Below are 115343 nucleotides of genomic sequence, written 5' to 3'. Positions count from 1 at the left end.
GCAGCTCGGGGATGCGGAACCCGTCGCCGATCTCGACCAGCTCTCCGCGGGCGATGACCAGCTCCCCGCCGAGGGCGGTGGCGACGAGGGCCAGCGCGGCGGCGCAGTTGTTGACCACGAGCGCGGCCTCCGCGGCCGGCACCGCGTCGAGCAGCGCGGCGATCGCCGCCTCCCCGCGCGGACCGCGGCGGCCGGTGGCCAGGTCCAGCTCGACGTCGGTGGTGCCGCTCGCGGCGGCGATCGCCTCGACCGCGGCCGGCGACAACGGCGAGCGGCCGAGGTTGGTGTGCACGAGCACCCCGGTCGCGTTGAGGACCGGGCGCAGGCTGCTCGCCGTCGCCGGCAGCGCCGTCAGGACGGCGGGAACGGCATCGGCGGGCGCCACGGACCCCTCGCGGACCCGCTGCTGCACCTCCTGGACGGCGGCCTTGACCAGGTCGCGCCCCAGCCGCTCGGCAGCGGCGGCCAGCTGCGGGTCGGCGAGCAGGGTGTCGGTGCGCGGCACCTGCCGCCGCGGGTCGGCGCTCATCGACTGCGGAGCGTATGCGCCGAACGGGCGGGTCGACGGGGCAGTGCGGACGTGTGGCGGAGGCGGACGGGAATCGAACCCGCCTGACCGAGCTGCTCGGCCACGTCGGCTTTAGAGGCCGCGGGGGCCACCAGGCGCCCTGACGCCTCCACCCGGCAGCTTACGTGCCGGGCTCGCGGCGGCATCCCGGGAATGTCGGAGGTCCCTGCCAGCATCCGTTCCGTGAAGCGCACCGAGCCCCGCTCCACCACGCTGCCCCCGGTCACCCTGACCCCGGAGGAGGCGGCGGCCGTCGCGGCCGCGCTCGCCGCCCGGCCCGACGGTCCCTATGCGGCCGCCGGCCGGACGGCGCTGGAGAAGGTCCTCGACGTCCTCGAGCCCGATCCGCGCCGGCGGTCCGCGCTCGGGGCGTCGACCCGGTGGGTGAGCGCGGACGCCCGCCGCGCCGCCGAGGTCCGCTCGGCCGTCGAGCAGGCGCTGACCCGGCGGCGGGTCCTCGTCCTGCGCTACCGCGACGGCGAGGGAGTCGTCTCCCGGCGGTCGGTGGAGCCGCAGCTGCTCGCCCGCAGCGGCCGGCACTGGTTCCTCGTGGCGTGGTGCCGGGAGCGGGAGGCGCTGCGCTGGTTCCGGGAGGACCGCATCGAGGGCGTCGAGCCCACGGAGGAGACCGCCGCCCGCCGCGACCTGACGGGCCTGGGCGCGCCCCCGGCCGACGCGCACCCGGCGGGCAGGAGGCTCGGGGTCTCCCCCGCGGCGGCGCCACCCCGGCTGAGGGTGCTGCCCGGCGGCCGGGCCTAGATTCGCAGCGTGACCACCGCTCCCGCTCGCGTCCGGCTCACCCAGTACGCCCACGGCGGCGGCTGCGCCTGCAAGATCCCGCCCGGTGAGCTCGAGACCGTCGTCGCGGGCCTGACCGCCGCCGGGCCGGTCGACCCGGCCGCCGAGCTGGTGATCGGCCTGGACGACGGCGACGACGCGGCCGTGGTCCGCGTCGCGACGGCGGCCGGGGGCCAGGGAGTGGGCATCGTCCTCACCACCGACTTCTTCACCCCGGTCGTCGACGACGCCCACACCTTCGGCCGGATCGCCGCGGCCAACGCCCTCTCCGACGTCTACGCGATGGGCGGCACCCCGGTCGTCGCGGTCAACCTGCTCGGCTGGCCGCGCGACGTGCTGCCGGCCGAGCTGGCCGCCGAGGTGCTGCGCGGCGGCCTGGAGGTCGCCCAGGAGGCCGGCTGCCACGTCGGCGGCGGGCACTCCATCGACGACCCCGAGCCGAAGTACGGCATGGCCGTCACCGGCGTGGTCGACGTCGACCGGGTGATCACCAACTCCGCGGCTGTGGCCGGCACGCCGCTGTCGCTGACCAAGCCGCTCGGGGTCGGCGTGCTCAACAGCCGGATGAAGGCGACCGGCGAGGTGTCGGAGGAGGCGGTCGCCTCGATGACGACGCTCAACCGGGACGCCGGCCGCGCCGCGGTGGCGGCGGGCATCCGGGCCGGCACCGACGTCACCGGCTTCGGCCTGCTCGGCCACCTGTACAAGATGGCCCGGGCCAGCGGCGTGACCGCGGTGGTCGACGCCGGCGCCGTCCCGTACCTGGCCGGCGCGCGGGAGGCGCTGGCCGACGGCCACGTCTCCGGCGGCACCCGGCGCAACCTCGACTGGGTGCGCCCGCACACCGACCTGTCGGCGGTGTCCGAGGACGAGGCGCTGCTGCTGGCCGACGCGCAGACCTCCGGCGGGCTGCTGCTGGGCGGCGAGGTGCCGGGCGCCCCGGTGATCGGCGAGTTCGTACCGCGGCAGGAGCACGTCGTCATCGTCCGCTGACAGCCACGGGAGCATCGCAGCGGGCGCCGGCGAGCGATCAGGTGGCCGCGCTGCAGGGCCCGGCGCGAGCCTGCGAGCGTCGGGGAGCAGCGGGGTCCTTCAGCGGGGCGCGGAAGCGACCCGAGTCGTCGTGCGGTGAGCTCGGGAGACCCCGTCGCAGCGGGTGCGTGACCTCCGTTACGGTCCGGGCATGCTGGCAGCCTTCGTCTCCACGCCCGCCCCGAAGGACCCGCTCTCCGTGCTCGAGATCGGCGAGCGCCCGGACCCGGAGGTGCCCGACGGCTGGACGACGGTGCAGGTGAAGGCGGCGTCGCTGAACCACCACGACCTGTTCAGCCTGCGCGGCGTCGGCCTCCCGCAGGAGCGGATGCCGATGATCCTCGGCACGGACGCCGCCGGGCTGGACGGGGACGGCAACGAGGTGATCGTCCACGGCGTCGTGGCGAGCCCCGGCTGGACCGGTGACGAGACCCTCGACCCCAGGCGCAGCCTCTTCTCCGAGCTGCACCAGGGCACGATGGCCGAGCGGGTCGCCGTGCCGCGGCGCAACCTGGTGCCCAAGCCGGCCGAGCTGTCCTTCGCCGAGGCCGCCTGCCTGCCCACCGCGTGGCTGACCGCCTACCGGATGCTGTTCGTCAAGTCCGGCCTGCGTCCGGGGTCGACCGTGCTGGTGCAGGGCGCCAGTGGCGGGGTCGCCACGGCCCTGGTCGTGCTCGGCCGCGCCGCCGGCTACCGGATGTGGGTCACCGCGCGCAGCGAGGACAAGCGCGAGGCGGCGCTCGCCCTCGGTGCGGACCAGGCCTTCGAGACCGGCGCGCGGCTGCCGGAGCGCGTGGACGGCGTCATGGAGAGCGTCGGTGAGGCGACCTGGAGCCACAGCGTCAAGTCGTTGCGGCCGGGCGGGGTCATCGTCACCTGCGGCGCGACCACCGGCTTCAACCCCGGCGCCGAGCTCAACCGGGTCTTCTTCACCCAGCTGTCGGTGATCGGCTCGACGATGGGCACCCGCGAGGAGCTGGAGTCGCTGGTGCGGATGTGCGCGGTGACCGGCGTGCGCCCGGTGATCGACGTGGAGCTGCCGCTGGCGAAGGCGCGCGAGGGCTTCGAGCGGATGGACCAGGGCCGGACGGCGGGCAAGATCGTCTTCACCCTGTGACCGGGAGTCCCGTCGACCGCGTGGTGGCCGCCCTGGAGGCCGCGGAGGTCGAGGCGGACGTGCGCCGCCTCGACGTCCCGGTGCCGACGGCGGCGGCCGCGGCCGAGGCACTCGGCTGCGCGGTCGGGGCCATCGCCAACAGCCTGGTCTTCGACGCCGACGGCACCCCCCTGCTCGTGCTCGCCAGCGGCGCGCACCGCGTGGACACCGGCAAGGTCGCGGCACTGGTCGGCGCGCCCCGGGTGCGCCGGGCGAGCGCGGACTTCGTCACCGCGGCGACCGGCCAGGAGGTCGGCGGGGTCGCCCCCGTCGGCCACCCGGCGCCCCTGCGGACCGTCGTGGACGTCGACCTCGCCGCGTACCCGCTGCTCTGGGCCGGCGGCGGCGACCACCACACCATGTTCTCCGTGACCTACACCGACCTGCTGCGGCTGACCGGTGGCGAGGAGGCCACCGTCGCCTGAGGGAGGGGCTGCCGTGATCGCCCGCATCTGGCGTGGCTGGGTCCGCACCGAGGACCGCGAGGCCTACGCCGCCTACATCGACGAGACCGGGATCGCCCACTACCGGCGGACGCCGGGCAACCAGGGCGCGCACATGCTCCTGCGCGACCTCGACGACGGCCGGACCGAGGTCGTCACGCTGAGCTTCTGGGCGTCCTACGACGCCGTCCGCGCGTTCGCCGGGGACGACGTGAGCGCTGCGGTCTTCTACCCCGAGGACGACCGCTACCTGGTCGACCGGGAGGTCACCGTCACCCACTACGAGGTGCACGAGGCCGGCTGACCCACCCCGCTGTGTCAACGTGGGTTGACACTTCCGGTCGAGTCAACCTACGTTGACGGGCATGGCCGACACGACGCAGGTGGCCTCCGCCGCCAGCAGCCGCGATCCCGCCGTCGGGCTGAAGGCGGTGCGCGCGCTCCGCGCGCTGGTGGAGCGGCTGGAGGCCCTCCAGGTGGACAACGCCCGCGACCAGGGCTGGACGTGGGAGCAGATCGCCCAGCTGCTCGGCGTCACGCGCCAGGCGGTGCACAAGAAGTACGCAGGCGGCCGCGGGCCGCTCCGGCGGAAGGACTGACCGTGTTCGAGCGCTTCACCTCCGACGCCCGGGAGACCGTCGTCCTCGCCCAGCGCGAGGCTCGGGAGCTCCGGCACGGGACGATCGGCACCGAGCACCTGCTGCTCGCCCTCATCGACCTGCCGTGGACGCCGACGGCGCGGGTCCTCGGCCGGCACGGCGTGACCCGCGACCAGGTCGTCGCGGCGGTGACCGCGCTGATCGGCAGCGACGACCTGGACGCCGACGCGCTGCGCGCGGTCGGGATCGACCTGGACGCCGTGCGCGACCGGGTCGAGGCGATCTTCGGGCCGGGTGCCCTCGACCGGCCGACGACCGGCCCGGCCCGGGGCGGGCACCTCCCGTTCTCGCCACGCGCGAAGAAGGTGCTCGAGCTGTCGTTGCGCGAGGCGATCGCCCAGCGGTCGAGGAACATCGGCGAGGGGCACATCGCCCTCGGCCTGCTCCGCGAGGGTCGGGGACTGGCGGTCAAGGTGCTGCACGACCGCGGGGTCGACCTGGTCGCGCTGCGGCGGGACCTCGAGGCGACCCTGGCCGCCGCCTGACCGGTCCCGACCTGTCACCCCCCGGTGGGACGGTGCCGGCGTGGAGATCCTCTTCGTCGCCAGCATCGGCGTCATCGCACCCGACCCGGTGGAGAGCCGCCGGCTCTACGTGGACGCCCTGGGGCTGCCCCTCGAGCGCCTCGACGGCGAGTACTTCGCCAGCGAGCACATCGACGGCAGCAGGCACTTCGGGGTGTGGCCGCTCGCTGAGGCCGCGGCAGCCTGTTTCGGTACACCGGACTGGCCGGCCGACCACCCGGTTCCCCAGGCGAGCATCGAGTTCGAGCTGGCCGACGAGGCCGCGGTGGCCAGCGGCGCGGCGGAGCTGGAGGCCGCCGGCCACCGGCTCCTGCACGGGGCCCGGACGGAGCCGTGGGGGCAGACGGTCGCCCGGCTGCAGTCCCCGGAGGGGCTGGTCGTCGGGCTGTCCTTCGCGCCGTGGATGCACTGAGGACAGGGCGCGGTCAGACCCCGGCGCCGGTCCGGGCGGCGATCTTCGCCGCGACCTTGTCCCGGGTGCGCTCGGGCAGGTACCGGACGGCGGGGCTCAGCTCGGGCAGCCGGTGCTTCTGCGTGGTGTACGCGCGGAAGGCCAGCCCGACGGTGACCCCGTGGTCGGGGCGGTGGACGAGGTCGACGGGATCGCCGGCGCCGATCTCACCGGCCTCCAGCACCCGGAGGTAGGCCCCGCTCGCGCCGCGGGCGGTGAACCGCCTGACCAGCTGCGGCACACCCCAGAACCGCGCGAAGTGGGCGCACGGGATCCGCGCGTCGGTCACCTCCAGCAGCGCCGTCCCGACCCGCCACCGCTCGCCCAGCAGCGCGCCGGTGAGATCAAGCCCCGCCGTCCGGAGGTTCTCGCCGAACCGGCCGGGCGGCAGGTCGCGGCCGAGCTCGGCGGCCCACCAGTCGGCGTCCTCCTCGGCGTAGGCGTAGACCGCCTGCCCCTCGCCGCCGTGGTAGCGGCGGTGGACCTGGACGTCGCCGTCCAGGCCGAGGGGGTGGACGGCGACCCGGCCGGCGACCGGGCGCTTGTCGATCCCGCTGCGATTCGGCCGCCGGTCGGGCAGCCGCAGCAGGTCGGGACCGGAGACGCAGACGGCGGTGACGGTCCCGGCGCTCACTTCTTGGAGGCGGTCGACTCGTTGGTCGAGAGGGCGGCGACGAACGCCTCCTGGGGCACCTCGACCCGGCCGACCATCTTCATCCGCTTCTTGCCCTCCTTCTGCTTCTCCAGCAGCTTCCGCTTGCGGGTGATGTCACCGCCGTAGCACTTGGCGAGGACGTCCTTGCGGATGGCGCGGACCGTCTCGCGGGCGATCACCCGGGAGCCGACCGCGGCCTGGATGGGCACCTCGAACTGCTGCCGCGGGATCAGCTCGCGCAGCTTGCCGGCCATCATGACGCCGTAGCTGTAGGCCTTGTCCTTGTGCACGATCGCGCTGAACGCGTCGACGGGCTCGCCCTGCAGCAGGATGTCGACCTTCACCAGCTTCGACTCCTGCTCGCCGGCCTCGGCGTAGTCGAGGCTCGCGTAGCCGCGGGTGCGCGACTTCAGCGCGTCGAAGAAGTCGAAGATGATCTCGCCGAGCGGCAGCGTGTAGCGCAGCTCGACGCGGGACTCCGACAGGTAGTCCATGCCGCCGAGCTGCCCGCGGCGGCTCTGGCAGAGCTCCATGATCGTGCCGGTGTAGTCGCTCGGCGCGATGATCGTGGCGTTGACGACCGGCTCGTAGACCGTGTCGATCTTGCCCTCGGGCCAGTCGCTGGGGTTGGTGACGGTGATCTCCGACCCGTCCTCCATGACCACCCGGTAGACGACGTTCGGCGCGGTGGAGATGAGGCTGATGTTCGCCTCGCGCTCCAGCCGCTCGCGGACGATCTCGAGGTGCAGCAGGCCGAGGAAGCCGACCCGGAAGCCGAAGCCCAGCGCGGCGCTCGTCTCGGGCTCGTAGACCAGCGCGGCGTCGTTGAGCAGCAGCTTGTCCAGCGCCTCGCGCAGCAACGGGTACTCGCTGCCGTCGATCGGGTAGAGACCGGAGTAGACCATCGGCTTTGGGTCCTGGTAGCCGCCCAGGGCCGCGGACGCCTGGTTGTTCTGCAGCGTGACGGTGTCACCGACGCGGGACTGGCGGACGTCCTTCACCCCGGTGATGAAGTAGCCGACCTCGCCGACGCCGAGCGAGTCGACCGGCTTGGGCTCCGGGGAGATGACGCCGATCTCGAGCAACTCGTGGGTGGCGCCGGTGGACATCATCTTGATCCGCTCGCGGGCGGAGATCCGGCCGTCGACGACCCGGACGTAGGTGATGACGCCGCGGTAGATGTCGTAGACGCTGTCGAAGATCATCGCCCGCGCCGGGGCGTCCGCGTCGCCGGTCGGAGCGGGGATCTGGTCGACGATCGCGTCGAGCAGCTCCGGCACGCCCTCGCCGGTCTTCCCGCTGACCCGCAGGACGTCGCCGGGGTCGCAGCCGATGATGTGCGCGAGCTCGGCGGCGTACTTCTCCGGCTGGGCGGCCGGCAGGTCGATCTTGTTGAGCACCGGGATGATCGTGAGGTCGTTCTCCAGCGCCAGGTACAGGTTGGCCAGCGTCTGGGCCTCGATGCCCTGGGCCGCGTCGACGAGCAGGACCGCGCCCTCGCAGGCGGCCAGCGACCGGGACACCTCGTAGGTGAAGTCGACGTGGCCCGGGGTGTCGATCATGTGCAGGACGTGATCGGTGCCCGCGTGCGCGCCGGCCTTCGGCGTCCACGGCAGGCGCACGTTCTGCGCCTTGATCGTGATGCCGCGCTCGCGCTCGATGTCCATGCGGTCGAGGTACTGGGCACGCATCTGCCGCGCCTCGATGATCCCGGTGACCTCGAGCATCCGGTCGGCCAGCGTCGACTTGCCGTGGTCGATGTGCGCGATGATGCAGAAGTTCCGGATGCGGGCCGGGTCGGTGTAGGCGGGAGTCGTCACAGTGCCCCCATCGTCCCACGGCTCGGTGCGTCGTCCAGCGATTGGCCGGTCTGCACCGGTCTACCCGCGGGTTGGGGTCGTACGCCCGACGCTGGTATCTTGGCAGACCGGTCCGCCGACGCACGCCGTCCGGACGCACTGTCAGAAGTACCTCCCTCCCGAGAGACACCCGAGGCTCACGCGTGGCGAACATCAAGTCCCAGATGAAGCGGATCAAGACCAACGAGAAGGCGCGTCAGCGCAACGTTGCCGTCAAGTCCGCCCTGAAGACGGCCGTCCGGCGCGTGCGGACCGCCGCCGCGTCCGGGGACGCCGCGGCCGCGCAGGAGGCCCTGAAGACCGCCAGCAAGGCCCTCGACAAGGCCGCCAGCAAGGGCATCATCCACAAGAACCAGGCCGCCAACCGCAAGTCGGGTCTGGCCAAGCAGGTCGCCGGCCTCTGAGCCGGCGCACCGAGCAGCGCGCGGTCCGCGACGAGCCCCCTCCCCTCGCGGGACGGGGCTCTCGGCGTCTTCGGGGGCTGCCTCTCGGCGTCCTCGGGGACTGTCAGGTGACCGGACCCGCCAGCCGGCCCCGGTAGGACCCGGCCCGGGAAGCCCCGGACGCGCCGCCCAGCCCCGGCGGTGCTGCTCGGACCCGGCCGCGCTGCTCAGACCCGGTGCTGCTCAGACCCGGCCGCGGCCGGTCTCCCGCCGGATGGCGACGATCCGCCGCACGGCGCGCTCCAGCGCGTAGTCCGCGCTGGCCGCTGCGCCCTTGACGTCGGCGTTCAGCTCCGCCGCGACGCCAACCGCCTGCTGCAGGCCCTCGATGCTCCAGCCCCGTGCCTGTGACTGGGCCTTCTTCACCTTCCAGGGCGGCATCTTCAGCGTGCGCGCCAGCTCCCCCGGGTTGGTGCTGCGCAGGGAGGTCACCCGCGCGGCGGTGCGGACGCCGTCGGCGATGGCGTCGGCGATGAGGACGTGGGCGACGCCGCGCTGCAACGCCCAGCGCAGCATCTCCAGCGACCCCTGCCGGTCGCCGACCAGCACCCGCTCCGCGACGGTGAAGCCGGTGACCTCGGCCTGCCCGCGGTGGAAACGGGCGACCGCGTCGGCATCGACGGTGCCGCCGAAGTCGGAGACGAGCTGGCCGGCGGCCGCGGAGAGCTGGCGGAGGTCGGCACCGATCGCCTCCACCAGCGCACTCGCCGCATCCGGGGTGATCCGCCCGCCGACCTGCCGGACCTCGTTGCGCACGAACGCGATGCGGTCCCCCACCGAGGTGACCTTGGGGCAGTCGTCGATCGCGGCACCGGCGGCCCTGAAGGCCTTGAGCAGCGCCTCGTTGCGCTTGCCGCCGTGGTGCACGACCACCAGCGTGAGGTCGGGGTCGGGGTCCTTGGCGTAGCCCACCAGCGCGTCGGCGAGCGCGCCGGCGGCCTCGTGGACCGCGGTCACCACCACGAGCCGGTGCTCGCCGAACAGCGAGGGGGCGAGGACGTCGGCCAGCTGCCCCACCGGCAGGCCCGCCGCGGGCATCTCGTGCAGCTCTGCCTCGGGGTGGCGGTCGAGCACCGCCGACCGGACGGCGGAGACCGCGCGGGCGCGCAGCAGCTCCTCCTCGCCCACCACGGCGCGCAGGCGGGACGTCGGCGCGGGAGGTGCGGCTGCCACACCGGCATGGTCCCACGCGCGGGTGACGGTCCCGGCCAGCCGCGGCCCGTGCCGCGCGGGCCGGTGCCCGGGCCGGTCCGCGGGCCGGTCCGGACGCGAGCGACGGTGGGGTGGTACGCGTTCCGGGCCCCGGCCGTCGTACCGGAGGGCCTCGCCGCTGCACCGGCGGGCCCGGCCGCGGCCGCCCCCGGATCGCGACCACGGGCGGCCACCCCCCACGCGTCGGCGTCCCCGGCGACGGCGAGGTCGCCCTCTCGGTCGGTGCGGTGCACCCGCACCCCGTCCTGGGTCAGCCAGGACAGCATGCGCGCGGTCGGGTGCCCGTACGGGTTGTCGGCCCCGACCGACACCAGCGCCACCCGGGCGCCGGTAGCGGCGAGGAAGCCGTGGTCGGCGTCGGCGCTGCCGTGGTGGGGCACCTTGAGCACGTCGGCCCGCAGGTCCACGCCGCGGGCGACGATGCGGGCCTGTGCCTCACCACCGAGGTCGCCGGTGAGCAGCACGCGCACGCCGTTGCTCGTGACCCGCACGACCAGCGACAGGTCGTTGGCCGCGACCGCAGGCGTGGCCAGCTCCGGCGGCGGGGCCAGCACCTCGACGACGGCGCCCCCCACCGTGCGCCGCTCACCCGGGACGAGCACCGCCCGCTGCGCCCCGGCCTCCCGGGTGGCGTCCGTCAGCCGGCCGGCGCGGTCGTCGGCCGGGGACAGCGTGCCGGTGGCGACCACGCCGACCGACCGCCCGGACAGCGCACCGGCGAGGCCACCGACGTGGTCGGCGTCCAGGTGGGTGAGCAGCACCAGCGGCAGGTGGTCGACGCCGAGCCGGTCGAGGCAGCCGTCGACCGGCCCCACCTCCGGACCCGCGTCGACCAGCACAGCCTCCTCCGGACCGGTCGGCACCACCAGCGCGTCGCCCTGCCCGACGTCGCAGGCGACCACGACCGTCCCGTCAGGGGGCCAGCCCCGGGTCAACTGGCGGACCGGCCAGCCCAGCACCACGGCGCCGACCAGGGCCGCCAGCGCCAGTGGCCGCGAGCGGGGGAACCGCCACAGCAGCCAGCCCGCGGCGAGCAGCAGCAGTGTCAGCAGCACGGCACCGCCCGTACCGACCGGCCAGCCCAGCGCGCCGTCCGGCAGGGTCGCCGCCCGTTCGGCCACGAGGACCAGCCAGCGCACCGGCCACCCGGCCGACCAGACCAGCGCGTCGCCCAGCGGCGGGACGACGACCGCCGCCAGCGCTGCCAGGAGGCCGAGCACGGTGGCCGCCGGGACCGCCGGCGCGGCGAGCAGGTTGGCCGGCAGGGAGACGGGGCTGACCAGCCCGGACAGCGCGGCGACCAGCGGCGCGGTGGCCAGTCCGGCGGCCGCCGCCACGGCCACCGCGTCGGCCACCGATCGCGGCCAGCCGCGGCCGCGGAGCCGCTGTGCCCAGGTCCGCGCGAGCAGCACGATCGCCGCCGTCGCCGCCACCGACAGCGCGAAGCCGGCGTCGCGGGCGAGGTCGGGGTCGACCAGCAGCAGCACGAGCACGGCGCCGAGGAGGGCCGGCAGGGCCACCCGCGACCGCCCGATCGCCAGCGCGAGGAGGGTGACCGCACCCATCGCCGCGGCGCGCACGACGCTGGCGCTCGGCCGGGCCAGCAGGACGAACCCCACCAGGGCCGCGGCCGCCACGAGGGCCTGCACCCGCCGGTCCACCGCCCGGCGACGCAGGGGGGCCAGCACCCCGGTCAGAAGGATGGCCACGTTCGCCCCGGAGACGGCGGTGAGGTGGGCCAGTCCGGCCCGCTGGAAGTCCTCGACGAGCACTGGGTCCATGGCGCGGGTGTCTCCGACGACCAGGCCGGGGAGCAGCCCGCCCGGCCGCGGCCCGAGCATGCGCAGCGAGCTCTCGACGAGACCGTCGCGCAGTGCCCCGGCGGCCCGCTGCTCCCAGGGCGGAGCCCCGAGAACGGCCGGCGGGCCCCGCGTGGACAGCCGGGCCACCAGTCCGTCGGCCGGCTCGGCCGGTGTCACGGTCGCCCGCACCCGCACGGACTGCCCGGGCAGCAGCCCGAGCCACTCCTCCGCGGGCCCGAAGAGCACGACGTCGTCGTCCAGGACGACCGGGATCGCGCCGTCGACCAGCTGGGTGACGGTGGCCTCGGCGAGCACCCGGGCCGGCCCGACGCCGCGCACCGGCCGGGGGTCGCCGGCCAGCACGAGGTCGAGCAGCACGGTCCGCCGTCCCTCGGCGACCGCGGCCAGCGGGGAGCCCTCCCGTGCGGCGGCACGGACGGCGGCGGTCGCCGCGGTGACCGCGACCGCCGCGAGCACGCCGATCAGCACGACCGTCCGCGGAGCGTCGCGACGGCGCGTGGCCAGGGCCGCGGCCGCAGTGGCGACCAGGCCGGCGGCGACCAGGCCGGCGGGACCCACCAGGGGCGCCAGCAGGGTGCTGACCCAGACGGCCGCGGCGACCGGCGCCAACCGCAGGTCGATCCACGCCCACCGCCCGGCAGCGCCGCTCACACGGTCACCAGCTCGGCCAGCTCGGCATAGGTGGTCGGACCGATCCCCGGGACGTCGTCGAGCTGCTCGACGCTGGCGAACCGGCCCTGCTGGTCGCGGTGGTCGACGATCCGCTGGGCGAGGACCGGCCCGATGCCCGGCAGCGCGTCCAGATCGGCGACGGTCGCCGTGTTGAGGTCCACGAGACCGGTTCCGGAGCTCCCCGCCGCGGGGGGACCGGCGGGCGCGGCTCCGGGCACGCCCACCGCGATCTGCTCACCGTCGCTCACGACCGCGGCGAGGTTGATCGAGGCGGGGTCGGCCTCCGGCAACAGGCCACCGGCGGCCGCGACCGCGTCCGCGACGCGCGCCCCGGACGGGAGGGTGACCAGGCCGGGCCGGGACACGAGGCCCACCACGGACACGACGACCGTCGGTGACGCGTCGGCCGCGGTCCCGACCGACGGGGTGGCCGGCGCCGCGCCCGAGGTCGGTGGCGCCGAGGCAGCGACCGACGGCTCCGGCGCCGGCTCCACCCGGGGGCGGTCCAACCAGGTCCCCGCCGCCACCGCGAGCGCGGCGAGCACCCCGGCCACCCACAGCGCCCACACGCCGCGCCGCCCGGGGCCGACGCGGACGGCGGTGCCCGGAGCGCGGTGCCGGCCGATCCCGGCGGGCAGTTCGGCAGCCGGTTCCTCCCCGGGCTCGTCCGGTTCGGGCAACTCGGCGCCATCGGTCTCGTCGCGGTCGTCGTCGGGGACCCAGCCCCGTGCGCGCCCGCCCTCGTCGAGGAGAGCACGCAGGCGCGCGCGGATCAGGTCGGCGTCGTCGCTGCGGCGGGATGGGAGGCGCACCAGCCGGACGCTAGGCAGGGCGGCCCCGGTCCGGCCCCGCCCAGGGTGGTCTGTGGACAGGACCCCGGCCTGTGGACGGACCGCCCGGCGATCCTCGGGCCGGAGGGCACGCTGCGCGGGTGCCTCCGTTCCGCGCCTCAGTCCGCCGGCTGCTCGTCGTCCTCGTCGGGCTGCTGCAGAAGCGGGAGCGACCGCGCCGGCGCGACGACCAGGCCGACGGCCCCCGGCCCGACGTGCGCCCCGATCGCCGCCCCGAGTTCGCTGACGTACAGCTCCCGCAGCCCCGGGAGCCGGTCCCGGAGGTCAGCGGCCAGGCGCTCGGCGCGCTCGGGGGCGGCGAGGTGGTGGACGGCGACCGACACCGGCCCCCCGTCGGTGGCCTCCACCCCGCGCTGGACGAGCCGGCTCAACGCCCGGGCCGTGGTGCGCACCTTCTCCAGGGGAACGACCCGGCCCTCCGCGACGTGCAGCACCGGCTTGACCGCCAGGGCCGTCCCGATCATCGAGGCCGCGGCTCCGATGCGCCCCCCGCGGCGCAGGTGCTCGAGGGTGTCGACGACGAAGAGCGTCCGCGTCGCGGTGGCCGTCTCCCGCGCCGCGGCCGCGACGGTCGCGGCGTCCTCCCCTGCCGCGGCCGCCCGGGCTGCAGCGACGACGGCGAACCCGCTGCCCATGGCCGCCGACCGCGAGTCGACCACCGTGACGATGTGCTCGCCGACCTGCGCGGCCGCCAGGCGGGCCGCGTCGACGGTGCCCGACAGCTCGGCCGACAGGTGCACGGAGACGATCCGCTCGGCCCCCTCGGCCAGTCGCCGGCGGTAGGCGCTGACGAAGTCCCCGGGCGTCGGCCGGGAGGTGGAGACGGTCTGCCCGCGGACGCCGAGGGCACGCGCGACGTCGGCCGGGCCGATCTCCGCCCCCTCCCGGCCCGAGTGGCCGGCCAGGACCACGTACAGCGGGACGACCTCGACCGAGTACTGCTCGACCAGGCGTGGGGGCAGGTAGGCCGTGGAGTCGGTGACCACGGCGACGGACACGCGGCGAGGCTAGCTGGCCGCGACGGCGCACCGGCGGGGCTCGGTCCCGATCCGCCCCGGAGGACGCCCGGTCAGAGCACGGCGTCGGCGTCCTGCGCCGGAGCGGCGGCCCCCTCCTCGGGGCTGGCACCGGCCTCCAGGGGCCCGGCCGCGGCGCGCGACGGCGGCCGCGGTTCGGCCGGCAGCTGCGGCGCCGAGTTGTTGTGCCGCAGCAGCCGCCAGCGGTCGCTCTGCACGGCCAGCTCGCTCCACGCGCAGTTGCCCAGGGGGCCGAACACCCGGCGGTGTTCCGGTCCGAGCCCGAGCAGTACCTCCATCAGCCGCGCGGCCGTGCCGCCGTGGGTCACCACCACGGCGGCGGGCGCCTCGGGCAGGTCGCCGAGCGCGGCGAGCGCCCGGCGCGGGACGTCGGCCGGGTCCTCGCCACCGCGGCCGCGCACCGGCCGGCCGGCGAGCCAGTCGGCGTACTGCTCGGGGTGGCGCTCGGCGACCTCCTCGCGCGTGAGTCCCTCCCAGGACCCGAGGCCGAACTCGCGCAGCCGCGGATCCAGGCGAAGCGGGACGCCGAGGACGGCGGTGAGCGTCGAGGCGGTCTCGGCGGCCCGGCCCAGGTCGCTGGAGACGACGACGGTCCCCTCGGGCAGCCGGCCGCTCGCCGCCAGGTGGGGCGCGGTCTCGACGGCCTGCCGGCGACCCTCGTCGTCCAGCGGAGGGTCCAGCTGGCCCTGGAACCGCCCGGTGGCGTTCCACTCGGTGCGCCCGTGCCGCCAGACGACCAGCCGGGGCACGGGCAACCGGGAGGCGCCGTCGGTCACCGGCCGGTCGCCTCCGGGGAGGAGTCCCCCGCGCCGGTGTCGTCCCCGGCCGGCTCGGGCGGCAGCGGCGTGGGATCGGCGCTCATCGGGTCGACGTCGTCGGCCGACAGCGTCTCCCGGCTCGCCGGGAGAGGAGCCTCGGTGCCGGCGACGGTGCCGGTGTCGGTGTCGCCGCTGGTGCCGGTGCTGGTGCCGGTGCTGGTGCCCCTGCCGGTGCCGGTGGTCGTCTGCCCGTCCGGCGGCGCAGCCCGGTCGGCGAACGGGATGGTCGGGCAGTCCTTCCAGAGCCGCTCCAGGGCGTAGTAGGCGCGCTCCTCGGCGTGCTGGACGTGCACGACCACGTCGACGAAGTCCAGCAACACCCACCGGGCCTCGGCGACCCCCTCCCGGCGCACCGGCTTGACGCCGTGCTGCCGTAACCGCTCCTCCACCTCGTCGACGATCGCCTGCACCTGGCGCTCGTTGGGCGCCGAGGCGAGCACGAAGGCGTCGGTGATCGCCAGCCGGTCGCTGACGTCCACGATCGAGACGTCGGTGGCCAGCTTGTCGGCGGCGGCCTGCGCCGCCAGCAGTGCGGTCTCCCGCGCCTCGGGCGAGGCGGTCATCGGGGTACCTCCTGGAGATGGGGGGACGGTGGTTCCTGGGGTGGCCCCTCGGGGCCGGCCGCGGCCGGCGGCCGGTCGTAGGTGGGGTGGTCGGCCGACGCGACCGCGCCCTCCCTGCGGGGGACCCCCGCGCGCGCCGCGGGCCGGGCGGCACCGCGCGAGTGGTAGAGCTGCCGCTTCTCGATGTACTGCACGACGCCGTCGGGGACGAGGTACCAGACCGGCATGCCGCGGCCGACCCGCTCGCGGCAGTCGCTGGAGCTGATGGCCAGCGCCGGCACCTCGACCAGGCTGACCACTCCCTCGGGCAGGTGCGCGGCCCCGAGGTCGAAGCCGGGCCGCGTCACGCCGATGAAGTGCGCCAGTTGGAAGCACCGGTCGCTGTCGCGCCAGCTGAGGATCTGGGAGAGCGCGTCGGCTCCGGTGATGAAGAACAGCTCGTCGTCGGGTCGCTGTCGCTGCAGGTCGCTGAGGGTGTCGATGGTGTAGGTCGGGCCGCCGCGGTCGATGTCGACCCGGCTCACGGAGAAGCGGGGGTTGGAGGCGGTGGCGATGACCGTCATGAGGTAGCGGTCCTCGGCGGGGGCCACCTCGCGGTCGCTCTTCTGCCACGGCTGGCCGGTCGGCACGAACACGACCTCGTCCAGCCCGAAGAGGACGGCGACCTCGCTCGCCGCCACGAGGTGCCCGTGGTGGATGGGATCGAACGTCCCACCCATCACCCCGACCCGCCGACCAGCCACTGATCGAGCGTATCCGGGCCGTCCGGGACCGGCCGCGACGACCGGCCCCGGACGGGGTCCGAGCGCCTGCGGCCGGCCCGGCGTGCCCCGGTGCGACCGGCTCCCCCGAGCCGCCGGTCGCGGCCGGCCGCGGGGACCAGCCGGCCGCGGGGAGATCCACGAGACCGACGGGCCCCGCGGTCGGCGCCGGGAACGGTCCCTGCACCCGCACGGCCCAACGACCGCGGCGGTGGCAGGTCACGGCCGGGTCGACATCTCGCTTCGTCGACACGCCGACGTGTCGCTCACAGCGTGGTCACGAAGTCGGCGAGCTGGGCGGCGTTGCGGCACTCGACCATGTCGATGACCTCGCCGTACCGGTTGGCCGCCGAGTCGCCGCTGCCCCACAGCCGCCGCGGCTCGGGGTTGAGCCAGTGCGCCGACCGGGACCGCCGCACGAGGTCGGCCAGCACCGGGACCCCCGGCTGGCGGTAGTTGGTGCGGCCGTCGCCGAGCACCAGCAGCGACGTCTTCGGGCCGACCGCGCCGGGCCACCGGTCGGCGAACACCTCGAAGGCCGTGCCGTAGTCGCTGTGCCCGTCGAAGCCCACCACGTCGGCCTCCCGGCCGATCCGCGCGACCGCGTCGGCCACGTCCGCGCCCGGGCGGAAGAACCAGGTGACCTCGTCGGTGGAGTCCACGAACGCGAAAGCCCGCACACCGGAGAAGTGCTCGCGCAGCGCCTGGGTGAGCATCAGCGTGAAGTGGCTGAAACCGGCCACCGAGCCGCTCACGTCGCAGAGCACCACCAGCTCGGGCTTGTGCACCTTCCGCGGCCGGTGGTGGGTCACCACGGGCACCCCACCGGTCCCCAACGAGGCGCGCACGGTCTTGCGGAAGTCCAGCCAGCCCTCCCGCCCGTGCCGCCGCCGGGCCGCCAGCCGCACCGCGAGGCGCCGCGCCAGGGGGGCCACGGTCCGCCGCAGCTCGGCGAGGTCGGCGGCCTGGGCGCGCAGGAAGTCGACCTGGTCGGCCAGCGGGCGCACCGCGCTGCGCGCCACCTTGTCCCGCCCCCGCTCCGCCGCCGTCCGCCGCCGGACCTCGGCCTCCACCGCCGCCCGGAACGCCGCCAGCCGCTCGCGCACGGTCTGCCGGGCGACCTGCTCGGCCAGCCCGCCGCGCTCGCCGTCCCCCAGGAGACCGGCCAGCAGCTGGGCGACCAGCGTGTCCGGCGACAGCGCCCGCATCACCCGGTAGCTGAAGAACGACTGGCCGGACGGCGAGGGCGTGGCCCGGCCGAGCCGGTCGACGGCCTCGCGGGCGAAGCGGCGCAGCGTCTCCTCGTCGCCCTCGAGCAGCAGCTGGGCCAGCCGGTCGCGCAGCAGCCCCGCCAGGTCCACGCCGTCGGGCAGGTCGAGGGTCGACTCCGGGGTCTCCCCCGCGTCACCGTCCCCCTCGACCTCGTCGGTTCCCACGGGGCGGTCGCCCAGCGGCCACCACAGGTCGAACAGCACGTCGTAGGCCGGTCGCTGCGCCGCCCGCTGCAGCAGCACCGCGGCCAGCCCGTGCCGCAGCTGCTCGCGGTCGAGCAGGTCGACCACGGTGAGGATCTCGGCGGCGTCCACGGCCTGGCTGATCCCGACCGGGATGCCGGCCTCCCGCACCGCCCGGACGAAGCCGTCCAGGTGCCCGGCGAGCCCGCCGGGCCCGGCCGGTGAGGGCGCGGGGACCGGGGCCGCCATCAGTTCAGCCGCAGCTCGGCCGCGGCCCGCTCCTGGTCGCTGGCGTGCTTGAGCACGACCCCCAGGGTGGACCGCACCGCCGTCTCGTCGAGGGTGTCCAGGCCCAGCTCGAGCAGGGTCTGCGCCCAGTCGAGGGTCTCCGAGATCGACGGGGACTTCTTCAACTCCAGCGCCCGCAGCGCCCGGATGGTCCGGACCAGCTGCTCGGCCAGCCCGGGCGCCAGGTCGGGCACCCGGGAGAGCACGATCTCCCGCTCCCGCTCGGCCGACGGATAGTCCAGCGCGAGGTAGAGGCAGCGCCGCTTGAGCGCCTCGGAGAGCTCACGGGTGGCGTTGGAGGTCAGCACCACCATCGGCCGGCGCGCCGCGGCCACGGTGCCGAGCTCGGGGATGGTGACCTGGAAGTCGCTCAGCACCTCCAGCAGCAGGCCCTCCACCTCGACGTCGGCCTTGTCGGTCTCGTCGACGAGCAGGACCGTCGGCTCGGTGCGCCGGATGGCGGTGAGCAGCGGCCGGGAGAGGAGGAACTCCTCGCCGAAGATGTCGTCGTGGACGGAGCCCCAGTCAGCGCCGTCGGTGCCCTGCGCCGCCTGGATGCGCAGCAGCTGCTTCTTGTAGTTCCACTCGTACAGCGCCCGCGCCTCGTCGAGGCCCTCGTAGCACTGCAGCCGGATCAGCTCCGACCCGGTCGCCACGGCCAGCGCCTTGGCCAGCTCGGTCTTGCCGGTCCCGGCCGGCCCCTCGACCAGCAGCGGCTTGCCCAGCCGGTCGGCCAGGAACACCGTGGTCGCGATCTGCGCGTCGGGCAGGTAGCCGGCGGTGGCCAGCCGCTTGCTGACGTCAGCGACCGAGGAGAACTGCAGGGCCTGCGACGGCGGGCGGGGCATGCGGCTCCTGCCTGGGGCGGTGGGGAGGGCGGGGGCTCAGCGGCGGTGGGGCGGGCGGGGGGCTCGGCGGCGGTGGGGCGGGCCGATGACGCAGCAGGAGGGTCAGCGCCGGGTGTGCCCGCTCCCGGTCACGACGTAGGTGGTCGAGGTCAGCTCGGGCAGGCCCAGCGGACCGCGGGCGTGCAGCTTCTGCGTCGAGATGCCGATCTCCGCGCCGAAGCCGAACTCCCCGCCGTCGGTGAACCGGGTCGAGGCGTTGACCAGCACCGCGGCCGCGTCCACCCCGGCGGTGAACTCGGCGACGGCGCGAGCGGAGTCGGCCACGATCGCCTCGCTGTGCCCGCTCCCCCACCGCTCGATGTGGTCGAGCGCGGCGGGCAGGTCGTCGACGACCCGGACGGCCATGTCCATCGACAGGTACTCGGTCGCCCAGTCCTCGTCGGTCGCGGGGACGACCGCCTCGTGCGCGGCCCGCGCCGCGGCGTCCCCGTGCAGCGTGACGCCGGCGTCGGCCAGCGCGGACAGCAACCGCGGCAGGAAGGCGACGTCGCGGTGCACCAGCAGCGTCTCCGCGGAGTTGCAGACGCTCACCCGGTGGGTCTTGGCGTTGAGCACGATCGCCTCGGCCATCGCCGGATCGGCCGACGCGTCGACGTAGACGTGGCAGTTGCCCTCGCCGGTCTCGATCACCGGCACCCGTGCCTCGCGCACCACCCGCTGGATCAGCGACGCCCCGCCGCGCGGGATGACCACGTCCACCAGGCCGCGGGCGTTGAGCAGCTCGCCCACCGAGGCACGGTCGGCGGGCAGCAGCTCGATCGACCCCTCGGGCAGGCCGGCCTTCGCCGCCGCCTCGGTGAGGACGGCGACCAGCGCGGTGTTGGTGCGGAACGCCGACGCCGACCCGCGCAGCAGCGCCGCGTTGCCGCTCTTCAGGCACAGCCCCGCCGCGTCGACGGTGACGTTCGGCCGGGCCTCGTAGACGATGCCGACCACGCCGAGGGGCACCCGCACCTGGCGCAGCTGCAGCCCGTTCGGCAACGTCGAGCCCCGGACGACGTCGCCCACCGGGTCGGGCAGCGCGACCAGCTGGCGCAGCGCGTCGGCCACCCCGGCGATCCGGCCGGCGTCGAGCCGGAGCCGGTCGAGGATCGCCGCCGGCGTGCCGTCGGCCGCCTCGACGTCGGCGGCGTTGGCGGCCAGCACCTCGTCGGCCTGCGCGACCAACGCGTCGGCCATCGCCAGCAGCGCGGCGTCCTTGGTGTCGGTGGGCAGGGTGCGCAGCACCCGGGCGGCGGCGCGGGCACGCAGCGCCGCGGCGCCGATCAGCGGCAGGCCGGAGACGTCGGACACGCAGGGAAGGGTACGCGTGCGCGCCCGCCCCCCGGCCTCTCCGACGGCCACCGGACGTATGCGAGAATGATTCTCATGAACGCGAAGACGGTCGTCATCGCCGCGGCCACCACGCTGCTGCTCGCCGGCTGCGGGGGCTCTGGCACCGGGGGTGGCGACTCGGAGGGGCTGACCGTCGTGGCCGGCTTCTACCCGCTGGAGTGGGCCGCCGAGCGGGTCGGTGGGGACCGGGTCGGCGTCTCCTCGCTGACCCCGCCGGGTGCTGAGGCGCACGACCTGGAGCTCACGCCGCAGGACGTCGCCGCGGTGGCCCAGGCCGACCTGCTGGTCTACCTGGACGGCTTCCAGCCGGCCCTGGACGAGGCCGCCGAGACCGAGGCCGCCGGCTCCGCCTGGGACGCCGGCCAGGCCGCGGACCTCTCCCTCACCAGCGAGGAGCACTCCCACGAGGGCGAGGGAGCCGACGCCGAGGAGCACGCCGCGGACGGGGGCGAGGCGCCGGTCGACCCGCACTTCTGGCTCGACCCCACCCGGCTGGCCGCGGTCGGCGACGCCCTCGCCGACCGGCTGACCGAGCTCGACCCGGACGGCGCGGCCACGTTCGAGGAGAACGCCGCCGCCCTGCGCGCCGACCTGGAGGGCCTCGACGCCGAGGTGCAGGCCGGCCTCGCGAACTGCGCGGTGGACACCCTGGTCACCAGCCACGACGCCTTCGGCTACCTCGCCGACCGCTACGGTCTCCGGGTGGTCGGCATCAGCGGGCTGAGCCCGTCGCAGGAGCCGAGCCCGGCCCAGCTGGCCGAGATCGCGACGCTGGTCCGCGAGGAGGGCGTCACCACGGTGTACACCGAGACCCTGGTCGACCCTGCCGTCGCCGAGACGGTGGCGGCGGAGGCCGGCGTGCGGACCGCCGTCCTGGACCCGCTCGAGGGGCTGACCGACGACTCGGCCGGCGCGGACTACCTGTCGGTGATGCGCGGCAACCTCGCCACCCTCCAGGAGGGCCAGTCCTGCTCATGACACCCGCCATCCGCCTCCGCGGCGCGAGCGTCGGCTACGGCGACGTGCCGATCGTCTGCGGCGTCGACCTCACCGTGCAGCACGGCGAGGCGGTCGCCGTCCTCGGCTCGAACGGGTCGGGCAAGACGACGCTCGCGCGCGGCCTGCTGGGGCTCGCTCCCGTGCTCGACGGCGAGGTGGAGGTGCTCGGCGCCCCGGTCGGCCGGTTGCGCGAGCGGGGCCGGGTCGGCTACGTGCCGCAGCGGCACACGGTCACCGGCGCCGTCCCGGCCACCGTGCGGGAGGTCGTCGGCGTGGGCCGGCTGGCCCGGCTGGGGCTGTCCCGCCGGCTGCGCCCGGCCGACCGCGCCGCCGTGGCGGACGCCGTGGCCGCCGTCGGGCTCGCCGACCGCATCGGCGACCCCGTCGCCTCCCTCTCCGGCGGGCAGCAGCGCCGCGTGCTCGTCGCCCGGGCCCTGGCCGCCGAGCCGGAGCTGCTGATCATGGACGAGCCGACCGCCGGGGTGGACGCCGCCAGCCAGGACGCGCTGGCCGCCGTCCTCGCGGACGTCTCGGCGGCCGGGACGACACTCGTGGTCGTGACCCACGAGACCGGCCCGCTGTCGGGCGTGCTGACCCGCGCGGTCGTCGTCGACCACGGCCGGATCCGGTACGACGGCCTCCTGTCCGGGGCCGAGCCGCACGCCGACGGCGGTCACCACCACGCCGAGGACGCCGGCCAGCCGCCGCGGACCGGCTACCGGATCGACCAGCCGCGGGTGACCGCCGAGGGAGGCCGGTGACCGTGGAGGTCCTCGAGTTCGCCTTCATGCAGCGGGCCCTGCTCGCCTCGCTGATGGTCGGCCTGGTCGCGCCCGCGGTCGGGGTCTTCCTCGTGCAGCGCCGCCTCTCCCTGCTCGGCGACGGGCTCGGCCACGTCGCCCTCACCGGTGTGGCGGTCGGCGTCCTCACCGCCACCGCCCCCGTCGGGACGGCGCTGGTCGCCGCGATCCTGGGCGCGGTGCTCATCGAACTGGTCCGCGCGCGCGGCCGGACCAGCGGGGACGTCGCCCTCGCCGTCCTCTTCTACGGGGGCATCGCCGGCGGCGTGGTGCTGCTGTCGCTGGCGCCCCGGGGCCAGGCGACCAACCTCGAGGCCTACCTGTTCGGGGCGATCACCACCACGAGCACCGCGGACGTCGCCGTCTTCGCCGTCATCACCGTGGTCGTGCTGGGCGTCGTCTGGCTGCTGGGCCAGCGGCTGTACGCGGTGAGCGACGACGAGGAGTACGCGCGCGCCGTCGGCCTGCCCGTGCTCGCCCTCAACATCGTGCTGGCCGCCCTGGTCGCCTCGACGGTGGTCCTCTCCATGCGCGTGGTGGGCCTGCTGCTCATCAGCGCCCTGATGATCATCCCGAGCGCGATCGCGCAGCTGCTGGCGCGCAGCTTCCGCCAGACGGTCCACCTCGCCTGCGCCATCGGCCTGGTGGTCAGCGTCGCCGGGACGACGACCTCCTACTACTCGGGGACGCCGTCGGGCGGGACGATCGTGCTGCTGGCGATCGCCCTGTTCCTGCTGGTCACCGCCACTGCCGCGGTGCGCGGGGCGACGGCCCGGCGCCGCCACCAGCGCCGCGCCGAGGTGCACGCCGCCCACCCGCACGAGCACGGCGAGGGCTGCGGTCACCAGCCGGTGCCGCACGGCGACCACGTGGACTACGACCACGACGGGCACCTGCACGCGCCGCACCGCACCGGCACCGGGGTCCACTACGACGAGCACGGCGAGCACGCCGCCCCGTCCGGAGGGCGGCCGTGAGCCGGCCCCAGCCGGCCGATGTACCCGGCCGCCGGCAGACGCGGCAGCGCAGCGCGGTGCTCGCGCTGCTCGACGACCTCGACGGGTTCCGCACCGCGCAGGACCTGCACGCGCTGCTGCGCGAACGCGGCGACCCGGTGGGGCTGGCGACGGTCTACCGGGCGCTGCAGGCCCTGGTGGACGACGGCCTGGTCGACGTACTGCGGAGCAGCGACGGGGAGGCCGCCTACCGGCGCTGCTCCCCGGTGCACCACCACCACCTGGTGTGCCGCTCCTGCGGTCGGACCGTGGAGGTCGCCGACCCCCCGGTGGAGCGCTGGGCCGCCCGGATCGCCGCCGAGCACGGCTTCGCCGACGTCCAGCACCAGCTCGAGGTCTTCGGCACCTGCTCCAGCTGCACCGCTCCGGCTAGCGGTACGGGTCGGTGATCTCGCGGAGCCGGGTCAGGGCCTCCCTCAACCGTCCGGTGGCCTCCTCCCCCAAGTAGGCCGTCCACTCGGCCTCGACCTCGGCCTCCACCTGCCGGGCCAGCGCCACGACCCGCTCCCCCCGCTCTGCCATCTGCACCAGCCGCGCGCGGGCGTCGGTCGGGTCGGGGGCCCGCCGCACGTAGCCGGCCCGTTCGAGCTGATCGACCAGGTGCCCCGCCGTCTGCTTGGTGACCAGCGCCTGCTCGGCCAGGTCGGTCAGGCGCGTGCCGTGCGGGCCGATCCGGGCGGCGATCCGGCCCTGCGCCAGCGTGATGTCGTCGAACCCGGCCGCGGCCAGGGCCGCGAGGAGGCGGCGCTCCATGGCCCGGTACGGGTAGAAGCACAGCAGGCCCAGGTTCTGCCGGTCCTCGGTCACGAGCCCCCTTGACGATGGTCAGATCTTCTGACGGAATAGTCAGAACATCGTACCGATGCGGGAGGGGTCATGGACCTCGACGACGTGTGGCGCACCATCGACTCCGAGCGGTCGAGCCTCGCCGACCTCTTCGAGGAGCTCTCCCCCGCCGAGTGGGAGACGCCGTCCCTCTGCGACGCCTGGCGGGTCCGGGACGTCGCGGCTCACCTGACACTGGCGCACATGGGGCCACGAGAGGCCCTCGTCGGCGCGATCCGCGCGCGTGGCAGCTTCGACCGGATGATCCGCGACACCGCCCTGCGGGCGGCGCAGCTACCCGTCGAGGAGTACCCCCGGCGGCTACGCGCGATGGTCGGCTCCCGGCGCACAGCACCGTTCATCACCCCGCTGGAGCCGCTCACCGACGTGCTCGTGCACGGCCAGGACGTCGCCGTCCCCTTGGGGCGCGAGCGCGCCGTGCCGCCGGCCGCGGCAGTCGTGGTCGCCCAGCGGGTGTGGGACACGGGCTTCCCGTTCCGGGCCCGGAAGCGGCTGCACGGGTGCCGGCTGACCGCCACCGACGCCGACTGGACCGTGGGGGCCGGCGCCCCGGTGGAGGGTCCGATCTCGGCGCTCCTGCTGCTGCTCACCGGGCGGGAGGAGGCGGCACTCGGCCGGCTCGGCGGCGAGGGCGCACGACGCCTCACCGAGCGCCGGAACCGGGCTGCTGCGGGCAGGTCTCGCTGACAGGAGGAGGCGATCGCCATGACCTGGGGTGTGGTCATCGACGTACCGGCACCTGTGGAGGTGTACGACGCGGTCCACGCAGAGGTGGTCCGCCGGGTCGGCGGCACGGCGGAGGGGCTGCTGGTGCACCTCGCCCGCGCCACCCCGACCGGCTTCCAGGTCGTCGAGGTCTGGGACTCCCGGGAGCAGTACGAGCGCTACGACCGCGAGGTCGTCGCGCCCGTCGTCGCCGAGCTCTCCGCCGGCGGGCCGCCCCCACCCGGTGAGCCGGCGTCCACCGAGTTCGAGGTGCGCGGACTCGTGCTGTCGGGGGCCGCTGTGGCCCTCTGAACGCCGCGGCTCAGCTGAGGGCCCGGGTGCCCGCCGGCAGGGTGCCCCCGGCCACCATCTCGACCGTCGCGTCCTGCAGCGCGGTGAGCGCGACCCGCTGGGTGAACGGGCCGGTGGAGACCCGGGCGACGCCGAGCTCCTGCATCTCCCGCGCGGGCAGCGAGGCGCCGGGCACGCTGATCAGGGTCAGCCTGTTGCGGCCCAGCCCCTCGACCACCGCCGCGATCTCCTCACGGTCGATCAGGCGCGGCACGAAGACCACCGGCGCGCCGGCCTCCAGGAAGGCCCGGCCGCGGCGGACCGCCTCCGCGACGAGCGCCCCGCGGTCGGCGTCCGGGGCCGCGTGGAGAAAGGTGTCGGTCCGGGCGTTGAGCACGAAGTCGATGCCGGCGTCCCGCCCGGCCCGGAGCACCGCCTCGACGGCGGCCACCGCGTCGTCCAGCGGCCTCATCTGGTCCTCGAGGTTGCCGCCGACGACGCCGACCTCGATCGCCCGACGGGCGGTCTCCCCCGGGTCGCCGTAACCGGCCTCCATGTCCATGGACACGGGCAGGTCCACCGCGGCGACGATCCGGCGGACCATGTCCAGGTGCAGGTCCAGCGGGATGTTCTCGCCGTCCTCGTAGCCGAAGGTGGCGGCGATCCCGTGACTCGCCGTGGCCAGGGCGCGCACGCCCTCGGTCGCGGCGACCACCTGCGCCGAGACGACGTCCCACACGTTGGCGAGGACGAGGATCTCCGGCGCGGTGTGCAGGTCGAGCAGGGTGCGGGCGCGGGTGGCGAGATCGGTCACCCGAGCACCGTAGGGCCGGTCAGCCGGCGTGCGGGGCCAGCCGCTGCCGCAGACCGTTGCGGACGGCGGGCCACTCGGCGTCGGTGATGGAGAAGACGACGGTGTCCCGGAGCGACCCGTCGGGCATCCGCCGGTGGTTGCGCAGCACGCCGTCCTGCTTGGCGCCGAGCCGGGCGATCGCCGTCCGGGACTGCAGGTTGTGCCAGTGCGTGCGGAACTCGACGGCCAGGCAGCCGAGCACCTCGAACGCGTGGCCCAGCAGCAGCAGCTTGCTCTCGGCGTTCACCCCCGTGCGCTGCGCCGAGGCGGCGGTCCAGGTCGAGCCGATCTCCAGCCGCGGGACGTCGGCCTCGACGTTCATGTAGGTCGTCATGCCGACGGCGGCCCCACCGGCCCGCCGGACCGTGAACGGCAGCATCGTCCCCGCGGCCTGCTCGGCCAGGCGGCGCTCGATCTCCGCCGGCATCCCCTCCGGTGAGGGCACGGAGGTGTACCACAGCTCCCACAACCGGCCGTCGCGGACCGCGTCGACGAGTTCGTCGTGGTGCTCGGGACGCAGCGGCTCGAGGGTGACCAGGTCGCCGGAGAGGGTCACCGGCTCCAGGCCGGCCATCTCAGCGGTCCCGCAGCGCGCGCAGGGCGTTCTTCCGGGCCTCGCCGGTGAGCCGGTCGAGGAAGACCTTGCCGTCGAGGTGGTCGACCTCGTGCTGCAGCGCCCGGGCCATGAGCCCGGAGCCCTCCAGGCGCAGCGGTTCGCCCGTCACGTCGAACCCCTCGACGACAGCGTGCATCGCCCGGACCGTCGGCGCCCAGATGCCCGGGATGGACAGGCACCCCTCGTCGCCGTCCTGGATCTCCTCGGACAGCTCCACGACCCGCGGGTTGACCATGTGCCCGATGACGCCGTCGACGTTGTAGGAGAACGCGCGCAGCCCCACCCCGATCTGCGGCGCGGCCACCCCGGCGCGACCGGGGTCGGCCACGGTGTCCTCTAGGTCGCGGATCAGCGCGGCCAGCTCCTTGTCGAAGGACCGCACCTCGTCTGCGGGGGTGCGCAGGACCGGGTCTCCGAGTTCGCGGATCGGGCGGATCGTCACGCGGCGAGTCTCTCAGCCGAGGGAGGGACGCCGGACCAGCACCAGTTCGTCGCGGTGCACGATCTCCCGCTGGTACTCCGGGTCCAGCTCGCTGGTCTTGCGGCCGAGCAGCGGCGGCAGCTCCCGGGCGTCGTAGGCGGCCAGGCCCCGCGCGACCACGACGCCGTCCGGGCCGACCAGCTCGACGGGGTCGTCGGCGAGGAAGTCCCCCACCACGTCGGTGATGCCGGCGGCCAGCAGCGAGGCGTGCCGCTCCCGGACCGCCCGCACCGCGCCCTCGTCGATCACCAGCCGGCCCTGGGGCCGGGTGGCGAACCGCAGCCAGAACTGGCGCGCCCGCGGCCGCGGACCCATGACCGTGAATAAGGTGCCGACGGGCTCTCCCGCCAGTGCGGCGGCCGCCCGGGCGGTGGAGGTGACGACGACCGGGACGCCGGCGTGCGCCGCGATCAGCGCGGCCTCCACCTTGGTCGCCATCCCGCCGGTGCCCACGCCGTTGCGGCGCGCGCTGCCGAGGGTCACGACGTCGAGGTCCGCGGGGTCGCGCACGGTGTCCAGCAGCCGGGCCGGGCCCTTGCGGGGATCGCCGTCGTAGACGCCGTCCACGTCGGACAGCAGCAGCATCGCGTCGGCCCGCGCGACGTGCGCCACGAGCGCGGCCAGCCGGTCGTTGTCGCCGAAGCGGATCTCCTCGGTGGCCACCGTGTCGTTCTCGTTGACGATCGGCAGCACGCCGAGGGTGAGCAGCCGGTCGAGGGTCCGCTGGGCGTTGCGGTAGTGGCTGCGGCGGGTGAGGTCGTCGGCGGTCAGCAGCACCTGGCCGACGGTCACCTCGTGCTTCGCGAAGGCGTCGGCGTAGGTCTGCGCCAGCCGGACCTGCCCGACGCTGGCCGCCGCCTGGGCGGTGGCGAGGTCCCGGGGCCGGCCGGTCACGCCCAGCGGGGCCAGCCCCGCCGCGATCGCGCCGGAGGAGACGAGCACGACCTCCTTGCCCTGGGCGCGCAGCCCCCCGAGGACGTCGACCAGCGCGGTGAGCCGCGCCTCGTCCAGGCCGCCGGGCAGGGTGGTCAGCGACGAGGAGCCGACCTTGACCACGACCCGGCGAGCACCGGCGACGGCCTCCCGCCCGGTCACCGCTCCTCCTCGGGCAGGTCCTCGTCGGTCCAGGTCTCGGTGAGCTCGTAGGGCACCCGGCGGGCCCGCTTGGCCGCCAGCCGCTCCTCGGCGCGCACCCGGTGCGGTGCGTCGATCCGCGCGTCGGTGCCCCGGCCGCCGAGGCCGGCGGTCTCCTCCGCGGTGAGCGTGCCGGCGGGCAGGGTCGGCACGAAGTCGAAGGTGACCGCGCCGATGGTGACCGCGTCGCCCTCCTGCGCTCCCGCCTCGGCGAGGGCGTCCTCGACGCCGAGCCGGTTGAGGCGGTCGGCCAGGTAGCCCACGGCCTCGTCGTTGGTGAAGTCGGTCTGCCGCACCCAGCGCTCGGGCTTGACCCCGTGCACGACGAACGCGCCGTCGGCGTCCGGGTCGGGCTCGACGGTGAAGCCGGTGTCGTCCACCGCGCGGGGCGTGAGGGTGATCCGGACCGGCTCGGGCTCGGGCAGCGCGGCGCGGTACTCGTCCACGGCCGCGGCCAGCGCGAAGCCGAGCTCGCGGAGCCCCTCCCCCGTCGCCGCGCTCACCGGGAAGACCCGCAGGCCGCGCTGCTCCAGCGACTCCCGGACCAGGTCGACCAGCTCCCGCGCGTCCGGGACGTCGACCTTGTTGAGGACGGCGAACCGCAGCCGGTCGACCAGGTCCTCCCGGTACTGGGCGAGCTCGTGCACGAGGGCGTCGATGTCGCTCTCCGGGTCCCGCCCGGGCTCCATCGTCGCCATGTCGACGACGTGCACCAGGACGGCGCAGCGCTCGATGTGGCGGAGGAACTCCAGGCCCAGACCCCGGCCCTCGGACGCGCCCGGGATCAGCCCGGGGACGTCGGCCATCGTGAAGACGGTGTCGCCGGCGCGCACCACCCCGAGATTGGGCACCAGCGTGGTGAACGGGTAGTCGGCGATCTTCGGGCGGGCCGCGGACATGGCCGCGATCAGCGATGACTTGCCCGCCGAGGGGAAGCCGACCAGGCCGACGTCGGCGATGCTCTTGAGCTCGATGACCGCGTCGAACGCCTCGCCCGGCTCACCGAGGAGCGCGAAGCCGGGGGCCTTGCGCCGGGTGTTGGCCAGCGCGGCGTTGCCCAGGCCGCCCTTGCCGCCGTGGGCGAGGACGGCGCGGGTCCCGGCGCCGACGAGGTCGGCGATCACCCGGCCGTCGGGGGTGCTGACCACCGTGCCCGCGGGGACGCGCAGCACGCGGTCCTCGCCACGGGCGCCGTTGCGGTTGCCGCCCTCACCGGGACGGCCGTTGCCGGCCTTCTGGTGCGGGCGGTGGTGGAAGTCCAGCAGCGTGTGGACGTTGGGGTCGACCTCGAGGACGACGTTGCCGCCGTCCCCGCCGTTGCCGCCGTCGGGGCCCCCGAGCGGCTTGAACTTCTCGCGGTGGATCGACGCGACGCCGTGACCGCCGTTGCCGGCGGCCACGTGCACGACCACGCGGTCGACGAATGCGGCCATGTCAGTTCACTGTCCTCGAAGCGCCACGAGCGCACGAGCCCGCCGGGCCCGTGCGCTCGTGAGCGTGCGTTCGGTGGTGCTTCAGGCCTCGACGGCGGAGATCGAGACGGTCTTGCGACCCCGTCGCGTGCCGAAGGTCACCGCGCCCGGCTGCAGCGCGAACAGCGTGTCGTCGCCGCCGCGGCCGACGCCGAGACCCGGGTGGAAGTGGGTGCCGCGCTGGCGCACGATGATCTCGCCGGCCTTCACGACCTCGCCACCGAAGCGCTTGACGCCGAGGCGCTGCGCGTTCGAGTCGCGGCCGTTGCGGGAGGACGAGGCGCCCTTCTTGTGAGCCATGTCGGCGTCAGCCCTTCGTGATGTCGCGGATGACCACGTCGGTCAGCGGCTGACGGTGGCCCTGACGCTTGTGGTAGCCGGTCTTGTTCTTGAACTTGTGGATGCGGATCTTCGGGCCCTTGCCGTGGCCGACGATCTCGCCGGTCACGGTGACACCCGCCAGCGCCTGGGCGTCGCTGGTGACGGTGTCCCCGTCGACCAGGAGCAGGGCCGGGAGGGTGACGGTGTCGCCCGCCTCACCAGCGAGACGGTTGACCGTGAACCGGTCGCCCACGGCCACCTTGTGCTGCCGGCCACCGGCCTTCACGACTGCGTACACCACTGACTCCTCGATCGCTTCTACGTGTCCTGCGTGCACCCGGCGTCGGACGCCGGTGCTGGACGGGCTGCTCGCCTCCCAGGCGGCACCATGCGGTGCCCCGCCCGGGGCGGTGCAACCCGACCAGCGTACCCGAGCGGGCAGCACCGGGTCGAACGGGGGACGGGCCTCGTACCTCACACAGCCCCTCCCCGAGCCCGCGAGGCTTGGCAGGAGGGGGTCCTGCCAGAGGGGGACGGACGGGGCCCTCCCGCTCAGGAGGCGGGCGGCCCGGCCGGCCGGCTGGCCGCCCGGCGGCGGCGCGGACGGGTCCCCACCGCGACCGCGGTGCCGGTCCCGTCGTCGGCCGCCGGGGGCGCGTCCTCCGGGGCGGGCTCGTCGTCCATGGGGCCGGCGTCGTCGGGGCCGGCCCCCGCGGGCACCGCCTCCTCGTCCGCCGCACCCTCCGGCGCGGGCGCCTGCTCGGCCTGCGGCTGCTCCGCCGGGGTCTGCTCGGCCCGAGGCTGCTCCGCCCGGGCCCGCTCGGCCCGAGGCTGCTCCGCCGGGGCCGGCTGGGCCGGGACCGGCGCCACCGGGGCCGGCTCGAACGGTGCGGAGGGCTCCCCGGCGTCCTGGTCGGCCGCCGGCGGCTCCGGCGCCGCCGCGGGCACCACCGCGTCGGGCTGGTCGGGCTGGTCGGCGCGGACGTCACCGGCCGCGTCGGCGTCGTCGGCTCGAACGGCCTCGGTCGCCTCGCCGCTCGCCTCGGCCGGCGCGGCAGGGGACAGCCCCCCGGCGGCGGCCAGCACGGCCGCGTCCTCGGCGGCCCGCTCCTCGCCGGACTGGCTGCGGTTGCGGCGGCCGCGGCTGCGGCGCCCGCCGGAACGGGCCTCGCCGTCGGGGTCACCGACACCGGAGGCCTCCGCCACGACCGAGACGCTCTCGCGGACCTCGGCAGCGGCGGCGTCCTTCTGCCCGGCGTCCTTCTGCCCGGCGTCCCGCCCGCCGGAGTCCTTGACGCCCCGGTCGGACCGGCCCTGGTCCCGCCGGTTGTTGCCGCCGCCGCTGCCGGACCCGCCACCGGAGCCGTTGCCGCCCCGCCGCCGCTCGTCCACCGGGTCGGTGTGCACCAGCACGCCGCGCCCGCGGCAGTGCTCGCACGGCTCGGAGAAGACCTCGAGCAGGCCCTGGCCGACCCGCTTGCGGGTCATCTGCACCAGGCCCAGCGAGGTGACCTCGGCGACCTGGTGCTTGGTGCGGTCGCGACCGAGGCACTCGGTGAGCCGCCGCAGCACGAGGTCGCGGTTGCTCTCCAGGACCATGTCGATGAAGTCGATGACGATGATCCCGCCGATGTCGCGCAGCCGGAGCTGGCGGACGATCTCCTCGGCCGCCTCCATGTTGTTGCGCGTGACGGTCTGCTCGAGGTTGCCGCCCGAGCCGGTGAACTTGCCGGTGTTGACGTCGACGACGGTCATCGCCTCGGTGCGGTCGATGACCAGCGACCCGCCGGAGGGCAGCCACACCTTGCGGTCGAGCGCCTTGGCCAGCTGCTCGTCGATCCGCAGGTCGCGGAAGACGTCCCCCTCGCCGGTGTAGCGGGTCAGCCGGTCCACGAGCTCGGGGCTGACGTGCGCGACGTAGGCCTCGACGGTGTCCCAGGCGTCGCCGCCCTGGACGACGAGCTCCTTGAAGTCCTCGTTGAAGACGTCGCGGATGACCCGGATCGCCAGGTCGGGCTCGCCGTAGAGCAGCGTCGGCGCGCTGGACGTCGTCTCGGCCTTCTTCTGGATGACGTCCCACTGCGCCTGCAGCCGGGCGACGTCCCGGGTCAGCTCCTCCTCCGACGCGCCCTCGGCGGCGGTGCGGATGATGACGCCGGCGTCCTCGGGGACGATCTTCTTGAGGACGTCCTTGAGCCGCTGCCGCTCGGTGTCGGGCAGCTTGCGGCTGATGCCGGTCATCGAGCCGCCGGGCACGTAGACCAGGAAACGGCCGGGCAGGTTGATCTGCTGGGTCAGCCGGGCGCCCTTGTGGCCGATCGGGTCCTTGGTGACCTGCACCAGCACCTTGTCGCCGGACTTGAGCGCCTGCTCGATGGAGCGCTGCTTGCCGGTCAGCCCGGCGGCGTCCCAGTTGACCTCGCCGGCGTAGAGGACGGCGTTGCGCCCCTTGCCGATGTCGACGAAGGCCGCCTCCATGCTGGGCAGCACGTTCTGCACGCGGCCGAGGTAGACGTTCCCGGCGAAGGACGTCGCCTGCGCCTGCGTCACGTAGTGCTCGACGAGGACGTCGTCCTCGAGGACGGCGATCTGGGTGCGCTCGCCCCGCTGGCGGATGACCATCGTGCGGTCCACCGCCTCGCGGCGGGCGAGGAACTCGGCCTCGGTGAGGATCGGCGCGCGGCGGCGGCCGTTGTCCCGGCCGTCCCGGCGGCGCTGCCGCTTGGCCTCCAGACGGGTGGAGCCGGTGACGCCCTTGACGTCGTCCTCGCTGGTGGTGCGGCCGTCGCGGCCGGCCCGCTCCGGGCGCTCCTCCTCCGCGCTCTCCGCGCGGTCCTCGCCGGTGCCCCGGCGGCGGCGCCGGCGCCGACGGCGGGTGGTCGAGCCGCCCTCGCCCTCCTCGGCCTCGGCGGTGTCCTCGCCGGCCTCGGTGTCGGTGTCGTCCTCGTCGGAGTCCTCGGCGCCCTCGTCGTCGCCGGTGTCCTCCTCCGCCGACTCGTCGGTGTCCTCGCTGTCGGCGGAGTCCTCGCCGTTGCGGCCCCGGCCCCGGCCGCGCCGGCCCCGCCGGCGGCGACGGCTGCCCCCGCCGTCCTCGCGGTCCTCGGTCGCGGTGTCGGTGTCCGCGTCGACCTCGGTGTCGGCGGTGTCGTCCTCGTCGGCGTCGGTGTCCTCGGCGGTCGCCGGGGCGGCCTCCTCGCCGGAGCGACGCCGCGACCGGCTGCGCCGGGAACGCGGCGCCGGGGTCTCCTCGTCGTCGAGGTCCTCGGCCGGCTCGACGTCGGGCTCCTCGACCGTCGGCGACTCGGCGACGGGACGGCGGCTGCGCCGGCGCGGCGTGGGCGGCGCCTCGGCCTCCGGCGGGGCCACGAAGCTGACGAACGCGGGGACGGGCGGGGCGACCGGCGGCGGAGCCGCGTAGGCGTCGGGGTCGGCGGCGCCGGCCGGGCGGGTGGCCCGCCGGCGCGGGCGGGCGATGACCGCCGTCGGCTCCGGGGAGCTGAACTGCGCGCCGAACCGGGAGGCCGGGTGCTCCTCCGGCTCGGGCTCCTCGGCGGCGGCCTCGGCCTCCTCCGGGTCGGGGGTCGCCGCCTCGAGGTCCTCCTGGGCGTCGTCGACCGCGGAGGGGTCGGCGCCCTCCTCGGGAGCGGGCGGTGCCGCCACGCCCTCGTCGGTCCCGGCCGGGATCGCCGTGGTGGTGTCGTCGTCGTTCTGGTCGGCCACGAGGGCTCGCCTCCTGTGGGTGCTCCCGGGCGCCGATCACGGGGACTGGCGGCCGCGCAGGAGCACGGGTTGGGCGGATCGGGCGGCCGCGCCGGTCCGGGCGGCGAGCTCGACTCGCGAAGTCTGTGTGCCGGCCCCCGGGCGACGGTTGTCGCGGCCGGGCGCCGGTGGTGCCGTGGAGCAGGTCTCGAGGTGGTGCTTCGGGGTGCGTCACGTCTGGCAGTCGTGCCGCGCGACGGCGCGAGGCCCCGGCCCCGCCGGTCAGACCGCCGCGTGCTCCCCCTGGCAGCGGGTGCGCGCTCCGCGGTCCGGACCGAGCGGGTCGGCCACGGTCCCGCTGTCGTCGAGCCGGCCCTGCGCCTCACGCACGGCCCGAGGGGGCGACGGCGGGCGCAGGTCGGCGACGGCAGCCAGAGCGGCCAACACGTCGTCGGGTCGAACGGCGGGCGTCACCTGCCGGACGACCATGGTCAGTATGGCACAACCTGATGTGCCCTCCGCCGCAGCCGAGGCCACGGCGGCGCGCGCGTCGACGTCCCGCAGGCCGTTCTTGGTGCGCTTGGCGACGATGACCTCGTCCCTGGCCAGGAAGGCCGCGACGGCCGTGGCCAGCTGCTGCGGCTCCACGCCGGGCAGCTCCACCCGCCAGGTGGTGGCGTCGATCCGGTCGGCCAGGGAGCCGGTCCCCTCGGCCGCCTCGACGCACTCCAGGACGTCGATCCCTGGGGGCAGGGACGCGTCGAGCGCCGCCCGCACCGCCTCGGGGTCGCACCGCTGCGCCAGGCCGATCTCGACGTACTCGGCCTCGCTGGCCGCGCCGGTGGGCGCCGCACCGACGTAGCTGATCTTCGGGTGCGGGGTGAACCCGGCGGAGAACGCCATCGGGACCCGCGCGCGGCGCAGCGCCCGCTCCAGGGCCCGGGCGAGGTCGCGGTGCGAGGCGAAGCGCAGCGGGCCGCGCTTGGCGTAGCGCAGCCGCAGCTTCTGGACGGTGGGCGGCGGGGGCGGCCCCTCGGGCTGGCGGGCCACTACCGGCCGACGACCGTGAGCGGGAGCAGGCTGCGACCGGTCGGGCCGATCTGGATGTCGGTGCCGTTGGTGGGGCAGACGCCGCAGTCGTAGCAGGGGGTCCACCGGCAGTCGGCGACCTCCTCCTCCGACAGCGCGTCCTGCCAGTCGTCCCAGAGCCACTCCTTGTCCAGCCCGGAGTCCAGGTGGTCCCAGGGCAGGACCTCGCCCTGCGTGCGCTCGCGGGTGGTGAACCAGTCCAGGTCGACGCCGAACCGCACGAGCTCCTCGGCGGCCGCGGCCGTCCAGCGCTCGAAGGAGAAGTGCTCGCTCCAGCCGTCGAACCGGCCGCCCTCGCGCCAGACCCGCTCGATCACCCGGCCCACGCGGCGGTCACCGCGGGAGAGCAGGCCCTCGACGATCCCGGGCTGGCCGTCGTGGTAGCGCAGGCCGATGGACCGGCCGACCCGCCTGTCGGCGTTGATCTTCTGCCGGAGCAGCCTCAGCCGGGCGTCGATCGTCTCGGCGCTCGCCTGGCCGGCCCACTGGAACGGCGTGTGCGGCTTGGGCACGAACCCGCCGATCGAGACGGTGCAGCGGATGTCCTTGCGGCCGCTGGCCTCGCGGCCGGCGCGGATCACCTCGACCGCGAGGTCGGCGATCTCCAACACGTCCTCGTCGGTCTCGGTCGGCAGGCCGCACATGAAGTAGAGCTTCACCTGCTGCCAGCCGTTGGCGTAGGCGGTGGTGACGGTACGGACCAGGTCGTCCTTGGAGACGGTCTTGTTGATGACCCGGCGGATCCGCTCGCTGCCGCCCTCGGGGGCGAAGGTCAGCCCGCTGCGCCGCCCGTTGCGGGAGAGCTCGTTGGCCAGCGTCACGTTGAACGCGTCGACGCGCGTGGACGGCAGCGACAGGCCGGTGTTGGTGCCCTCGTAGCGGTCGGCGAGCTCCTTGGCGATCTGGCCGATCTCGGAGTGGTCGGCGCTGGACAGTGACAGCAGCCCGACCTCCTCGTAGCCGGTCGCCCGCAGGCCCTGGTCGACCATGGAGCCGATCCCGGTGATGGTCCGCTCGCGCACCGGGCGGGTGATCATCCCGGCCTGGCAGAACCGGCACCCCCGCGTGCAGCCGCGGAAGATCTCCACGCTCATCCGCTCGTGCACGCTCTCGGCCAGCGGCACCAGCGGCGTCTTCGGGTAGGGCCACTCGTCGAGGTCCATGACGGTGCGCTTGCCGACCCGCGCGGGGACGTCGTCCCGGGTGCGGGTCACGGCCACGATCGCGCCGTCCGGGCCGTAGGAGACCGCGTAGAAGCGCGGGACGTAGACCCCCTCGACGCGGGCGAGGCGGGCCAGCAGCTCGACCCGCCCGCCGGGCCGGCCCTGCTCCTTCCACGCCTTGACCACGTCGGTGACGTCCCCGACGACCTGCTCGCCGTCGCCCAGGACGGCGCAGTCCACGAAGTCGGCGATCGGCTCGGGGTTGAACGCGGCGTGCCCGCCCGCGACGACCACGGGGTGGGTCTCGTCCCGGTCGACCGCGTGCAGCGGGACGCCGGCGAGGTCGAGGGCCTCGAGCAGGTTCGTGTAGCCCAGCTCGGTGGCGAAGCTGACCCCGAGCAGGTCGAAGTCGGCCACGGCGCGGTGCGCGTCGACGGTGAACTGGCCGACGCCGTGCTCGCGCATCAGCGCGGCGAGGTCGGGCCAGACGGCGTAGGTGCGCTCGGCCAGGGCGTCAGGGCGCTCGTTGAGCACCTCGTACAGGATCATCAGGCCCTGGTTGGGCAGCCCGACCTCGTAGGCGTCGGGGTACATGAGCGCCCAGTGGACGGCGACGTCGTCCCACGCCTTGACCTGCGCGTTGAGCTCGCCGCCGACGTACTGGATCGGCTTCTGCACCTGCGCGAGGAGCGGTTCGAGACGGGGGTAGAGCGATGCACCGTTCATGACCCGTCCAGGGTAGACGTGCGTCTCCCGCGGCGAGATCGGCGATGTCGCACGGTTCCGGAGCCGGATCCGGGTGAGATCGCCGATCTCGCCGCCGGTGCGCTCAGCCCAGGTCGGGGAAGAACAGCTTGACCTCGCGGTCGGCGGACTCGGGCGAGTCAGAGCCGTGCACGATGTTGCTCTGCACCTCGAGGGCGAAGTCGCCGCGGATGGTCCCGGGCGCGGCCTTGACCGGGTCGGTGGCGCCGGCCAGGGCGCGGAAGGCCTCGATGGCGCGCGGACCCTCCACGACCAGGGCCACCAGCGGGCCGCTGGTGATGAACTCGACCAGCGAGGCGAAGAACGGTCGCTCGCGGTGCTCCGCGTAGTGCGTCTCGGCGACCTCGGCGTCCAGGGTGCGCAGCTCGGCGGCGACCAGGCGCAGCCCCTTGCGCTCGAGGCGGGTGATGACCTCGCCGACCAGGCCGCGGGCGACGCCGTCGGGCTTGACGAGGACGAGAGTGCGTTCAGTCACGGGGCCGGAGCCTACGGGGACGCCGGATCACCCGAGGGGGTGGACCGGCAACGGGACCTCGGCGCCCGTGCCGATGACGTCTCCATGCCGTCCCGCTCGTGGTCCGCCCCCCTGGCCCTCGCCGCCGCGCTCCTCCCCGCCCTGTCCGTGGTCGTCGCCGCTCCCGCGCACGCGGAGGAGACCGCGACCGTGGACGTGCCGCCGGTGCTCGACGCGGACCTCTCGGCCGCGGAGGAGCAGACGCTGGCGGACCTGACGACCGGCTCGGGGGTCGGGCTCGAGGCCTTCGTCGTCACCCCCGACGGTCCGCAGATCGTCGCCCTGGACGCCGACTCCCGGGCGGACGCCGCCGCCGCGGCCCGGCTGCTGGACGGGCAGCCGTCGGTGGAGGCGGCGAACCCGGCCGTGCCGATCCGAGCGGTCGGCGGCGCCGAGTACCAGTACGGCAACGCGCTGGTCCGCTCGGAGGCAGCCCGGACCGAGGTGGGCTCACCGCTGTCGGACGTCGTCGTCGCGGTCCTCGACACGGGGATCGCCCCCCACCCCGAGCTGGCCGCCGCGCTGGTGCCGGGGCGGAACTTCACCACGTCCACCGCGACCGACACGACCGACCGCCACGGTCACGGCACCCACGTGGCCGGGACCGTCGCCGCCGACGCCGGCTCGCTGGTCGAGGGCGTCGCCCCTGGTGCGCGGCTGATGCCGGTGAAGGTGCTCTCCGACTCCGGCGGCGGCACCTCGACGTGGGCGAACGCCGGCATCGTCTGGGCCGCCGACCACGGTGCCGACGTCATCAACATGTCGCTGGGCGGAGCCGGGAACTCGACCGTCTACGCCGCGGCCGTCGACTACGCGCGCGCCAAGGGCGTGACGGTCGTCGCCGCGGCGGGCAACGAGGGCAGCTCGGTGCCCTCCTACCCGGCGGCCACCCCGGGCGTCGTCAGCGTCGCCGCGGTCGACTCGTCGAGCCGGCGGGCGAGCTTCTCCAACTACGGGCCCACCGTCGACCTGAGCGCCCCGGGGGTCGGCATCCGCTCCACCCTCGCCTCCGGCGGGTCCGGCGCCATGAGCGGGACGTCGATGGCCTCACCCCACGTCGCCGGCGTCGCCGCGCTCGTCGCGGCCGCCGCTCCCGGGCTGACCCCCGACGAGGTGGAGCAGGTCCTCGCCGGGAGCGCCACCGACCTCGGGAGCCCCGGCCGCGACGACCTCTACGGCTCCGGCCTGGTCGACGCCGTCCGTGCCGTGCGGGCGGGCGCCGCGCTGGTGGCCGCCGCCGGCGCCCCCACGAGCCGGCCCCCGTCGGCCCCCGCCATCGGCACCCCGACGCCGTCCGCAGGCGCCGTGCGGGTCGCCTGGTCGGCCCCGGCCGACGACGGCGGTGCGCCGATCACCGGGTACCGGGTCGCCACCTACCGGTCCGCGACCCCCGTCGGCGTCACGACCTTCCCCGCCACCGCCCGGAGCGCCACGATCCCAGGTCTCGCGAACGGGACCGCGTACACCTTCACCGTCACGGCGGTCAACGGGGCCGGCGTCGGGCCGAGGTCTGCGCGCAGCGCCGCGGTCACGCCGCGCACCGTGCCCGGGAAGCCGTCCATCGGCCGGCCGACCGTGGGCAACGCCGCGGTGACCGTGCGCTGGGCCGCGCCCGCCGCGACCGGCGGCGCCCCGATCACCGGCTACGTCGTCCGCGCCTACCGCGGCACCACCGTCGTCAAGACGGTGACCGCGCGCGCCGGCAGCACGAGCCTCACGGTGACCGGCCTGGTCAACGGCACCGGCTACGTCTTCACCGTGGCCGCGGTCAACGCCGCCGGCACCGGGCGCCAGTCCCCCGCCACCGCCACCCTCAGGCCGCGGCGCTAGAGGAAGGACCACCCTTCCCCCCACGCCCCGCACGCTCGGCGCGCGACCCCGAGGGGTGGCCGAAGGAGGAGCCGAGCAGCTCCTTGCGGATCTGCAGCAGGTACAGCCAGATGAGCACGAACGCGCCGGCGACGAACCACATCACGCTGTTGAGGAAGCCGGTCGCCAGCAGCGGTACCTGCAGCACGGTGCCGGCCACCAGCCCCCACCGGCGGCGCTGCACGCCGGAGGCGAGGACCAGGACCACGGCCAGCACCAGCAGTGCGGTGAGCCGCGGGCCGGTCAGCCCGGGGCCGCTCTGCGCGATGCCCCGCGGCACGAAGAGGACGGCGATCCCCTCCAGGACGAGGACGGCCGCCGCCGCACCCCGCAGCGCGCGGGCGGCGCGGTCCGGGTCGGGTGCGGTCACGGGACCTGGCCGCCCATCAGCGTCCGGGCCTCGCCGGCGGTGATGACGCTGCCGGTCACGAGCACCCCGGAGCCGCCGAGGGCGTCGTCCGGCCCGGCCTCGGCCAGCTCGATCGCCTCGGTGAGGGCCTCGGGCAGCCGCGGGGAGACGCTCACCCGGTCGGCGCCGAAGACGTCGACGGCCAGCGCGCCCAGCTCGTCGGCGGGCAGCGCCCGCGGTGAGCCGTTCTGGGTGACGACGAGCTCGGCGCAGACGCCGTCGAGCTCGCGGAGCATCGCCTCGACGTCCTTCCCCCGCACCACCCCGACCACGCCGACCAGCCGGGTGAAGTCGAACGACTCGCGGATGGCCTCCACCGTCGCGGCCATGCCGGCCGGGTTGTGCGCGGCGTCGACCAGCACCGTGGGGCTGGTGCGCACCCGCTCGAGCCGGCCGGGCGAGCGGACGGCGGCGAACGCGGCGCGCACCGTCTCGACGTCGATCGGCCCGGTCGCCGCCCCGGCGCCGAGGAACGCCTCGACGGCGGCCAGCGCGGTGGCGGCGTTCTGCGCCTGGTGGGCGCCGAACAGCGGGAGGTAGACCTCGCCGTACTCGCCGCCGAGGCCCTGCAGCCGCAGCTGCTGCCCGCCGACGGCGACCCGGCGATCGAGGACGCCGAACTCGGTGCCCTCCCGGGCGACCACGGCCTCCACCTCGACGGCGCGGCGCACCAGCGCGTCGAGCGCCCCCGGCTGCTGGTGGGCGAGGACGGCGATGGAGTCGGACTTGATGATCCCGGCCTTCTCGCCGGCGATCGTGGCGACGTCCGGACCCAGGTACTCGGCGTGGTCGAGCGCCACGGGCGTCACGACGGCGACCCGCGCGTCGACGACGTTGGTCGCGTCCCAGGTGCCGCCCATGCCCACCTCGATGACGGCGACGTCGACCGGCGCGTCGGCGAACAGCGCGTAGGCCATGCCGACCATCACCTCGAAGAAGCTCATCGGGTGCTCGCCGGCGGTGTCGACCATCTGCACGTAGGGCGCGATGTCGTCGTAGGTCTCGACGAACCGCTCGGCGCTGACCGGTTCGCCGTCGAGCACGACCCGCTCGCGCACCGACTGCAGGTGCGGGCTGGTGAAGCGGCCGACCCGCAGGCCGAAGCCGCGCAGCAGCTCGTCGACCATCCGGGCCGTCGTCGTCTTGCCGTTGGTGCCGGCGACCTGGACCACCGGGTAGGCCCGCTGCGGGGCGCCGAGCAGGTCGAGCAGGGCGGAGATCCGGCCGAGGGACGGTTCCAGCCGGCTCTCCGGCCAGCGGGCCAGCAGTTCCTTCTCGACGCGGGCGAGGTCGCCGTCCCCGGGCGTGCGCCCGTCGGACCCGGTGGTGCTCATCCTGTCCAGGATGCCAGCCGACCGGTTCCTAGGATGAGCGACATGGTTCCCGACATCGCGACCCCGGACACCGCTGCCCCGGGAGCGGCCGTCGGCGCACCCGACAAGCCGTCACTGGACGGGCTCGAGGACAAGTGGATCGCCCGCTGGGCGGCCGAGGACACCTACGCCTTCGACCGCGCGGCCGCGCTGCAGGTGCCCCGCGAGCAGGTCTACTCGATCGACACTCCCCCGCCGACCGCCAGCGGCTCGCTGCACGTGGGGCACGTGTTCAGCTACACACACACCGACATCGTCGCCCGCTACCAGCGGATGCGCGGCAAGCACGTCTTCTACCCGATGGGCTGGGACGACAACGGCCTGCCGACCGAGCGGCGGGTGCAGAACTACTACGGGGTGCGCTGCGACCCCTCGCTGCACCACGACCCCGACTTCGAGCCCCCGGCCAAGCCGGGCAAGGACCAGCAGCCGGTCTCCCGGCGCAACTTCGTCGAGCTCTGCGAGCGGCTGACCGCCGAGGACGAACTGGCGTTCGAACAGCTGTGGCGCCGGGTCGGCCTGTCGGTGGACTGGAACAACGTCTACCGGACGATCTCGGCGTCCTCCCGCGCCACCGCGCAGCGCGCGTTCCTGCACAACCTCGCCCGCGGCGAGGCCTACGCGCAGGAGGCGCCGACGCTGTGGGACGTCACCTTCCGGACGGCGGTCGCCCAGGCCGAGCTCGAGGACCGCGAGCGGCCCGGCGCCTACCACCGGATCTCCTTCCACGCCCCGCACGGCCCGGTCTTCATCGAGACCACCCGCCCCGAGCTGCTGCCCGCCTGCGTCGCGCTGGTCGCCCACCCGGACGACGAGCGCTACCAGTCGCTGTTCGGCCAGACGGTGCGGACGCCGGTGTTCGACGTCGAGGTCCCGGTCGTGGCGCACCGCCTCGCCGAGCCGGACAAGGGCTCGGGCATCGCGATGATCTGCACGTTCGGCGACCTCAACGACGTCACCTGGTGGCGGGAGCTGCAGCTGCCGACCCGTGCGGTCATCGGCTGGGACGGCCGGCTGGTCGCCGACCCGCCGCCCGGGCTCGACGGCGACGGCGCCGCCTCCGCCTACCGGGAGCTGGCCGGCAGGACCGCGCACGCTGCCCGCGAGCGGATGGTGCAGCTGCTGCGCGAGTCCGGCGACCTGCACGGCGACCCGAAGCCGATCACCCACCCGGTCAAGTTCTTCGAGAAGGGCGACCGGCCGCTGGAGATCGTCACCACGCGGCAGTGGTACATCCGCAACGGCGGCCGGGACGCCGACCTGCGCGACGCGCTGCTGGCCCGGGGCCGGGAGATCCAGTGGGTGCCCGAGCACATGCGGCACCGGTACGACAACTGGGTCGAGGGGCTCAACGGCGACTGGCTGATCAGCCGGCAGCGGTTCTTCGGCGTCCCGTTCCCGGTCTGGTACCGGCTCGACGGCGAGGGCGAGCCGATCTACTCCGACCCGATCCTGGCCCCCGAGTCCGCGCTGCCGGTCGACCCGTCGTCCGACGTCCCGGAGGGGTACACCGAGGAGCAGCGCGGCGTGCCCGGCGGGTTCATGGCCGACCCCGACGTCATGGACACCTGGGCGACCTCGTCGCTGTCGCCGCAGGTGGCCTCGGGCTGGGACACCGACCCGGAGCTGTTCGCGCACGTCTTCCCGATGGACCTGCGCCCGCAGGCGCACGACATCATCCGGACCTGGCTGTTCTCGACGGTCGTCCGCTCGCACTACGAGCACGGCACCGTGCCGTGGTCGCACGCGGCGATCTCCGGCTTCGTCGTGGACCCCGACCGGAAGAAGATGTCGAAGTCGAAGGGCAACGTGGTCACGCCCATCGACGTGCTCGACCGCTTCGGCACCGACGCGGTCCGGTGGCGGGCCGCCGGGGCACGGCCCGGCGCGGACTCGCCGTTCGACGAGGCACAGATGAAGGTCGGCCGGCGGCTGGCCATCAAGATCCTCAACGTCGGCAAGTTCGTGCTGGGCCTGGGTGCCTCGTCGGCGGCGTCGGTCGACCAGGTGACCGAGCCGATCGACCTGGGGCTGCTGGCCGGGCTCGCCGCCGCCGTCAACGAGGCGACCGAGGCGATGGAGGCCTACAACTACACCCGCTCCCTCGAGGTGGCCGAGGCGTTCTTCTGGTCGTTCTGCGACGACTACGTGGAGCTGGTGAAGTCCCGGGCCTACGGGTCGGACGACGCCGCGCGGTCCGCGCAGGCCGCCCTGGCGATCGCGCTGTCGGTGCAGCTGCGGCTGTTCGCGCCGGTGCTGCCGTTCGTCACCGAGGAGGTCTGGTCCTGGTGGCAGTCGGGGTCCGTGCACCGCGCACCGTGGCCGGCCGCGGCCGACCTGCCGACCGCGGGCGACCCGGCGGTGGTCACGGCCGTGGCGGGGGCGCTGGCCGGCGTCCGCAAGGCCAAGTCCGACGCCAAGGTCTCGATGCGGGCGGACGTCGAGACCGCCGTCGTCCGGACGCCGGACGTCGCGCTGGTCGAGGCCGGCCGGGGTGACCTGGTGGACGCCGGGCGGATCCGGTCGCTGACGATCGAGCCGACCGACGGCGCGGTGACCGTGGACGTCGTCCTCGCCCCGTCGGCTGAGTAGCCGCCCGACTCCCTGCGGGCGTCGCTCCTCCCCCGGCGCCGCGTCCTGCGACCGCTCGAGGACCTATCGCGGTCGCGGGACGAGGCGCCGGTGGAGGCGACGGCTGATCGGTGCCTCGACGAATCGGAAGGACGCCCACGCCACGGGCACGGTCAGGAGGAGCCCCAGCACGACCAGTCCCACCGGCGGGACGTGCGCCGTCCGGAGGAACGCCAGGACCGGGAAGTGCCACAGGTAGAAGCCGTAGGATATCTTCCCCAGCCACACCATGGCCGGGAGGGTGAGGGCTCGTCCGGCGCGGGATCCCGGTCGGAGGGCCACGTGCCCGACGACGACGGCCGAGCTGACCGCCATGACCGTGTAGCCGGCCGTCCACACCAGGTCGTTGCCGGGCCCGTGGAACAGCAGCCAGGCGACCGCCACCAGCGCGGCGGCGGGGAACGCCCGGCCCATCCACCGGGCCAGCCGCCGGACTCCCACCGTCCGGGTGAGGCAGCTCAGCAGGCAGCCGAAGAGCAGGAAGTCCATCCGGGTGTCGGTGCCGTTGTAGATGCGGACGGTGTCGCCGTCGACGAGGAGCACGCGCAGCAGGAGCGCCAGCGCGCACCCGCCGGCGCTGATCCAGGCGAGCAGCCGGGCTCCCTCGGCGCCGCGGCGTGCGGCGACGGCGAGAACGACCAGGCAGATCAGCGGCCAGACGAGGTAGAACTGCTCCTCCACGCTGAGCGACCACGTGTGGGTGAGTGTCCCCAGCTCCCCGCCGAGCGCGCGGACCCAGTTGCCCACGTAGAAGAGGACGGACACCACGGCCGTCCAGGACGGGCCGGTGGGCGTCAGCGCCGTGAGCACCGCGACGGCGGCCAGGAGCAGCAGCAGCGCGGGCAGCAGCCGGACGGCGCGCCGGCCGTAGAAGCGCGGCAGGTCGATCGTGCCGTTCGAGTCCGCCTCGGTGAGCAGCAGACTGGTGATCAGGTAGCCGCTCAGCGCGAAGAACAGGTCCAGGCCGAGGTCACCTCCGGGGAGGACGCCCGGTACCGCGTGGGAACCGAAGACGATGAGCGCCGCGGTCCCGCGGAGACCGTCCAGTGCCGGCTTGTACCCGAAGCGGGCGACCACCCGGTCCTCGTGCGCGTGCCGGCGGGGCAGGGGCTCGGCATCGACCCGCGGGGGGTTCCCCCGTCCTCCCTCCACGCCGGGCGATCCTGCCTGCGCAGGGACGGTGCAGCAAGCGATCGGCGGCGAGCCCCCCACCACTGGGGGGAGGAGCGGGCAACCGGGCCCGGACACGGGAACGGCCCGCTCCCCATCGGGGAGCGGGCCGTTCGACCGTGCCGGGGTGGTTCTCAGGCGGACTTCTCCCGGGGGGCCCGGGCGGGCTTGCGGGGCACGATCGTCGGGTTGACGTGCTCGAGCACGACCTCCTTGGTGATCACCACCGAAGCGACGTCCTCACGGCTGGGCACCTCGTACATCACCGACTGGAGGACCTCCTCCATGATCGCCCGCAGCCCCCGGGCGCCGGTGCCCCGCAGGATGGCCTGGTCGGCGATCGACTCGAGCGCGTCGTCGGTGAACTCGAGGTCCACGCCGTCGAGCTCGAACAGCCGCCGGTACTGGCGCACCAGGGCGTTCTTCGGCTCGGTGAGGATGTTGATCAGCGCCTGGCGGTCCAGCTTCTCGACGCTGGTGATCACCGGGAGGCGGCCGATGAACTCGGGGATCATCCCGAACTTCAGCAGGTCCTCGGGCATGACCTCGGAGAAGACGTTGGCCTCGTCCATCTCCTTCTTGCTGCGGATCTCCGAGCCGAAGCCGATGCCCTGCTTGCCGGCCCGCGCCTCGATGATCTTCTCCAGCCCAGCGAAGGCACCGCCCACGATGAACAGCACGTTCGTCGTGTCGATCTGGATGAACTCCTGGTGCGGGTGCTTGCGGCCGCCCTGCGGGGGCACCGAGGCCGTCGTCCCCTCGAGGATCTTCAGCAGCGCCTGCTGCACGCCCTCGCCGGAGACGTCGCGGGTGATCGACGGGTTCTCGCTCTTGCGGGCGATCTTGTCGACCTCGTCGATGTAGATGATCCCGGTCTCGGCCCGCTTCACGTCGTAGTCGGCGGCCTGGATCAGCTTGAGCAGGATGTTCTCGACGTCCTCACCGACGTAGCCGGCCTCGGTGAGTGCGGTGGCGTCGGCGATGGCGAAGGGGACGTTGAGCATCCGGGCGAGGGTCTGCGCGAGGTGGGTCTTGCCGCAGCCGGTCGGGCCCATCAGCAGGATGTTGGACTTGGCCAGCTCGACCGACTCGTCCCGGCTGCCGGCGTTGCCGGCCTGCACCCGCTTGTAGTGGTTGTAGACCGCCACCGAGAGCGCGCGCTTGGCCTTGTCCTGGCCGATCACGTACTGCTCGAGGAAGTCGTGGATCTCCTTGGGCTTCGGCAGCTCGTCGAACTTCAGGTCCGACGACTCCGAGAGCTCTTCCTCGATGATCTCGTTGCAGAGGTCGATGCACTCGTCGCAGATGTAGACCCCGGGGCCCGCGATGAGCTTCTTGACCTGCTTCTGGCTCTTGCCGCAGAACGAGCACTTGAGCAGATCACCGCTCTCACCGATACGTGCCACCTGCTGACCTCCACCTCGGGGAATCAGGCCCTGGTCTCAGGTACCTGCGTGTGAACTCTGCCGATGTCCCATGTCCGGCCTCGCCTGTCGTGCTGTTCCGCGAGGCTCTCCTCCCGGCGCTGGAGGGCCGGGGATCGGGCGCTCGCCGACGGTACCTGGCGGCACCGGACCCGTCGGGCGATGACTCGCCCGCCGGCCCGACGCCAACCACATGCGTCCCGTGTCCCTCGACGGTACGGGTCGAGGGCGCGACGCGCGCCCCCTCGACCCGTACCGAATTCAGGGGATCAGGCCGGGAGCGCGTTCAGCTTCCGGCTCTGGATGACCTGGTCGACGATGCCGTAGGCCTTGGCCTCGTCGGCGGTGAGGATCTTGTCGCGCTCGATGTCGAGGCGGACCTGGTCGACGGTCTGGCCGGTGTGGCGGGCCAGGATCTCCTCCATCTGCGACCGCACCCGCTGGATCTCCGCGGCGTGGATCTCCAGGTCCGACACCTGGCCACCGGACTCACCCGAGGGCTGGTGGATCAGCACGCGGGAGTACGGCAGCGCCAGGCGCTTGCCCGGCGTCCCGGCCGCGAGCAGGACGGCGGCGGCGGAGGCGGCCTGGCCCATGCAGACGGTCTGGATGTCGGGCCGGACGAACATCATCGTGTCGTAGATCGCCATCAGCGAGGTGAACGAGCCACCGGGCGAGTTGATGTAGATCGTGATGTCGCGGTCCGGGTCGGCCGACTCGAGGGTGATGAGCTGCGCCATCACGTCGTTGGCCGACGCGTCGTCGATCTGCACCCCGAGGAAGATGATCCGCTCCTCGAAGAGCTTGTTGTACGGGTTGGACTCCTTCATGCCGTAGCTGGTCCGCTCCACGAAGGAGGGCAGCACGTAACGGCTGGAGGGCATCTGGAAGCTCATCGCTGTTCTCTCCGAACCGTCAGTTGTCGGTGACCGGGTTGGCGCTGTCGGTCATGGCCGCGCGGCTGACCACGTGGTCGACGAAGCCGTACTCGAGGGCCTCCTGCGCGGTGAACCACCGGTCGCGGTCGGAGTCCTTCTCGATCTGCTCGATGCTCTGCCCGGTGTGCAGCGACTGCAGCTCGTTGAGCTCGCGCTTCGTCCGCCGGAACAGGTCGGCCTGGATGGCGATGTCCGACGCGGTGCCACCGACGCCGGCCGACGGCTGGTGCATCATGATCCGCGCGTGCGGCAGGGCGTAGCGCTTGCCCTTGGTGCCGGCGGTGAGCAGGAACTGGCCCATCGAGGCGGCCAGACCCATGCCGTAGGTGGCGACGTCGCAGTCGATGAACTGCATCGTGTCGTAGATGGCCATGCCGGCCGTCACGGAGCCACCGGGCGAGTTGATGTAGAGGTGGATGTCGCGCTTGGGGTCCTCAGCCGACAGCAGCAGCATCTGGGCGGCCAGCTGGTTGGCGATGACGTCGTCCACCTGGCTGCCCAGGAAGATGATGCGCTCGCGCAGCAGGCGCTCGTAGACCGAGTCGTTGAGGTTCATCCCCCCGGCAGCGGCACGCATGAGCGGCGCGCCGGCCAGGTTCGGGTTGGTGCTCACGGGTGCGGTGACCTCCGTTGGACTGTCGTGCAGGCTCGGTGGGCGGGCGGGGTGGTGCGGGGCCCGGGAGGGCCCTTGGGACGTGGCGCCCCGGTGCTCGCCAGAGTCTGCGTCGACCCTAACGCGCAGGCGTGGGGTGACAGTCCCGGCGCGGGGGGTGTTCGCCGTGGGCGCAGCGGCGGTCGCCGATCCGCCCGGGACGACCGACGCCGCCCCTCCCCGCAGCTCGGGGTGGGACGGCGTCGGTCGTCGGGCTCGGCCGGCCCCGTTCAGAGGCTCGCCCCGAGCGTGCTCAAGGTGAGGCGGACGGGGTCCTTCTTCAGCTCTTGGCGACGCCCTCGGTGTCCTCGGACGTGCCGTCGGCGGTCCCGGCCGCGGGGGCCTCGGCCGTCGTCTCGGTCGCGGGGGTCTCCGCCGCGGTCTCGTCCGCGGGAGCCCCGTCCGTGGCCTCGGCCGCGGGAGTCTCCTCCGTGGCGTCCGCCGCGGCTGTCTCCTCCGTGGCCTCGGCGGCCAGCGCGGGGGTCTCCTCCGTGGCCTCGGCGGCCGGCGCCTGGACGGTCCGCGGACGTGCGCCCTCGAGGTCGACGACGTTGCCCGAGGCGTCGGTGATCGTCGTCTGCTCGAGCAGCTGGGCGAGGGCCTTGGTGCGGCGGACGTCGGCGACGAACTCGGCGATGTTGCCGCCCTGCTGCAGCTGCTGGGCGTACTGCTCCGGGCTCATCCGGTTGCGCGCGGCCTGGGCCATGATCTGCGCCGACAGGTCCTCGTTGTCGACGGTGATCTCGCGGGCGTCGGCGATCGCGTCCAGGACGAACTGGGTGCGCACCGCCTCCTCGATGTTCTTGCGCTGGTCGGCCTCGTAGGCCTCCCGGTCCTCCACGCCGGACATCTCCAGGAAGCTGTCCCAGTCCATGCCGGCCTGCTGCAGCTGGCCGCCCATGGCCTGGTTGCGCCACTCGATCTCGCGCTCGACCAGCTTCTCCGGAACCGGCACCTCGACCGCCGCGAGCAGGTGCTCGACCAGCTTGTCGCGGGCCTGGGCGCCCTGCTGCATGACCTTGGTGCGCGCCAGGCGGGTGCGCACGTCCTCGCGGAGCTCCTCGAGGGTGTCGAACTCGCTGGCGGTGGAGGCGAACTCGTCGTCCAGCTCCGGCAGCTCCTTGGTCTTGACCGAGCGGACGGTCACGGTGACCTCGGCGGTCTGCCCGGCCTGCGGGCCGTTGAGCAGCGGCGTCTCGAAGGTCTTCGACTCGTCGGCGGACAGCCCGCGGAGGGCGTCGTCCAGGCCCTCCATGAGGTTGCCGGAGCCCACCTCGTAGGACATGCCGGTGGTCGAGCCGTCCTCCAGGACCTCGCCGTCCACCTTCGCCTCGAGGTCGATGGAGACGAAGTCGCCGTCCTCGACCGCGCGGTCGACGGCGGTCAGCATGGCGAAGCGCTCGCGCATGACCGAGACCTGCTCGTCGATCTCCTCGTCGGTGACCTCGACGTCGTCGACGGTCACGGCCAGGTCGTCCAGCGACGGAAGCTCCAGCTTGGGGGCGACGTCGACCTCGGCGGTGAAGGCGAGGGTGTCGTTGTCGTCGAGGCGGGTCACCTCGATGTCGGGCTGCCCCAGGACGCGGACCTGGTTCTCCCGCACGACCTCGGAGTAGACCTCCGGGATGGCGTGCTGGACGACCTGCTCGAGCACCAGGGGGCGGCCGACGCGGGTGTCGATGACCCGATTGGGCACCTTGCCGGGGCGGAAGCCAGGCACGCGCACCTGGCGGCCGAGCTCCTTGTAGACCTCACCGAAGGCGTGGTCCAGGTCCCCCCAGGGCACCTCGATCGCCATCCGGACCCGCGTGGGGCCCAGTTCCTCGATGGTGCTCTTCACAGCGGCAGTGCTCCTCGATCGAAAGTCAGGGACGGGCGCCGGGCCGGTCCGACGGCGCCGGGTCGACCCACGAGTCTAGAGACACGCGGGGGACGGCCGGGGCGGCGGTACGAGAGCCCACGGCAGCCCCGCGACGTCGGGGTGGCGGGATTTGAACCCACGGCCCCCCGCTCCCAAAGCGGGTGCGCTACCAAGCTGCGCCACACCCCGTGGCGCACCGAGTCTAGGTGGACGCCGTGGCGGACGAGCGCCCGGCGGCGGTTACGCTGTCGGGGCACCACTGCGGGTGTAGCTCAATGGCAGAGCCCCAGCCTTCCAAGCTGGCCATGCCGGTTCGATCCCGGTCACCCGCTCCACGCGTTTCCGCAGGTCACTGGCCTGCCAGGTCTTCTGGAGGACTACTGGAGGACCCTCCGAAGGTCCCGATTTCGACCCCTAGAGACCCCTGTTTTCCGCTCCATTGGTCATGAATTGGTCACGCCGGCCGGGCTCATGCGGCCAGGCGAAGGGCCATGTTCCCCCCTCCCGCGTGAGCACAACTGGTCACGCGGTGAGCTCAAGGCCGTGCCGAGCGGCAATCTCCCGGCTGTCTCCTCCACCGGGACCTCGAGGCCCTCGACTGCGGCACGGCTGTAGATGGCGACGACAAGAGGACGTACCGCCACATCGAGGTCTGCCACCAGCCTGCGTCGTTCAGCAGACCGGGCTGCAGCCCGCCGCGCATACAGGCGGCGGCGCACAGCGCATACCGGCCGGTGCGGTGCTCGACCGCGCCGCGCAAGCCCACCTGGGCCTCACAGCGCTCTCCAGACGCTCCTCCGAAGCTGCTCGCACTGGGCGGACAGGTCAGCCAGCCCGGTGTCGGCGCCAGCACGTCACGCTTGAGGTAGCCCACAAGGACCGCGATCGCCCGCACGGTCACGTGGCGAGTCAGCGCACACGTACGAGGTCACTGGTAAGCCCTCAGCATCTAGACCTCACCCTGGCCGTCCTCAAACCACCCCTCACGAGCCGCAGTAGTGGCCAGGGGCTCAAGTCGGGAAAGTAGCACCTGCTCATTCCGCCTTTCAGCCGCCGCCACCAACTCCTGCGGATATTCGTCCCGGTTACCTGTGATCAATCGGGCGATCCCCACTGGCATATCCGTTTCGGACCGCCCACTCACGCCACGCCACCAAATATTGCGCGGTTGCGTGAGCCGGAGTAGGTCGAGCATACGGAGCCAGGTCGCATCCTGGCCATCGCGCTGGATACGACGAGCCATAGAGTCAGCACAGAAAGTGAGCACAAGCTCGTCCGATCCTCGGTAGTCCTCGAGGTACCGCGTGTACAAATGCTCCTGAGCCCGCGAGTCCAAGACGCTGGCTATCAAGGCGACGACCCGTGGATGAAGAAGGTCCGGCAACCCTTCGCCATGCAGTCGCCTAGGTCGCGGTCCGCCGAAACCGATTGGCGGCTGCAGAGAGGACCTGAGAACCTGCTCGATGGCCATACACCTACCGACCGACAAACCTGCGACGACGTCAGTGAGGTCTCCGGCCAAGGCTGCTAACGTCCTTGGCCCCGTTGCCAAGAGACCCAGTCCAACGATGAAGGACTTGTCGTTATCGGAGCGGGCGCCAGCCAGCTGCTCGCGCCACCAACCCGGTCGCCCCGAATAGTGACGAGCCAGTCGCGCACGCTCGGAGAGTGCCACGGACGTGTCGAAGAGCCCAACATCTGCGCCACGCCCTGGCATCTCTTTAACACCTGAGGCCAGAATGGCAAGACGCAGCAACGACCATTCGTCACCCATTTCGGCGCGTACGGGCTCCACGACCGCCGACCACAAGGAGACGCTTCGACGCCATTCACCGAGCGGCTGACGACTCCCCCGCTCGAATGCGGCGATCGCCTCTCTGGCATAAGGCGGAACATTCACCCCTTGAGACAATCCCTCAGCGAGTTTGACGTCCCTACCTCCCATCCAGCGGCGGACGACGGAAGCAAGCGTCATGGAGTCAGGGGCGCTCGAGAATACGGTCGCATACATGCTGGCCGACATAGCGATACCGAATGCCTCCAGGGCGCTTGCAGAGTTGCGCAAACGCAGAAGTTCAGAACCGCGACTGGCCAACTGCCGGAACGCCGCCAACTGCGTTTCTGGGCAGTTCTCAATGGGCCGGGAGCGACCGATGACAAGTAGGTGCGACACGAGAGACTCGGCAACACGGGGAGAAAGGGTCGCGAGTTGACTCCGCACATAGTCGTCATCCAAGTGCGCGAGGACACCCGTGAAGTACGCTACACTAATCCAGTCGAGGCGTTGATCGTCGTCGCCTTCGAATCTCGCGACCCAGTCGTCCCTGAGGCGCTGACGCTCAGCGTTCAACTGCACAACCCGGCCTAATTGAATTCTTGTGTCGGCGGGTATCGACTTCTCTCGCAACGCAGCAAAGCCCGCGGTTACAAGCTCTTGCCGGCCACAACCCTCAGGAAGGACCACACTCTCTCGACCGCCGGGAGTATTGCTCATCAGCGCTCGGATCCCGGAGTACGTGAGCAGTAGGTCAATAACGGTTCGCATACTCCTCGGATTTTGACTGAAAACCCAGTCCCCAAGCAATGAAGCCGCAAGGGCTCGTGGATGACCCGTAGCCTCCCATTCAGGATCCTCCATTAGAGCGCGCAGCCGGTCGACAAGGGCTGGGAGTTCCCCCTTGCTTAGGCAGCCACCAAAGAATCGCGTTACATTCAGCCAATAAGGATTGCGGGCGAGGCCGTCAAATCTGTCCGGCATCGTGCCGCCACGTTCTCGTCCGGCAGGACTGTACGGCGACGTGTCATATAGATATCGAGCGGCGAAGTACTCTCGCAGCGGCTGAACTTCGAACTCGAAGGTTCCTTCTACGCGCTCCACGAGAAAGACCACACGTTGAAAGCCGGCGAATAGCGCGTCAGCATGTGAAGTACTACGACCCTCGGCGCTAAGATAGTCCCGCAGGAGTCGCAGGAGAGCTTCCCGGTCGATCCTTCCCATACCCGTAGCGGTTTCTGCGTCTGAATGCAGGACCCAGGCTACATACCTATGAAGGTCGATGAGTAGCTCTTGGTTGTCGCGGACTGCGTCGTCCTTCTCCGACTCCCTCGCAAGGAATAACTCCACGTATATGTCGTAAAGAGCTGTTCTTTTATCGGGAAGCGACGTTCCGCGGGTATGAACTACACTCAGGAGGATCGCTAGCTGCATCGGATTCCTAGCGAGATCCCTGAAGTGGCTTTGCATCATGCGCTCCTGCAGGGTTCGGCGCAGCTCCGCTGCGTCTCTTCCCCGAAGACGCTTAGCCCGTGTCCATCGTTCGGAATACTCGCCAACCAAGTCTTCGTCCAGCGCAATGAGTTCGACGTATTGGAACAGCCTACTGGAGAAATCAGTTAGCCCTGTAAAGGCGGACGGCCGCGTAGTAATTACAAGCTGCAGCTCCGAGTTCAGCTCAGACAGTCGTCTCGCGGCCGAAGTTACTTCCCGGATGACTTCCTGCCGCCGGGCAAGGTTCGCGATTTCGTCCAGGCCGTCGAGAGCGAGGAATATACTACTTTCCCGTAGGGTCGCCCGAAAATCTGCTACGTCGAAGCTGACGCCGCCAGATAAGTCTTGCACAAGAGCTGAGATAAAGCCCTCGAGGTGCCGACTGCTTCCGGAGGGGATGCGCTCCGACTCCTGAGTGGCGAAGGGATTTACGCCTCCGAGCCAGACCGCATACTCGCGGAGGTCGACACGTATAGGAATTTTTGCACCTTGCGGCTGGTGGCGCTCAGCGACCTGCCTGAGTTCCTCGGCCTTGTTGAGCAACCGCATGCGGTGCACCTGGCACACGAATTGCACAAGAGTGGATTTACCCTGACCGGGCCCCCCCTCTATGACTAGGCGAGGAAAGCGCCGCTGCCCCTCTTTGCTTGCGAGCAATGCCGCAGCTCCAACGCTTGGCTCATATTCCGCCAGGCCGCTGATGCCCGATCCGTTTGGAGCCGATCTGTTCTTGATGGACTCCAATAGAAGGCTATTGAGGTGTTTCTCCCTTCGGTCTCCCGGACCTCGACGCAAAGCTGCGGGCACGTCGACGAAGAGCGTGGTCAAATCATGCTGTAGGTCCACTTGCTTGAAGCGGACCTCCTCGTCCGATTCGTATTGCTGGGTCACGAAGGCGCGGATCGCGTCCAGCCTTCGAACTTGCCCCTCGTTTTCCGAGGGTAGACGCATGAGCGCCTCAAGGATATCCGTTGCCCGTAGAATTTCAGGGAAGGCCCACCTTATGGAACTATTGGCATTGACTCTTGCCACAAGGTCATCCCGCCACATCACCTGTGTGGGTAGGGACATTTTGTCGGAGAGGAGTTTATTTAGCTTGTCGATACTTCCCACATCAGGGTGGGCGGTCCCTGAGACATTCGTAAGCAAGTAATAGCCCACCGCGCCCTTGGGGAGGAGGGTTGCTAACTTCGGCGCTTCTTTGCTCATGACGTCAAGAAGCCACTTGTGCGGCGAGTCGAGCTTATCCGGACGGCGCACGAACTTGACCTGAAACACCAGAAATGCGCGCTGAGCCCTATTGCTGCTGTCGAAGTGCTGAACGACATCTCGCCCACCGTCGGGTTGCCCCACGGGAAAGCACTGAATTCCATCCCGCTCGGCCACCAGTACCGCCTGGCATAGTTCCTGAAAGCGTTCATCGCCCAGCTGCTCAAAATGGTAATCCACCGATATCTCCCCCACCTCCCGCTGGAACTGCTCGCTCCCTACTAAGGGAGCTGCGATCCGGCCAGGTTGCGCCGCATGGTCGGTAGGCGCCGCGACACGGAGGGTAACAGCGACCTGGCTGGCGAGCGACCGCTGCAACGGGCAGGGCGACACCGTGCGGATGGCAAGAGTGGGCCGAGTCCGAGACAAGGCTTGCCTACCGGGTCAAGAAGCCGCTGCCGCGAATGGCGCAGGGCTGGCGATCAACGCCGGGCGTGAGGCCGCTGCGTCCTTTTCGCAGGTCGAGGCGGCGACTGGTCGGGCGTGACAGTCCCGCCCGAGCCATTATCGCAGCGATCGAGTCGGCGTGTGTGGGCCTTGTCGTCGTGGCTGGCCCGGCTGGACATAGAGGCTCACCAGTTGCCCGGCGACTCTTCGTGACGAGAAAATGGAGTGCGTCGGCAGTGAGGTGGGTCCTAGCTGGCCCCTCAGCACAGACGACCTGCAGGCGGATGCGGACGTCCCCTACGGCCACAGTGCAAGAAGTCTGTCCCCGTTGATCTTTGAGGTCGGAGATGGCCAGAGGTGAGATCGCGCCAACAGTGCTGCGGCTGTCGCCGGCTACCAGATGACCGCGACTGCGCCGGCTTGACCGTGGTGGTGATGGCGCGGTTCTTGGTGACGAGCGAACCTCGGAGCTCGAACGCCTTGCTCACCCGAGCCTGAACGCCGGCGTGCCGGTGGGCTGGCTGACCAGTCGATGGTCAGACCCTGACGGGCCAGAGCGCACCCCCTTGTCCTCGTTGCATAGCTCCGTCTGGGTCGGAGGGACCCGCGCAATCCCGTGCGCAACGCAACCATCGCAGCCGTCACCCCGAGCATGTGAGCACAAAGCCGCCCTGGAGAAGCTCAAGATCAAGGGGGACACACCTCATGCACCGTCGGGTTCCGGAATTCGTGGTGACAGGTTCTCTGGAGGTCTGCCTGCACTGTCGGGAGCATGACAAGCACGACGAACGGCAGCTACCGAAGCCGACGGCTCCAACGAGAGCGGCAGCGCCGTGAACCACGGACGGATCAACCGCGAGAACATGCAGCAGCGCCACGGCCAGGGGCCGACGGTCGGGCAAGACGTGCCGCCGCGACGCGGTGCGGCTGGTGCGGTGGACCGATCACCGCTGGCAGTCGCGGGCCGATCCCGAAGTGGTGTTCGGCCACCTGTCGACACCGCGCCTGGGAACAGGCACGGGCCGCCGCCTCCGGACGAGTTGCGGTCTAGGTGGTCGAACGAGAGGTCGAGGTCCGCGTCCCAGCCGTCCCCACTCGCCGCGACTGGACCAGACTCCTCGGCGCACTCGCGCGCCAACTGGACGACGGCCGGGTCTACGACCGCGACCTTGCCAACCTCGCCGCGGCGCTGAGCGCCGTCCTCAACGCCTACAGCCGGCGCACCAGCGCCATAGGACGGCCTGCTCATTTGCGGCGCTGATACATAGGCGCTGGCTGGTGTCGTGAGATTGGGCATCCCCGGCCCGTTCGGCCATCAGAGACGGAAGTAGCCAGTGCCCTCGAGCGCCCACCGAGCATGATCACTCTAGCCACGGTCGGCGGCGCGGGCTAGACGCGCGCGTGGGTGGCGGCGACGACCCTCACCGGTCGGGAAATGTCAGACCAGACTCGACGTCCTCTACGGCCAAGCGGCTGGCGGCTTCGAAGTCCTCCCAGGACACCTCAGGAAGCTGTCCGCGGAACGCGCCGTACGCCGGGCGGATCGGCGGACGTTCGGTCTGAGCCACGATGCGGAGGTGCGCGCCCGGCCGGACACCATGGCGCGCCAGCTCCTCGGGTGCGATGTCACCGTCCGCACCCACCACGACCTCGAAGTCCGCGTCCGCACTCATCGCGTCACATGGTCACACGGGCTGGCACGGGCAGGAAGGGACGACCGGAGGCCCACTGGAGAACGCCGGCGACGCTCGATTTCATGACGACGCGAGGGGCACAGGGTCAGAGTCTCGACCGCGATCCGCTGCTGACCGTCACGCAGGCCGGCGAGTACCTCGGTACCGGTGAGCGGTTCATCCGCCGGCTGATAACGGAGCGTCGGATCGGCTACGTGAAAGTCGGCAAGTATGTGCGCCTGGAGCGCTCGATGCTAGACGCCTTTGTGGATTCCCGCCGCGTCCACAGCAAGCGGTGATCGTCGAGGGCGCGAGCTGAGGTACCCGTCAAGGTCTCGACGTGGCCAAGCGGACGTTCGGGTCGGTCGACCGGCTCCCGAGTGGCCGCTACCGCGCCCGGTACCTCGGCCCTGATGGTCGGCGCCACACCAAAATCCTCGACACCAAGGCCGACGCCTGGGCGTGGCTGGCAAGTCAGCAGACGGACCTCCTGCGGAAGAGCTGGCGAGCGCCGAACGCCAGCAGCCGCACCGTCGGCGAGTACGCCGAGGACTACCTCGCCCGCAATGACCTCCGCGAGAGCACCCGCGTCCTCTACGCGGCCCTGTGGCGTCACCACCTCACCGAGCCGTGGGCCGACATTCCCGTCGACGAGGTCACGCCGGCCGCCGTCCGTTCCTGGCACGTCAAGGCCGGCCGGACGACGGGCCCGACTGCTCTGGCCCAGTCGTACCGGCTCCTGCGCGCCATCCTCAACGTGGCAGTCGCCGACGAGGCCATCGCCTCCAACCCGTGCCGGTTGCGTGGCGCCGGCACGCCGAAGGCCACCCGGCCGTCCCGCGCACTCACCGCCGCAGAGGCACTGCAGCTCGCCGAACAACTGGGGAAGGACCGGAGAACCGAGCGCTACCGCGCCCTGCTGCTCGTTCTGGCCTTCGGCGGGCTCCGGTTCGGTGAAGCCACTGCGCTGCGCCGGTCCGACGTTCTGCCCGCCGGCCGGCAGCGCGTCGAGCGGTCGGTGCGCCGCGTGGGCGGACGGTGGGTGGTCGGCAAACCCAAGACGGACGCCGGGCACCGGACCGTGACCCTGCCCACCGCCATCGCGGCGGTACTGGAGGACCACCTGGAGAAGCACGTCCTCGCCGCTCCGGACGCCCTCCTGTTCTCCACCAGTTCCGGCGGCTACCTCGCCCGCAGCAACTGGAACTCGACCTTCCGCCGCGCCGCCGACTCCATCGGCCTGCCCGCCGTCCGGCCGCACGAGCTTCGCCACACCGGCGCCACCCTGGCCGCGGTGACCGGCGCGACCACCAAGGAGCTGATGCGCCGGCTCGGCCACTCCTCCCCCGCCGCCGCCCTCCTCTACCAGCACGCCGCCGACGACCGCGACGCCGACATCGCCCGCGCCCTCGACGCCATGCTGGATGCGATCACCGAGACGCCCGACGACACGGAGCGGCCGGAGTAGCCAAGAGGCGATTGGTCACATAGTGGTCACGCGAGCCCGCCCGGAGACCGAAATGCGGCGCTGACCAGCGCAGACAGACCTACGGTGTCCCGCCTTCCAAGCTGGCCATGCGGGTTCGATTCCCGTCACCCGCTCGATTGCGATGTCGCGGGACACCGTTCACAGGTGTCCCGCGACATCGTTCCCGTCGGGCATGTGGTTGGTAGCCCCGGGTCGGAGGTCAGGATGCGCAGTAGTCGTCCGCCGGTGCTCAGCACGCGGACGTGCAGGTCGTGAACCAGTAACAGCACGGGTCTGCCAGCATGGCAACGGCCGATGCTGATGTGGGGCGACCGGCTGTTGTGGTCGGGCCTACGTGGCCATGATTCCCCTTGCGTGACTCCGCAGAACCGGGCGCGGACCAGTCTCCGGACATGCTGAGCGGTTCCAGGCCGCTGCTCGAGGGACCGGCCTTGAGGGGGGACGCCGCCGTGACGCCGCCGTGACGGCGCCGTGACGGCCTCCGTGAAGCATCGGATGCCTGGCCCGGTTCAGCGCCGAGACGCTGCACAGCGCTTCTGCGGGCCAACGAGAAACGCCCGACCCCGTGGCGGGAGGAACGCCATGAGCGAACTCAACTGGACCGAAGCCCAATGGAGCCGGATCGTCGAGGCCATCGACAGCGAGGTCGAGAACTCCCGCCTGGCTCACAAGGTCATTCCGGAGTACACCCTGCCACACTCGGCGCGCACCGTCGCAAGGAACCGGTTCGACTACGCCGCCGGCACGATCGACGAGACGCACGAGGGTCTGGCCCAGATAACTGAAGACTTCTTCCTCACGAGGCTCCAGACCGAGGACGAAGACCTGGGCAATGCCCGGCTGCGCGTCCGGCGAGCAGCCCAGCAGTTGGCAAGGAAATGTGATTCGGCAGTCTTCCAGAGTGCGATTCGGGACGAGATCGAGAAGAACCAGGGCGTGCCCGGATTTCAGAACAGGGTGGAGATCCCCGCGCCGTTCCCCGACGGTGTCGTCTCGGCGACGTCGCAAGCGGTCGCCCTCCTCGATGGGGAGGGCTATCGGTCAGGTTTCGTCATGGTGGCGGGGCAGGGCGTGTACACGCAGCTCCACACGCGGGCCAACGGCGCGGCGGACTTTCCTCGCAAGGCGGTCGAGGGGCTCCTCGAGGAGGGTCCCGTCCACCGATCCGCCGTCCTCGATCCGGGAGAAGCGCTGATCCTGTCCCTGAGCGGAGAGGAGATCGACCGCGCCGTCGCAGAGGGCCCGACCCTCGAATTCCTGCGGATCGGGCGGGACGAGAACCGGGAGTTCCGCCTCTACGAGCGGTTCCTCACGCGGTTCAAGCAGACCGCCGCGGCTGTGTTGCTCCGACTCGGAGCAGTCGGTTAGCGGTCACTGAAGGCGACCCGAAACCACCGGCGATCTCGGAGGTCGAGGCACCATGTCCCGACACCGGCTGGGGGACCTCGACGTCTGGTTCGGGACCACGGATGCGCCGGCGCCCGAGGGTTCGGAATCGGATGCCAAGCCCGGGATCACGGTCGGGGTCTCGCTGCACGCCCAAGGCGCAGTGGTCGGATTGCGTCACCGTCGGGCCGGGGGGCCGTGGCATCGCATGCGCTTGCAGTACAGCCACCGTACCGACGAGGCCCAGTACTTCACCGGGACCTTTCCCCGGCTACCGCAGGGAGCAGTCCTCGAGTACGAGGTCTACCTACGATGCGACGGCCCTCGGCCGATCCCGGAAGTCAGGGTGGGCGAGCGGGCGTCCTTCCAGGTCCTGCGGAGTGGCGCCGGCCCACTCGTGCCCATGCCGACGCCCCTGCCGCCCGCGCCACTCGTCGGGTGGGAGCCGGATGCCGACACCGGGAGCTCCTGCGGCTCGTTCCTGTCCGACCTGCGGGCCAGGGCTGCGGACAAGCTCCTGTGGGGAGCTCCCGCGGAGCCGGTCGCCGTTCCGTCCGATGTCTTCACCTGCCTGTTTCGCGAGGCCCTGCACCCGCAGCGGATTCCGGAGGGATGGGCCGTCTGGCGGGATCTCGACTCAGAGGTCGCCCTCGATGTGGGGCGGACCCGGGTCGCTCTCCTCCAGGGCTTCGTCGTCTGCGGCCTCCGGATGCGATGCGACCAGGTCATGGACACGTCCGAACTGACGGTGCCGCTGGCCACGGGGACGGAGACGGAGCCGTCGGGGCTGATCATGACCGGGGAGCTGGCCGCGCGAGGGATACCGCTTCTGGTCGACGCCTGGGGCGAGGTCGCCGTCGTGGGGTGCTGGACAGCGGTCGTCGACGTCGCGAGCAAGGTCGCCGCCGCAGCCGGCACCGACATCCGGGGCGGGCCGCTGCTGCCCGGAGCCGTCTGGACGGCGGATGACGTGTTCACCGTGGTTCCGCAGGCCCGGCACGCGATCGACGGCCGCTCGTCACCGGTGGGCCGGGAATGAGCTTCGACGCCCAGGTCATCTCCCCCGAGCTGGTCAAGCTCGGCGTTGCCCTCGGCGTACTGACCCCGGGCCCCGACGGGTACGACCTCAACGGCGCGTTCTTCGCCGACCCGGCCACGACCCTCGGCGCGGTGCTGAAGGACCCGGCCCGACGCCGAGCCCTGCTCGAACTCGCCCGGGCGGCGTTCGGGTCCGGAAACCTCGACTCCGCCTCGCTCCCCGACGCGGCTCTTGGCGTGTCCTGGCTCCCCGTAGCCGAGTACGGCCCGGCGACCGCGTATGTCGTGCTCGAGTCGACCGAGGCCGGCACCACGCTTGCCCTCGCCGCCGGCGTCGAGCACGACGCTGATGGTGTCGGGCTCTCCGGTTCGGTCTGGCTCCCGTTGATCGAGGTGCCCGCCACCGGAGGCCCGCGGCTGCTGCCCGACGGGCCGGATGGCAGGCTCGGACTGCGATTCATCGTCCGCCCGCCGCCCGGGCCGGCCGACCCCGTCGTCCTGGACGCGTTGGTCTGCGAGGCCACCATCCCCACGGCCGGCGACCCGCCTTCCCTCGACGTGAGCGTCGTGGGCCTGAAGGTGAGCGGATGGGCGTCCGCCCGTGATGTCCGACTTCGCTCGAACGCCGAGGCACTCGCGGATGACGCCGCCGACCTCGCCCGCACGCTGCTCGACCTCGTGGCGGCTTCGACGGGCCTCGATCCCGAGGCGGCCACGGCGCTGCACCGCATCCTCACGCTGGTCGGTCTCGGCGACGCCACGCGCATACCGCGGCTTCGGCTGGACGACGTCCGCGACCGGGGGGTCGCGGCGGTGCGGGAATGGGCGGAGGGCATCCTCGCCGACCCGACCGGGGACCGCCAGGAGTCGTGGTTGCGAGTGCTCGCCGAGCTCGCCGGCCTGGACCCGGGCGAGATCCAGGTCGAGGTGTCTCCCACCACCGGGCTCACCGTCCGGCTCACCCCAGCCGGCGTGTCACCGTCGGTGTACGCCCACGTCCGAGTGGCCACCACCGGCGGACACGTCGACGTGGACCTCGGGGTGTCCGTGACCGCCGATGCGCCGAAGCTCGGAACGGGCGCCGCGGCGGTACCCGTGCGTGGTCGCGCCCACATCGACCTGGTCCATGCCGTGCTCACCGGCAGCCCGTCAGTGACCTGGCTGCCCGCCATCGAGCTGGAGACCGTGCTCGGCGATGCGGACCACCCGCTGCTGACGACCGCCGCCACCCACGTCGGCCAGCTACGCCTCGGACTAGTCACCGACGCCGGCCACCGCGTGCGGCCGGTGCTGGGCGCCCAGGACGTGTCGATCGGCCCCAGCCGGTTCCCCGCCCTCGACCTTACGTCGGTCGAGGCACTGACCCAGGCCGCCGGCGACGCCGCCGCCCAGGGCCTGGGCGACCTACTCACGCCCCTGTTCGGCCCGGGCGCCGACGCCAGGGTCGCCGCGCTCCTGGTGCTGCTCGGCATCCAGCGCCCCGCCCAGGTCGACACCACCTGGCCGCCCCTTCCCGGTGCGGCGGCCTTCTTCGCCGACCCACTCACTGCCGTGGGGCGCTACCACGCCCGGGTTCTCGGCGCCGGCGGCTACGACCGGCTGGTCACCGCCGCATGCGTGCTGTTCGGGATCGTCGACGACGTGCCCGGCAGCGGCACCGAGCTCGATCCATGGATGGTCCGGATACCCGTCCACGAACCCGTGGATCTGGGCACGGTCGACGTGCTGGTGCGCGGCACCGGCGGCCAGGCAGCTCCGGTACTGCGGGTGGACGCGCTGATCACGCTGGCCCCGGTACTGCTCGACTCCGGGGACGAGCTGACCATCGCGGGCCTCCACCGCGTAGCCCGGATCGAGCTGCCCGCGGCCGAGCACGCGAGGCTCGCGATGACCGCCTGTGACAGGCACGAAGTGCGGCTGCTGCTGGAGGCTCGGCATCCGACCGGCGTCGCCCCCGAGGACTTCGAGGACATCCGCGACATCGGCCTGCCAGATCCCCCCGCGCCGGGGTTCACCCTCCCGCCACCGCGATTGACGTTCGACGCCGGGCCGGTGCTGTTCAGCTGCCGTGCGTTGGCTGCCGCCCTCTGGTGGGAACGCGGGCCCGGATGGGACGCAACCGTCCGTGTGGAGGACGGGACCGTCCAGGTCGGTGACGTCGACATCGAGCTGCCGGACGGCTTCGGTCTCGACTGGCTCCTCGGCGGACTCGACCTGTCGGCGGCCTGGCCCCTGTTGCGGCTGCTGTTCTCGGCCCGGCTCACCATGCCACGACTGAGGACGCCCGATCTCGATCTGCCTGATCTGCAGTTGCCGGACTTCGCCCTGCCCGACCTCCCGGACCTGAACCTTCCCACGCTGAGCCTGCCCGAGCTGCTGGCGGCCTTCCTGGGATGGACGCCAGCGACGCTGCCGTTCCGGCTGCGGCTGCCCGACGGGCTGTGCCTGGACCTGCAGCTGCCGGAGTTCGGCGGCAACTGGCCGGCGTTCGACCTGCCCGCCTTCCTGCTCTCCCCCCTGCCGACGATCAGACTGTGGCTCGGGAAGCTGTTCTCCGGCGACCTCGACCTGTCGCTGCCGACCATCTCGTTCACCGCTCTGCTCTGCGGGCGGTCCGAGGTCGCCGGTTCTGGCACGCACAACGATCCGTGGGCGATTGCGCTGCCCGGCACGACGAGCACCGCCGGGCCGATCGACGACGCCGGTCCGGCAGGCGGCGGAGCTTCGCTGCTGTTCTGGCTGGACCCCGACGGCCCGACCCTGGCAGGGCTCGAGGACGTCTTCGCCGGCCTGCTCCCGGCCGATCTGGTCCCCGCTGACCCGGAGGATCCTGACACGCCACCGCCGGCCGCCGCCGACCTGCTGGAGGTCCTCGCCGGCGGCGCGCGCATCGACGCAGGACTGGCGGAGCTGCTCGCCGGCCGCGAGCACGTCGCGGAGGCCCTGGAGACCCTCCGCACCGCGTTCGTCGACGGTGACGGCCTGGTCCCGGCAGCACAGCAGGTCCACCCGGGCGACGAAGCGAGCCCCGTCGTCCTTTCCGCCACCCACGTGGACGCGCCGGCCCACTTCGTCCTGTCCGACCACAGCGCAGCCGCCCCCACCACCGTGATGTACCTGTGCGCGCCGCTTCCGGGCGTGTCCCCGTGGCCCGGACAGGACGGCGGTGCACGCCTCGACCTGCGTGGTGCGGGCCGCCCGGCCACCTCCTTCGTGTTCGCCCCGCCTGCCACGGGCCCCTGGTTCGTGCTGATGCCCACCCGGGACGACGCCGGCGGGCACGCCGGAGTCGTCGAGCGGCTCCGGGTCGCCGTCGCCGCCGTCAGCGCGGCCGCAGGAGGGGCCCCGGTCGTGGTGGCCCACTCGATCACCAGCTGGGCGGCGCGCACGCTGCATGCCGACGGCACCGTTCCGGAGCTCGTCACGGTGGCCGCGCCGGGACCCGCGCCGTCGACGACCGGATCGACGGCCGGCGCGGTCGTGGACACCGCGCTGGACGCCGCCCGGTTCGTGCAAGCACTCGCCGGGCGGGTCACCGACGTCCCCGAGCCACTCCGCGGTGTGCTGACGACCATCGCCTCCCGGCTGGGCGACGGCCGGCCCGACAGCGCCGGCATCCCGCGGCAGATCCCGTTCCCGCTCACCGACATGGCCCCTCCACCCGCGGGAGGCGGAACCGCGAGCGCGGCCGCGCCCGTCACCGCCGTAGTTGCCCGGTTGGCATCGGCTGACTTCGACAGGTCCCTGACCACGCTGACCGCGGAGGTCCTCCGGACAGTCCTCGCGCGGCTCCCCGTGCCCGGCGGCCCGCCACGCGAACCCGTCACTCATCTCGGGTTCGGGCTGGGGGTCGACCTCCCCGCGGTCGCCGTACCGGGGGCGGTGAACGCCCTGACATCCGTACGCCTGGACGTCGCTACCGTGCGCCTCCGCAGCGGCGGCACCGCGCGCACGTTGCCGCGGCTGCGGACCCGTGTCGTGCTGCAGCGGCCGGGAGGCTGGCTGCTGGCCAACCCGTCGGCGTCCATCCGACGCGCCGAGATCCTCCTCGACCTCGTCGCACCGTCCCCGGACGGGGCGGGCGCGGCATCGTCCCTGAGGTTCGTCCTTTTCGACGCCGGTCTCGGCGGCATCCTCCGGGAACGGCTCGAGATCCGGGCGGACTCGCTGGACGCCACCGGACGGGAACTGCTCGCCGAGCTGGCTGCAGCCCTCTCGCCGCTACCACCCTCGGGAACGCTCGCGGACCTCGTGGCCGTCCTCGACGCGATCGGGCTGGTGCGGGTGCACACGGACGGCTCGCTCGATTTCGAGCCGGATGCAACGGAGCGTCTCCTCGCGGACCCGCTCGCACACCTGGCGTCGGTCCTGCGGTCGCGCACCGAGGGCTGGTCCGCCGGCGCACGAGCGGCACTGGAGGCGCTGCGGCGACTGCTCGGCGCCCCTGCCAGCAACGGTCAGGTGACCGACCCGATAGTGGCCGAGCCGGTTCCGGGCGTCCGGCTGGTGGTCGATCCCGAGCGGGCGATCCTCCGGATGGTGATCGAGGGCCTGACGGTCGCGGGCGTGGTGAGAGCCGGCGCGGACGTCGTCGCGCCCCTGCCGTTCGGCCGTCCAGTGTCGGAGGCCACCTGGCAGCTCCGGCTCTCACCCGCGCCCGCCGACGGCACCAGCAGCGGCGGTGGGGGGGACACGTTCCCCGCCGTCGTGCTGACCTTCCCACCCGCCGGGGAGCTGGCAGCGGTGATCCAGCCTGGAGCGACGCTGCAGAGCATCCCGCTGCTACCCGAGCCGGATCAGGCGGCGCTGGGGCGCTACGTCCGGTCACTGGCGGTGGATCAGGTTCTGCGCATGGTGCTGTCGGCCGCGACCGACGCCTCCGACGAGCTCAGAACCCTGGTACACAGCGTCGGACTCGTCGATGCCGACGGTGAGATTCACGATGCGCTCGGTCTGTTCACCGATCCCCTCGGCAGGCTGACCGATCCGCGCGCACTGGGCAGCGAGAGCACCCCCGGCCGGATCTCCCCCGCGAAGGTGGCCGCAGTGCTCGACGCCATCGCGGACCTGACCGGCGTGCGCGCCGACGAGGAGCCTGCGCTGCCTGGGCTGCCGCTTCCGCTGGGTGGGCGGATCACCGCCCGCGCCGAGGGCGACGGGCTGCTGCTGGACCTCGCCCTCCGGACGGACGCCGGCCCGGTGGGCGGGCTCGTGGCGGCCGGCGGCCGGCTGAGCCTGGCCGTGCGGATCGACCCCGCGTGGGTGCCGAGCACGTCCGTGACCTGTGCGGTGCGGGTCCACGCAGGCGGGGCCGGCGTCGGGCTGGCGGCAGCAGAGCTCGAGGTCACCGGGGGCGCTGGCAGCGGGCCGGATCCGGCCGGCGGGCTCCAGATGGTCCTCCGCCTCTGGCCGGACGCCACCGGCGCGCCGACGGTCGTGCCGCTGCTGCCCGAGTCGGCCGGTCTCGGCCCGCTCGCCGCCCTGATCGCGCAGCAGGCGGCCCAGCATGTGCTGCCGTTGCTGCTCGATCAGCTCGCCGCGCTCGGCTCGACCAACCCCGCGCTGGCACGGCTCGGCACCGCCATCGAGGCAGCCGGCGAGGCGCTCGGCCTGAGGAGTCCGGCCGGCTCCTTCGATCTCGATGCCCTGCGTCGATTGGCCGCCGATCCTCCCGCATGGCTCGTCGCCCGGTTCCGGGCGAACCCGACCGCGGTGGCCTCCGCGCTGGCCGAGGTGGCGGCGCTCGCCCGGAACCGGCCGGCCGCTCCCGGCGCACTCTGGTCGGGCCTCGCGGACCGGGTCCGATTGGAGATGCACGCCGACGACGCCGGGCGGCCGGTGCTGAGCCTCCTGCTCACGGACCTGCGCCCGCTGAACGGCTTCGTGGTTCGCGGCCGCATCGTCGTCGGCGCCCAAGGCCTCGGCAGTTCCACGCTTGCCCTGCTCGCCGTGCCCCCGGACCGGGCCGCGCCGGACCCGATCGAGCTGCTGCCCGGTGCCTGGCCCTTCGTCGAGCTCCACCTCGGGGGCGCGCCGACGGCGGACCCACCACGGTTCGAGGTCGGCCTGTGGCTCGATCCACCGACCGGAGCGGGCGCCGACGCGCTCGTGCTCCAGGTCCCGTTCGGCGGGAGCACCGAACTCGTGCACCGGCGCGGGACCAGCACGGATGATGACGTGTCCGCCGCCTTCACGGAGCTGATCCTCGAGGTGGTCATCCCGCTCGTCGTCGATGCCGTGCTCGGTCTGCCGGCGGTTCGCGACGCACTCGAGAAGACGAAGGTCGGCGCGGAAGAACTCGTCGACCTCCTGACCGCCGCAGGAGTTCTGATCTCCGGCGTGCCGCCCGGAGCCGCACCACCCCGGCTGGCTCCCGGCGTGCTCTCCGACCCGCTCGGCGCGGCTGTCCCGGCCGTGGTGGCCCTGGTGGACGCCTTCCTGGCGACCGCCGACCTCGGTCCCGTCCACCTGCGACTGCGAAACGTAGACCTCGGCCAGGCGAGGCGATACCTGCTCGGCGTCGTCCTGGAGCAGCCCCTCGACCTCCCGCCACTGGGGGACGTCGCCGTGGCGGTACGCGCCCAGGACGAGACGGGCACCGAGCCGGTCCTGGAGGTCGCTGTCGTGGAGGTCGCCAAGGACCTCCACTCGCCGTCGCCCGTGCGGTTCGCGCCCCGGGTGCGCGTCGACGGGCTCGGGGTCGCGGTGACGGGCGCCGAAGGTCCGCTGAACAAGGACCCGCTGAGGGTGCAGGGGGTTGCCCTCTACGGCCGGTACGAGCATGCGGGCAGCGGGTTCGTCAGCGGCGGCGGCCGGGTGGAGATCGTCGGAATCGAGATCCCCGTCGGCTCCGCCTCCGGGGGCACGAATCCGGTGGCCGGCAAGGTCATCGCCCCGGGTGACCCGCCCGGTGACGGGTCGGGGTCCGGCTCGGCGGTCACCGCCCGCGGCCCCACTCCGGGGATCACCCCGTACGCCGACATCGACAAGCTCGGCACCGGGCCGGTCACTGTCGCGATCGGCCTGGAGGGCGAGGGCTGGATCCCGATCCGCCGGTCGTTCGGCCCCGTGTACGTCGAGCAGATCGGGTTCGACCTCACCGATCCGGCGTCGTTCGCGCTGCTGCTCGACGCCGGCGTGCACATCGGGCCGCTGGCCGCGGGGGTCGACGACCTCGCCGTGGTGATCCCGCTGGCCAGTCCTGCGAACCCGGCCACCTGGCGGCTCGACCTCGCCGGCCTGGCCATCTCGTTCGCCGGGGGTGGGGTGAGCATCGCGGGTGGGCTTCGGAAGCTGGTCCGTGAGGGCGGCGTCGAGTACATCGGGATGCTGGACGTCCGCGCGGCCGGCTACGGGCTGACCGCGCTCGGTGCGTTCGGGTCGTTCCCCGTGCGCGTCGGCAGCAGTGACCGCTACACGTCACTCTTCGTCATCGCCGCCCTCGCCGCGCCGCTCGGCGGCCCGCCGGCGTTCTTCGTGCTCGGCATCGGTGGTGGCGTCGGCCTGAACCGCGCCTTGGTCGCACCCCGGGAGATGACGGAGGTCGCGACCTTTCCACTGATCGCGGCACTGGACCCGGGCAGTCAACTCGTCGCGGACCCGATGGCCGCCCTCGTGAACCTGGGCCGCACCTTTCCACCCCGGCCCGGAGCGTTCTGGCTCGCCGCCGGGGTTCGGTTCAGCAGCTTCACCCTGGTCGAATCGATCGTGGCAGTGACCGTGGCCGTCGGCGACGGGCTGGAGGTGAACGTCCTCGGGCTCGCGAGGGCGGGTCTGCCGAACCCGGGTGCCCCCGTGGTCCAGCTCGAGCTGGCCCTGCAGGCCAGGTTCTCCACCCGCGACGGTGTGCTGTTGATCCGCGCCCAGCTCACCGACAACTCCTGGCTGTTCAACACCGACTGCCGACTGACCGGTGGTTTCGCCTTCGTGATCTGGTTCCGCACCGGGGAGTTCCTCGTCACCATCGGCGGCTACCACCCGCGCTACCCGAGGCGCGACCACTACCCCGACGTACCCCGGGTCGGCTTCTCCTGGCGCGTCTCGTCGGTCATCACGATCAAGGGCGAGTCCTACTTCGCGCTCACGCCGACGGCCATCATGACCGGCGGGCGACTCGAGGCGACCGCGAACTTCGGCATCGTCGGGGCCTGGTTCGCCTGCGGGCTGGACATCCTGCTGTCCTGGGACCCGTTCTATTACGACATCTCGATCTACGTGACCATCGGCGCCTGGCTGAACATCGAGATCAAGATCTGGTTCATCCACATCACCATCCGGATCACGGTGTCGGTGGGGGCGGAGCTGCTGATCCAGGGGCCGCCGATGCACGGCGTCGCCCGGGTGGACCTGGCCGTCACCACCGTGGTCGTCCCGTTCGGAAGCCCCGCCGTTCCGGCGAAGGACTGGCTCGGCTGGGCCGCGTTCCACGACAAGTACCTGGTCGCGGGCGACCCGGCGGGCGCCACCATGGACGTGACGATCACGCGGGGGTCCTTCACCCCGGACCCCGGCTCCGCGACCGGCGCGGCGACCGGGAGCGACCTCCTCCAGGTACTGCCGGAATTCCAGCTCCGGACCACCACCCGCGCCGCGGCCACCGTGCTCAACGGCACCGTCCTCGCCGGGCCTCCGCTGGCGGCCGGCCCGATGGGCCGCGCCAGGATCACCAGCGAGCACCGCATCTCCGTCCGGAAGGGCCCGCCGCCCGGACAGGAATTCGTGCAGCTCCCCCCCGTCGCGCCGGTGATCGGCGCCGTGCCGGACGCCGTGTGGCGGATGCCGACTCCGAACGGCGAAGGCGGCATGCGGGACGCCTTCGTGGGGGGCGACGTCATCGCCGACGTGAAGGTCGCCGGCTCGGTGGAGCCGATCGACCTCCGGCAGTTCCAGGTCGGCGCGCCACGACTGCTGCCCCTGCTGGCGCCGCGCGATCCCGGCGGCACGCTGAGCACCGCCGCGGCCGCCGCCGACGCGTGGGCCGCCGCCGTGGCCGGGCAGGACCCACTGGCGCTCGCCGGCCAGTTGATGGCCGCCACGCGCGGTGCAGCGCTGGTCCGCTGCCTGGGCCGGGCGGCGGTGGCCTCGCTCGGCACCGGGCCCGGCGTGCTCGACGCGTTGCTGCTGTCGGCCGACCGCAGCGCCCCGCCGCGACTCGAACGACCCACTGCCCGGGCCTGCACCCCCGCCGCAACGCCGCACGCGGTGCGGGTGCGGCAGCTGCCGCAACCGCCGGTCCGCACCCCACCCGACGTGCCCGCGCCGCGTCTGATCGGCGCCGCTCGGCTGGACGCCGTCCCCTCCCGGCGGCCACGGGCGCGCACCACGGTCGGGGACTGGGGCGCGGCGTTCCCCCGAACGCACCCCGAGGATCTGAGCTCGGTCCTCGCACGTATTCGTCCGACCGCCGCCCGTCTGTACCGCACGGCCCCCGCCGCAGTCGGCCAGCCACGGAGCGGGGGCCCACCGCTTCCGCAGACCGTCCTGCGGGCCGGCACCCGAGGGGCTCACGCCGTTCCGGGGGGTCGGCTGGAGGCCGTGCCCGGGCTGTTCGCCGACGACCGTGCAGAACTGCTCTTCGCGACGAGGACGGCCGGCCTCACGGCAGCGGGCACCCCGCTCCGCAGCGGGGACATCCAGGTGTGGCGGGTGGCCGTGGCAGCCGACGACTGGAACCCGGAACGCCCCGTTCTCGGCATCGACGGCAACCAGGCCGTCCGGGTCGTCATGCTCGACCTGGCCGGCAGTCCGCTGGCCGACACCACGGTCAGCTCCGGTGAGCTGAAGTTGCCGCCGGGCATCGACAGGCTCGCGATCCTGGGAACCGGGGTGCCCCCGGACCAGAGCTCCGCGACCGCCGCTCCGGCGGCCTGGCCCCTCTCCATCTCCGGGCTGGCCGGCTGGCACGTCGGCGTCCCGGTCCTGCGGACCGGCGAGTACGGGTTCGTCGTGCCGGGTGGGGTCCTGCGCACGACCGGAGTGACCACCCTGCGTGGCCGCCGCCCGGTCGACGTCGCCCTGATCGACCCGGAGCTCGCCGTGGGCGTCGAGGGGCTGGTCAGCACGACGCTGCCGCCAGGGACACGGAGCGTAATCGTCGGCCTCCGGCCCCTCGACCCTGCGGCGAACACCTCGGAATTCCTGATCGGCCTGGACGACGCCACCACCGTGTCCGGCTCCTGCGACCGGGTGCTGACGGCCGGCGGCGACGTGTACCTGATCCGGAACGTCGAACCGGGCAGCCGGGCGCCGGTGGTCACGGTGGGCCGTGCACCGGGCTTCGCCCTGCGTGGTCTGCTCGGCAGCTGCCGCCCTGCCGACGTCGTCGAGACCTTCATCGCCGACCAGGGCGCCCCTTCGCTGGTCGGTGGGCTCGTACCGGGGGCGGTCGATCGCCGGCACCGCACATCAACGCTGACCTGGAGGCGGTCACCATGAGCGTCGCGGTCGGCTCCATCCGCCTGCACAGCGCCGTCCGCCCCAGTCTGCCAGCGGGCGACTACACGCTCCGGCTGGAACACACCATCGACGCCGACGCGGTGCAACCGGTCGACAAGACGCTGCGGGTGGTCGCTCCGCAGTTCGCGCTGCCCGGCACGGAGGTCGCCTCGGTGTTCCCGCCACCCCGGGCCGCGGGCGCCTTCGAGACACGCCTCCCCGAGATCGTCCTCGGCCGGCGCACCCTGCCCTGGGAGCGCCGGCTCGGGACCACGGGCGACGCCGCGAGCGCGCCGTGGCTCGCGCTGATCGTCCTGACCGCCACGGAGGGACGGTTCCGCACCGGGGTCCCGGTCACCGAGGTGATCCCCGCCACGAAGCACGGCGCCCTGGGGGTCTCAGCCACCAGCGGCACCTGCGACTGCCTGGAGACCTCGCTCAACGTCGCGAAAGCCGTGTTCCCGCGGGCTGATGAACTCGCGTGGTTGTGCCACGTGCGCGAGGTCTCGCTCGACGACACCGAACTCGCCGGCACCGATCAGGACGGTTACTTCTCCGTCGTCCTCTCCTCCCGGCTACCCCGCACGCAGCACTCCTACGGGGCATATCTGATCTCCCTGGAGGGCCGCGCGGACGTGCTGCCGGCGCCGTCGCCCGGGACGCCCGCCACCGCGCCAGGACCCGCTGTGGTGGTGCCCGACGGACCGCTCGACCAGCGCTTCCCCGTCCTGGCCCACTGGGACTTCACGGTCGGCGCCGGAAGCGACTTCCAGGCCCTCGCCCAGCAGATCGACGTCGGCTCGTTCGGCACCGCCCCCGACGGCTGCCCCGGGGTGACCCCGACGGGGCACGTGATCACGTCGCACCGCACGCGACTGGGCCGGGAGTCGGCCGCCTGGTACCGCGGCCCGCTCACGCCGAGGGAGGTCGGACGGCGCAGGCCCGTGCCGCTGTTCCACGCCGATCAGGCCCGGCGCATCGCCTCCGACGGCCTCGAGGACCTCTCCGAAGCGGCGGCCTTCGAACTGGGGCGGCTACTGGCCCTGGCCGACCCCACGTTCACGGCGGCCGTGCAGGAATGGCGCCGCGCCGACTTCGCTGATGGGGTGGCGCACGAGACCTTCGGTTTCGTCCCCGGCGTCACCGAGCTCGGTCTGGACAAGGCCGCGCATGCTCTCGCCCTTGCCGCCACGACCGCGCTCGGTGACCCGTCCAGCCCGCTCGGCCGCATCGTCCCTCCCTTCGGTGAGCCCGTCCCGCTCACGTCGACGGACATCGATGTGATCTCGACCGGTCTCGGCCTGATGCCCAAGGTCGTCGCAGACGTCCTGCAGGCCCCGCCCCTCGACCCCGGCGTGCGGATCCCCACGGACGCCGACCCCCTGGCAGCCGCCGAGGGGTTCGACCAGCTCGTCCAGGATCCGCACCTGCTGCGGCACCTCCGCTGGGCGCTGCACCAGCGAGTGGCCGCGACGAAGGCTCGAGCCGGGCTGACGAACGCCCAGTTCGACCCCGCAGCCCCCGCAGGCAGCATCCCCGAGATCTTCGGCGGAGGTGGACCGTGACCGGAATTCCCGAGACCCACCGCGCGGGCACGCACGTCGCCGATGGGATGTTCGACACGGCCGACGCCCTCGTCCGCCTGCGGGCTGCCTCGGTGTCCGATGCCGCCCGCCCGGTCCCCGAGCCCGTGCTCACGTGGCTGGTCCGGCTCCGTCTGCTGCACGGTGTGCCCTTCCAGTACCTGGTCAGCGACAGCCGGCTGCTGCCACCGCCGGAGTCCGTCCGGTTCTTCTACGTGGACCGCAACTGGACCGACGCGGCCTGCGACGGCGCCATGAGCGTGGCGGCCGGGAGCGCGGAACGGGCCCACCTCAAGGCTCGGCACACCGCACTGCGCGACTCCATCGATCGGGCGGAGCGCAACCATCGGCACACGAGCGTGCACTCGGGCGAGGAGCTCGACGCACCGCCGGACACTCCCATCACCGGCTTCCTGCTGCGGTCCCGGCTGGTCTCCGGCTGGCCCGGTCTTCAAATCAGGGCCTCGAGGAAGGCCCAGACCGGCGCGATGTCCGTCTGCCTCCTCCGGCTGGGGCGGCTCGCCCCCGCCGTGCTCCTGGCCATGTTCGACGGCATTCCGGACGTGGTCACCCTCGAGGAACCGCACCAGGGCGTCCAGTTCGGCCTGGACGAGCGGACCTCGGGCGGCGGGTACGAGGTCCCCGCCCGGGACGGCGAGCCCGCGACCGGGCCGGTGCCGTTCCGCCCGGGTGCCCCGGGGGTGATCGACGTCGCCGCCCTGGCCCACCTGCTGGGCGTCTCGGAGTCCGCGCCTCTCGCCCGGCGCCTGCTGCAGTTCCCGTTCCGGCAGGACTTCAGTGCGGTGCCGAAGCCGGGGGACGTCGTCTTCGCGCCCTCCATCACGCTCACGGAACTCGACGCGGCGTTCGGGGACATCCCATGACCGACGCCTCCTTCCACCCGGCGTTCGCGCTGGGAGTCCGGGACCAGCTGACGCGTGACGCCGCCGTCGCCGCCGGCGACGTGACGCCCGAGCCGCGGGTGCTCGTCCCCGTCGACGTGCAGGCACTGGTCGTCCGGCCACCGGACCCCGACACCGGAACGCCCGCGGACGCGGTCCCCACCGCGGACATCGCCGGCCGGGTTCTCGACCCGGTCGAACCAGCGCCGGGGCAGGAGTTCCCTCCGCCCTTCACGGCGGGCGCGGACCGCCGACCCGGCGTGCATCTGCACTGGGCCATGCCAGACGGGCTGACGACCACCCGACCGGACGGCACGTACCGTCCCCTCCCGGACCGGTGGCTCGTCACCCGGCTCAGCGGCGGCACGCCACGGTCGGTCACCTCGTGGGTCGTGGACGCCGATCGGGCCGAAGCTACGCCGCTGGAGGCCTGGACCGATCCGGGGCCCGGTGGCAGTCAGGAACCCCGGCCGTACGTTCCTCCCGATCAGCTGACCGCCGTCACCGGCATGGACCCGGCGTGGGCCGCCGTCTACGACAACGTGCGCAACCGGTTCGCCTTCCACGACCCGTGGCCGAGCGGAGCCGTTCCGAGCGGCCCGCTCACCTACGTCGTCGTGGGGTGGTACAGCCGGGCCGACCTGGACCCGCTCGCCGGCGGCGGCGACGTCGCCGACCTGCTGGCCGGCCTCGGGTGGACGCTGGACCCCGAACGGCTGGCCGCCGTGCGCCGTGAGCGCGCCGCGCAGGCCCGGGTCCTCGTGAACTCGGGTGTGGTGCCGGCGAGCGCGCTGGAACCGGCGCCGACCGTCAACCTCGGCGGGCTCGCCGCCTCCGACGCCACGATCCGCACGGACCCCGACGACTGGTGGCCGCGCCGCACGTGCTGTCACGGGGTCGTGTACGGGGTGCTGCACGGCATCCGGCGCCTCGAAGCCATCCCGTCCGACCGCCCCTGGCCGGGCGCGGTCGACGTCGCGGCCGGGGCCACGTCCATCGAGGCCGCTGCGGCCCTCGTCGCCGGCCGGCTGGTGAAGTCGCCGGACCCACTGGCCAGCGCCACCGCGGAGGTGCAGTATGCCGCCTTCGCGCACGGGATGACCGACGCACTGTCCGCCCCGACCGGTGTGGCGCGGTTGGCCGAGGAACTCCACGCCCGGGCCTTCGACTCCGCTCCCGGCGGGGAGATCACGCAGAAGGTGCTCGCCGGCGACGCCTTCGCGGACCTGCGGGACCCGGTCATGCCGGCGCCGGCCACCACTGCACTGGCCGAGACCTTTCCCGCCGACGCTCCGGGCCGCGTCCGCCTGGCGTTCGTCGGATCCGGCGGGCAGGTCAGCGACCTGCTGGCGATCCGGACCCGGCCGGCAAGGATCACTCCGCCGCCGGAGCCGCGCAAAGTGGAGGAGCAGACCCTTCCCCTGCCCCGGTTCTTCGCCCCCCAGGATCCCGTGATCGTGCTGGGCAATCTGCGGCGGTCGTTGCGGCACGGCTACGACGGCCGGTTCGAGCCGGACGACCGGCTGCGCTGCCGGCTCTCGGGCGACACCGTGGCGACCCTCGCCGGGGTGGACGGGCGGGTGCTCCTGCGGACGGTTCCCGAGCACGGGGCGATCCCGCGCGATGCCGGCGACCTAGTCGTGGAGGCCGCTGTCGAGGATCCCTTCGTGGACTACAGCGAGCACGCAGCAGGCCTGCTCGGGCTTCCGATGTCCGTGGTGGAGCGGGCCTTTCATGCCGAGCGCCGGTTGTTCGTGCACTGGCTCTCCCGACCGGGCGAGGTCACGCCGCTGATGCGGTGCTCGCTCAAGGACGGAGTGTCTGCGTCCCCTGCCGGGATCACGATCTGGCGGCAGCCGTGGGTGCCGCTGCTCATGGAGTGGGAGCTGGACGCCGAGCTCGCCGAGATCCCGCTGGCGGGACTGGAACTGCTCGAGATGGACGTCGAGGCACCAACCCCGGCACAGGTGACCTCCCGCCGGTTCGCCGGGCGCAGCCTCCTCACCCCGGGCACCACCAAGGCCCTGGATGATGCGATCGCCGCCTTCGCCGATGCCGAGGACGTGCTGGACCGCGACGGCAAGGGCGTCCTCGACGAGGCGCAGGAAGCTGTCCTGCGCCGGCTCACGGGCTCGGCCCGGTACACCGACTTCCTCACCGGCTCGCTCACCGACCTGCGGTCGCGGCTGCTCGGGTTCGCAGATCAGATCACCCGGAACGGCGTCCCGCCCGTCCCCGAATCCGAGCCCCTCCTCACGCGCACGGGCCGGATCACCGTGCGGCGGCTGCGGGTCGTGGACGCGTTCGGACGCTATCTCACCCTCGTCGACGCCCCGGCACCCGCGGCCGGAAATCGTGACGTGCTGGTGGGGCGTGGGCTGCGAACCGAGGCCACGCCGCAGCAGGCGGCCGGACGCATCACGCTCGCGCCGCGCATCAATCAGCCGGCGCGGTTGATGATGCGCCTGGTCAGCGCGGCGGACGACGCGGTGGAGGCCGCCGTCGACCAGTCCCGCACCGACCCGCCCAATCCGGTTGCCGGCTGGCTGATGCCGGATCACGCGGACGACGCGGTGGAGTTCTTCGACCCCTCGGGGAACCCGCTCGGGCAGCTGCGCCACGACGGGCTGACCGGCTCGGTCGTGTGGGAGGGACCGCCGGGCGACCGTGGCCCGCTCGGTGCCAGGCCGGCGTGGGACACCCCCGAGCTGCGCCACCTGCGGGCCCTGGCCTACGGGCTGCTGGAGTGCGACGCCGCCGAGCGGCACGGTGCGGCGCGGCGCAGCGACACGCCGCTGCAGGCGCTCATGCGGGTCATCGACACGACCGCGCAGACCGTCGGCGGATCGGGCCGCAACGAGCATCTGGCGCAACTCGTCGGACGCCCGGTCGCGGTGGTCCGGGCAACACTGCGGCTCGACGTCGTCACCGAGCCGCCGTTCCCCTCCCTTTCGGCGGTCCAGCTGGCAGCCCGTGAGCGAGCGTGGCGACGGCTGGCCGCCACGGCCTTGCCGGTGCGGCTCGGCTCTCTGACCCGGATCGACGACGGCCTCTACGCCTACGTCGTCGACGACGACTACACCCGGCTGTGGACCGCGTCCCCCTCCGTGGTGAACGAAGCCACGGACTCCGGCCGGCAGCGGGGCGACCTCGGCAAGCTCGCCGCTCCGAGCGCACCGGCGAGACCTGCGCCCGTCCGACCGATCGACGCGCCGATCGTGGCCGCCGGGGCTTCGACGATCTGGCTGCGGCCCGGGCAGATGCTGCGGCTCACGCTTTTCCTCGATCCCGCCGCGAAGCTGCACGTGACGAGCGGCATCCTCCCCCGCAAGTCCATCGAGCTGGTGCGCGATTGGACGGCGCCGGCGCTCACGCGGCTGATGCCCTCGTTCCGCGTGGGTCCGGTGCTGGTGGACCCGGAGGAGCTGCGCATGCCGATCACCTCCCTCCTCGCAGGTGGCCAGGACTGGACTCGGCGAGGTACGGAGACCACCTGGCGTGAGGACCCGATCGTGGCCGCGACCACCCAGGCGCTGCTCCCGGACGAGGCCGCCGTGCTCGAGGAGGGCTTCATCCGGTTGCGTTCCGCGGACGGGAGGACACAGCGGTGAGCACCGGGCTCGACACGCTGACCGCGACCACCCTCGGCCTCACCCCCCGAGGCCGGCGACGCGTAGCCCCGCCGCTGGGCTTCGCGCGGTTCGTGCTCGATCCCGACGCCCTGGCCGCACTCGAGAGCCCCCTGACGGCGGCCGACGAGCCCTACGCCGAATCACCCGGAGGGAGCGAGACCAGGCCACAGTCGCTGCTGCTCACCGGCCGCCTGCGGGTCGACGCAGCGGTGCAGCCGCTGCACTGCCGGCCGCTGTTCCCGGGCCGGCTGATCTTCCTCGGCGGACCACAGGCCAGTCGACCGAGCGCCGACCAGGTGAGCCGCTCCGCGTATGGAGGCTGGAACACCGAAGGCACACTGATGGTCGACCTGCTGCAGGCCGACCGGCGAGCGGTGAGTCCGGACCTGCTGAGCCGCTGGGCCAGATTGGTGGCCGAGCTGGGCGACGCCATTCCCACGCGCATGTGGTACGGCCCCGTCCGCATCTCCGCGCAATTCCTCTTCGGCGCGATTCCACAACTCTCCCCGAACGACGCACCCCCACCCGCGGGAAACGGTGCGCTGAGCCAACGTCACAGACAGCGCGTCGCTGAGTTCCTGCGCGGCGAGTGGGGACCGGTGATCGGACCGCCGATCCGCAGCGGCCGCATGACCGATGACCCGGTCGCGGCCCAGTGGATGCCGCAGTTCGTGGTCGCCGCAGACCGCAACGTCCGCATCCGCGTTACCGCGGCCCGCTGGGTGGAGCCCTTCGATGGTCCGGCGGCGCACCTCGTCGCAGCCTCGGGAGTGAACGTCGCCCGCGAGCACCCGGCTCATCCGGCGAACGCAGCCGTCCCGGCCCGGTTGGTCTACCAGCACGTCGCCGCCGCCAACGGACTGCGCAAGCCCCTACTCGCTGCCTGCGCGCCGTCGAGCATGCGCTATCACCGCTTGCGGATCACCCGGATCTGGCGGCCGGAACGGGACTGCTCCGTCCACTTCGCCGCCCAGGCAGTGCGCCTCTCGCGGGCCGACGGCACACTCGTCGTCGCGCAGCGGCTACCCGCCCATGGCCTGCTGTTCCACGGTGTCCCGCCGGGCGAGGGTGGCTCCCTGCAACTGGACCTGACTCTCGCGGACCTCTCGGCGAACTCCTCCCATCGACTTCTGTGGCTCCCGGGCGAGCCGAAAAATATCGCCGGACGCACGCAGTCGAACTGGCAGCGAATGAGCGGCGCGTCGCCGATCACGATCGACCTGGCGCCGGCCAACGGCGTCCATGTGGTGGCCCGTCGTCCGATGCCCCAGGCCATGCTGGAAGTCGATCCTCAGCCGTTTCCTGCACCCGGCGAGAATCGCTGCACGTACCTCTCGATGCGGCGCGCGACGCGGGCTCTGGTGGACAACCGCATCACAGGGGGGCGGCTGTCGTTCGAGGACGATGTGACGACGGCGGCCACCTCCCGCCTGATCAATGGTGCAGTGCGCCCGTACCTGAGCTTTTTCGGCCATGCTCTGTCCTCGTTCCGAGCCCAGCGCAACATCCCGGCGGCCCGACGGCTGCGCCCGGCAGACCTGCTCGCGAACGGCAGCCCGGACCCCGGCGAGGTTCCGGGGCGTGCGGGCTGGTTCCTGCCCTTCTGGGAAGCGCTCTTCCCGGACCGGATGCCCGCACAGAAGGTGAACGGAACGCGACGGCGTACCAGGCGGATGACCCGGGGCATGGTCGCCTACGCGATCTGGCAGTCCCAGTCGGAGACCTTCGCTGACCCCGACCTGACGACGAACTTCCCCGATGCGTACATCGCGCGTGGAGCTCCCGGGGCCCTCGTGGTGACCGGCCTGGCGCGGGAATTCTTCCTCGACCCGCCGATCATCGAGGGGCCCGACCTTCCGGATGCCCAGCGGGACGAGATGGTGGCACGCATCGTCGACCGCGCTCTGACGACGGGTTCCATGCTGCAGTACTGGGTCACCCTCGACGGCTACAACTCCGTGCGCACCCGACGGCTAGATCGCCACGTCGGGCACTCACCGGTGTTCCTGCAGGTCGAGCCGGCACAAGGGACCCCGACCGGGATCACCGTCGTCGACCAGTTCGGCCAGCACGCCGTCGCGATCCAAGGTGCTACCGGCAAACGGCGGCTCGGCGGCGCCGAGGTATGGGTCGCCGCTGAGTGGGCGGAGTCCTCGGCTACGCCATCGATTGCTCCAGGAGGGGCAGCCAAGCTCCTGCAGGTGACCATCGACGACGGGCCCGATCCCGTCGCTTCTGCACTCACGCCCATCCTCGCAGAGCTCCGCCGCAGATCTCTGATCGGCGCATTCTTCGTCATCGGACAGGAAGTGGAGGGCAATCCGGGGGCGACGAAAGAGATCCTGAGGGCGGGGCATGCGCTCGGCAATCACTCCTGGGACCACATGGAGCCGTCCACGATGCAATACACCGACGAGCAGGTCAGAGAACAGTTCCGCCGCACGCACGGCAAGGTACAGGCGGTGACGAAGCTAGATATGCGCTATTGGCGCGCGCCCCGCCTCTCCCAGGTCGACAGACTGACGGGCCTTCTGTCCGGTCCAGGGAAGCTGTACACACTCAGCCACTGCGACGTTCATGCCGACAGCAAGGACAGTCAAGGCGTCACATCTGCCGCTGGCATGCTCTCGGCCATAAGGGCGAACATCAAAGCGAAACCCAACCGCCGCATGTTTCGGTTGCTCTTCCACGTCAAGTCGGAGACAGCAGCAGCACTTCCGACCGTCCTGGACGGCCTGGTGGCCGACGGCCACACCTTGGTCGACTTTTCCCAAGCCGGCTGAGCCGGGCTCGCCCGCACCGATGCGGAACCGTCCGCGGGGTGACTCAGGCCAGTCACGTCCTCCGCGCGGTAGCGGTGCTGCCTCCGGCCCACCACCGCGCCCGTCAGGAAGTGTCCGCAGAGGCTGATCACTCGACGATCGAACGAGGATGCACAGCCCTCGGCCGTGACTTGGGGAAGGGCGTCCACGATCGGTGACATCACCGAGGACTCCAGGTAGCCAGCGCCCCTCCTCGCCCCGAGCGACCGACCCCTTGATCCGTTGACCAGGCCCGGTCCTGTCAGGGCGATCGAGGGCAGCATCGTCCGACATGACGGGCCGTGGCTCCCACGAGAGCCGGAGCATCTTCGTTCCCGTCAGGCAACCGCCCCCACTGGCAACCTCGCGCCGCTAGACTGGCGACCAAGTGGGCTTCCGCTGAGGGCAACGCTTCTCTTTGAACCGCCAGGAATCCGATGAGCACAAACGGAGCGGACAGCGGAGAGCAGCGGAGTTTGCTCTACGAACGGGTCTGTGAAAGCTACCACGCCATCAACGATTTTCGCATGAAACTAATGGGGCTCTTGCCTGTCGCAACAGGCACTGGCGTATTCTTGCTGCTGAGCACAAATGCCGATGCAATCGGGGCAGATGACTCGGACCTGCGGCCTTCGCTGATTGCGATCGGCACGTTTGGACTGCTGTTCACACTGGGCCTCTACGCCTACGAGCTATTCGGGATCAAAAAGTGTCACTACCTCATCGGAACTGGCCGCCGCCTGGAGCAGGCGTTTGGGGAACGCGCTCAGTTCCGATCGCGCCCCAATGCGATTGCTCGTTTCGTGAACGAGCCCTTTGCTTCGGCCTTCATCTATCCCGCATCGATCGCTTCGTGGCTATTCCTAGCACTGTCTACGTTTCATATTCTCGTCCCGACCATCGCGGCTGCCACAGTGTTCTTCGTAGGCCTTTTTGGCACACTCGTGGGCGCGTGGCGGATAGGCGAGGCCTATGATTATGAGGAGCAGGTTTTGACCGTGGTAGACGCTGATGGCCCCATCGATGATGCTGCATTGAAAAGCAGAAAGGAACTCGAGGGCGTCCCAGTGGACCGCGCCGTGGCAAGTCTTGTCACGCGAAGTGAGCTCAAGAAGATCGACGGGGGTGACGTCCCCGCTGGTGGTGTAAGTTCAGGTCACTGACCGCGTGGGTGATCGCACGAAGGGGCCATCGTGTGATGGTCAGCGAGACCACGCCAACGGTTCTCGCGGAAGGACACAGCAGTCGAGCCGGGTGAGCACGTGCTCGGCGTCGGGCTGGGCGAAGACGGTGCGGATGGCGGCGGCGACCATCTCGCTGTTGCCCTTGGGACGCGGGCGAGCACGTTGCGCATGAAGTGCACCCGGCAGCGATGCCAACCGGCGCCCAGTAGGCGCCCGGTGCTCCAGTTGGCCGTCCCGGGTGGTGGCGTTGCGGCGCAGCGCCCGCGACACCGTCGACGCCGCGCGGCCGATCTGGAACCACCCGGCGGCTGACCCGCGCCTTGTAGTAGGTGGCGTCGAGGAACACGTACGGGAACGCCTGCTCAGCCAGCTAGCGGTCGCGGAAGGCGGCCACTTCCTCATCGAGGTCGGCGCAGATCCGGGACACCTCGGACCTGCTGATGCCGGTGTCGGCGCCCAGGGCCCGGACCAGATCCCCGACCTTGCGGGTGGAGACGCCGTGCAGATAGGCCTCCCTCACCACCGCAAACAGCGCCTGATCGATCCGCCGGCGCCGCTCCAGCAGCCAGGGGAAGAACGACCCGGCGCGCAGCTTCGGGATCCGCAGCTTCAGATCCCCGGCCGTGGTCGTGAGCGTGCGCGGCCGGGAGCCGTTGCGCTGGGCGGTCCGGGCGTCGGTGCGCTCGTGCGGCGCGGCGCCGATCACCGCGGTGAGCTCGGCCTCGATCAGGGCTTGATAGATCGTGGTGGCCGCCGAGCGGATCCGGTCGTCGACATCGGCGGCTTTCAGTGCCTCCAGCACCTCGAGCAGGGCAGTCCCGACTGGTCCAGGGCCATCGTGTGCTGTGTCCTTCTGCGAGAACCATTGGCGTGGTCTCGCTGACCATCACACGATGGCCCCTTCGTGTGGTCCTCCACGCGAGCGGTGACCGGGACTTACACCACCAGTGGGGACGTCACCCTGCGAGGACATCGATCCTCCCGCCCGTAGGCACCGCCGTCCTGGGCCAACGCCGCAGGCAATGCTGGACCCTTGAGGCACGCAGAAGGCATGACCCGTGGCCTGTAGCTGGCTGACCAGCAGAAAAGTGCGTCAAGAGCCAGCGCCTTCCAAGCTGGCCATGCGGGTTCGATTCCCGTCACCCGCTCCATGCACTCTCACAGGTCAACCGGCCTGTCAGGTTCGCCGGAAAAGGCCTGGAGGACCCTCCGGAGGCCCCGTTTAAACCCTTTCAGGACCCCCGTTCTCCGCTGCGTGGGTCATGAATGGGTCACGCCGCGGTCGTGGATCCGGGCAGGTCGCAGTCCCCGAGCGCTCGTCGCGATCCGCCGCAACCGGGTCATGTCGCCATCTCGTAGGCAAGTCAGGGCGTTCAGCCAGCACTGGACCGGCGAGGGGTGTCTGCAACACGCCAAGTGGATCGAATGTCACTCAAGGCGCCAGCAAGCCGCCTCATGCAGTCCACCGCACGGCCGCCGCTGCCTTCCGCCAGCGTGCACTGTCGCGCCAAGACGGAATCAGATGGCCTGGCGGCAGCGAATCTCCGACTCGAAGGCGGCGTCAGCCGGTCCCCATCGGTTCATCCTCAACCTCGGCCGGCGGCTCATCGATCGAGGTGGTCGCCGGGATGCCAGCCGTCGCCACAGCCACTACGGCTTCGACGCCGTCGGCGAGTACGCGCACGACTTCGTCCTCGTCGGCGTCCACTGGCGGGTCGATCGGCAGAAAGATCCGCCCGTCGGCCGCCTTGAACGCCCTGGGCGGGTCGGCCCGCAGGAGCACCCCGAAAGCCTCTTCCACATACGGACTGGTCCGGTTTCCGGGCTGGAAGTCGACGAAGAACGGCCCCTGCCCAGTCGCAAGCCAGTACTCCGCCGAGATGCAGAAGTGGCCCCACACGGCGGTGCTGACAAACCAGCCGCCGTACCAGCCGCTCGTGCCCATGACGCGCATCCGCCTGCCCGAACTTGGCCGGCGAAAGCTCGGCTGCCTCCCCTCAGCGAGCAGTTTGTCAATCACCCGGTCGACAAAGGCGCAGTAGTCGTTCCACCGGCGCGGCCACTCTAGGTCGGCCAGCTCAGCCGGATGGAGCGGCCGGAAGCTGGTGGCCTCGGTGTAGGCCAATAGGCCGTGCAGCCGCTCGAGATCCGCGTGCAGCAGCCGGTCGCTGACGTCGATCGACCGCTCGAGTGCCTGCAGCAACGCCGACCAAGTCACCAGCCCGACAACGTGGCCGTCCAAGGTCCGGAAGACGTAATCCGAGCCAGCCGGACCAGCCTCTTCGAGCCGCCGATCGTCGAGGCGTCGCTTCGCCGCCTGCCATATGACGTCCTGGCGAGCTTGCGGAACCAGTAACACGAGCGTCCCTGAGCCAGTGCGGAAGCTGTCGAGATACGAAGTGAGCTGGTCACCGTGGAGCTCGGCGACCAGCTTGACCTCGACAATCACTTGAATCTCGTCGGCCGCGTCCAACCCCACAAGGTCGGCTTGGGCGTTGGTCTGACGATCCCGCTGCTGCGTCCGCCACGCCAAGTCCCCGACGCCGACGAGCCGTGGGTCGACCGAGATCAGTAGTGCAGTGAAGGCCCTACTGGCCCGCGGGGAAGCCGTCAGGACGTACGCCAGTGCCTCGGTCGCCTCGTTCTCCTGCTGGCGGGGGCGTAGGCGAGCGAGCGCCCTCGCCAGAACTCCGTAGCTCATGCCACCTCCGGTGAGGACCATGCTCCCCTGACTGTGGCGGTCGGCTTACCAGCACTCACGTCCAGCATTTGAGCCTCCCATCTCGTCAGCGTCACGCACCCTTGGCCCAGACACGTGGATAACCTCTTGACATGGGTCGACGCCTCCTCGTTACACTTCTCCCCTCGCGCTTCTTCTGGGCGAATGACCAACTAACCCACAGCGCCAAGAGACTCCTATTGCGCGTGGCGGTGTGCTTTCTGTTCTCGATTTTTGCCATAATCGCGTTAGGGCTGCTTGACCGCAATAACTGGCGCGAGGTGGCCGCTGGCGCTCTCTTTGCTTGGAGTGTTAGCGGCCTCGCCTGGGCTATCAACTCCTACCGTACAGGTTCGACCGAAGTACTTCAGAGTCTCGAGCGGATCGCAGAGCGCGACCTCATTCATGCCAGACTCAATCATCTGGCCGCACAACTTGGTGCACCCCTCATCAACCTCAACGAGGGCGACCTGAGCAGTGCCATCGCGGTGCGCGTTGAACGGCACGCTCACACGAGCGGGCTGGAGGAGTTCCGCTATGGACTTGTTCACGAAGCCGGCGATCACTTCTGGGACAACATCGCGTGCGGATACAAGCCAAGGTCGTAACGGACATAGCCGGTGACCAGGGGACACCTTGAACTCCTGCAAGTTTTCCTTGAGCCGCTCCGAAGGTTCCTTGAGCCGCGCCCGAAGCGAGTTTCCGTCGCATCGGCCCAAGGGTGCGGCAACGCGCCGGATGTCAGTCCCGGACGGGCTGCAGTGCCGCGTAAGCGCACCGGCCAACGCCCCCCATAGCAGGTGGCAGCGAGCTACCCGCCGCGCAATGAGGCCCTTCGGTAGACGACCTTGAGATCTTGCCCTCCCATCGGCGCTACTTCACTAGAGAAGCCACAAGATCAAATAGGACACACCTTATGCACTGCGGGGCCGGAGACTCGTTGTGACGAGTGCGCCGAGGGCGTCGGGCCGCAGAGCAGGCCTCTGCTTGACGCCTGCGGCGCAGATGGCCTGCGAGGTCGCTAGCGACGCTCCCGGCCGAAATGCAAGACGTGTGTGGCTCTTGACCTTGGACGCTCGGGGACCGCGAGGTCAGCCACGGCGAGGAGTCCTGCGGTCGCACGCCCGCTACCAGATGACTTCAACTGCGCCGGATTGCCCGACGGTCGTGATGGCCCGGTCCTTGGTGACCAGCGGAGTCCCGAGATCGATCGCCGTCGCGGTGATCAGCCGGTCCCAAGGGTCCCGGAGCGCGGCCAGCCCCGCCGAGTCGAAGTACGCCACCACGGAGCCCGTGATCGCAGCCGAGATGATGTTCCAGCTCGGGTCCTCCGTGACCGCCCACCAGCGTTGAACTTCGGCCCGACTGAAGCGACCGGCCCGCCGGAGGTAGTGCAGATCGAGGCGGCTTGCCACCGAGACGACGATGCCGCCGTCGGGGTCCTGCTGGGCTTGCTCGAGCACCTCCCGGGCTCGCGCGCTCAGGCGCTGATCGGCCTGGAGAAACCAGATGAAGGCATGCGTGTCCGCGACGACCCTCACCGGTCGGGGAACGTGGGACCGGACTCAACGTCCTCGACGGCCAGGCGGCTGGCTGCTTCAAAGTCCTCCCAGGACACCTCAGGGAGCTGTCCGCGGAGCGCGCCGTAGGCCTGCCGGATGGGGGGGCGGTCGACCTCGGCCACGATGCGCAGGTGCGCCCCCGGCCGGACGCCATGGCGCGCCAGCTCCTCGGGTGCGATGCCGCCGTCGGCACCCACCACGACCTCGAAGCCCGGGTCCGCGCTCACGCAGATCATGATCACACGGTGAGACAGTGACCGGAAGCAGGACTGGAGGAGCACTGGAGGACGCCGGCGACGCTCGACCCCATGACGACGCGGGCAGCCCAGGGGCGGAACGTAGACCGCGGTCCGCTGCTGACCGTCGCGCAGGCCGGCGACTACCTCGGGACCGGTGAGCGGTTCGTCCGCCGGCTCATCACCGAGCGGCGGATCAGCTACGTGAAAGTCGGCAAGTATTTGCGCCTGGAGCGCGCGACGCTAGACGCCTTTGTGGACGCCGGCCGCGTCCCCAGCCAGCGGTGACGACGGCAGACTCCCGCTGACCCACCCGCGAGGGTCGCGCCGTGGCCAAGCGGACGTTCGGCACGGTCGACCGGCTCCCGAGCGGTCGCTTCCGCGCCCGGTATCGCGGCCCTGACGGTAGACACGCCAAGGTCTTCGGCACGAGGGCCGACGCCTGAGCCTGGCTGGCCACACAGCAGACCGACCTCCTCCGCAATACGCGGGCCTGTGGCGCCACCACCTCGCCGAGCCATGGGCCGACGTTCCCGTCGACGAGGTCACGCCGGCCGCCGTCCGCTCCTGGCACGCCAGGGCCGGCCGGACGACGCGTCCGACGGCACTGGCCCAGTCGTACCGGCTCCTGCGCGCCATCCTCAACATCGCGGTCGTCGACGAGGCCATCGCATCCAACCCGTGCCGACTGCGCGGGGCCGGCACACCGAAGGCATCCCGACCGTCGCGGGCACTCACCGCGGCGGAGGCCCTGCGGCTGGCAGAGCAACTGGGGGGAGACCGGAGGACCGAGCGCTACCGCGCTCTGGTGCTCGTCCTGGCCTTCGGTGGGCTCCGGTTCGGTGAGGCCACCGCGCTGCGGCGGCCCGACGTCCTGCCCGCCGGCCGGCTGCGCGTCGAGCGCTCGGTCCGACGCGTCGGCGGCCGGTGGGTGGTCGGCGAACCCAAGACCGACGCAGGCCACCGGACCGTAACCCTCCCCGCCGCCATCGCGGCAGTACTGGAGGACCACCTGGAGAAGCACGTTGGCGCTTCTCCGGACGCCCTCCTGTTCTCCACCAGTTCCGGTGGCTACCTCGCCCGCAGCAACTGGAACTCGACCTTCCGCCGCGCCGCCGACACCATCGGCCTGCCGGCGGTCCGCCCACACGAGCTCCGCCACACCGGCGCCACGCTCGCCGCGGCCACCGGCGCCACCACCAAGGAGCTGATGCGCCGGCTCGGCCACTCCTCCCCCGCCGCCGCGCTGCACTACCAGCACGCCGCCGACGACCGCGACGCAGACATCGCTCGTTCCCTCGACGCCATGCTGGGCGCAGCCGGCGAATCATCGGACGACTTTCCGGGGCGGGACGCGTAGCACCCCGACCGCCAGCCTGCGCCCTGCTGATGTTGTGCGGCAGCGGCCTTGGGCTGTCCCTGAGCGGACCACTGAGGGACACCCGCACTCGCGCCATCGGGTGGAGACGTCTTCCCGACGGTGGCCCCGCTGTCGCCCCTCATGGGTTGTGCCGCATGACCAGGCGAGCCGAGCGCAACGTCGCCACAAAGCCGTGGTTTCTTGTGCTGGCCGCCCTGATCGTCGTCGGCACCACCGGAGGGGTGGTCCGCGGGATCCTCGCCCAGGACATACATGCTTTGCTCCTCGTAGCAAACGCTGCGACGGCGGTCGGCTGGCTCGTAGTCCTCGTTGTCGGGGTGATTGGCCGTCGTCGCGAGCGGCGAGAACAAGCCGAGGCAGGCGATGACCGTGATGGACGGTGAGCGAATCGCAGTCCTCGGTGTCCCTGGAGCCGCCCCCAGGGCGAGCCAGCGGGACTGTCCCTAAGCGGCCCACTTAGGGACAGGCGGCACGTCCCGCCGAGGCCTTCTTGATGGAGGCCAGTCGCCGTGACACAGACTCTCGGCATGGCCACGTTTGGGTTATCCGCTCCCGGATGATCTCCGACGGGCTCGGCGCCGTTGTGCCGTCCGTCGGTCGCCGATCCCGACCGTCACCGACCCCCGGCTGCCGTCGGGCAGCGCCCGGCCCAGCAGGAGCCCCGCACGTCCGTGGAGACGATGACGTCGTCAGTGCAACGCATCGAGGGTGCCCGGCACGACGAAGACGTGGGCTGCCACGCCAGCATCCTGACGCGACGACGCCCTAGGCACAGCCCTCGGCGTTCGATTTCGGAGCGGCAGCGGCCGCGCCCCGGACGGCCGTGCGACCGTCTGTTCGTGCCTCCGATGACCCCCACGACAGATGTCCTCGTCCGCACCGACGGCGGCAGCTGGCAGCGCCCGACGTCAGAGGGCTACGTCGACGAGTACGAGCTGCAGCGACTTTTGGGCGAGCAGCCGAGCCTCATCGAGGGGATCGGCCGGGAGGCCGTCGCGGTGCGGGAGTTCAGCACCGGCGTGGGACCGGCCGACCTCGTCGTCGTCGACACCGACGGGACGATCACCGTCGTCGAGTGCAAGCTTGCCCGGAACCAGGAGATCCGGCGCACGATCATGGGACAGGTCCTCGACTATGCATCCCGCCTGGCGGAGCTGACCCCCGAGGACTTCCAGCGGCAGTGGTCCGCGCAGAACGGCCCCTCGCTGGACCATCTTTTCGAGGGCTCCCCCACCGGCGCGATCGTCCGCAGCCGCGGCGTCCGCGCGCCGGCGTCTTCACGCTCGTCCTCGCGGTGGACGCGATCAACGAGGACCTCCGGCGCATCGTCCGGTACCTGAACGCCCACACCACGGCCGGCATGCGCCTGCTTGCCATGGACCTGCGGCGTGCAGTCCACGCGTCGACGGAGATCCTCATCCCCACCGTGTACGGCTCCGAGTCCGCGGACGAGAAAGATGCGCAACCAGCCTCGAGTGCCTCCCTACGCGCCTCGACCACATGGACGCAGGTTGACGTCGACTCGTGGCTGCGGGAACGCGACCCCGGCTTGGCCGACTCGGTGGCGTCGCTGACGAGCGAGCTCGTCACCCACGGCTTCCGAGTACAGGAGAAGGGCTCCGGCGTGTTTCCCAGCTACTCGATCTCGGGCACCTCCTCCGGCGCCGACGTCACACCCCTCAGCGTCTACTGCGGGGAACCGGCGGTGCTGGGCTGCAACTTCGCATGGACGACAAGAGCCGGTGAGGAGGCCCTCGGCCGCTACCTCGACGACTTGATCGCCGCCGGCGCACCCCTGAAGCGAGACGTCATCATCCGAGCTGCCTATCGCAAGCGGGTGAGCATCCCCCTTGAACTGGTCACCGACCCCGACCGGCGGGCGGCCTTCGTAGCGGCCGCCCGCCGCCTGTCGGAGCCACTGCCAGCGGGGATGGGAATACGTCATCGCCCGCACGACGTCAGCAGTTGAGGTAGCGACCGGAGTTCTGCGCCCCGTTGGCGAAGTAGCGCGTCACGTCCTTTGCCGAGGACGACCTCAGCAAAGCCGTCCCCGGCAGACGTGGGCGATCCCAGGAATCCCCACGCGGCTCGCCGGCCGCATCCACGTAACCGCAGTCCCCGGCCTGCGGGACGCGCCGCAAATCGGGGACCTACACCGTGACACCAGGGACTTAAGCCCGGCTCCGTGTCCCGTAGCGGCCCATTCCGGGAGACCGCGCGGGGTGGCAACCTGGTGTCGTAGCGCGGAGGCGATGACCTACCCGCCGTCGTCAGACTGTGCCGATGACGGGGACGACCTCGCGGGTCCAGACGCTGGGTGGACCGGCGCTGTTCGTCCTGCTGTGGAGCACCGGTTTCGTCGGCGCCAAGTACGGGCTGCCCTACGCCGAGCCCTTCACCTTTCTGAGCCTGCGCCTGGGCGTCGCCGCGGCCCTGCTCGGCGTCCTGGCCGTCGCACTGCGCTCGGCCGGCATGGCCTCTCGCCAGAAGTACGGCCGCGCTTCGGTCGCCGGGCTGCTGCTGCACGGCGGATACCTGGGCGGCGTCTTCTGCGGGATTTCTCTGGGTGTGCCTGCCGGGGTGTCGGCGGTGATCGTGAGCCTGCAACCGGTGCTCACTGCCGTCCTCGCCGCGCGGGTGCTCGGCGAGCGGCCAACGGCGCGCCAGTGGCTCGGACTGGCGCTCGGCGTCGCGGGCGTCGTGCTGGTCGTCGGCCCGGGCCTCTCCGACGCCGGCTCGGCCGAGCCGCTCCCGGTGGCCGGTGTCGTCGCGTGCCTCGTGGCACTCACCTCAGGGACGCTCGGCACCGTCTACCAGAAGCGGCACGGCGACCGGATCCCTCTGGTCTGGGGGACGGCGGTGCAGTACGCGGCGGCCGCTGCCGTGCTGCTGGCGGTCGCGGTGGCGACCGAGGACACGTCGATCCGGTGGACCGGTGAGTTCATCGCCGCGTTCGTCTGGCTGGTGTTGTTCCTGTCGATCGGTGCGGTCCTGCTGCTGTTCCTGCTGCTGCGCCGGGGAACGGCTGCGGGCGTCTCCAGCCTCTATTACCTCGTGCCGGTGGCCACCGCCGTCGAGGCGTACCTGCTCTTCGGCGAGCAGGTCAGCGGGCTGTCCCTCGTGGGGATCGGGGTGACCGCTCTCGGCGTCGCGCTGGTGGTCGCGCCGCCGCGGAAGCGGTGACGCGCAACCCCTGGAACGGCACGTTCCCGGCCGGGCGGCGCGCCAAGTGAGATGCCTGGGAGGTGTCTTCGAGGCCGCCTCCTGTCCCGAAGCCGCCCACGATGGGGCACTCCGCAGAGATGGCGCGCCTTCCGCCCGGTCGAGCACAGCACGGTTGCGTCAAGCAGTCGCGGCCAATGCGCCACCCAACTCGACGTCGACGACCAGCACGCTGGGGAACCTGTGCAGACGGGCTTCGAGGAGTTCGACCTGTTCCCGATCGGCGATCAGGTCGAGGCTGACTCGCCAGCGCCCAGCGCCCGCTTCCTCGGCATCAAAGCGGGTGAGCACGTAGTTGCGTCCGGTCAGCATGGTGAGGACGCGTTGGGCGCCGAACAGGTCCGTGACGATGACGTGCAGCTTCGCTGCGTTGGGGGTGTGGCTGTGACGGGAGAGCATGTGGTCCTCCGAGCCCCGGGAGGCTCTGGTCGACAGGCGGGCGCCCTCGAGAGCTGTGCCCACGGACCCGCCGGCTCGAGAGTCACACGCCGACGAGTCCGCACCCAATCAGTCGTCCAGCCACGTGAGCAGGCTAGGTGGCGAGACGGCCGGGAACAAGCCGGGGACTCTGCCGGTCATCCGACGGGCCCGGCGACGGCGTGAGGGGCACGTCTGCCGGGCTGTGTCCGAGATGTCCTCGTGCGACTCAGAGGATGCACGGGTCAGAGCCTGCGTCCAGGCGGGGAAGCCCCGCAGTGAGCGCGCGCTCCGTGTCTCTGAAGCCGCCATCTGTCCCAGAGCGGCCCACTCAGGGACACCTGGCCGCCCTCAGCGAGAGCGTGCCGACAGGCCGGGATGGGCTATTCGTCTCTACTGCCACCCCGATGGCCAGGGCCAGAGTGGTCACGTCCTGGAAGCCCAAATCCCCGCCGGTGCTGCTGTGCGCTCGCGGCTCCGTCCCGGTCTGCGACTTCCCCCGCATCCGCATCGAGGACAGGCCATGACCACAGTCGAACAACGAGCCGGCATCCGTCCGTTCCACGTGGAGGTCCCGGAGGAGGCGCTGGCCGACCTGCGCCGCCGCCTCGCGGCGATGCGCTGGCCCTCCCGGGAGCTGGTCGAGGACCGCTCCCAGGGCGTGCAGCTGGCGACGATGCAGGCGCTGGCCCGCTACTGGGCGACCGACTACGACCTGCGCCGGGTCGAGGCCAGGCTGAACGCGGTGCCGCAGTTCACCACCGAGATCGACGGAGTGGACATCCACTTCATCCACGTCAGGTCACGGCACGAGAACGCGTTGCCGCTGATCATGACGCACGGCTGGCCCGGCTCGGTCATCGAGCTGCTGGAGACCGTCGGCCCGCTCACCGACCCAACCTCGCACGGCGGACGTGCCGAGGACGCCTTCGACCTCGTGCTGCCGTCCCTGCCCGGCTACGGCTTCTCCAGCGAGCCCGCCGAGCTCGGCTGGGACGCCGGCCGCACCGCGCTCGCCTGGGCGGAGCTGATGCGCCGCCTCGGCTACACCCGCTACGTCGCGCAGGGCGGCGATCTGGGCGCCATCGTCACTGATGTGATGGCCCGCCAGGCACCCGAGGGGCTGGTAGGCATCCACACGAACTTTCTCGTGACGGTGCTGGCCGACCCCCCGCCGGAGGAGTCCGAGCAAGAACGCGCGGCTGCGGCTGCGCTCGCCGAGTTCCAGGCCACCAGCTTCGCCTACTTCCTGGAGATGACCAATCGGCCGCAGACGATCGGCTACGCCCTGCTGGATTCACCCGTCGCCCTGGCGGCCTGGATGCTCGACCACGACACCGACAGCTACTACAAGATCTCCCGCGCCTTCCTCGACGGGCAGCCCGTGGGCAACCTCACGCGCGAGCACATCGTCGACAACATCACGCTGTACTGGCTGACGGGCACCGGGGCCTCGGCCGCCCGGTGGTACTGGGAGTTCGGACGGTTCGTGGCCGCAGCCCAGGCGTCCGGCCAGGCTCCTCCTGAGGTCTCGGTTCCGGTCGGCTTCACCACTTTCCCTGGTGAGATCTGGCGTACTTCGCGCAGCTGGGCCGAAAGGAGCTACCCCAACCTCACCTACTTCAACGAGGTCGACAGGGGCGGCCACTTCGCCGCCTGGGAGGAGCCGAATCTCTTCTCCGCAGAGGTGCGGGCCGCGTTCCGAACCCTCCGCACACCGGAGATCCCCGAGCCGCGTCGCTGATCAGCGCCCGGCGGCTTCAGGAACACGATCTATCCCTGAAGCCGCCTTCAGGGCGACCCCGCCGAGCGAGGCAGTAGCGAACACCTGCCGCGGTGGGTCACGCGTGGGTCACGCCGACCCCCTGGGTCATGTGTGGGTCACGAGCCAGAGCCGGAGGCCACAGCAAGCCGAGCAGCACAAATGGACCGACGGATCCCGCCTTCCAAGCTGGCCATGCGGGTTCGATTCCCGTCACCCGCTCCACCTAGGGATGTCGCGGGACACCGTTAACACCGGTCCCCCGACATCGTTCACGGTGTAGCCAGTGGTTGGCAGTCCTGGGTTGACATCCTCCGGCTTCTTGCGACCACCTGTGCGACAGCCATGGCGGTGCCGTGGACTTCGCCCGTGTCGACGGCGCCTGAAAACTGACCCCCTGGCGGCAACCGAAAACTGACCCCCTCCGAGACCCTGGCTCGAGCCGAGCCGGGGAGGGAGCGGGTGCTGGCAGTGGAGGACTGGGCGGAGATCCGGCGGCTGCACCGGGCCGAGGGGATGCCGATCAAGGTGATCGCGCGGGTCATGGGGATCTCGAAAGAACACGGTGAAGGCCGCGCTGCGCAGCGACGGCCCACCGAGATACGAACGAGCCCTGCGCGGGTCGGTGGTCGATGAGGTGGAGCCGCGGATCCGGGAGCTGCTGCAGGCATTTCCGACGATGCCGGCCACGGTGATCGCCGAGCGAATCGGCTGGGATCGGTCGATTCGGGTGCTGCGCGACCGGGTGGCCGAGCTGCGACCGGTCTATCTGCCACCCGATCCCGCGTCGCGGACGGCATACGTCCCGGGCGAGATCGCCCAGTTCGACCTGTGGTTCCCGCCGATCACGCTCCCGGTCGGCTTCGGCCAGACCCGCCCGGCCACGCACCTGCCGGTGCTGACGATGGTGTGCGGCTACTCCCGCTGGGCGGTCGCGGTGCTCATCCCCTCCCGCGCTGCGGAGGATCTGTTCGCCGGGTGGTGGCAGCTGCTCGCCGGGCTGGGGGCGGTGCCGCGGGTGCTGGTCTGGGACGGCGAGGGCGCGATCGGCCGTTGGCGCGGCGGGCGCAGCGAGCTCACCGCGGCCTGCTCCGGCTTCCGCGGCACCCTGGCGACGAAGGTGCTGATCTGCCGACCGGCCGATCCGGAGGCCAAGGGCCTGGTCGAGCGGCTGCACGACTACCTGGAGCGCTCCTTCCTGCCCGGCCGCAGCTTCACTGGACCGGCCGACTTCAACGCCCAGCTGAGCTCTTGGCTGGGGCTGGTGAACACCCGCCCGCGGCGGGCGCTGGGCTGCGCACCGACCGAGCGGATCGCCGCCGACCTCGAGCGGATGCTGCCGCTGCCGCCGGTCGCCCCGGCTACCGGCTGGCGGTCCTCAACGCGGCTGGCCCGGGACCACTACCTGCGCCTGGACGGCAATGACTACTCGGTGCACCCGGCGGTGATCGGCCGCCGGATTGAGGTCGTCGCCGACCTGGATCGAGTGCGGGCGCTCTGCGACGGCCGGCTGGTAGCCGACCACGACCGGGTCTGGGCCCGCCACCAGACGATCTCGACCGACGAGCACGTCGCCGCGGCCCGCGCGCTGCGCGCCGAGCGCCTCGGGCTGCTGCGCCCCGCCCCGCCCGCCGGCGAAGTGGAGATCCGCCCGTTGAGCGACTACGACACCGCCCTCGGCCTCACCGACGGAGGCGTGGCGTGAGTCGCGACCTCGGCGCGGAGGTGGCGTTCCTGACCCGCGCGCTAAGGGCCCCCACGCTGCGCGAAGCGGTGCCGCGGCTGGCCGAGCGGGCCCGCGAACAGGCCTGGTCGCACGAGGAGTTCTGATCGCCTGCCTGCAGCGGGAGGTCTCCGCGCGGGAGTCCCACGGTGGGGAGGGCCGCATCCGCGCCGCCCGCTTCCCGGCCCGCAAGAGCCTGGAGGAGTTCGACTTCGACCACGCCCGCGGCCTCAAGCGAGACCTGATCGCGCACCTGGGCACGCTGGACTTCGTCACCGAACGGGAGAACGTGCTGCTGCTCGGGCCGCCCGGCACCGGTAAGACCCACCTGGCCACCGGACTGGCCATTCGCGCCTGCCAGGCCGGGCACCGGGTGCTGTTCGCCACCGCCACCGAGTGGGTCACCCGCCTGGCCGACGCCCACCACGCCGGCCGCCTGCACGACGAGCTGCGCCGGCTCGGCCGCTATCCGCTGCTGGTCGTCGACGAGGTCGGCTACGTGCCCTTCGAGCCCGAGGCCGCCAACCTGTTCTTCCAGCTGGTCTCCTCCCGCTACGAGCGGGCCAGCCTGATCGTCACCAGCAACAAGCCCTTCGGCCGCTGGGGCGAGGTCTTCGGCGACGAGGTCGTCGCCGCCGCCATGATCGACCGCCTCGTCCACCACGCCGAGGTCATCGCCCTCAAGGGCGACAGTTACCGACTCCACAACCGCGACCTCGGCCGCACCACGGCGGCCACCACCGACGACGCATGACCACCAGGGGGTCAACTTTCATCTGCCGCTACGGGGCCAGTTTTCGCCCGCCGTTGACAGCCCGCACGGGAGCGTTTGGGGCCGCTACGGGGCCAGTTTTCGCCCGCCGTTGACAAGACGCCGGTTTGCTCGCGCATGTGGGTCACGCTGGGCTGGGCGGAGCGACGCGATGAGGACCGACGACTCCAGCAGCCGCGTGATCTGCAGTCGCATCAACGCCCTCCGCTCGTTCACCGAGGGCCGCTCCCCCGGGCCGGTCTCATCGAAGTTCTCCAGGTCGTGTCGACGTCGCGATCCGCACCGTCGCCACAGCTCCCCCTCGGACCAGGACCGAGGCCGCCTGATCACGACCCGTCGCATGGTCGGAGGCGGTGACCCGATTTCCCGAGCCAACCGGCCGGCGAGTCGCTCAGCGACGGCTGCCCCCCGTCGGCCTTAGGCGTCCTGCCCACAGGGGCCAGGCGCACGACGCACACAAGACCCGACGTCCCGCTGGGATCCCAGCCGCGTCGGTGTGTGCTCTAGGTGATCTAGTTTCCGGCGGCGCGGAACGCCTTCAGAACCTCGGCCCTGATGCGGCCGCGAGCGGACACGGTGTAGCCGTTCGACGCGGCCCAGGCGCGGACCGCGGCCGGGTCGAAACCGCTGAAGGGCGTGGCCGGCTTCTCCGCAGCGGCCGGAGCGCGACGGTTACCCGAAGCCTTGCGAGCGGCGGCGACGTAGCGAGCAAACGCGTCCCGCAGGTTCGCGGCGTTCGCATCGGTGAGGTCCAACTCGTACTCGCGGGAATCCAGGCCGAAGCGCACCGTGGTGTCGGCCGGCTCGCCGGTCAAGTCGTCGACCAGGGTGACGACAGTCTTCTTGGCCATGGCGATCATGGTTCACGCACCCACACGGATTGCCCATGGAACCGCCGGCACTCTCATCCCATGGTGGCAACACGCGGCCAGGACAGCGCCGCGATCATCCGCAGACGACAGTCCTCCGAAGTGACCCCCGTCGGGCGAAGAAGTGTTCAGCCGGCGGGGATCACTTCACATCACGGCCACCGTGGATCGCTCGAAGCTCGCAACTCCGAAGCATCACGCGGTGGCCGCCCTCACGCCAAAGCCGGACGACAGCCATGCAATTCACAGGCAGAGGGTTCATCGACACGCTCAGCGCTGCAAAACCGGTCGAGGAACTCACCCGCCTGGACGTGACACCAACATCGAACATCGCGAGCCGCGTCGAGGAGGTCACCGACCTCGTCTCTGCTCTCGGCCGTCACTGGCACCGAGACCAGACCATCGCCAATTGTCCGCGCCGGCATCACCGAGGTCGTCGTCGTGCGTTCGGGCGAGCTGGCGGTTCCCGTGAGCACCGGCAAGCCAGCAGGATCAACGGCCGACGGATGCCGCCTTCTCGGCCAGCCGCGCACCGAACTTGTCCAGATCGACGATGAACCGCTCGTGGGTGCCCTTCGCGATGACCTCCTGCTCGTCGCTCACCTCGACGTCGAACAGCAGTCGACGTCGGTCCACCTCGGTCACCGTGACCGTGGCCTTCGCTGTCTGGCCCCGCAGCGTCGCGGCGACGTGCGCGACATCGATCCGTGTTCCGACCGTCGACTGGGTCGCGGGGAGCAGCGGCGTCACTGCCTCGATCGCGGTCTCCTCGATGAACAGGACCAGGTCCGGCGTGGAGAAGATCTGGTACTCACCCCGGCGGGTGCAGTACCGCTCTTCCACCAGCCGCTCCATGGTGAACGAAAGCCCGGGCGTCAACTCGGTCATGACCTTGCTCTCCTCGCATGTCGGGTTGTGATCCCCGGCTGGACGCCGGGGGATGTCGTGCCGGGTGGGTCAGGTCACGCAGGACCTGACCCACCCGGCACGCGTTCGGAGTCAGCCGCAGGCCGAACCGGCGGCCTCGCAGGCGTCGACCAGCTCCTGCGGGGGAGCCTCGTGGAAGACCGTCTCGTAGGCCTCCAGCACGTTGGCCTGGACGACGGGCAGCGACTGGACACCGACCCACGCCGGCGTCTCGTTCCCGATGAGCGCCTGCATCATGGCCAGCGCCTCCGCCACGCCCTGGTCGTAAGGACGCTGGGCTCCCAGGCCCTTCAGCGGACCGCCGCTCGCGATCTCGATCGCCGTCTCCAGCCCGAGGTCGATCGTCGTCAGCGGGACGTCGCTGCCCGCTGCCCGCATGGCCGACAGCGTGTCGAGCGCAGGCGCGTCCCACACGGTGAAGGAACCGTCCAGGTCGGGGTTCGAGGTCAGGAAGTCACCGGCCACCTGGCCGGCTTGGGACGGGTCGGTGAAGGCTGTCTCCTTGATCGTGATGTCCGGCCGGTTCTCAGCCAGCCACTCCTCGACGCCCCGGGTGCGCTCGTTGGTCACGAAGAAGTCGATGCCGAAGTCGATGATCCCCACGGCGCCGTCGTCGGGCACGTACGAGGCGAGGATCTCCGCGGCGATCTGGCCGTTGCCCACGCTGTCCGCCGAGATCATCGAGGCGTAGTCCTCGCCGTGGACCAGACCCTGGGGCACGTTGTCCATCAGCACCAGCTTGATGCCCGCCTGCTGGACCTGCTCGTATGCAGGCGCGGTTGCGGTGTTGTCGACGGGAATGCTGATGATGCCGTCGGGCCGCTGCTGGATGACGTTCTCGATGTCGGAGACCTGCTTGCTGACGTCGTACTCGGCAGCGGTGATGTTGCTGATCCGGACGCCGTACTTGTCGAGGGTGTCCCGGATCCCCTGGATCTGCAGCTGTGACCAGTCCAGGTTCTCCGTGTGCATGACCAGCGCGACCTCGAAGTTGCCCGCTCGCACCTTCTCGGCGTCGGCGTCGCTGAGCTGAATGTCGTCCACCGATGCCGCCGCTGCGCCGTCCGGGCCCTGCCCGACGATCGAGTCCGGCCCGATCTCCGACGGGTCGAGTGCCTCGGCCCCAGGGGCTGCGGACTCGGTGGCCGCTCCGCTGGAACAGGCGGCGGAGAAAAGCAGGAGGCACGAGGCGGACGCCCCGACCAGGGTCTTCCGTCTGTTCGAACTCACGACGTACTCCAATCGACACGGGGTGTGCGGACAGTTCCAGGGCAGGGTGGAGCCACGACGAATCGCGTGAGGAAACGGAATTGCAGGTGCGATCGGGCCAGGAATGCGCCGAGGAGGTCCGGCGCGACCCGTCTACCGCCGGGTGAAGGCCACCGCGGCGACGATGATGACGCCCTTGATGATCAGTTGGAGGGCTGAACTGACGCCGAGGAGGACCAGGCCATTGTTGAGGACGCCGATGATGAGGCTGCCCAGCAGTGTGCCGAGGATCAGGCCGCGCCCCCCGAACAGGCTGGTGCCGCCGAGGATGACCGCTGCGATGACGTCGAGCTCGAGACCGGCGGCGAAGTCCGGCCGAGCGGCGTGGGACCGGGCGGTGAGCACGAGGGCGGCGAGCCCCGCCAGCATGCCCGTGAGGACGAAGGCCGTCGTCGTGGTCCGCTTGGTGTTGATGCCGGAGTAGCGGGCAGCGGTGGCGTTGCCGCCGGTGGCGAAGACCCGCCGGCCGAAGCTGCTGCCGTGGAGGAGCAGTCCGCCAACGACGAAGGCGAGGATCGTCCACGCTATGGGCGCCGGGATCCCGGCGATGTAGCCCTCACCGAAGATGGCGAAGTACTCGGGGTTGGTGATCACGACCGGCTTCGTGTTCGTCAGCAGCAGGGAGACGCCCCTCGCCACGCCGAGCATCCCGAGTGTGACCAGGAATGAGGGGATGAGCAGTCGCGCCGTCAGGACGCCGTTCACCCAGCCCACCAGGCCTCCCGTGACCAGACCGCCGACCGCTCCGACAAGCCAGTTGTTGGAGACGTGTTGCATCGCCAGGGCCGCGACCATGCCGGACAGGGCGAGCGTCGAACCGACGGACAGGTCGATCTGGGCCGACACGATCACGAAGGTCATGCCCACGGCGATGATCGACACCAGTGTCGTCTGGCGCCCGATGTTGAGGAAGTTGTCCACCGACAGGAAGACCGGCGAGGAGATGCTGAACGCCACCAGCAGCACGACGAACGCCAGGTAGAGCACGTACGGCTTGTCCCCGGCGACCAGCGCCTTGATCCTGCTCCGGCCGGTGGCCTGCTGCGAGGCCGGGGCCGGTGTCGTGGCCGGCGTGAGGGTGTGGCTCATGAGGCCTCCTGGGAACGCGCACGGGGCTGCTGGATGATGTGGTGCAGGTCTTCCTCGTTGCCGATCTCGTTTCGGTGCAGGGTCGTGACGACCACACCGTCGGCGACGATCGAGATCCGGTCGCAGATGAGCAGTAGTTCGACGAGGTCCGAGGACGCCACCAGCGCCGCGGAGCCCTCTGCCACCGTGCGACGGACGACGTCGTAGATCTCCTCGCGGGCTCCGACGTCGACGCCGACCGTGGGCTCGTCCAGCAGGAGGAGCGAGGGCCGCGGGTCGCGCCACTTCGCGAAGACGACCTTCTGCTGGTTGCCCCCGGACAGGTTCCCGACGATGGTCGACGGGGCCGGCGCCTTGACCGACAGATCCCGCATCGCCGCGAGGGCCCGCTCCCGCGAGGCGCCCCGCCGGAACCAGCCGGCCCGGGACAGCTCGCGCAGCCGGGGCAGGGCGAGGTTGCGCTCGATCGACTGGTCGAGCACCAGCCCCTCGACGTGGCGGTCCTCGGGCGCCATGGCCAAGCCGAGCCGGATCGCGTCGAGCGGACCGCGCAGCCGCCGGGCCTGGCCCCCGATGCGCACCTCACCGGTCACGGCCTTGCGCAGGCCGAACACCGTCTGGAGGATCTCCGTCCGGCCGCTGCCGACCAGGCCGGCCAGGCCGTGGATCTCCCCCGGCGCCACCACCAGGTCGACCCCGCGCAGCCGGTCGTTGGTGACCCCGGAGAGCTCGAGTACCGGCGGGCCGGACGGCGGGGGTGCGGGAGCGACGCGCGGCGCCTCGGTCACCTCGGACTCCGCGGCCTCGGCCCCGCGCCGCAGCGAGTCGTGGCCGGGGCCGACGATCGCCGCGACGAGGGCCTTCATGTCGGTCTCCGCGGTACGGAACGTCCCGACGTTCGACCCGTCGCGGAGCACGGTCACGCGGTCGGAGATCTGGAAGACCTCGTTGAGCCGGTGCGTGACGTAGATGACGCCGACGCCCTGCGCCGTGACCCGGCGGATGGCCTCGAAGAGGACCTCCTCCTCGCCGCCGGACAGGGCCGACGTCGGCTCGTCGAGGACGAGGACGCGGACGTCCCCCATCAGCGCCTTGCAGATCTCGGTCATCTGCCGGTACGGGAAGGCCAGGTCCTCGACCCGGGCCCGCGGGTCGAGGTCGATGCCGTAGGCGTCAAGGAAGCTGGTCACCTGGTTCATCAGCTCCCGCCGCTTCACGAACCGGAGCGCGTTGCGCGGCTCGCGGCCGAGCAGCAGGTTGGCGGCCACCGAGAGGCTCGGCACCAGGCTCAGCTCCTGGTAGACGACGGCGAGACCGGCCGCCCGGGACTCGGCCGGGGACCGAAAGGTCGCCTCCTCGCCGTCGATCCGGAGGCTGCCTTCGTCCCGGCTGTTGACCCCGGAGAGGATCTTGATCAGGGTCGACTTGCCGGCGCCGTTCTCCCCCAGGAGGGCGTGCACCTCACCGGGCAGGACCTCCAGGCTCACTCCCTTGAGTGCCTGGACGGTCCCGAAGGTCTTGACGACCCCCTCGAGGGCCACGAGCGGCGTCGGGTGGTCGCCACGGGGATGGATCGGCGTCGACAACGGAGCCCCTCCAGTCGCGTTGCAGGTGTTGGCAGCCGAGCTCATGAGGGGACGCCATCGCGGCCGTCCCGCACGACGGCGGGTTCCCTGCCGGCGCCCGGGCCCAGCCGCCGGTGGAGGGCCGCGAGGGCGCGCTCCGGACCGGGCTGGACGAGCAGGCCGGCGATGCTGCTCCCGAAGGCCACGCCGGCCGCGCCGGCGGCGATGTACTCCGCCGCGTTGCCCAAGTCGATGCCGCCCACGGCGATGAACTGCATCGCCGGGAAGGGGCCCCGGATCGCGCCGAGCCAGCTGGTGCCCAGTACGGTGGCCGGGAACATCTTGCAGGTGGTGAGGCCGAGCCTCGTGGCCACGCCGACGTCGGTCGGGGTCATGACCCCCGGCAGCGGAAGCAGCCCGGCCCGGAGCGTCGCCTCGACCACCGTGGCGTCGATGCCGGGGCTGATGACGACCGAGGCCCCCAGGTCCCGGGCCCGCTCGACGTCGGCAACCGTCAGAACCGTCCCCGCGCCGAACGGCCGACCCGCGGCACACGCCGCAACGCTCTCGAGCGCTGACCACCCGCGGTCCCCCTGGACCGGGACCTCGACGAGATCGACTCCGATCTCCCAGCTCCGGCCGGCCATCGCGGCCGTCTCGCCGGGGTCGTGGCCACGCAGGATTGCGACGCTCCGGAAGGTCACGGTCCCCGCCATCCCAATTCCTCCGAGATCTCGTGGGTGGCCTCGAGCAGCGCCGGCGCGAACCCCAGGAGCGTCTCGTCGTCGACTCGGCTGATCGGCGTGGAGATGCTCACCGACCCGGCAACCGCACCGGTGCCGTCGAAGATCGGCGCCGCGACGCAATGGATGCCGATCTCGTTCTCCTCGTCGTCGAGGACGAAGCCGCGCTCCCGGGCCCGGGCCAGATTCGCCTCGAGGGCGTCCACGGTGGTGAGGGTGTGCTCGGTCCGTGAGGTCAGCGCGCGATCGGCGAGCAGGTCCTGGCGCTCCTCTTCCGGGAGGAAGGCGAGGATGGCCTTCCCGACCCCGGCACAGTGGAGGTTGGCGATCGCGCCGACCCGGGAGTGCATGCGGACCGGGTGCTGGGCCTCCACCTTGTCGATGTAGACGACGTTGTCGCCCTCGAGGGTGGCGAGGTGGATCGTCTCCCCCGTCTTGTCGTTCAGCCGCTGCATCGCCGGGTGCGCGGTCTCGCGCAGGTCGATGCCCTCCAGCGCCTGGAAGGCCAGCCGGAAGGTCGCCGCCCCCAGGCGGTAGCGGTGGTCCGGCAGCTCGGCGACGAAGCCGTGCTTGCGCAGGGTGTGCAACAGCCGCAGCGCCGTCGAGTGGTGGACCCCGAGAACGGCGGCCACCTCGCCGATGTGCCGGGGCTGCTCCGCGACGGAGTGCAGGATGGTCAGGGCGCGCTCAAGTGTCTGGCTCATGCTGTGCGTTCCTCACCGGGTGGGGGCATACGGACCGCGTCGAGCAGGCGGTCCCGTTCGGACCGTGTGAGCGTAGGGGCGAGATCGCCGTCGACCGCGATCACGCGGGTGGCGAGCCAGTGGCCCAGGCGGAGCCGTTCCCGCGGCGCCCAGCCCCAGCAGGAGGCCGCAAGGTAGCCGGCCGCGAAGGCGTCCCCGGCGCCGGTCACGTCGACCACGGACGCCGGGCGCGCGGGCTCGGTGACGACCGCATCCCCGGTCAGCAGGCTGGCCGGGCCGGCGCCGCGCTTGAGCACGACCTCCTGGTCGTCGCGAGTCAGCAGCCGCCGGCGGACCTCGTCCTCGTCGCAGGTGCCCAGGAGGCTCCGCGCCTCATCGTCACCTATGAATACGGTGTCGGCCCGGCGGGCCAGAGCGACGAGCACGCGGGCGGCCTCGGCCGCTCCCGACCACAGTGCGGGCCGGTAGTTGACGTCGAAGCTGACCCGGCCGGCCCGATGGGTGCGGCGATCCACGACCTCCTCCGCCAGGGCGGCGCAGGAGTCGGACAGCGCCGGCGTGACGCCGGTGACGTGCACCCATCGCGTGGGGCCGGCCCCCTGGACGTGCGCGGCGGTCAGGGCGCGGGCCGCGCTCTGGCTGCGGTAGTACCGCACCGTGGTGCCGCCGGGCGTCACCTCTTTGACCGCGACGCCGGTGACCCGGGTCTCGTCCCACTCCACCTGCAGATCGACCCCGTGGCCGGACACGGCGGCGGCGACGTGCCGGCCCAGCTCGTCTGCGCCCAGGCGGGAGATCCAGCGCGTGCGGCAGCCCAGCTGGGCCATGCCCACCGCCACGTTGGACTCCGCACCGATCGCGGCCAGCCGGTAGCGACCGTCCTCGCCGTTGCGGATGAACGCCGCCATGGTCTCCCCCAGGGACACCAAGTCGAAGCGGTCGGCTGCACCGACGTCGTGCTTGACGCTCACCCCTGCTCCTCCCTCGGATGTGTCCTTGACCGCATTCCGCGGCATCCCTATGCTGCGACATGTGCACAGTAGCTGCACATGATGAAGAAACGCAAGCGTCTTTGTGACACGCGCTACATCACCCACAGCGACCCGCGAAGGGGGCCTCCGTGCCGTCCCAGCTCCGCATCTACGACATCAAGCGCGACCTGATGGACGAGTGGCTGGCGTTCTTCCAGGCCAAGGTCGTGCCGATGCACGACAAGCACGGCATGCCGGCCTACGCGGCCTGGGTGGACCGGGAGCGCTCCCAGTTCGTCTGGGTCCGAACGTTCACCGGAGAGGGCTCCGTCGAGGAGCAGGAGAAGCGCTACTACGAGTCCGACGAGCGACAGGCCGTCATCGGCGACGAGCCGAAGCGGTTCATCCAGGCCATGCAGGTCCGTGTCGTCGAGCGGGTGCACCCGCTGCCGTAGTCCGACCGGAAAATCCAGCGCGGTCACCCCCGACGAGGAGGCACACAATGAGAGCACGGGTCCTAGGGACCGACCTGCAGGTCTCGGCCCTCGGGCTGGGCTGCATGAGCATGTCCGGCCAGTACGGCGAGTTCGACGACGCGGAGTCCCGCGCGACGCTGGCCCGCGCGGTGGAACTCGGCATCACGTTCTTTGACACGGCGGACGTGTACGGCCCCTTCGCCAACGAGGCCCTCATCGGTCACGCCCTGCGGGACGTGCGCGACCGCGTCGTGCTCTCGACCAAGTTCGGCCTGGTGCGGGCCTCGACCGGACAGCACCTCGGCGTCAACGGCCGCCCCGAGTACGTCCGGCAGAGCTGCGACCTGTCGCTCCAGCGGCTCGGGACCGACCACATCGACGTCTACTGGCAGCACCGGGTAGACCCCGAGACGCCCATCGAGGAGACGGTCGGCGCGATGGCCGGCCTCGTGGAGGCGGGCAAGGTCGGCCACATCGGGCTGTGCGAGGCCGGGCCGGACACCATCCGCCGGGCCCACGCCGTGCACCCGCTCGCCGCGGTGCAGAGCGAGCTGTCCCTGTGGAGCAGGGACGTGGAGCAGGATGTCCTGCCCACCTGCCGCGAGCTCGGCATCGGCTTCGTGGCCTACAGCCCACTGGGCCGTGGCTTCCTCACCGGCGGCATCACCACCACCGCCGACCTCGGTGACGCCGACTACCGACGCAACGACCCGCGCTTCAAGGGCGACGCCCTCGACCACAACCTCGGCCTCGTCGAGCGGGTGCGCGCGGTCGCGGCCGACCTGGGGTGCTCGCCGGCGCAGGTGGCACTCGCCTGGACACTGGCGCAGGGCGATGACGTGGTGCCGATCCCGGGCACGAAGCGGCGCACCCACCTTGAGACCAACGCCGCCGCCGAGGGGATCACCCTGAGCGCCGAACACCTCGCGTCGCTGGACCAGCTCAGTGCCGACGTCCGAGGTGACCGCTACGCCGACATGACGGCCATCGGGCGCTGAACCCGCCGCTCGACGATCGGCCGGCACGCCCCAGCGAGAGGATCCCCCGATGTCCATGCTGTTCGACCAGGTGCTCCCGGACGTCCTGCGCACACGCGCACAGGAGTCCGCGGACCGCCCCTTTCTCCGGTTCGTGGAAGGCCCCTCGGTCACCTACGCCGAGACGTATGCGCGCGCCTGCTCGATCGGCAACGGCCTGGTGGCGGCCGGCGTGGAGCACGGCGAGTGCGTCGTGATCATGGCCGACAACTCCCTCGACTCCATCTGCACGTGGCTGGGCATCCACCTGGCCGGCGCCGTCGAGGTGGCCATCAACCCGGCCTATCGCGGCCAGTCCCTGACGCACGCGCTGCAGAACTCCCAGGCGCGAACGATGTTCGTGGAGGAGGCCCACCTCTCCCGACTCGCCGAGGTCCGCGACACGCTGACCCATCTGCAGACCGTCGTGGTGTTCGGGTCGTCGGCGGTGGACCGGCCGGCACTGCCGGGCATCGATGTCGTCGCCTTCGAGGACGTCCTCGGCGACGGCGGCCGCGCGCCGGACCGGCCGGTGCGCCCGCACCACATCGCCTCGGTCGTGTACACCTCCGGTACGACCGGCCCGTCGAAGGGCGTGATGATGCCCCACGCCCAGGTCGCGCTCTTCGCCCGGCTGGGCGTCGAGGGCGCCGCGATGACCGAGGACGACGTCCACTTCTGCTTCATCCCGCTGTTCCACGTCGCCGGGAAGTTCATGGCGATCCTCGGGTCGATGATCACCGGCGGCACCGTCGTCATCGACACCCGCTTCAGCGCGGAGACGTGGCTGGCCCGAGTACGCGAGTACGGGGCCACCCTGTCCCACGTGCACGGCCCGCTCGTGGAGATGCTGCACAAGCAGCCCGAGCGGCCGGACGACGTGGACAACCCCGTCACCCGGATCATCGCCTCGCCGTTCCCGGCGAAGATCGCCCTTGACTTCGAGCGGCGGTTCGGGCTCCGGGGGATCGAGACCTGGGGCATGACCGAGGTGACGGTCCCGGTCTGGCAGCCGATCGCCGAGCCGCTCCGGCTGGGCTGCTGCGGCCGCGTCCGCGAGGAGCACTTCGATCTGCGGATCGTCGACCCCGACACCGACGAGGAGGTGGAGTCTGGGCGCACCGGCGAGATCGTGGTCCGCCCGCGGGCGCCCTGGACGATCATGGCCGGGTACCTGCGCAACCCCGAGGCAACGCTGCAGGCGTGGCGCAACCTCTGGTTCCACACCGGGGACCTCGGCTACGTCGATGACGAGGGGTACCTCTACTTCGTCGACCGGGCGAAGGAGCGGATCCGGCGCCGCGCCGAGAACATCTCCTCGTACGACATCGAGGCGGCCGCGCTGACCCACCCGCAGGTTAAGGAGTGCGCGGCGGTGGGCGTGCCGTCGGAGTTCGACGGGGACGACGACATCCAGCTCTATGTGATCCCGGCCGACGGCGCTGAGCTGACCCCGGAGGCGCTGCTCGAACACCTCGCCGGGCAGCTGCCGCACTTCATGGTCCCGCGCTACCTCGCGTTCGTCCCCGAGGTCGCCCGTACCCCCACAGGCAAGGCGCAGAAGGCCGCCCTGCGCACCGCCGGCGTCGCCGACGGCGCCTGGGACCGCAAAGCCGCCGGCATCTCGCTGCGCGAGCTGGTCCAGCGCTGAGTTCCACCAGCTCCCCACCCACCCTGCGACAGGAGGCCGGACCACCCGTGACCATCAAGACCATGGAGGACATCGCCGTCGGTGACCGCGCGTCGTGGCGGCGCACGATCACCGAGGCCGATGTCGTGCTCTACGCCGGCATCATCGGCGACCGCGGGCCGCTGCACCTCGACGAGGAGTTCGCGAGCACCACGCACTTCGGCTCGCGGCTGTCCTACGGGATGCTGCACGCCGGCTACATCGGGGCCACGCTGGCCGACCTGCTCGGCGCGGGGAGTGCCTACGTCGGGCAGTCGCTGCGGTTCCGCGCCCCGGTCTTCATCGGCGACACCATCACGGTCGAGACAGTCGTGACCGGGAAGAGCGAGGAGAAGTCGCGGGTGTACGTGCAGACCACGGTCACGCGCAGCGACGGGGTGTGCGCCATCGACGGCGAGGCCGAGCTGCTCATCTTCCCGGTGCCAGCGGCCTCCTGATGGGCTCCGACACCGCCACCACAGTCAGCGCCGAGGAGTTCGACACGGTCTACGCCGCGGTGCGCAACTGGGGCCGCTGGGGGGCGGGCGACCAGCTGGGAACCCTCAACCTCGTGACCCCCGTCGAGGCGGCCGCCGCCGCGGCGCTCGTCCGCGACGGCCGGACGGTGAGCATGGCGCACGACCTCGACGTCCACCCCGCACCGGACAACCACACCCCCGCGCTCCACTTCATGACCCAGCGCGGCGATCTGGGCGCCGGGGAGCCGCGGATCAACACCGACTTCGTCGGCACCGCCTTCCACGGCAAGTCGGTGACGCACCTCGACGCGCTGTGCCACTGCATCTACCGGGGGAGCCTGTACAACGGCGTGGACCCCGCCGAGTGCGTGACGAGCGCGGGCAGCTCGTTCGGCTCGGTCCTCACCGCATCGGCCGGGATCGTGAGCCGGGGTGTGCTCATCGACGCGCCCCGGTTGCGCGACGTCCCGTGGCTGGAGCCGGGGATGGCCCTGCACGCCGAGGACCTGAAGCGGGCCGTGGAGGCCGCCGGGCTGCGGCTGCGGCGCGGGGACGTCGTCCTCGTGCGGACCGGCGCCCGACGACGCAGGAGGGAGCTGGGCCCCTGGGACCCCTCCGACTCCAGCGCCGGTCTGCACCCCGACGCCATGGCGTGGCTGCACGCGCACGACGTGGCCGTGCTCGGGAGCGACGGCGACAGCGACGCACGCCCCAGCCCCGTGGAGGGGGTGCAGTCCCCCATCCACGTCCTGGCGCTCACCGCGATGGGCATGCCGCTACTCGACAACGTCAACCTCGAGGACGTCACGCGCGTGTGCGCCGAGCTTGGGCGCTGGGAGTTCTGCTGCGTGCTCGCACCGCTGCGACTGCCCGGAGGCACCGGCTCCCCGCTGAACCCGCTCGCCCTCTTCTAGCCGTCCCGGCGGTAGACGGCGGCCGGCGGCTCCTGCGGCGGGCCGGCCGGCCGAGACGACCTCCGGAGGCACGGGGCAACCACGGCTACGCCCCGCCCCCGGAGGTCCTCGCACGTCCCATGGACGCCCTCAGCCGCCGCCCGCCAAGACACCGGTGGTCCGGACGCACGCGGCCACATCGGTCCATCCCGGCGCTCCCTGCCTTGCTCGTCTCCCAGGCGTCCCACTAGTAGTGCTTCGTTAGGTCGGCGCTCGAGCCCGGCTGTCGGCGGGGTGTCCGCAGACGATGCAGGTGCCGGTCCAGGTCGCGAGCAGGGTCTGCAGTTCGTGCAGGACCGCGTAGAGGCTCAGACCGGCGCAGCCGCTTTTGGGCTGGTCCGCAGCAGGGTGATGAACAGCTGGGCGGCGGTGACCATGGTGACGTGGCGGTGCCAGCCGGTGAAGGTGCGGCCCTCGAAGTGGTCCAGGCCCAGGGCGGTCTTGAGCTCGCGGTAGTCGTGCTCGATCCGCCAGCGGATCTTGGCCAGCCGGACCAGCTCGGCCAGCGGCGTGTCCGCGGGCAGGGTGGCCAGCCAGTAGTCGGTGGGCTCGGGCTGCTCCGGCGGCCATTCGGCCAGCAGCCACGCCGCCGGCAGCGAGCCGTCGGCGGCCAGCCGGGCGGTGGGCCTGCGCCCGGCCGGGCGGACCCGCAGCGCCACGAAGTGCGAGGTCAACGGCCCCCGGGAGCCCTGCCGCCAGGTCACCTCGACTGCGGCGTCGCGGCCGGCGGCCAGCACGTGCGCCCGCAGGCCGACCGGCGGGGTGCGGTAGCGCGGCAGGGGATGGCGCCCGCGTCCGGTGTAGGGGTTCGTCGGCTACAACCAACTGCAGTCCGGGCAACTGCTGGGTGAGTTCGTGGCGCAGCAGTACAAAGAGACCGGCAAGCCGAAGATCACGGTGATGTACCTGCGCGGCATCATCGGTCACCCCGCGGACACGTCCCGCGCCCAGGGCTTCCAGCAGGCCCTCGACGAGGCCGGCCTGGGCCCCGACCAGGTGGAGATCATTGAGCAGGCGACGACTTCGACTGGGCCAAGGCGGAGTCCGTCGCGACCAACCTGCTCGCGCAGAACCCCGACGTGGACATCATCGTCGGGAACAACGACGACATCGTGCTGGACGCTCTCTCGGCGGCCGAGGCTCGGGGCGTGGAGACCGGGCCCGATGCGGGCCTGCACCTCGTGGGCGTGGACTGCATCCCAGAGATGCTCCAGGCCATCAGCGACGGCACCGTCGACGCCACGGTCTTCCAGAACCCCGTCCCGGAGGCCCGGGCCGCGCTGGAGGCGTGCGTGGCGGTGGCCCGAGGGGACGAGGTCGCTGACGAGGTCCTGGACTTCCGTCTGGTGGACGCGGACGACGCCGCCGCCGCGCTGACCGAGGTCGGACCGGTCTACAGCTGAGGTCCGTGGGCGCCGCTGAGCGCCCGGCGTCGGAGCGGGTCGCCCTCGAGCAGTTCCGGGCGACCCGCTCTCTCGTGGCGGGGGCGGATCGCTTCCTCGTCGACGGGGTGGACGGGGCCGCACCCCGGTCGACCGGCTCCTCCACGGCAGACAGCCGGGGTTTTGGCTCAGCAGGCCCCCCTTCCGGTGGAGGTGTGAGGGCAGAGCACGAGGAGCCGGCCGTCAGCGGCGCGGGGGAGTAAACCGCACCTACGGGGTGCGCTGCACCCCTTCCCGGTACAGCGGCGGCTCGGACGTGCCACGGTCCTGCCTCTCGTGTGCCGCCGCCCAGCCGGCGTCATCGCCGGACTCGTGGCGCTCGTGGCACGGGTCGCACAGCGCGACGAACCAGTCGGCATCCCACGGCAACGCCTGCACCCACTGCGGCGCTTGCACCAGCAGGTGCACGAAGCGCCAGTTCCGGCTGCCGCAGATGATGCAGCTCTGCTCCGCCGCGATCGGGAGCAGTTCCTCCCGCCGCGGTCCACGCCGGCCGTCCACGCCGCGCACACCGAGCGTCGGGGCTGACGTCCCCGCTGGTGGTGTAAGTCCAGGTCACCGCTCGCGTGAGTGATCACGCGAGGGGGCCATCGTGTGATGGTCAGCGAGACCACGCCAATGGTTCTCGCGGAAGGACACAGCACACGATGGCCCTGGACCAGTCTGCCCTGCTCGAGGTGCTGGAGGCACTGAAGGCCGCCGATGTCAACGACCGGATCCGCTCGGCGGCCAGCACGATCTACCAGGCGTTGATCGAGGCCTAGCTCACCGCGGTGATCGGGGCCGGCCCGCACGAGCGCACCGAGGCCCGCACCGCCCAGCGCACCGGCTCGCGGCCGCGGATTCTGACCACCACGGCCGGGGATCTGGAGCTGCGCATCCCGAAGCTGCGCGCCGGGTCGTTCTTCCCCTCGCTGCTGGAACGCCGGCGGCGGATCGATCAGGCGCTGTTCGCGGTGGTGATGGAGGCGTATCTGCACGGGGTGAGCACCCGCAAGGTCGACGACCTGGTGCGCGCGCTGGGCGCCGACACCGGCATCAGCAAGTCCGAGGTCTCCCGGATCTGCGCCGATCTCGACGAGGAGGTGGTCGCGTTCCGCGACCGGAGCCTGGCCGAGACCGCCTTCCCGTACGTGTTCCTGGATGCGGCCTACTGCACGGCGCGGGTCAACCGGCGAGTGGTCTCCCAGGCGGTGGTGATCACCACCGGCGTGGCCGCCGACGGGCACCGCGAGGTGCTCGGCTTCGCCGTCGGCGACTTGCGAGGACGGCGCCTTCTGGACCGCGTTCCTGCGCACGCTGAAGGCCCGCGGCCTGACCGGCACCCAGCTGGTCATCTCCGAGGCGCACACCGGCCTGCAGGCCGCGATCGCCGCGGTGCTGCTTGGCGCCAGTTGGCAGCGCTGTCGGGTGCACTTCATGCGCAACCTGCTCGCCCGCGTCCCCAAGGGCAACGCCGAGATGGTCGCCGCCGCCATCCGCACCATCTTCGCCCAGCCCGACGCCGAGCACGTGCGCTCCCAGCTCGACGTCATCGCCGGCATGCTCGGCCGCCAGTTCCCGCAGGTCGAAGCCATGCTGCGGGACGCCGCCGACGACCTGCTGGCCTTCACCGGCTTTCCGCTCGGGCAGTGGAAGAAGATCTGGTCGACCAATCCGCTGGAGCGGCTGAACAAGGAGATCAAGCGGCGCACCGACGTCGTCGGCGTCTTTCCCAACCCCGCCGCCCTGCTCCGGCTGGCCGGCGCCGTGCTGGTCGAGGCCCACGACGAATGGCAGGTCTCCGACCGCCGCTACCTCTCCGAAGGCTCCATGGCCCTGCTCAACCGGCCCGCCCCGGCCAAGGAGGTGGCGCAGCCGGCCCTGGTCGCGTCATAGTCACCCCACCGCTGACCAGCACGGTGAGGACTACTTCCACCACTCAGCGGGACGTCACCGCGTCGGGTCACGTCGATGGATGCCTTGCCGCACTCGGCCGTCTCACGGGAACCGTGGAGGGGCAGGCAGCCCTGTGCCGGGGGACGCCGAGTCGCGTCGTCCCGACGGCGGCCGGGCCACCGACCCGGTCGGCGAGACGACCTGGGAGGTGTCGTCGTCCACGTTCGGCCGTTCAGGTGGTGGCCGGCCCGAGGCCCGCGTGACCCCACGATCCGTGGAGGCGAGAGAGCGGCGTGGGCCGTGGGCCCACGCCGCTCTCGTGTACTACGTCCTCCGCTACCGGCCTCGGGTCAGGGCCGGTGCGCCTCCAGCGCCGACCAGTCGAGCTCGATGCCGTGGCCCGGACGCTCGGATGCCTCGGTGAAGCCGTCCACGACCTGCATCGGCTCGGCCACGTAGCGGTCGAGCGAGAAGCCGTGGACCTCCATGAGGGTCCGATTCGGCGCGGCCGCCATGACATGCACGGTGAGGTCGTGGGCGCCGTGCGAGGTCACCGGGAGGTTGTGCGCCTCCGCGACCGCGGCGACCTTCCGGAAGACGGTCATGCCCCCGCAGTTGGTGACGTCGGGCTCGGGATAGGTGACCGCCCCGGCCGTGATGAGGTTCGCGAACTCGTGCAGGGTGTGCACGTTCTCCCCCGTCGCGACCGGTGTCCGGCCCTCCCGCACGACCCGGACGTGGCCGATGACGTCGTCGGGGATGGTCGGCTCCTCGATCCAGACGAGGTTGAACTCCTCGAGCTGGCGCGCCGCGCGGATCGCCTGGTCGGCACTCCACTTCATGTTGGCGTCGACCATCAGCGGGAAGTCGTCGCCGAGGTGCTCGCGCATCCGCCGGACCCGCTCCACGTCCTCCCGCAGGTTCGGCCGGCCGACCTTCATCTTGATGGCGCGGTGGCCCTCTCCCTGAAAGCGGTCCGCCTGGGCCAGCAGCTGCTCGATCGAGAAATCGATGTCGATACCGCCGGCGTAGACCGGCACCCTGGGGTCGTAGCCCCCGAAGAGTCGCCACAGCGGCAGCTGCGCCCGACGGGCCTTGAGGTCCCAGAGTGCGACGTCCACAGCGGAGATCGCGGAGGTGGCGTGCCCGCCGCGGCCCGAGTAGTGGACCGCCCACCACATCTCCTGCCACAGCTTCTCGACGGCGTCGGCCTCCCCACCCACGAGAGCCGGGGCGAGGTAGTCCTCGATGAGGACCTTGAACGCCGCGGCGCCTGAGTTCACCGCGTAGGTGTACCCGCTCCCCTCGACGCCGTCCGCGTCGAGAATGCGCACGGTCACGAACTCGAAGTGCGGGATGGACCCGTGCGTGCTGTCGCTGAGTACCGTCTCCAGCGGCACGCGGTAGTAGTCGGTGCGCACTTGCCGGATCTTGGCCATGGAGTCTCCTACGAGGTCGAAACGGACGTGGCCGGCCGGGCGGTGTCCGCCGGCGACGGCAGCGGGACGCCGGTGCTGGCGGCCAGGGGGTACAGGACGGCGAGCAGTTCCTCGCGGAGGTGGACGCGGCCGCTGCCCGCCGCGACACGGGCGAGCTCGGGCTCCCCGGGCACCATGGGGGTCTCGCCGTCCAGGCCGCTGCGGTGCACGGCGTCGACGAGTTGCTCGATGCGCCGGCGGTACCCCGTCAGCCCCTCGGCCCCGTCGGCCCGGATGGCCAGGAAGAAGTGCCCGAGACGCTGGTGGACCGAGTGGTCGCCGTTGAGCGCGGAGACCGCGGGGCTGACCTCGGAGCCCCCGAGGGCCAGGAGTGCGTCCACCGCGAAGGCGAGTCCGAAGCCCTTCGGCCCGCCGCTGGGGAGCAGTGCGCCGGCCAATCCCGCGGTCGGCGACGTGGTCGGCCTCCCCCGGGCGTCCACGGCCCAGCCGAGGGGGATGTCCTCCCCGGCCTGCTCGGCCATGATCAGCTTGCCCTGGCTGACGGTGGTGGTGGCCATGTCGAGCTGCGGACGGCGGTCCTCCGGCACCGGCACCGTCAGGGCGATCGGGTTGGTGCCCAGCACGGGCCGTCCGCCGAACGGTGCGCACATGACGGCCTCGGTGTTGCAGAGGGCGACCCCGAGCAACCCCTTGTCGGCGATCCGCTCGGTGAAGAAGGCCGAGGCCCCGAAGTGGCTCGCGTTGCGGGCGATCACGCACCCGACACCGAACCGTCTGGCCCGCTCGACGGCGAGATCGGCACCGAGCAGCCCGGTCCGGGCGCCGGGTCCGTGCCCCGCGTCGATGACCACGAGCGCGCCCTGGTCGAGCACCGTGGTGACGCGCGCCTCCCGGCTGATCCCGCCGTGCTTGATGCGGGCGATGTAGGTCGGCAGGCGCAGGAAGCCGTGCGTGGCCACCCCGCGGGACTCAGCGAAGGCGAGGCTGTCCGCGACGGGTCCGGCGTCCTCGGCGGACAAACCGGAGGCGACGAGCACGGCGGCCGCCCAGTCCCGGATCGCGGCCAGGTCCACCGTGGCCGCCTCCGGCGCCTCGCCGACGTCCTGGCCCGTCACGCGGATCCGCCGTTACCCGCGAGGAGCGCCTCCATCTGCTCGGCGACCTCATGGACGTCGGCCACCGCACCGATGTGGGCGATCCTGAAGATGGGAGCACTCGCGTCGGAGTTGACGGCGACGATGAGCTTTGAGGCCTGCATCCCGGCGAGGTGCTGCACGGCACCCGAGATGCCGAAGGCCAGGTAGACCTTGGGCTTGACGGTGACCCCGGTCTGGCCGACCTGGTGACCGGCGGGGACCCAGCCGGCGTCGATCAGCGGCCGGGAGGCGCCGAGCAGGGCGCCGAGCCGGTCGGCCAGGCGGGCGAAGGTCTCGACGTTCTCCTGCGTCCCCACGCCGCGGCCGATGCTCAGGATGACGTCGGCGCGCTTGAGGTCGACCGTGCTCTCCGGCGCGTGGTACTCGACGTGCCGCACGCGCGGGGTGACGTCGACCGGGTCCAGCTCGGTGGCCGCCGGTGCCGCGGAGGAATGGGTGGCCGCCTGCCATACGTTGGTGCGGCACAGCACCACCGCGGGGGCTCCGGTCGGGAAGGCCACCTCGGCGAGGACCTTGCCGCCGTAGACCGGCTTGACGGCGACCAGCGTGCCGTCGGTCTCCCGCCGCAGCTCCACCACGTCGGCGGCGAATCCCGCCCCGGCCCGCTCGGCCAGGGCGGCGGCGAAGGAGGCCGAGCGGATGGAGTGGCTGAGCAGGACCACGTCCGGCGAGAGGCGGCCGACCATCGCGCTCGCTGCGGCCGCAGCGACCTCCGCGGAGAAGCCGGGGCTCGGGGTGCGGACCGTGATGACGGCGTCCACGCCGTCCAGCGAACTCTGGTCGAGCACCGCGGCCGGGTCCGCCGTCGCGATGCCCAGCGTGACCGGGCCGCCCAGGGCGGCAGCTGCGGTCACCAGCTCAGCAGTGGGGTCCTCCAGGTGACCGTCGACCACCTGCGCCAGCACGAGCACTCCGGACATCAGTTCACCTCTCGCACGAGTCGCACGAGGCGCTCGGCCACCGCGCTGGGACCACCCTGGATCAGTTCGACGCCCCGCCCGCCGCTCACGTCCGGGACGTACATGCGCCGCACCGTCACTCCGGCCGGGCCGACGTCCTCCGGCTGGACGACCGGGATCGCGGCCTTCTTGGCCTTCAGCTTCTCCTTGAAGCTGCCGTACCGAGGCGTGTTCAGGCCGGTCTGCACGGTGAGCACGGCGGGCCGTTCGACCTCGACGACCTCGACCAGCCCGCCCTCGAACTCCCGGTGCAGCCTCGCGGTGGCGGCGCCGGCGTCCGCCTCCACCCTCGTGACGACGCTGACACACGGCAGGTCCAGCGCCGCCGCCAGTGCCGGCCCGGTCGACTGCTGGGCCGCGTCAGAGGACTGGACGCCGCAGAGCACCAGGTCCGGCTCCTCCGCGCGCACCGCGCCGGCCAGCGCCCGTGCCACGCGCAGCGGGTCGTGCTGGGCGTCGCCCTCGCAGGCCACCCGCACCGCGCGGTCGGCCCCCATCGCCAGGCAGGCCCGGAGCGCCTCCTCAGCCCCCGCCTCGCCGGCGGTCACGACGACGACCTCGCCCTGGCCGGCGGCCTCGCGCAGGCGGAGGGCCTCCTCCACCGCGTACGTGTCCGCCTCGTTGAGCTGGGGCTCCTTGAACGCCGGGTCGACGTCCGTGCCCTGCTCGTCGAATTCCACGAAGGCGGACACCTCGACCACCTGCTTCACACACACCACGGTCTTCATGGAGCTCCTCGGGTCGGAAAGGCATGTCCTAGAAAGTGCAACATGTGCAGTGCCTACGCATATTTTGCAGGGGTTGGTCCATCCTGTCAACGCCGGGACCGAGCGAATTTCGGCTCCGGCCGTTCCGGTAACGCGCAGGAGCGCACCAGCCGAGCGGCTGCCCGGCTGGTGCGCTCCCGCGGTGAGGAGGGTCAGGACATGGAGTCCGGCGCCCACTCCCCCTCGCCGAACTCCAGGCGGGCGTCCCGCAGCATCTCCATGTCCTCCTGCGTGGTACCGCCCGAGATGCCGACGCCGAACGCCTGGCCGTCGAGCTCGACCCGCGAGCCGCCACCGAACGCCACCAGCCGGCTGGACGACGACGTCAGCGTGAACAGCGGCTGACCGGGCTGGACGAGGTCGGCCAGGGCGTTGGTCTCCATCCCCATGACTACGGACGTGTAGGCCTTCCGCTCGGCCATCTCCAGTGCCAGCACGGGCGAACCCGGCATCCGGCGCAGCATCACCGGGTGCCCGTGCTCGTCCACCACGGTCACGCAGATCGGGATGCCGCGCCGTCCGGCGACGTCCTCGCAGACGTCGCTGAACCTCTTGAGCTGCTGGAATGCGTTCACGTGTCGCTGTTCTCCTCTGCCTGGACGGTCAGGCGCCGGTGGGCGTGGGGCGGTAGACGGGGCCACGGGCGATGACGACGTCGAGGATGCCGTCCTCGAGGTAGGCCTCGGCCTCCCCTTCCATGGCCGGGTTGCGGGCCGGGGCGGCGGCCGGA

The 115343-nt window shown here is 72.0% G+C and carries 91 protein-coding genes, 3 tRNA genes and 8 pseudogenes (1 of these 102 running past the window's edge); 46 read left to right on the top strand and 56 right to left on the bottom strand.

What is annotated here, in order from left to right; all coding sequences use genetic code 11:
• Together selA and ACI782_RS13175 are read right to left on the bottom strand one after the other, a co-directional pair.
• Positions 1–529, bottom strand: the 5' portion of a protein-coding gene (gene selA / locus ACI782_RS13180; protein WP_456909837.1) for an L-seryl-tRNA(Sec) selenium transferase. It extends 782 nt beyond the left edge of the window; only the first 529 of its 1311 coding nucleotides appear in the window; its start codon is at positions 527–529; its stop codon lies off the left edge, out of view.
• A gap of 54 nt (positions 530–583) precedes the next feature.
• Positions 584–679, bottom strand: a tRNA-OTHER gene (locus tag ACI782_RS13175).
• Between the two features lie 72 nt (positions 680–751).
• On the opposite strand from ACI782_RS13175, the gene ACI782_RS13170 reads away from it, so the two are divergent.
• The 8 genes and pseudogenes from ACI782_RS13170 to ACI782_RS13135 all read left to right on the top strand — a co-directional run bounded on the left by ACI782_RS13170 (position 752) and on the right by ACI782_RS13135 (position 5592).
• A complete protein-coding gene (locus tag ACI782_RS13170; protein ID WP_456909836.1) occupies positions 752–1327 on the top strand; it encodes a helix-turn-helix transcriptional regulator in 576 nt (191 codons plus the stop codon).
• A gap of 9 nt (positions 1328–1336) precedes the next feature.
• Positions 1337–2435: pseudogene (gene selD / locus ACI782_RS13165) on the top strand (selenide, water dikinase SelD); the annotation flags it as partial.
• A gap of 114 nt (positions 2436–2549) precedes the next feature.
• Entirely contained in the window at positions 2550–3515 is a 966-nt protein-coding gene (locus tag ACI782_RS13160) for a zinc-binding dehydrogenase (protein ID WP_456909835.1), read from the top strand.
• Complete coding sequence (locus tag ACI782_RS13155) at positions 3512–3979, top strand: YbaK/EbsC family protein (protein ID WP_456909833.1); 468 nt, start codon at positions 3512–3514, stop codon at positions 3977–3979. The genes ACI782_RS13160 and ACI782_RS13155 overlap by 4 nt, the downstream gene beginning before the upstream one ends.
• Positions 3980–3992: 13 nt before the next feature.
• A complete protein-coding gene (locus tag ACI782_RS13150; RefSeq protein WP_456909831.1) occupies positions 3993–4301 on the top strand; it encodes an antibiotic biosynthesis monooxygenase family protein in 309 nt (102 codons plus the stop codon).
• Positions 4302–4362: 61 nt separating this feature from the next.
• A complete protein-coding gene (locus ACI782_RS13145) occupies positions 4363–4596 on the top strand; it encodes a helix-turn-helix domain-containing protein (RefSeq protein ID WP_456909829.1) in 234 nt (77 codons plus the stop codon).
• A gap of 2 nt (positions 4597–4598) precedes the next feature.
• Entirely contained in the window at positions 4599–5141 is a 543-nt protein-coding gene (locus tag ACI782_RS13140; protein WP_456909827.1) for a Clp protease N-terminal domain-containing protein, read from the top strand.
• Between the two features lie 40 nt (positions 5142–5181).
• Positions 5182–5592 carry a VOC family protein gene (locus ACI782_RS13135; RefSeq protein ID WP_456909825.1) on the top strand — a complete coding sequence of 137 codons (411 nt, stop codon included), beginning with the start codon at positions 5182–5184 and terminating at the stop codon, positions 5590–5592.
• 13 nt (positions 5593–5605) lie between these two features.
• Here the strand turns inward: ACI782_RS13135 and ACI782_RS13130 are convergent, their stop codons facing one another.
• Both ACI782_RS13130 and lepA read right to left on the bottom strand, forming a co-directional pair.
• Positions 5606–6265, bottom strand: coding sequence for an MOSC domain-containing protein (locus ACI782_RS13130; RefSeq protein WP_456909823.1), 660 nt, complete (start codon positions 6263–6265; stop codon positions 5606–5608).
• A complete protein-coding gene (gene lepA, locus ACI782_RS13125; protein WP_456909821.1) occupies positions 6262–8106 on the bottom strand; it encodes a translation elongation factor 4 in 1845 nt (614 codons plus the stop codon). Before lepA ends, ACI782_RS13130 begins: the two co-directional genes overlap by 4 nt.
• Before the next feature lie 182 nt (positions 8107–8288).
• Here lepA and rpsT point away from each other — a divergent pair, with 182 nt between their 5' ends.
• Entirely contained in the window at positions 8289–8549 is a 261-nt protein-coding gene (gene rpsT, locus ACI782_RS13120) for a 30S ribosomal protein S20 (protein ID WP_456909819.1), read from the top strand.
• Between the two features lie 222 nt (positions 8550–8771).
• Here the strand turns inward: rpsT and holA are convergent, their stop codons facing one another.
• The 10 genes and pseudogenes from holA to ACI782_RS13070 all read right to left on the bottom strand — a co-directional run bounded on the left by holA (position 8772) and on the right by ACI782_RS13070 (position 20268).
• Positions 8772–9662 carry a DNA polymerase III subunit delta gene (gene holA, locus ACI782_RS13115; RefSeq protein WP_456909817.1) on the bottom strand — a complete coding sequence of 297 codons (891 nt, stop codon included), beginning with the start codon at positions 9660–9662 and terminating at the stop codon, positions 8772–8774.
• A 554-nt stretch (positions 9663–10216) separates the two neighbouring features.
• A pseudogene (locus tag ACI782_RS13110) lies at positions 10217–11581 on the bottom strand (ComEC/Rec2 family competence protein); the annotation flags it as partial.
• A 689-nt stretch (positions 11582–12270) separates the two neighbouring features.
• On the bottom strand, positions 12271–13107 hold the full coding sequence (locus ACI782_RS13105) for a ComEA family DNA-binding protein (protein WP_456909815.1): 837 nt from the start codon (positions 13105–13107) through the stop codon (positions 12271–12273).
• A gap of 137 nt (positions 13108–13244) precedes the next feature.
• A complete protein-coding gene (locus ACI782_RS13100; RefSeq protein WP_456909813.1) occupies positions 13245–14144 on the bottom strand; it encodes a DegV family protein in 900 nt (299 codons plus the stop codon).
• A gap of 71 nt (positions 14145–14215) precedes the next feature.
• Complete coding sequence (locus ACI782_RS13095) at positions 14216–14959, bottom strand: histidine phosphatase family protein (RefSeq protein WP_456909811.1); 744 nt, start codon at positions 14957–14959, stop codon at positions 14216–14218.
• Complete coding sequence (rsfS, locus tag ACI782_RS13090) at positions 14956–15564, bottom strand: ribosome silencing factor (protein WP_456909809.1); 609 nt, start codon at positions 15562–15564, stop codon at positions 14956–14958. The genes ACI782_RS13095 and rsfS overlap by 4 nt, the downstream gene beginning before the upstream one ends.
• The gene (gene nadD / locus ACI782_RS13085) at positions 15561–16307 is read right to left on the bottom strand and encodes a nicotinate-nucleotide adenylyltransferase (RefSeq protein ID WP_456909806.1); all 747 of its coding nucleotides are present in this window, start codon (positions 16305–16307) and stop codon (positions 15561–15563) included. Before nadD ends, rsfS begins: the two co-directional genes overlap by 4 nt.
• A 284-nt stretch (positions 16308–16591) precedes the next feature.
• Positions 16592–18028, bottom strand: coding sequence for a vWA domain-containing protein (locus ACI782_RS13080; protein WP_456909804.1), 1437 nt, complete (start codon positions 18026–18028; stop codon positions 16592–16594).
• Positions 18028–18915 (bottom strand): AAA family ATPase, encoded by an 888-nt coding sequence (locus ACI782_RS13075; RefSeq protein WP_456909802.1) that lies wholly within the window; start codon positions 18913–18915, stop codon positions 18028–18030. Before ACI782_RS13075 ends, ACI782_RS13080 begins: the two co-directional genes overlap by 1 nt.
• 102 nt (positions 18916–19017) lie before the next feature.
• Positions 19018–20268 (bottom strand): glutamate-5-semialdehyde dehydrogenase, encoded by a 1251-nt coding sequence (locus ACI782_RS13070; RefSeq protein ID WP_456909800.1) that lies wholly within the window; start codon positions 20266–20268, stop codon positions 19018–19020.
• 75 nt (positions 20269–20343) lie between these two features.
• Here ACI782_RS13070 and ACI782_RS13065 point away from each other — a divergent pair, with 75 nt between their 5' ends.
• The 4 genes from ACI782_RS13065 to ACI782_RS13050 are packed head-to-tail and all read left to right on the top strand — an operon-like array spanning position 20344 to position 23514.
• Complete coding sequence (locus ACI782_RS13065; protein WP_456909798.1) at positions 20344–21288, top strand: metal ABC transporter substrate-binding protein; 945 nt, start codon at positions 20344–20346, stop codon at positions 21286–21288.
• Positions 21285–22070 carry a metal ABC transporter ATP-binding protein gene (locus ACI782_RS13060; RefSeq protein WP_456909796.1) on the top strand — a complete coding sequence of 262 codons (786 nt, stop codon included), beginning with the start codon at positions 21285–21287 and terminating at the stop codon, positions 22068–22070. Before ACI782_RS13065 ends, ACI782_RS13060 begins: the two co-directional genes overlap by 4 nt.
• The gene (locus ACI782_RS13055) at positions 22067–23086 is read left to right on the top strand and encodes a metal ABC transporter permease (RefSeq protein WP_456909794.1); all 1020 of its coding nucleotides are present in this window, start codon (positions 22067–22069) and stop codon (positions 23084–23086) included. Before ACI782_RS13060 ends, ACI782_RS13055 begins: the two co-directional genes overlap by 4 nt.
• Positions 23083–23514: a Fur family transcriptional regulator gene (locus tag ACI782_RS13050; protein WP_456909792.1), complete on the top strand. Its 432-nt coding sequence runs from the start codon at positions 23083–23085 to the stop codon at positions 23512–23514. Before ACI782_RS13055 ends, ACI782_RS13050 begins: the two co-directional genes overlap by 4 nt.
• On the opposite strand, the gene ACI782_RS13045 is transcribed toward ACI782_RS13050, so the two are convergent.
• Positions 23495–23932, bottom strand: coding sequence for a MarR family winged helix-turn-helix transcriptional regulator (locus ACI782_RS13045; RefSeq protein ID WP_456909790.1), 438 nt, complete (start codon positions 23930–23932; stop codon positions 23495–23497). The genes ACI782_RS13050 and ACI782_RS13045 overlap by 20 nt on opposite strands.
• A gap of 69 nt (positions 23933–24001) precedes the next feature.
• Here ACI782_RS13045 and ACI782_RS13040 point away from each other — a divergent pair, with 69 nt between their 5' ends.
• Together ACI782_RS13040 and ACI782_RS13035 are read left to right on the top strand one after the other, a co-directional pair.
• Complete coding sequence (locus tag ACI782_RS13040) at positions 24002–24658, top strand: maleylpyruvate isomerase family mycothiol-dependent enzyme (protein ID WP_456909788.1); 657 nt, start codon at positions 24002–24004, stop codon at positions 24656–24658.
• 18 nt (positions 24659–24676) lie between these two features.
• Positions 24677–24988, top strand: coding sequence for a hypothetical protein (locus ACI782_RS13035; RefSeq protein ID WP_456909786.1), 312 nt, complete (start codon positions 24677–24679; stop codon positions 24986–24988).
• 10 nt (positions 24989–24998) lie between these two features.
• On the opposite strand, the gene ACI782_RS13030 is transcribed toward ACI782_RS13035, so the two are convergent.
• The 11 genes from ACI782_RS13030 to ndk all read right to left on the bottom strand — a co-directional run bounded on the left by ACI782_RS13030 (position 24999) and on the right by ndk (position 37035).
• Complete coding sequence (locus tag ACI782_RS13030) at positions 24999–25781, bottom strand: isocitrate lyase/PEP mutase family protein (RefSeq protein ID WP_456909784.1); 783 nt, start codon at positions 25779–25781, stop codon at positions 24999–25001.
• Positions 25782–25800: 19 nt separating this feature from the next.
• The gene (locus ACI782_RS13025) at positions 25801–26394 is read right to left on the bottom strand and encodes a GNAT family N-acetyltransferase (protein WP_456909782.1); all 594 of its coding nucleotides are present in this window, start codon (positions 26392–26394) and stop codon (positions 25801–25803) included.
• 1 nt (position 26395) lies between these two features.
• Positions 26396–26878, bottom strand: coding sequence for a peptide deformylase (gene def / locus ACI782_RS13020; protein WP_456909780.1), 483 nt, complete (start codon positions 26876–26878; stop codon positions 26396–26398).
• 12 nt (positions 26879–26890) lie between these two features.
• On the bottom strand, positions 26891–28012 hold the full coding sequence (proB, locus tag ACI782_RS13015) for a glutamate 5-kinase (protein WP_456909778.1): 1122 nt from the start codon (positions 28010–28012) through the stop codon (positions 26891–26893).
• Complete coding sequence (obgE, locus tag ACI782_RS13010; protein WP_456909776.1) at positions 28009–29484, bottom strand: GTPase ObgE; 1476 nt, start codon at positions 29482–29484, stop codon at positions 28009–28011. Before obgE ends, proB begins: the two co-directional genes overlap by 4 nt.
• An 81-nt stretch (positions 29485–29565) precedes the next feature.
• Positions 29566–29823 carry a 50S ribosomal protein L27 gene (rpmA, locus tag ACI782_RS13005; protein WP_456909774.1) on the bottom strand — a complete coding sequence of 86 codons (258 nt, stop codon included), beginning with the start codon at positions 29821–29823 and terminating at the stop codon, positions 29566–29568.
• A 7-nt stretch (positions 29824–29830) separates the two neighbouring features.
• Entirely contained in the window at positions 29831–30142 is a 312-nt protein-coding gene (rplU, locus tag ACI782_RS13000; protein ID WP_456909772.1) for a 50S ribosomal protein L21, read from the bottom strand.
• 254 nt (positions 30143–30396) lie between these two features.
• The gene (locus tag ACI782_RS12995) at positions 30397–33564 is read right to left on the bottom strand and encodes an Rne/Rng family ribonuclease (RefSeq protein WP_456909770.1); all 3168 of its coding nucleotides are present in this window, start codon (positions 33562–33564) and stop codon (positions 30397–30399) included.
• 261 nt (positions 33565–33825) lie between these two features.
• Positions 33826–34593 carry a TIGR03936 family radical SAM-associated protein gene (locus ACI782_RS12990; RefSeq protein ID WP_456909768.1) on the bottom strand — a complete coding sequence of 256 codons (768 nt, stop codon included), beginning with the start codon at positions 34591–34593 and terminating at the stop codon, positions 33826–33828.
• Positions 34593–36521, bottom strand: a complete 1929-nt coding sequence (locus tag ACI782_RS12985; protein ID WP_456909766.1) for a TIGR03960 family B12-binding radical SAM protein — start codon at positions 36519–36521, stop codon at positions 34593–34595. The genes ACI782_RS12990 and ACI782_RS12985 overlap by 1 nt, the downstream gene beginning before the upstream one ends.
• Positions 36522–36624: 103 nt before the next feature.
• Positions 36625–37035, bottom strand: a complete 411-nt coding sequence (gene ndk, locus ACI782_RS12980) for a nucleoside-diphosphate kinase (RefSeq protein WP_456909764.1) — start codon at positions 37033–37035, stop codon at positions 36625–36627.
• Positions 37036–37119: 84 nt separating this feature from the next.
• On the opposite strand from ndk, the gene ACI782_RS12975 reads away from it, so the two are divergent.
• Positions 37120–38904, top strand: coding sequence for a S8 family serine peptidase (locus tag ACI782_RS12975; RefSeq protein WP_456909762.1), 1785 nt, complete (start codon positions 37120–37122; stop codon positions 38902–38904).
• Here the strand turns inward: ACI782_RS12975 and ACI782_RS12970 are convergent.
• The gene (locus ACI782_RS12970; protein ID WP_456909760.1) at positions 38888–39313 is read right to left on the bottom strand and encodes a DUF4233 domain-containing protein; all 426 of its coding nucleotides are present in this window, start codon (positions 39311–39313) and stop codon (positions 38888–38890) included. The two genes, ACI782_RS12975 and ACI782_RS12970, sit on opposite strands and share 17 nt — an antisense overlap.
• The gene (gene folC / locus ACI782_RS12965; protein ID WP_456909758.1) at positions 39310–40686 is read right to left on the bottom strand and encodes a bifunctional tetrahydrofolate synthase/dihydrofolate synthase; all 1377 of its coding nucleotides are present in this window, start codon (positions 40684–40686) and stop codon (positions 39310–39312) included. The genes ACI782_RS12970 and folC overlap by 4 nt, the downstream gene beginning before the upstream one ends.
• 42 nt (positions 40687–40728) lie before the next feature.
• Here folC and valS point away from each other — a divergent pair, with 42 nt between their 5' ends.
• On the top strand, positions 40729–43317 hold the full coding sequence (gene valS / locus ACI782_RS12960; RefSeq protein WP_456909756.1) for a valine--tRNA ligase: 2589 nt from the start codon (positions 40729–40731) through the stop codon (positions 43315–43317).
• Between the two features lie 63 nt (positions 43318–43380).
• On the opposite strand, the gene ACI782_RS12955 is transcribed toward valS, so the two are convergent.
• The 6 genes from ACI782_RS12955 to ACI782_RS12930 all read right to left on the bottom strand — a co-directional run bounded on the left by ACI782_RS12955 (position 43381) and on the right by ACI782_RS12930 (position 49590).
• Entirely contained in the window at positions 43381–44508 is a 1128-nt protein-coding gene (locus ACI782_RS12955) for an acyltransferase family protein (protein WP_456909754.1), read from the bottom strand.
• Positions 44509–44660: 152 nt separating this feature from the next.
• Positions 44661–45932, bottom strand: a complete 1272-nt coding sequence (clpX, locus tag ACI782_RS12950; RefSeq protein WP_456909752.1) for an ATP-dependent Clp protease ATP-binding subunit ClpX — start codon at positions 45930–45932, stop codon at positions 44661–44663.
• Positions 45933–46219: 287 nt separating this feature from the next.
• On the bottom strand, positions 46220–46834 hold the full coding sequence (locus tag ACI782_RS12945; protein ID WP_456909750.1) for an ATP-dependent Clp protease proteolytic subunit: 615 nt from the start codon (positions 46832–46834) through the stop codon (positions 46220–46222).
• A 31-nt stretch (positions 46835–46865) separates the two neighbouring features.
• Positions 46866–47501 (bottom strand): ATP-dependent Clp protease proteolytic subunit, encoded by a 636-nt coding sequence (locus ACI782_RS12940; protein ID WP_456909748.1) that lies wholly within the window; start codon positions 47499–47501, stop codon positions 46866–46868.
• 319 nt (positions 47502–47820) lie between these two features.
• On the bottom strand, positions 47821–49380 hold the full coding sequence (gene tig, locus ACI782_RS12935; protein ID WP_456909746.1) for a trigger factor: 1560 nt from the start codon (positions 49378–49380) through the stop codon (positions 47821–47823).
• A gap of 136 nt (positions 49381–49516) precedes the next feature.
• A tRNA-Pro gene (locus tag ACI782_RS12930) sits at positions 49517–49590 on the bottom strand.
• A 72-nt stretch (positions 49591–49662) separates the two neighbouring features.
• Between ACI782_RS12930 and ACI782_RS12925 the strand changes: the two genes are divergently transcribed.
• Positions 49663–49736 (top strand) — tRNA-Gly (locus ACI782_RS12925).
• A gap of 614 nt (positions 49737–50350) precedes the next feature.
• Here the strand turns inward: ACI782_RS12925 and ACI782_RS12920 are convergent.
• Positions 50351–54271: an NACHT domain-containing protein gene (locus ACI782_RS12920; protein ID WP_456909744.1), complete on the bottom strand. Its 3921-nt coding sequence runs from the start codon at positions 54269–54271 to the stop codon at positions 50351–50353.
• A gap of 1105 nt (positions 54272–55376) precedes the next feature.
• On the opposite strand from ACI782_RS12920, the gene ACI782_RS12915 reads away from it, so the two are divergent.
• Positions 55377–55586 carry a hypothetical protein gene (locus tag ACI782_RS12915; protein WP_456909742.1) on the top strand — a complete coding sequence of 70 codons (210 nt, stop codon included), beginning with the start codon at positions 55377–55379 and terminating at the stop codon, positions 55584–55586.
• 160 nt (positions 55587–55746) lie between these two features.
• Here ACI782_RS12915 and ACI782_RS12910 read toward each other — a convergent pair whose 3' ends face one another.
• Positions 55747–55998 carry a hypothetical protein gene (locus ACI782_RS12910; RefSeq protein WP_456909740.1) on the bottom strand — a complete coding sequence of 84 codons (252 nt, stop codon included), beginning with the start codon at positions 55996–55998 and terminating at the stop codon, positions 55747–55749.
• A gap of 83 nt (positions 55999–56081) precedes the next feature.
• Between ACI782_RS12910 and ACI782_RS12905 the strand changes: the two genes are divergently transcribed.
• The 10 genes from ACI782_RS12905 to ACI782_RS12860 all read left to right on the top strand — a co-directional run bounded on the left by ACI782_RS12905 (position 56082) and on the right by ACI782_RS12860 (position 80426).
• Positions 56082–56297: a helix-turn-helix domain-containing protein gene (locus ACI782_RS12905; protein ID WP_456909738.1), complete on the top strand. Its 216-nt coding sequence runs from the start codon at positions 56082–56084 to the stop codon at positions 56295–56297.
• Between the two features lie 41 nt (positions 56298–56338).
• Positions 56339–57466, top strand: a complete 1128-nt coding sequence (locus ACI782_RS12900; protein WP_456909736.1) for a site-specific integrase — start codon at positions 56339–56341, stop codon at positions 57464–57466.
• 603 nt (positions 57467–58069) lie between these two features.
• The gene (locus ACI782_RS12895; RefSeq protein WP_456909734.1) at positions 58070–58855 is read left to right on the top strand and encodes an encapsulin; all 786 of its coding nucleotides are present in this window, start codon (positions 58070–58072) and stop codon (positions 58853–58855) included.
• A gap of 52 nt (positions 58856–58907) precedes the next feature.
• On the top strand, positions 58908–59912 hold the full coding sequence (locus ACI782_RS12890; RefSeq protein WP_456909732.1) for a hypothetical protein: 1005 nt from the start codon (positions 58908–58910) through the stop codon (positions 59910–59912).
• Complete coding sequence (locus ACI782_RS12885; RefSeq protein WP_456909730.1) at positions 59909–70345, top strand: DUF6603 domain-containing protein; 10437 nt, start codon at positions 59909–59911, stop codon at positions 70343–70345. The genes ACI782_RS12890 and ACI782_RS12885 overlap by 4 nt, the downstream gene beginning before the upstream one ends.
• Positions 70342–71910, top strand: a complete 1569-nt coding sequence (locus ACI782_RS12880) for a hypothetical protein (protein WP_456909728.1) — start codon at positions 70342–70344, stop codon at positions 71908–71910. Before ACI782_RS12885 ends, ACI782_RS12880 begins: the two co-directional genes overlap by 4 nt.
• A complete protein-coding gene (locus tag ACI782_RS12875; RefSeq protein ID WP_456909726.1) occupies positions 71907–72812 on the top strand; it encodes a hypothetical protein in 906 nt (301 codons plus the stop codon). The genes ACI782_RS12880 and ACI782_RS12875 overlap by 4 nt, the downstream gene beginning before the upstream one ends.
• Positions 72809–76441 (top strand): hypothetical protein, encoded by a 3633-nt coding sequence (locus ACI782_RS12870; RefSeq protein ID WP_456909724.1) that lies wholly within the window; start codon positions 72809–72811, stop codon positions 76439–76441. Before ACI782_RS12875 ends, ACI782_RS12870 begins: the two co-directional genes overlap by 4 nt.
• Complete coding sequence (locus ACI782_RS12865) at positions 76438–79245, top strand: polysaccharide deacetylase family protein (protein WP_456909722.1); 2808 nt, start codon at positions 76438–76440, stop codon at positions 79243–79245. The genes ACI782_RS12870 and ACI782_RS12865 overlap by 4 nt, the downstream gene beginning before the upstream one ends.
• A gap of 455 nt (positions 79246–79700) precedes the next feature.
• Positions 79701–80426, top strand: a complete 726-nt coding sequence (locus ACI782_RS12860; RefSeq protein ID WP_456909720.1) for a hypothetical protein — start codon at positions 79701–79703, stop codon at positions 80424–80426.
• An 81-nt stretch (positions 80427–80507) separates the two neighbouring features.
• Here the strand turns inward: ACI782_RS12860 and ACI782_RS12855 are convergent.
• Both ACI782_RS12855 and ACI782_RS12850 read right to left on the bottom strand, forming a co-directional pair.
• Positions 80508–81258 (bottom strand): annotated as a pseudogene (locus ACI782_RS12855) (transposase); the annotation flags it as partial.
• A 750-nt stretch (positions 81259–82008) separates the two neighbouring features.
• The gene (locus ACI782_RS12850; RefSeq protein WP_456909718.1) at positions 82009–83148 is read right to left on the bottom strand and encodes a hypothetical protein; all 1140 of its coding nucleotides are present in this window, start codon (positions 83146–83148) and stop codon (positions 82009–82011) included.
• A 131-nt stretch (positions 83149–83279) separates the two neighbouring features.
• Between ACI782_RS12850 and ACI782_RS12845 the strand changes: the two genes are divergently transcribed.
• Positions 83280–83774 carry a hypothetical protein gene (locus tag ACI782_RS12845; RefSeq protein ID WP_456909716.1) on the top strand — a complete coding sequence of 165 codons (495 nt, stop codon included), beginning with the start codon at positions 83280–83282 and terminating at the stop codon, positions 83772–83774.
• A gap of 519 nt (positions 83775–84293) precedes the next feature.
• Here the strand turns inward: ACI782_RS12845 and ACI782_RS12840 are convergent.
• Together ACI782_RS12840 and ACI782_RS12835 are read right to left on the bottom strand one after the other, a co-directional pair.
• Complete coding sequence (locus ACI782_RS12840) at positions 84294–84707, bottom strand: type II toxin-antitoxin system VapC family toxin (RefSeq protein ID WP_456909714.1); 414 nt, start codon at positions 84705–84707, stop codon at positions 84294–84296.
• Positions 84704–84955, bottom strand: coding sequence for a hypothetical protein (locus tag ACI782_RS12835; protein ID WP_456909712.1), 252 nt, complete (start codon positions 84953–84955; stop codon positions 84704–84706). The genes ACI782_RS12840 and ACI782_RS12835 overlap by 4 nt, the downstream gene beginning before the upstream one ends.
• 81 nt (positions 84956–85036) lie before the next feature.
• Between ACI782_RS12835 and ACI782_RS12830 the strand changes: the two genes are divergently transcribed.
• The 6 genes from ACI782_RS12830 (at position 85037) to ACI782_RS12805 (ending at position 89528) form a co-directional block, all read left to right on the top strand.
• Positions 85037–85252, top strand: coding sequence for an excisionase family DNA-binding protein (locus ACI782_RS12830; RefSeq protein ID WP_456909710.1), 216 nt, complete (start codon positions 85037–85039; stop codon positions 85250–85252).
• Positions 85253–85406: 154 nt separating this feature from the next.
• Complete coding sequence (locus ACI782_RS12825; protein WP_456909890.1) at positions 85407–86324, top strand: site-specific integrase; 918 nt, start codon at positions 85407–85409, stop codon at positions 86322–86324.
• A 155-nt stretch (positions 86325–86479) separates the two neighbouring features.
• Positions 86480–86728 carry a hypothetical protein gene (locus tag ACI782_RS12820; protein WP_456909708.1) on the top strand — a complete coding sequence of 83 codons (249 nt, stop codon included), beginning with the start codon at positions 86480–86482 and terminating at the stop codon, positions 86726–86728.
• Positions 86729–87193: 465 nt separating this feature from the next.
• On the top strand, positions 87194–87685 hold the full coding sequence (locus ACI782_RS12815; RefSeq protein WP_456909706.1) for a hypothetical protein: 492 nt from the start codon (positions 87194–87196) through the stop codon (positions 87683–87685).
• A complete protein-coding gene (locus ACI782_RS12810) occupies positions 87640–88314 on the top strand; it encodes a hypothetical protein (RefSeq protein ID WP_456909704.1) in 675 nt (224 codons plus the stop codon). Before ACI782_RS12815 ends, ACI782_RS12810 begins: the two co-directional genes overlap by 46 nt.
• 314 nt (positions 88315–88628) lie before the next feature.
• The gene (locus ACI782_RS12805; protein WP_456909702.1) at positions 88629–89528 is read left to right on the top strand and encodes a DMT family transporter; all 900 of its coding nucleotides are present in this window, start codon (positions 88629–88631) and stop codon (positions 89526–89528) included.
• 159 nt (positions 89529–89687) lie between these two features.
• On the opposite strand, the gene ACI782_RS12800 is transcribed toward ACI782_RS12805, so the two are convergent.
• Complete coding sequence (locus ACI782_RS12800) at positions 89688–89966, bottom strand: hypothetical protein (RefSeq protein WP_456909700.1); 279 nt, start codon at positions 89964–89966, stop codon at positions 89688–89690.
• Positions 89967–90507: 541 nt separating this feature from the next.
• On the opposite strand from ACI782_RS12800, the gene ACI782_RS12795 reads away from it, so the two are divergent.
• The 3 genes and pseudogenes from ACI782_RS12795 to istB all read left to right on the top strand — a co-directional run bounded on the left by ACI782_RS12795 (position 90508) and on the right by istB (position 94223).
• The gene (locus ACI782_RS12795) at positions 90508–91728 is read left to right on the top strand and encodes an epoxide hydrolase family protein (protein ID WP_456909698.1); all 1221 of its coding nucleotides are present in this window, start codon (positions 90508–90510) and stop codon (positions 91726–91728) included.
• A 480-nt stretch (positions 91729–92208) separates the two neighbouring features.
• Positions 92209–93451: pseudogene (gene istA / locus ACI782_RS12790) on the top strand (IS21 family transposase).
• Positions 93448–94223 (top strand): annotated as a pseudogene (istB, locus tag ACI782_RS12785) (IS21-like element helper ATPase IstB). Before istA ends, istB begins: the two co-directional pseudogenes overlap by 4 nt.
• Positions 94224–94753: 530 nt before the next feature.
• Here istB and ACI782_RS12780 read toward each other — a convergent pair.
• From ACI782_RS12780 to ACI782_RS12745, 8 genes are all read right to left on the bottom strand, one after another.
• Positions 94754–95092: a histone-like nucleoid-structuring protein Lsr2 gene (locus tag ACI782_RS12780; RefSeq protein ID WP_456909696.1), complete on the bottom strand. Its 339-nt coding sequence runs from the start codon at positions 95090–95092 to the stop codon at positions 94754–94756.
• A 510-nt stretch (positions 95093–95602) separates the two neighbouring features.
• Positions 95603–95998, bottom strand: a complete 396-nt coding sequence (locus ACI782_RS12775; protein ID WP_456909694.1) for a thioesterase family protein — start codon at positions 95996–95998, stop codon at positions 95603–95605.
• A gap of 111 nt (positions 95999–96109) precedes the next feature.
• Positions 96110–97267, bottom strand: coding sequence for a substrate-binding domain-containing protein (locus ACI782_RS12770; protein ID WP_456909692.1), 1158 nt, complete (start codon positions 97265–97267; stop codon positions 96110–96112).
• 132 nt (positions 97268–97399) lie between these two features.
• The gene (locus tag ACI782_RS12765; protein WP_456909690.1) at positions 97400–98395 is read right to left on the bottom strand and encodes an ABC transporter permease; all 996 of its coding nucleotides are present in this window, start codon (positions 98393–98395) and stop codon (positions 97400–97402) included.
• Positions 98392–99981 carry a sugar ABC transporter ATP-binding protein gene (locus tag ACI782_RS12760; RefSeq protein ID WP_456909688.1) on the bottom strand — a complete coding sequence of 530 codons (1590 nt, stop codon included), beginning with the start codon at positions 99979–99981 and terminating at the stop codon, positions 98392–98394. The genes ACI782_RS12765 and ACI782_RS12760 overlap by 4 nt, the downstream gene beginning before the upstream one ends.
• A 41-nt stretch (positions 99982–100022) precedes the next feature.
• Positions 100023–100676: a bifunctional 4-hydroxy-2-oxoglutarate aldolase/2-dehydro-3-deoxy-phosphogluconate aldolase gene (locus ACI782_RS12755; RefSeq protein WP_456909686.1), complete on the bottom strand. Its 654-nt coding sequence runs from the start codon at positions 100674–100676 to the stop codon at positions 100023–100025.
• Complete coding sequence (locus ACI782_RS12750) at positions 100661–101407, bottom strand: IclR family transcriptional regulator (RefSeq protein WP_456909684.1); 747 nt, start codon at positions 101405–101407, stop codon at positions 100661–100663. The genes ACI782_RS12755 and ACI782_RS12750 overlap by 16 nt, the downstream gene beginning before the upstream one ends.
• Positions 101404–102378 (bottom strand): sugar kinase, encoded by a 975-nt coding sequence (locus tag ACI782_RS12745; protein WP_456909682.1) that lies wholly within the window; start codon positions 102376–102378, stop codon positions 101404–101406. The genes ACI782_RS12750 and ACI782_RS12745 overlap by 4 nt, the downstream gene beginning before the upstream one ends.
• 149 nt (positions 102379–102527) lie before the next feature.
• Here ACI782_RS12745 and ACI782_RS12740 point away from each other — a divergent pair, with 149 nt between their 5' ends.
• The 5 genes from ACI782_RS12740 to ACI782_RS12720 are packed head-to-tail and all read left to right on the top strand — an operon-like array spanning position 102528 to position 106932.
• Complete coding sequence (locus ACI782_RS12740; RefSeq protein WP_456909680.1) at positions 102528–102833, top strand: NIPSNAP family protein; 306 nt, start codon at positions 102528–102530, stop codon at positions 102831–102833.
• A 47-nt stretch (positions 102834–102880) separates the two neighbouring features.
• On the top strand, positions 102881–103852 hold the full coding sequence (locus tag ACI782_RS12735) for an aldo/keto reductase (RefSeq protein WP_456909678.1): 972 nt from the start codon (positions 102881–102883) through the stop codon (positions 103850–103852).
• Positions 103853–103901: 49 nt separating this feature from the next.
• Positions 103902–105521, top strand: coding sequence for an AMP-binding protein (locus ACI782_RS12730; RefSeq protein ID WP_456909676.1), 1620 nt, complete (start codon positions 103902–103904; stop codon positions 105519–105521).
• Between the two features lie 47 nt (positions 105522–105568).
• Positions 105569–105997 carry a MaoC family dehydratase gene (locus tag ACI782_RS12725; RefSeq protein WP_456909674.1) on the top strand — a complete coding sequence of 143 codons (429 nt, stop codon included), beginning with the start codon at positions 105569–105571 and terminating at the stop codon, positions 105995–105997.
• Positions 105997–106932 (top strand): cyclase family protein, encoded by a 936-nt coding sequence (locus ACI782_RS12720; RefSeq protein ID WP_456909672.1) that lies wholly within the window; start codon positions 105997–105999, stop codon positions 106930–106932. Before ACI782_RS12725 ends, ACI782_RS12720 begins: the two co-directional genes overlap by 1 nt.
• Positions 106933–107279: 347 nt before the next feature.
• Here ACI782_RS12720 and ACI782_RS12715 read toward each other — a convergent pair.
• Positions 107280–107777 (bottom strand): annotated as a pseudogene (locus ACI782_RS12715) (transposase); the annotation flags it as partial.
• 231 nt (positions 107778–108008) lie between these two features.
• Here ACI782_RS12715 and ACI782_RS12710 point away from each other — a divergent pair.
• Positions 108009–108374 (top strand): annotated as a pseudogene (locus tag ACI782_RS12710) (substrate-binding domain-containing protein); the annotation flags it as partial.
• Between the two features lie 249 nt (positions 108375–108623).
• Here ACI782_RS12710 and ACI782_RS12705 read toward each other — a convergent pair.
• Positions 108624–108923, bottom strand: coding sequence for a hypothetical protein (locus ACI782_RS12705; RefSeq protein ID WP_456909670.1), 300 nt, complete (start codon positions 108921–108923; stop codon positions 108624–108626).
• 137 nt (positions 108924–109060) lie between these two features.
• Here ACI782_RS12705 and ACI782_RS12700 point away from each other — a divergent pair.
• A pseudogene (locus tag ACI782_RS12700) lies at positions 109061–110291 on the top strand (IS256 family transposase).
• Between the two features lie 350 nt (positions 110292–110641).
• On the opposite strand, the gene ACI782_RS12695 reads toward ACI782_RS12700, so the two are convergent.
• From ACI782_RS12695 to ACI782_RS12675, 5 genes are all read right to left on the bottom strand, one after another.
• Positions 110642–111730: a mandelate racemase/muconate lactonizing enzyme family protein gene (locus ACI782_RS12695; protein WP_456909668.1), complete on the bottom strand. Its 1089-nt coding sequence runs from the start codon at positions 111728–111730 to the stop codon at positions 110642–110644.
• An 8-nt stretch (positions 111731–111738) separates the two neighbouring features.
• On the bottom strand, positions 111739–112845 hold the full coding sequence (locus tag ACI782_RS12690) for an Ldh family oxidoreductase (RefSeq protein WP_456909666.1): 1107 nt from the start codon (positions 112843–112845) through the stop codon (positions 111739–111741).
• Positions 112842–113807, bottom strand: a complete 966-nt coding sequence (locus ACI782_RS12685; RefSeq protein WP_456909664.1) for an electron transfer flavoprotein subunit alpha/FixB family protein — start codon at positions 113805–113807, stop codon at positions 112842–112844. Before ACI782_RS12685 ends, ACI782_RS12690 begins: the two co-directional genes overlap by 4 nt.
• Positions 113807–114574 carry an electron transfer flavoprotein subunit beta/FixA family protein gene (locus ACI782_RS12680; RefSeq protein ID WP_456909662.1) on the bottom strand — a complete coding sequence of 256 codons (768 nt, stop codon included), beginning with the start codon at positions 114572–114574 and terminating at the stop codon, positions 113807–113809. The genes ACI782_RS12685 and ACI782_RS12680 overlap by 1 nt, the downstream gene beginning before the upstream one ends.
• A 191-nt stretch (positions 114575–114765) precedes the next feature.
• Complete coding sequence (locus ACI782_RS12675; protein WP_456909660.1) at positions 114766–115188, bottom strand: GlcG/HbpS family heme-binding protein; 423 nt, start codon at positions 115186–115188, stop codon at positions 114766–114768.
• Positions 115189–115343: the final 155 nt, after the last annotated feature.

The sequence above is a fragment of the Geodermatophilus sp. SYSU D00703 genome (assembly GCF_054050155.1).
Note: the sequence above shows the minus strand (reverse complement) of the source record. Positions and strands in the feature narration are given on the sequence as shown.

Bases quoted from the DNA above. Each gene is read 5' to 3' on its own strand.
- ACI782_RS12890 (WP_456909732.1), top strand. From the start codon at position 58,908: ATGTCCCGACACCGGCTGGGGGACCTCGACGTCTGGTTCGGGACCACG.
- folC (WP_456909758.1), bottom strand. From the start codon at position 40,686: ATGAGCACCACCGGGTCCGACGGGCGCACGCCCGGGGACGGCGACCTC.
- ACI782_RS12850 (WP_456909718.1), bottom strand. From the start codon at position 83,148: ATGAGCTACGGAGTTCTGGCGAGGGCGCTCGCTCGCCTACGCCCCCGC.
- ACI782_RS12750 (WP_456909684.1), bottom strand. From the start codon at position 101,407: ATGAGCCAGACACTTGAGCGCGCCCTGACCATCCTGCACTCCGTCGCG.
- ACI782_RS13040 (WP_456909788.1), top strand. From the start codon at position 24,002: ATGGACCTCGACGACGTGTGGCGCACCATCGACTCCGAGCGGTCGAGC.
- ACI782_RS13025 (WP_456909782.1), bottom strand. From the start codon at position 26,394: ATGGCCGGCCTGGAGCCGGTGACCCTCTCCGGCGACCTGGTCACCCTC.
- ACI782_RS12895 (WP_456909734.1), top strand. From the start codon at position 58,070: ATGAGCGAACTCAACTGGACCGAAGCCCAATGGAGCCGGATCGTCGAG.
- ACI782_RS12820 (WP_456909708.1), top strand. From the start codon at position 86,480: ATGACCAGGCGAGCCGAGCGCAACGTCGCCACAAAGCCGTGGTTTCTT.
- ACI782_RS12815 (WP_456909706.1), top strand. From the start codon at position 87,194: ATGACCCCCACGACAGATGTCCTCGTCCGCACCGACGGCGGCAGCTGG.
- ACI782_RS12755 (WP_456909686.1), bottom strand. From the start codon at position 100,676: ATGGCGGGGACCGTGACCTTCCGGAGCGTCGCAATCCTGCGTGGCCAC.
- ACI782_RS13075 (WP_456909802.1), bottom strand. From the start codon at position 18,915: ATGCCCCGCCCGCCGTCGCAGGCCCTGCAGTTCTCCTCGGTCGCTGAC.
- ACI782_RS12870 (WP_456909724.1), top strand. From the start codon at position 72,809: ATGACCGACGCCTCCTTCCACCCGGCGTTCGCGCTGGGAGTCCGGGAC.
- ACI782_RS12905 (WP_456909738.1), top strand. From the start codon at position 56,082: ATGACGACGCGAGGGGCACAGGGTCAGAGTCTCGACCGCGATCCGCTG.
- ACI782_RS12985 (WP_456909766.1), bottom strand. From the start codon at position 36,521: ATGAACGGTGCATCGCTCTACCCCCGTCTCGAACCGCTCCTCGCGCAG.
- ACI782_RS12795 (WP_456909698.1), top strand. From the start codon at position 90,508: ATGACCACAGTCGAACAACGAGCCGGCATCCGTCCGTTCCACGTGGAG.
- ACI782_RS12805 (WP_456909702.1), top strand. From the start codon at position 88,629: ATGACGGGGACGACCTCGCGGGTCCAGACGCTGGGTGGACCGGCGCTG.
- ACI782_RS12910 (WP_456909740.1), bottom strand. From the start codon at position 55,998: ATGAGTGCGGACGCGGACTTCGAGGTCGTGGTGGGTGCGGACGGTGAC.
- ACI782_RS12845 (WP_456909716.1), top strand. From the start codon at position 83,280: ATGGGTCGACGCCTCCTCGTTACACTTCTCCCCTCGCGCTTCTTCTGG.
- ACI782_RS13035 (WP_456909786.1), top strand. From the start codon at position 24,677: ATGACCTGGGGTGTGGTCATCGACGTACCGGCACCTGTGGAGGTGTAC.
- ACI782_RS13065 (WP_456909798.1), top strand. From the start codon at position 20,344: ATGAACGCGAAGACGGTCGTCATCGCCGCGGCCACCACGCTGCTGCTC.
- ACI782_RS12945 (WP_456909750.1), bottom strand. From the start codon at position 46,834: ATGCCCTCCAGCCGTTACGTGCTGCCCTCCTTCGTGGAGCGGACCAGC.
- ACI782_RS13160 (WP_456909835.1), top strand. From the start codon at position 2,550: ATGCTGGCAGCCTTCGTCTCCACGCCCGCCCCGAAGGACCCGCTCTCC.
- ACI782_RS12735 (WP_456909678.1), top strand. From the start codon at position 102,881: ATGAGAGCACGGGTCCTAGGGACCGACCTGCAGGTCTCGGCCCTCGGG.
- ACI782_RS12800 (WP_456909700.1), bottom strand. From the start codon at position 89,966: ATGCTCTCCCGTCACAGCCACACCCCCAACGCAGCGAAGCTGCACGTC.
- ACI782_RS12830 (WP_456909710.1), top strand. From the start codon at position 85,037: ATGACGACGCGGGCAGCCCAGGGGCGGAACGTAGACCGCGGTCCGCTG.
- ACI782_RS12775 (WP_456909694.1), bottom strand. From the start codon at position 95,998: ATGACCGAGTTGACGCCCGGGCTTTCGTTCACCATGGAGCGGCTGGTG.
- ACI782_RS12695 (WP_456909668.1), bottom strand. From the start codon at position 111,730: ATGGCCAAGATCCGGCAAGTGCGCACCGACTACTACCGCGTGCCGCTG.
- ACI782_RS12685 (WP_456909664.1), bottom strand. From the start codon at position 113,807: ATGTCCGGAGTGCTCGTGCTGGCGCAGGTGGTCGACGGTCACCTGGAG.
- ACI782_RS12860 (WP_456909720.1), top strand. From the start codon at position 79,701: ATGAGCACAAACGGAGCGGACAGCGGAGAGCAGCGGAGTTTGCTCTAC.
- rpmA (WP_456909774.1), bottom strand. From the start codon at position 29,823: ATGGCTCACAAGAAGGGCGCCTCGTCCTCCCGCAACGGCCGCGACTCG.
- ACI782_RS12885 (WP_456909730.1), top strand. From the start codon at position 59,909: ATGAGCTTCGACGCCCAGGTCATCTCCCCCGAGCTGGTCAAGCTCGGC.
- ACI782_RS12765 (WP_456909690.1), bottom strand. From the start codon at position 98,395: ATGAGCCACACCCTCACGCCGGCCACGACACCGGCCCCGGCCTCGCAG.
- ACI782_RS12680 (WP_456909662.1), bottom strand. From the start codon at position 114,574: ATGAAGACCGTGGTGTGTGTGAAGCAGGTGGTCGAGGTGTCCGCCTTC.
- obgE (WP_456909776.1), bottom strand. From the start codon at position 29,484: ATGGCCGCATTCGTCGACCGCGTGGTCGTGCACGTGGCCGCCGGCAAC.
- ACI782_RS12730 (WP_456909676.1), top strand. From the start codon at position 103,902: ATGTCCATGCTGTTCGACCAGGTGCTCCCGGACGTCCTGCGCACACGC.
- rsfS (WP_456909809.1), bottom strand. From the start codon at position 15,564: ATGACCGCCTCGCCCGAGGCGCGGGAGACCGCACTGCTGGCGGCGCAG.
- valS (WP_456909756.1), top strand. From the start codon at position 40,729: ATGGTTCCCGACATCGCGACCCCGGACACCGCTGCCCCGGGAGCGGCC.
- ACI782_RS13080 (WP_456909804.1), bottom strand. From the start codon at position 18,028: ATGGCGGCCCCGGTCCCCGCGCCCTCACCGGCCGGGCCCGGCGGGCTC.
- ACI782_RS13060 (WP_456909796.1), top strand. From the start codon at position 21,285: ATGACACCCGCCATCCGCCTCCGCGGCGCGAGCGTCGGCTACGGCGAC.
- ACI782_RS12720 (WP_456909672.1), top strand. From the start codon at position 105,997: ATGGGCTCCGACACCGCCACCACAGTCAGCGCCGAGGAGTTCGACACG.
- ACI782_RS13145 (WP_456909829.1), top strand. From the start codon at position 4,363: ATGGCCGACACGACGCAGGTGGCCTCCGCCGCCAGCAGCCGCGATCCC.
- ACI782_RS12780 (WP_456909696.1), bottom strand. From the start codon at position 95,092: ATGGCCAAGAAGACTGTCGTCACCCTGGTCGACGACTTGACCGGCGAG.
- ACI782_RS12880 (WP_456909728.1), top strand. From the start codon at position 70,342: ATGAGCGTCGCGGTCGGCTCCATCCGCCTGCACAGCGCCGTCCGCCCC.
- ACI782_RS12975 (WP_456909762.1), top strand. From the start codon at position 37,120: ATGCCGTCCCGCTCGTGGTCCGCCCCCCTGGCCCTCGCCGCCGCGCTC.